At 60.4% G+C, this 115343-nt stretch carries 100 protein-coding genes, 1 rRNA gene and 4 pseudogenes (1 of these 105 running past the window's edge); 52 read left to right on the top strand and 53 right to left on the bottom strand.

What is annotated here, in order from left to right; translation table 11 throughout:
* Nucleotides 1-160 precede the first annotated feature (160 nt).
* Together rrf and mrdA are read left to right on the top strand one after the other, a co-directional pair.
* Nucleotides 161-276 (top strand): 5S ribosomal RNA (gene rrf, locus BLV67_RS20140).
* 353 nt (nucleotides 277-629) lie between these two features.
* Nucleotides 630-2522, top strand: a complete 1893-nt coding sequence (gene mrdA, locus BLV67_RS20145) for a penicillin-binding protein 2 (RefSeq protein ID WP_056858820.1) — start codon at nucleotides 630-632, stop codon at nucleotides 2520-2522.
* On the opposite strand, the gene BLV67_RS20150 is transcribed toward mrdA, so the two are convergent.
* A complete protein-coding gene (locus BLV67_RS20150; protein ID WP_069786924.1) occupies nucleotides 2523-2924 on the bottom strand; it encodes a GFA family protein in 402 nt (133 codons plus the stop codon).
* A gap of 100 nt (nucleotides 2925-3024) precedes the next feature.
* Here BLV67_RS20150 and BLV67_RS20155 point away from each other — a divergent pair, with 100 nt between their 5' ends.
* The gene (locus BLV67_RS20155) at nucleotides 3025-3492 is read left to right on the top strand and encodes an SRPBCC family protein (RefSeq protein WP_069786925.1); all 468 of its coding nucleotides are present in this window, start codon (nucleotides 3025-3027) and stop codon (nucleotides 3490-3492) included.
* A 44-nt stretch (nucleotides 3493-3536) separates the two neighbouring features.
* On the opposite strand, the gene BLV67_RS20160 is transcribed toward BLV67_RS20155, so the two are convergent.
* Complete coding sequence (locus BLV67_RS20160; protein ID WP_069786926.1) at nucleotides 3537-5759, bottom strand: TonB-dependent receptor; 2223 nt, start codon at nucleotides 5757-5759, stop codon at nucleotides 3537-3539.
* A gap of 324 nt (nucleotides 5760-6083) precedes the next feature.
* Here BLV67_RS20160 and BLV67_RS20170 point away from each other — a divergent pair, with 324 nt between their 5' ends.
* The 4 genes and pseudogenes from BLV67_RS20170 (at nucleotide 6084) to BLV67_RS20180 (ending at nucleotide 10018) form a co-directional block, all read left to right on the top strand.
* Complete coding sequence (locus tag BLV67_RS20170) at nucleotides 6084-8441, top strand: DNA polymerase II (RefSeq protein ID WP_069786928.1); 2358 nt, start codon at nucleotides 6084-6086, stop codon at nucleotides 8439-8441.
* A 76-nt stretch (nucleotides 8442-8517) separates the two neighbouring features.
* A pseudogene (locus BLV67_RS32620) lies at nucleotides 8518-8619 on the top strand (GNAT family N-acetyltransferase); the annotation flags it as partial.
* Between the two features lie 13 nt (nucleotides 8620-8632).
* Nucleotides 8633-9253 carry a glutathione S-transferase N-terminal domain-containing protein gene (locus tag BLV67_RS20175; RefSeq protein ID WP_065930264.1) on the top strand — a complete coding sequence of 207 codons (621 nt, stop codon included), beginning with the start codon at nucleotides 8633-8635 and terminating at the stop codon, nucleotides 9251-9253.
* Between the two features lie 177 nt (nucleotides 9254-9430).
* Nucleotides 9431-10018 carry a DUF4174 domain-containing protein gene (locus BLV67_RS20180; RefSeq protein WP_069786929.1) on the top strand — a complete coding sequence of 196 codons (588 nt, stop codon included), beginning with the start codon at nucleotides 9431-9433 and terminating at the stop codon, nucleotides 10016-10018.
* Nucleotides 10019-10125: 107 nt separating this feature from the next.
* Here the strand turns inward: BLV67_RS20180 and BLV67_RS20185 are convergent, their stop codons facing one another.
* The 12 genes from BLV67_RS20185 to BLV67_RS20240 are packed head-to-tail and all read right to left on the bottom strand — an operon-like array spanning nucleotide 10126 to nucleotide 25498.
* A complete protein-coding gene (locus BLV67_RS20185) occupies nucleotides 10126-11181 on the bottom strand; it encodes an acyltransferase family protein (RefSeq protein ID WP_069786930.1) in 1056 nt (351 codons plus the stop codon).
* 22 nt (nucleotides 11182-11203) lie between these two features.
* Entirely contained in the window at nucleotides 11204-12613 is a 1410-nt protein-coding gene (locus BLV67_RS20190; protein ID WP_069786931.1) for a lipid II flippase MurJ, read from the bottom strand.
* Nucleotides 12614-12615: 2 nt separating this feature from the next.
* On the bottom strand, nucleotides 12616-14049 hold the full coding sequence (locus tag BLV67_RS20195) for an O-antigen ligase family protein (RefSeq protein WP_069786932.1): 1434 nt from the start codon (nucleotides 14047-14049) through the stop codon (nucleotides 12616-12618).
* On the bottom strand, nucleotides 14046-15149 hold the full coding sequence (locus BLV67_RS20200; RefSeq protein ID WP_069786933.1) for a glycosyltransferase family 4 protein: 1104 nt from the start codon (nucleotides 15147-15149) through the stop codon (nucleotides 14046-14048). The genes BLV67_RS20195 and BLV67_RS20200 overlap by 4 nt, the downstream gene beginning before the upstream one ends.
* The gene (locus BLV67_RS20205) at nucleotides 15140-16357 is read right to left on the bottom strand and encodes a glycosyltransferase family 4 protein (protein ID WP_069786934.1); all 1218 of its coding nucleotides are present in this window, start codon (nucleotides 16355-16357) and stop codon (nucleotides 15140-15142) included. The genes BLV67_RS20200 and BLV67_RS20205 overlap by 10 nt, the downstream gene beginning before the upstream one ends.
* An 8-nt stretch (nucleotides 16358-16365) precedes the next feature.
* The gene (locus BLV67_RS20210) at nucleotides 16366-17694 is read right to left on the bottom strand and encodes a beta-galactosidase (RefSeq protein WP_069786935.1); all 1329 of its coding nucleotides are present in this window, start codon (nucleotides 17692-17694) and stop codon (nucleotides 16366-16368) included.
* The gene (locus tag BLV67_RS20215) at nucleotides 17684-18874 is read right to left on the bottom strand and encodes a glycosyltransferase (protein ID WP_069786936.1); all 1191 of its coding nucleotides are present in this window, start codon (nucleotides 18872-18874) and stop codon (nucleotides 17684-17686) included. The genes BLV67_RS20210 and BLV67_RS20215 overlap by 11 nt, the downstream gene beginning before the upstream one ends.
* On the bottom strand, nucleotides 18874-20865 hold the full coding sequence (locus BLV67_RS20220) for a GumC family protein (RefSeq protein ID WP_065930256.1): 1992 nt from the start codon (nucleotides 20863-20865) through the stop codon (nucleotides 18874-18876). Before BLV67_RS20220 ends, BLV67_RS20215 begins: the two co-directional genes overlap by 1 nt.
* Before the next feature lie 14 nt (nucleotides 20866-20879).
* Entirely contained in the window at nucleotides 20880-21656 is a 777-nt protein-coding gene (locus BLV67_RS20225; protein WP_058420822.1) for a polysaccharide biosynthesis/export family protein, read from the bottom strand.
* Between the two features lie 29 nt (nucleotides 21657-21685).
* Complete coding sequence (locus tag BLV67_RS20230) at nucleotides 21686-22597, bottom strand: glycosyltransferase family 2 protein (RefSeq protein ID WP_069786937.1); 912 nt, start codon at nucleotides 22595-22597, stop codon at nucleotides 21686-21688.
* Nucleotide 22598: 1 nt separating this feature from the next.
* Nucleotides 22599-24059: a mannose-1-phosphate guanylyltransferase/mannose-6-phosphate isomerase gene (locus BLV67_RS20235; protein WP_069786938.1), complete on the bottom strand. Its 1461-nt coding sequence runs from the start codon at nucleotides 24057-24059 to the stop codon at nucleotides 22599-22601.
* Nucleotides 24059-25498, bottom strand: a complete 1440-nt coding sequence (locus tag BLV67_RS20240; RefSeq protein WP_065930253.1) for an undecaprenyl-phosphate glucose phosphotransferase — start codon at nucleotides 25496-25498, stop codon at nucleotides 24059-24061. Before BLV67_RS20240 ends, BLV67_RS20235 begins: the two co-directional genes overlap by 1 nt.
* A 510-nt stretch (nucleotides 25499-26008) precedes the next feature.
* Here BLV67_RS20240 and BLV67_RS20245 point away from each other — a divergent pair.
* Nucleotides 26009-26638, top strand: a complete 630-nt coding sequence (locus BLV67_RS20245; protein WP_069786939.1) for a LysE family translocator — start codon at nucleotides 26009-26011, stop codon at nucleotides 26636-26638.
* Nucleotides 26639-26836: 198 nt separating this feature from the next.
* On the opposite strand, the gene inhA is transcribed toward BLV67_RS20245, so the two are convergent.
* Entirely contained in the window at nucleotides 26837-27517 is a 681-nt protein-coding gene (inhA, locus tag BLV67_RS20250) for an isonitrile hydratase (RefSeq protein WP_065930251.1), read from the bottom strand.
* Between the two features lie 90 nt (nucleotides 27518-27607).
* Here inhA and BLV67_RS20255 point away from each other — a divergent pair, with 90 nt between their 5' ends.
* Both BLV67_RS20255 and BLV67_RS20260 read left to right on the top strand, forming a co-directional pair.
* Nucleotides 27608-28576, top strand: a complete 969-nt coding sequence (locus BLV67_RS20255) for a GlxA family transcriptional regulator (protein ID WP_069786940.1) — start codon at nucleotides 27608-27610, stop codon at nucleotides 28574-28576.
* 100 nt (nucleotides 28577-28676) lie between these two features.
* A complete protein-coding gene (locus tag BLV67_RS20260; RefSeq protein WP_069786941.1) occupies nucleotides 28677-30902 on the top strand; it encodes an ATP-binding protein in 2226 nt (741 codons plus the stop codon).
* Here BLV67_RS20260 and BLV67_RS20265 read toward each other — a convergent pair.
* The 4 genes from BLV67_RS20265 to BLV67_RS20280 all read right to left on the bottom strand — a co-directional run bounded on the left by BLV67_RS20265 (nucleotide 30885) and on the right by BLV67_RS20280 (nucleotide 35162).
* A complete protein-coding gene (locus BLV67_RS20265) occupies nucleotides 30885-31790 on the bottom strand; it encodes an alpha/beta fold hydrolase (RefSeq protein ID WP_069786942.1) in 906 nt (301 codons plus the stop codon). The genes BLV67_RS20260 and BLV67_RS20265 overlap by 18 nt on opposite strands.
* Nucleotides 31791-31810: 20 nt before the next feature.
* Nucleotides 31811-32419 (bottom strand): GNAT family N-acetyltransferase, encoded by a 609-nt coding sequence (locus BLV67_RS20270; RefSeq protein ID WP_083269351.1) that lies wholly within the window; start codon nucleotides 32417-32419, stop codon nucleotides 31811-31813.
* A gap of 123 nt (nucleotides 32420-32542) precedes the next feature.
* Entirely contained in the window at nucleotides 32543-34369 is a 1827-nt protein-coding gene (locus BLV67_RS20275; protein ID WP_069786943.1) for a glycoside hydrolase family 15 protein, read from the bottom strand.
* On the bottom strand, nucleotides 34362-35162 hold the full coding sequence (locus BLV67_RS20280) for a glucose 1-dehydrogenase (RefSeq protein WP_065912299.1): 801 nt from the start codon (nucleotides 35160-35162) through the stop codon (nucleotides 34362-34364). The genes BLV67_RS20275 and BLV67_RS20280 overlap by 8 nt, the downstream gene beginning before the upstream one ends.
* A 256-nt stretch (nucleotides 35163-35418) precedes the next feature.
* Between BLV67_RS20280 and BLV67_RS20285 the strand changes: the two genes are divergently transcribed.
* The 15 genes from BLV67_RS20285 to BLV67_RS20355 all read left to right on the top strand — a co-directional run bounded on the left by BLV67_RS20285 (nucleotide 35419) and on the right by BLV67_RS20355 (nucleotide 49013).
* On the top strand, nucleotides 35419-36135 hold the full coding sequence (locus tag BLV67_RS20285) for an HAD family hydrolase (protein WP_069786944.1): 717 nt from the start codon (nucleotides 35419-35421) through the stop codon (nucleotides 36133-36135).
* Nucleotides 36136-36307: 172 nt separating this feature from the next.
* The gene (locus BLV67_RS20290; protein ID WP_074854509.1) at nucleotides 36308-37384 is read left to right on the top strand and encodes a transaldolase family protein; all 1077 of its coding nucleotides are present in this window, start codon (nucleotides 36308-36310) and stop codon (nucleotides 37382-37384) included.
* On the top strand, nucleotides 37381-38109 hold the full coding sequence (locus BLV67_RS20295) for a sulfotransferase-like domain-containing protein (RefSeq protein WP_069786945.1): 729 nt from the start codon (nucleotides 37381-37383) through the stop codon (nucleotides 38107-38109). Before BLV67_RS20290 ends, BLV67_RS20295 begins: the two co-directional genes overlap by 4 nt.
* 10 nt (nucleotides 38110-38119) lie before the next feature.
* Nucleotides 38120-38845, top strand: a complete 726-nt coding sequence (locus BLV67_RS20300; protein ID WP_069786946.1) for an SDR family oxidoreductase — start codon at nucleotides 38120-38122, stop codon at nucleotides 38843-38845.
* Entirely contained in the window at nucleotides 38842-39978 is a 1137-nt protein-coding gene (locus BLV67_RS20305; RefSeq protein WP_069786947.1) for an SDR family oxidoreductase, read from the top strand. Before BLV67_RS20300 ends, BLV67_RS20305 begins: the two co-directional genes overlap by 4 nt.
* Nucleotides 39979-39990: 12 nt before the next feature.
* Nucleotides 39991-40761: a class I SAM-dependent methyltransferase gene (locus BLV67_RS20310; protein WP_069786948.1), complete on the top strand. Its 771-nt coding sequence runs from the start codon at nucleotides 39991-39993 to the stop codon at nucleotides 40759-40761.
* Between the two features lie 10 nt (nucleotides 40762-40771).
* The gene (locus BLV67_RS20315) at nucleotides 40772-42001 is read left to right on the top strand and encodes an MFS transporter (RefSeq protein ID WP_065912385.1); all 1230 of its coding nucleotides are present in this window, start codon (nucleotides 40772-40774) and stop codon (nucleotides 41999-42001) included.
* Nucleotides 41998-42627, top strand: coding sequence for an adenylyl-sulfate kinase (cysC, locus tag BLV67_RS20320; RefSeq protein ID WP_069786949.1), 630 nt, complete (start codon nucleotides 41998-42000; stop codon nucleotides 42625-42627). The genes BLV67_RS20315 and cysC overlap by 4 nt, the downstream gene beginning before the upstream one ends.
* Before the next feature lie 80 nt (nucleotides 42628-42707).
* Entirely contained in the window at nucleotides 42708-43352 is a 645-nt protein-coding gene (locus BLV67_RS20325; RefSeq protein WP_069786971.1) for a CGNR zinc finger domain-containing protein, read from the top strand.
* Nucleotides 43353-43442: 90 nt separating this feature from the next.
* The gene (locus BLV67_RS20330; protein WP_069786950.1) at nucleotides 43443-43943 is read left to right on the top strand and encodes a sigma-70 family RNA polymerase sigma factor; all 501 of its coding nucleotides are present in this window, start codon (nucleotides 43443-43445) and stop codon (nucleotides 43941-43943) included.
* 32 nt (nucleotides 43944-43975) lie between these two features.
* Nucleotides 43976-44926, top strand: coding sequence for a FecR family protein (locus tag BLV67_RS20335; protein WP_065912314.1), 951 nt, complete (start codon nucleotides 43976-43978; stop codon nucleotides 44924-44926).
* A gap of 97 nt (nucleotides 44927-45023) precedes the next feature.
* Nucleotides 45024-47429: a TonB-dependent siderophore receptor gene (locus tag BLV67_RS20340; RefSeq protein ID WP_069786951.1), complete on the top strand. Its 2406-nt coding sequence runs from the start codon at nucleotides 45024-45026 to the stop codon at nucleotides 47427-47429.
* Between the two features lie 284 nt (nucleotides 47430-47713).
* Nucleotides 47714-47935: a hypothetical protein gene (locus BLV67_RS20345; protein WP_065912316.1), complete on the top strand. Its 222-nt coding sequence runs from the start codon at nucleotides 47714-47716 to the stop codon at nucleotides 47933-47935.
* A 165-nt stretch (nucleotides 47936-48100) separates the two neighbouring features.
* Nucleotides 48101-48463, top strand: coding sequence for a hypothetical protein (locus BLV67_RS32625; RefSeq protein ID WP_141722719.1), 363 nt, complete (start codon nucleotides 48101-48103; stop codon nucleotides 48461-48463).
* 1 nt (nucleotide 48464) lies between these two features.
* A complete protein-coding gene (locus BLV67_RS20355; RefSeq protein ID WP_065912320.1) occupies nucleotides 48465-49013 on the top strand; it encodes a type III secretion effector protein in 549 nt (182 codons plus the stop codon).
* Nucleotides 49014-49038: 25 nt separating this feature from the next.
* Here BLV67_RS20355 and BLV67_RS20360 read toward each other — a convergent pair whose 3' ends face one another.
* Nucleotides 49039-50190 carry an MFS transporter gene (locus BLV67_RS20360; RefSeq protein WP_069786953.1) on the bottom strand — a complete coding sequence of 384 codons (1152 nt, stop codon included), beginning with the start codon at nucleotides 50188-50190 and terminating at the stop codon, nucleotides 49039-49041.
* Between the two features lie 359 nt (nucleotides 50191-50549).
* Between BLV67_RS20360 and BLV67_RS20365 the strand changes: the two genes are divergently transcribed.
* The 5 genes from BLV67_RS20365 (at nucleotide 50550) to BLV67_RS20385 (ending at nucleotide 57627) form a co-directional block, all read left to right on the top strand.
* Complete coding sequence (locus tag BLV67_RS20365) at nucleotides 50550-51536, top strand: diaminopimelate epimerase (protein ID WP_069786954.1); 987 nt, start codon at nucleotides 50550-50552, stop codon at nucleotides 51534-51536.
* Between the two features lie 302 nt (nucleotides 51537-51838).
* Complete coding sequence (gene tssI / locus BLV67_RS20370; RefSeq protein WP_069786955.1) at nucleotides 51839-53854, top strand: type VI secretion system tip protein TssI/VgrG; 2016 nt, start codon at nucleotides 51839-51841, stop codon at nucleotides 53852-53854.
* Nucleotides 53854-54678, top strand: coding sequence for a DUF4123 domain-containing protein (locus BLV67_RS20375; protein WP_069786956.1), 825 nt, complete (start codon nucleotides 53854-53856; stop codon nucleotides 54676-54678). The genes tssI and BLV67_RS20375 overlap by 1 nt, the downstream gene beginning before the upstream one ends.
* On the top strand, nucleotides 54671-55456 hold the full coding sequence (locus BLV67_RS20380) for a hypothetical protein (protein WP_069786957.1): 786 nt from the start codon (nucleotides 54671-54673) through the stop codon (nucleotides 55454-55456). The genes BLV67_RS20375 and BLV67_RS20380 overlap by 8 nt, the downstream gene beginning before the upstream one ends.
* A gap of 14 nt (nucleotides 55457-55470) precedes the next feature.
* Entirely contained in the window at nucleotides 55471-57627 is a 2157-nt protein-coding gene (locus BLV67_RS20385) for a lipase family protein (protein WP_069786958.1), read from the top strand.
* Nucleotides 57628-57635: 8 nt separating this feature from the next.
* Here the strand turns inward: BLV67_RS20385 and codA are convergent, their stop codons facing one another.
* The 7 genes from codA to BLV67_RS20425 form a co-directional block, all read right to left on the bottom strand.
* A complete protein-coding gene (gene codA, locus BLV67_RS20390) occupies nucleotides 57636-58871 on the bottom strand; it encodes a cytosine deaminase (RefSeq protein WP_069786959.1) in 1236 nt (411 codons plus the stop codon).
* A gap of 98 nt (nucleotides 58872-58969) precedes the next feature.
* Nucleotides 58970-60238 carry a cytosine permease gene (gene codB, locus BLV67_RS20395; RefSeq protein ID WP_069786960.1) on the bottom strand — a complete coding sequence of 423 codons (1269 nt, stop codon included), beginning with the start codon at nucleotides 60236-60238 and terminating at the stop codon, nucleotides 58970-58972.
* Between the two features lie 141 nt (nucleotides 60239-60379).
* Nucleotides 60380-61003: an NUDIX hydrolase gene (locus BLV67_RS20400; RefSeq protein ID WP_069786961.1), complete on the bottom strand. Its 624-nt coding sequence runs from the start codon at nucleotides 61001-61003 to the stop codon at nucleotides 60380-60382.
* Between the two features lie 139 nt (nucleotides 61004-61142).
* Nucleotides 61143-61340, bottom strand: coding sequence for a helix-turn-helix transcriptional regulator (locus tag BLV67_RS20410; RefSeq protein ID WP_056858770.1), 198 nt, complete (start codon nucleotides 61338-61340; stop codon nucleotides 61143-61145).
* Nucleotides 61337-61711 carry a hypothetical protein gene (locus BLV67_RS20415; RefSeq protein ID WP_069786962.1) on the bottom strand — a complete coding sequence of 125 codons (375 nt, stop codon included), beginning with the start codon at nucleotides 61709-61711 and terminating at the stop codon, nucleotides 61337-61339. The genes BLV67_RS20410 and BLV67_RS20415 overlap by 4 nt, the downstream gene beginning before the upstream one ends.
* Nucleotides 61712-61837: 126 nt before the next feature.
* Entirely contained in the window at nucleotides 61838-62194 is a 357-nt protein-coding gene (queD, locus tag BLV67_RS20420; RefSeq protein ID WP_003237990.1) for a 6-carboxytetrahydropterin synthase QueD, read from the bottom strand.
* Nucleotides 62195-62270: 76 nt separating this feature from the next.
* On the bottom strand, nucleotides 62271-63350 hold the full coding sequence (locus BLV67_RS20425) for a patatin-like phospholipase domain-containing protein (RefSeq protein ID WP_069786963.1): 1080 nt from the start codon (nucleotides 63348-63350) through the stop codon (nucleotides 62271-62273).
* A 171-nt stretch (nucleotides 63351-63521) separates the two neighbouring features.
* Between BLV67_RS20425 and BLV67_RS20430 the strand changes: the two genes are divergently transcribed.
* The 3 genes from BLV67_RS20430 to BLV67_RS20440 are packed head-to-tail and all read left to right on the top strand — an operon-like array spanning nucleotide 63522 to nucleotide 65823.
* Entirely contained in the window at nucleotides 63522-63845 is a 324-nt protein-coding gene (locus BLV67_RS20430; protein ID WP_069786964.1) for a PepSY domain-containing protein, read from the top strand.
* Nucleotides 63845-64513, top strand: a complete 669-nt coding sequence (locus BLV67_RS20435; RefSeq protein WP_065912344.1) for a response regulator transcription factor — start codon at nucleotides 63845-63847, stop codon at nucleotides 64511-64513. Before BLV67_RS20430 ends, BLV67_RS20435 begins: the two co-directional genes overlap by 1 nt.
* Nucleotides 64510-65823 (top strand): sensor histidine kinase, encoded by a 1314-nt coding sequence (locus BLV67_RS20440; protein WP_065912346.1) that lies wholly within the window; start codon nucleotides 64510-64512, stop codon nucleotides 65821-65823. The genes BLV67_RS20435 and BLV67_RS20440 overlap by 4 nt, the downstream gene beginning before the upstream one ends.
* A gap of 32 nt (nucleotides 65824-65855) precedes the next feature.
* Here BLV67_RS20440 and BLV67_RS20445 read toward each other — a convergent pair whose 3' ends face one another.
* Entirely contained in the window at nucleotides 65856-68003 is a 2148-nt protein-coding gene (locus tag BLV67_RS20445; RefSeq protein ID WP_069786965.1) for a methyl-accepting chemotaxis protein, read from the bottom strand.
* A gap of 237 nt (nucleotides 68004-68240) precedes the next feature.
* Between BLV67_RS20445 and BLV67_RS20450 the strand changes: the two genes are divergently transcribed.
* The 3 genes and pseudogenes from BLV67_RS20450 (at nucleotide 68241) to BLV67_RS33705 (ending at nucleotide 71486) form a co-directional block, all read left to right on the top strand.
* Nucleotides 68241-69560, top strand: a complete 1320-nt coding sequence (locus tag BLV67_RS20450; RefSeq protein ID WP_163005458.1) for a Na+/H+ antiporter family protein — start codon at nucleotides 68241-68243, stop codon at nucleotides 69558-69560.
* A 246-nt stretch (nucleotides 69561-69806) separates the two neighbouring features.
* Nucleotides 69807-70628, top strand: a pseudogene (locus tag BLV67_RS33700) (cache domain-containing protein); the annotation flags it as partial.
* A gap of 102 nt (nucleotides 70629-70730) precedes the next feature.
* Nucleotides 70731-71486 (top strand): methyl-accepting chemotaxis protein, encoded by a 756-nt coding sequence (locus BLV67_RS33705; RefSeq protein ID WP_371318509.1) that lies wholly within the window; start codon nucleotides 70731-70733, stop codon nucleotides 71484-71486.
* A gap of 65 nt (nucleotides 71487-71551) precedes the next feature.
* Here BLV67_RS33705 and trhP read toward each other — a convergent pair whose 3' ends face one another.
* Entirely contained in the window at nucleotides 71552-72865 is a 1314-nt protein-coding gene (gene trhP, locus BLV67_RS20460; RefSeq protein WP_069786966.1) for a prephenate-dependent tRNA uridine(34) hydroxylase TrhP, read from the bottom strand.
* A gap of 317 nt (nucleotides 72866-73182) precedes the next feature.
* Here trhP and BLV67_RS20465 point away from each other — a divergent pair, with 317 nt between their 5' ends.
* Nucleotides 73183-74250 carry an AI-2E family transporter gene (locus BLV67_RS20465; protein ID WP_065912354.1) on the top strand — a complete coding sequence of 356 codons (1068 nt, stop codon included), beginning with the start codon at nucleotides 73183-73185 and terminating at the stop codon, nucleotides 74248-74250.
* Nucleotides 74251-74253: 3 nt separating this feature from the next.
* On the opposite strand, the gene BLV67_RS20470 is transcribed toward BLV67_RS20465, so the two are convergent.
* From BLV67_RS20470 to BLV67_RS20480, 3 genes are all read right to left on the bottom strand, one after another.
* A complete protein-coding gene (locus BLV67_RS20470; protein ID WP_017135285.1) occupies nucleotides 74254-74436 on the bottom strand; it encodes a hypothetical protein in 183 nt (60 codons plus the stop codon).
* Nucleotides 74437-74527: 91 nt separating this feature from the next.
* Nucleotides 74528-74722: a hypothetical protein gene (locus BLV67_RS20475; protein WP_010211349.1), complete on the bottom strand. Its 195-nt coding sequence runs from the start codon at nucleotides 74720-74722 to the stop codon at nucleotides 74528-74530.
* 256 nt (nucleotides 74723-74978) lie between these two features.
* A complete protein-coding gene (locus BLV67_RS20480) occupies nucleotides 74979-75332 on the bottom strand; it encodes a hypothetical protein (protein ID WP_017135284.1) in 354 nt (117 codons plus the stop codon).
* A gap of 156 nt (nucleotides 75333-75488) precedes the next feature.
* Here BLV67_RS20480 and BLV67_RS20485 point away from each other — a divergent pair, with 156 nt between their 5' ends.
* Nucleotides 75489-76307 (top strand): shikimate 5-dehydrogenase, encoded by an 819-nt coding sequence (locus BLV67_RS20485; RefSeq protein WP_065912355.1) that lies wholly within the window; start codon nucleotides 75489-75491, stop codon nucleotides 76305-76307.
* Nucleotides 76308-76428: 121 nt separating this feature from the next.
* On the opposite strand, the gene BLV67_RS20490 is transcribed toward BLV67_RS20485, so the two are convergent.
* Nucleotides 76429-77079 (bottom strand): YceH family protein, encoded by a 651-nt coding sequence (locus BLV67_RS20490; protein WP_065912357.1) that lies wholly within the window; start codon nucleotides 77077-77079, stop codon nucleotides 76429-76431.
* Nucleotides 77080-77195: 116 nt separating this feature from the next.
* On the opposite strand from BLV67_RS20490, the gene BLV67_RS20495 reads away from it, so the two are divergent.
* Nucleotides 77196-77705 (top strand): DUF1993 domain-containing protein, encoded by a 510-nt coding sequence (locus BLV67_RS20495; protein ID WP_065912359.1) that lies wholly within the window; start codon nucleotides 77196-77198, stop codon nucleotides 77703-77705.
* 67 nt (nucleotides 77706-77772) lie between these two features.
* Here BLV67_RS20495 and sstT read toward each other — a convergent pair whose 3' ends face one another.
* On the bottom strand, nucleotides 77773-78993 hold the full coding sequence (gene sstT / locus BLV67_RS20500) for a serine/threonine transporter SstT (RefSeq protein WP_074854511.1): 1221 nt from the start codon (nucleotides 78991-78993) through the stop codon (nucleotides 77773-77775).
* A gap of 241 nt (nucleotides 78994-79234) precedes the next feature.
* On the opposite strand from sstT, the gene BLV67_RS20505 reads away from it, so the two are divergent.
* Complete coding sequence (locus BLV67_RS20505) at nucleotides 79235-80389, top strand: MFS transporter (RefSeq protein WP_069786968.1); 1155 nt, start codon at nucleotides 79235-79237, stop codon at nucleotides 80387-80389.
* Nucleotides 80390-80511: 122 nt separating this feature from the next.
* Here the strand turns inward: BLV67_RS20505 and nhaR are convergent, their stop codons facing one another.
* Complete coding sequence (gene nhaR / locus BLV67_RS20510; protein WP_065912365.1) at nucleotides 80512-81414, bottom strand: transcriptional activator NhaR; 903 nt, start codon at nucleotides 81412-81414, stop codon at nucleotides 80512-80514.
* Between the two features lie 134 nt (nucleotides 81415-81548).
* Here nhaR and BLV67_RS20515 point away from each other — a divergent pair, with 134 nt between their 5' ends.
* The 4 genes from BLV67_RS20515 to mnmH all read left to right on the top strand — a co-directional run bounded on the left by BLV67_RS20515 (nucleotide 81549) and on the right by mnmH (nucleotide 84809).
* Nucleotides 81549-81800: a hypothetical protein gene (locus BLV67_RS20515; protein WP_065912366.1), complete on the top strand. Its 252-nt coding sequence runs from the start codon at nucleotides 81549-81551 to the stop codon at nucleotides 81798-81800.
* 28 nt (nucleotides 81801-81828) lie between these two features.
* On the top strand, nucleotides 81829-82578 hold the full coding sequence (locus BLV67_RS20520) for a TerC family protein (protein WP_074854512.1): 750 nt from the start codon (nucleotides 81829-81831) through the stop codon (nucleotides 82576-82578).
* Between the two features lie 93 nt (nucleotides 82579-82671).
* The gene (selD, locus tag BLV67_RS20525; RefSeq protein WP_069786972.1) at nucleotides 82672-83706 is read left to right on the top strand and encodes a selenide, water dikinase SelD; all 1035 of its coding nucleotides are present in this window, start codon (nucleotides 82672-82674) and stop codon (nucleotides 83704-83706) included.
* Nucleotides 83706-84809 carry a tRNA 2-selenouridine(34) synthase MnmH gene (gene mnmH, locus BLV67_RS20530; protein WP_069786973.1) on the top strand — a complete coding sequence of 368 codons (1104 nt, stop codon included), beginning with the start codon at nucleotides 83706-83708 and terminating at the stop codon, nucleotides 84807-84809. Before selD ends, mnmH begins: the two co-directional genes overlap by 1 nt.
* Nucleotides 84810-84927: 118 nt before the next feature.
* Here the strand turns inward: mnmH and BLV67_RS20535 are convergent, their stop codons facing one another.
* A complete protein-coding gene (locus BLV67_RS20535; protein WP_069786974.1) occupies nucleotides 84928-85983 on the bottom strand; it encodes a permease in 1056 nt (351 codons plus the stop codon).
* 177 nt (nucleotides 85984-86160) lie between these two features.
* Nucleotides 86161-86862: a histidine phosphatase family protein gene (locus BLV67_RS20540; protein WP_065912377.1), complete on the bottom strand. Its 702-nt coding sequence runs from the start codon at nucleotides 86860-86862 to the stop codon at nucleotides 86161-86163.
* Nucleotides 86863-87114: 252 nt separating this feature from the next.
* Here BLV67_RS20540 and BLV67_RS20545 point away from each other — a divergent pair, with 252 nt between their 5' ends.
* From BLV67_RS20545 to hemB, 3 genes are all read left to right on the top strand, one after another.
* Nucleotides 87115-87813, top strand: coding sequence for a glutathione S-transferase N-terminal domain-containing protein (locus BLV67_RS20545; protein WP_058420871.1), 699 nt, complete (start codon nucleotides 87115-87117; stop codon nucleotides 87811-87813).
* A gap of 3 nt (nucleotides 87814-87816) precedes the next feature.
* Entirely contained in the window at nucleotides 87817-88659 is an 843-nt protein-coding gene (locus BLV67_RS20550; RefSeq protein ID WP_069786975.1) for a PhzF family phenazine biosynthesis protein, read from the top strand.
* A 115-nt stretch (nucleotides 88660-88774) separates the two neighbouring features.
* Complete coding sequence (hemB, locus tag BLV67_RS20555; RefSeq protein ID WP_069786976.1) at nucleotides 88775-89749, top strand: porphobilinogen synthase; 975 nt, start codon at nucleotides 88775-88777, stop codon at nucleotides 89747-89749.
* 53 nt (nucleotides 89750-89802) lie between these two features.
* Here hemB and BLV67_RS20560 read toward each other — a convergent pair whose 3' ends face one another.
* Nucleotides 89803-90189, bottom strand: coding sequence for a hypothetical protein (locus BLV67_RS20560; protein WP_069786977.1), 387 nt, complete (start codon nucleotides 90187-90189; stop codon nucleotides 89803-89805).
* Nucleotides 90190-90230: 41 nt separating this feature from the next.
* Here BLV67_RS20560 and BLV67_RS33710 point away from each other — a divergent pair.
* Nucleotides 90231-90332, top strand: a pseudogene (locus BLV67_RS33710) (porphobilinogen synthase); the annotation flags it as partial.
* Between the two features lie 156 nt (nucleotides 90333-90488).
* Here the strand turns inward: BLV67_RS33710 and BLV67_RS20570 are convergent.
* Nucleotides 90489-90920: a hypothetical protein gene (locus BLV67_RS20570; protein WP_069786978.1), complete on the bottom strand. Its 432-nt coding sequence runs from the start codon at nucleotides 90918-90920 to the stop codon at nucleotides 90489-90491.
* A pseudogene (locus BLV67_RS20575) lies at nucleotides 90917-95653 on the bottom strand (RHS repeat-associated core domain-containing protein). The gene BLV67_RS20570 and the pseudogene BLV67_RS20575 overlap by 4 nt, the downstream one beginning before the upstream one ends.
* Before the next feature lie 336 nt (nucleotides 95654-95989).
* On the opposite strand from BLV67_RS20575, the gene BLV67_RS20580 reads away from it, so the two are divergent.
* On the top strand, nucleotides 95990-97075 hold the full coding sequence (locus tag BLV67_RS20580) for a DUF1615 domain-containing protein (protein ID WP_069787313.1): 1086 nt from the start codon (nucleotides 95990-95992) through the stop codon (nucleotides 97073-97075).
* Nucleotides 97076-97165: 90 nt separating this feature from the next.
* Nucleotides 97166-97585 (top strand): PaaI family thioesterase, encoded by a 420-nt coding sequence (locus BLV67_RS20585; protein ID WP_065911341.1) that lies wholly within the window; start codon nucleotides 97166-97168, stop codon nucleotides 97583-97585.
* A gap of 187 nt (nucleotides 97586-97772) precedes the next feature.
* On the opposite strand, the gene BLV67_RS20590 is transcribed toward BLV67_RS20585, so the two are convergent.
* Genes BLV67_RS20590 through BLV67_RS20600 form a run of 3 tightly spaced genes read right to left on the bottom strand, consistent with a single transcriptional unit; the run spans nucleotide 97773 to nucleotide 100355 of the window.
* Nucleotides 97773-98954, bottom strand: a complete 1182-nt coding sequence (locus BLV67_RS20590) for an acetyl-CoA C-acetyltransferase (RefSeq protein WP_065911343.1) — start codon at nucleotides 98952-98954, stop codon at nucleotides 97773-97775.
* Nucleotides 98955-98965: 11 nt separating this feature from the next.
* Nucleotides 98966-99625 (bottom strand): CoA transferase subunit B, encoded by a 660-nt coding sequence (locus BLV67_RS20595; protein WP_065911345.1) that lies wholly within the window; start codon nucleotides 99623-99625, stop codon nucleotides 98966-98968.
* Between the two features lie 31 nt (nucleotides 99626-99656).
* Complete coding sequence (locus BLV67_RS20600) at nucleotides 99657-100355, bottom strand: CoA transferase subunit A (protein WP_069787312.1); 699 nt, start codon at nucleotides 100353-100355, stop codon at nucleotides 99657-99659.
* 133 nt (nucleotides 100356-100488) lie between these two features.
* Here BLV67_RS20600 and BLV67_RS20605 point away from each other — a divergent pair, with 133 nt between their 5' ends.
* Nucleotides 100489-101391: a LysR family transcriptional regulator gene (locus tag BLV67_RS20605; RefSeq protein ID WP_056860408.1), complete on the top strand. Its 903-nt coding sequence runs from the start codon at nucleotides 100489-100491 to the stop codon at nucleotides 101389-101391.
* A 122-nt stretch (nucleotides 101392-101513) separates the two neighbouring features.
* Here BLV67_RS20605 and BLV67_RS20610 read toward each other — a convergent pair whose 3' ends face one another.
* The 6 genes from BLV67_RS20610 to BLV67_RS20635 all read right to left on the bottom strand — a co-directional run bounded on the left by BLV67_RS20610 (nucleotide 101514) and on the right by BLV67_RS20635 (nucleotide 109335).
* Nucleotides 101514-101843, bottom strand: coding sequence for a hypothetical protein (locus BLV67_RS20610; protein WP_069787311.1), 330 nt, complete (start codon nucleotides 101841-101843; stop codon nucleotides 101514-101516).
* 606 nt (nucleotides 101844-102449) lie between these two features.
* The gene (locus tag BLV67_RS20615) at nucleotides 102450-103298 is read right to left on the bottom strand and encodes an NAD-dependent protein deacetylase (RefSeq protein ID WP_069787310.1); all 849 of its coding nucleotides are present in this window, start codon (nucleotides 103296-103298) and stop codon (nucleotides 102450-102452) included.
* 8 nt (nucleotides 103299-103306) lie between these two features.
* Complete coding sequence (locus tag BLV67_RS20620) at nucleotides 103307-103747, bottom strand: CBS domain-containing protein (RefSeq protein ID WP_069787309.1); 441 nt, start codon at nucleotides 103745-103747, stop codon at nucleotides 103307-103309.
* A gap of 132 nt (nucleotides 103748-103879) precedes the next feature.
* Complete coding sequence (locus tag BLV67_RS20625) at nucleotides 103880-105829, bottom strand: DNA topoisomerase III (protein WP_069787317.1); 1950 nt, start codon at nucleotides 105827-105829, stop codon at nucleotides 103880-103882.
* A 171-nt stretch (nucleotides 105830-106000) separates the two neighbouring features.
* A complete protein-coding gene (locus BLV67_RS20630; RefSeq protein WP_017135018.1) occupies nucleotides 106001-107623 on the bottom strand; it encodes an MFS transporter in 1623 nt (540 codons plus the stop codon).
* A 65-nt stretch (nucleotides 107624-107688) separates the two neighbouring features.
* On the bottom strand, nucleotides 107689-109335 hold the full coding sequence (locus BLV67_RS20635; protein WP_069787308.1) for a GMC family oxidoreductase: 1647 nt from the start codon (nucleotides 109333-109335) through the stop codon (nucleotides 107689-107691).
* Nucleotides 109336-109464: 129 nt separating this feature from the next.
* Between BLV67_RS20635 and BLV67_RS20640 the strand changes: the two genes are divergently transcribed.
* On the top strand, nucleotides 109465-110358 hold the full coding sequence (locus tag BLV67_RS20640) for a LysR family transcriptional regulator (RefSeq protein WP_069787307.1): 894 nt from the start codon (nucleotides 109465-109467) through the stop codon (nucleotides 110356-110358).
* Nucleotides 110359-110491: 133 nt separating this feature from the next.
* Here BLV67_RS20640 and BLV67_RS20645 read toward each other — a convergent pair whose 3' ends face one another.
* The 4 genes from BLV67_RS20645 to BLV67_RS20660 form a co-directional block, all read right to left on the bottom strand.
* Entirely contained in the window at nucleotides 110492-112351 is a 1860-nt protein-coding gene (locus BLV67_RS20645; RefSeq protein ID WP_069787316.1) for a DUF3857 domain-containing transglutaminase family protein, read from the bottom strand.
* 156 nt (nucleotides 112352-112507) lie between these two features.
* Nucleotides 112508-113608, bottom strand: a complete 1101-nt coding sequence (locus tag BLV67_RS20650) for a DNA alkylation repair protein (RefSeq protein WP_069787306.1) — start codon at nucleotides 113606-113608, stop codon at nucleotides 112508-112510.
* A 14-nt stretch (nucleotides 113609-113622) separates the two neighbouring features.
* Nucleotides 113623-114969, bottom strand: a complete 1347-nt coding sequence (locus BLV67_RS20655) for a glutamine synthetase family protein (RefSeq protein WP_069787305.1) — start codon at nucleotides 114967-114969, stop codon at nucleotides 113623-113625.
* Between the two features lie 11 nt (nucleotides 114970-114980).
* Nucleotides 114981-115343, bottom strand: partial view of a helix-turn-helix domain-containing protein gene (locus BLV67_RS20660; RefSeq protein WP_069787315.1) — the 3' portion only. Its footprint extends 195 nt past the window's final position; the window shows 363 of its 558 coding nt (coding positions 196-558); its start codon lies beyond the right edge, outside the window; its stop codon occupies nucleotides 114981-114983.

Raw genomic sequence — 115343 nt, forward strand, 5'->3', positions numbered from 1 at the left:
CATATAACACCCAAGCAATTTGACTACTCGAAAGAGCATCAGATTGCGGTGTGTGAAGACGAGATGAACCGAAAGTTCGACGCTCACAAAACACCGAAAGCTGTCACATACCCAATTTGCTGAAGCGAAGCCATCTGGCTACGACTCAGTACCCGAATTTCTTGACGACCATAGAGCATTGGAACCACCTGATCCCATCCCGAACTCAGTAGTGAAACGATGCATCGCCGATGGTAGTGTGGGGTTTCCCCATGTGAGAGTAGGTCATCGTCAAGATTAAATTCCGAAACCCCTGATTGCTAACGCAATCAGGGGTTTTGTTTTGGGCGGTCGAAAAGCGCCAAGCGACTTCGAAGCCTCCGCGCCTTGATCAGCTCAATCGGCACCCTCCAGACCGCCATCCTCACACGCGCCCTGCACAACACTGGAGGGGCATCGGAGTGATCGCACTTCCGGGATTGAGGCCTTTTCGAGCACAAAATCGGTGCTTGTCTGACAAAACACCATGCCGTTGGGGAAATCAATGCAAAGTGTTTCTGCATTTTTGGTAAGGTGCAGCACATTTCACAAGGATGGATATTTCACCCGCAGGATGCGGCGTCGACCTTCTTCAACGAGATGCTGTAGAAATGCCTGAACCGATACCGATCAAGGATCACGAAAAAGAAAACCGCCTGGTCAACAAGCGCTTGCTTGCCTGCGCACTGTTGGTGATTGGTATTACCTGCGCCCTGGTCGGGCGTATGTATTTCCTGCAGGTGGTGCAGTACGACTATCACTCGACGATTTCCGAGAACAACCGGGTCCATGTACTGCCGATAACGCCGACGCGCGGGCTGATTTATGACCGCAATGGCGTGGTGCTGGCCGACAACCGTCCCAGCTACAACCTGACCATCACTCGTGAGCGCACCACTGACCTCAAGGGCGAGCTGGACGCTATCGTCAGCCTGTTGCATTTACCCGCCGAAGACCGCGCGGTATTCGACAAGGCGTTGAAGCAAGCCCGTCATCCGTTTGTGCCGGTGACGCTGTTCTACGAATTGACCGAAGAGCAGATTGCCGTGCTGGCCGTTAACGAGTTCCGCTTGCCGGGCGTCGACGTCGAACCGCAGTTCGTGCGGCATTACCCGTTGGGCGCGCATTTTGCCCACTCGATTGGCTACGTTGGTCGAATCAACGAAAAAGAATCCAAGGCCCTCGACTCGGTGGAGTACCGCGGTACCCAGTCCATCGGCAAGACCGGTATCGAGCGTTTCTACGAGTCCGAGCTGCATGGCCATGTCGGCTATGAAGAGGTCGAGACCAACGCTCAGGGCCGCGTGTTGCGCGTACTCAAGCATACCGACCCGATCCCCGGCAAAAACATCGTGCTGAGCCTCGACGTCAAGCTCCAGGAAGCCGCGGAAGAGGCCTTGGGCGATCGCCGTGGTTCGGTAGTGGCCCTCGACCCGCAAACCGGCGAAGTGCTGGCCATGGTGAGTAAGCCGAGTTTTGACCCGAATCTGTTCGTCACCGGCATCAGCTTCAAGGAATATGCCGCGCTGCACGACTCCATCGACCGACCGCTGTTCAACCGTGTGCTACGCGGCCTTTACGCGCCCGGCTCGACCATCAAGCCGGAAGTGGCCATCGCCGGCCTCGACAGTGGCGTGGTGACCGCGCAAACCCGAGTGTTCGACCCCGGTTACTACCAACTGCCCGACTTTGATCACAAATACCGCAACTGGAACCACAGCGGTGACGGCTGGGTGGACATGGACGCAGCCATCATGCGCTCCAACGACACCTACTTTTACGACCTGGCCCACAAGCTGGGTATCGATCGCCTGCACGACTACCTGGCCGAGTTCGGCCTCGGTCAGAAAGTCTCCCTCGACATGTTCGAAGAATCAGCCGGCCTGATGCCTTCCCAGGCCTGGAAGCGCGCGACGCGGCGTCAGCCCTGGTTCCCGGGCGAAACTGTGATTCTCGGCATTGGTCAGGGCTATATGCAGGTCACGCCATTGCAATTGGCCCAAGCCACTGCATTGATCGCCAACAAAGGTGTGTGGAACCGGCCGCACCTGGCCAAGACCATCAACGGCGTGCCGCCGGTGGACGAGAACCCGATGCCTAACGTGGTGCTCAAGGACCCGCGTGATTGGGAGCAGGTCAACCACGGCATGCAACTGGTGATGCACGACCCCCGTGGTATCGCCCGTGCGGCGGCGGCCGGTGCTCAATATAGGATCGCCGGCAAGAGTGGTACTGCGCAGGTGGTGGCGATCAAGCAGGGTGAGCGCTATAACCGCAACAAGACCCTGGAACGCCATCGCGACAACGCCTTGTTCGTCGGCTTTGCGCCCGCCGAACATCCGAAAATTGTGATCTCGGTGATGATCGAAAACGGCGAGGCCGGTGGCCGCGTGGCAGGCCCGGTAGTGCGGCAGATCATGGACGCCTGGCTGCTGGATCAGGAAGGCCATCTCAAGCCGCAATATGCGACCCCCGCGAAGGCGCCCGGTGACCCGCACGTCTAGTCAAGTCTTCCACTCATCCCAGTGCTCTACGCCTGCGTAAGCAAGCCAGGGCACATCATGGGCCGTCCAGATGTGCGAGGTGGGCCGCACGCCAGGGTCATCATCCAGCGTCGCCACCCGCACAATCACATGGGGCTGATGCCGACGCTCAGCCATCAGGTGAGAGCCGCAGCGCGAGCAGAAATGCCGGAGCTTGCCCGGTGAAGATTCAAACGACGACAGCAGCGCCTCACCCTGCATCCAGCGAAAGTGCTCGCGCATGACTCCGGCCGTGGCCACGAATGCGGCTGCATGCACCTTGCGGCAACTGTCGCAATGGCAGTGGCTGATGGGCATGTCCAAGCTGTCGATTTGATAGCGCACGGCTTTGCAGAAGCAACTTCCATTCAGCGGGTCAGTCATACACGTATTGCCTGATTAAGGACGGAGACAATCATCATTGCTTACAACCTGAGGTTGCGCATTGTTTGTTGTCGCCTACTGTCAATGGAGGAGGTGACTTATGCATGTATTAGATCGCATCGAACGAAAAGTCCTGCTCAACGTACCACGCAAACAAATCTGGGAAGCGCTTACCAATGCCGAGCAATTTGGCGAGTGGTTCGGAGTCGCCCTCAAGGGTAAAACCTTTACCGCTGGAAAAACCATCGAGGCGCCGATCACCTACCCAGGCTACGAACATGTGGTGTGGAAGGCGGAAATCGTGCGCATCCTGCCCCAAACCCTGTTCTCATTCAGATGGCACCCTTACGCTGTGGAGAAGGGCGTCGACTACGACCACGAAACACCGACCCTGGTAGAGTTCACCCTCGAAGACCGCGCGCCCGGCATCGTGCTGCGGGTAGTCGAATCCGGTTTTGACGCAGTGCCCGAAGCCCGTCGCCAAAAAGCCTTCAGGATGAATTCCCGAGGCTGGGACGAGCAAATGGGCAACATCGAAAATTACCTGAACCAGGCCCGCCGCGCCTGAGCCAGCGATGCGCAAATCCGCTGGCTCAGGTGGTTACAACCCGTTTAGAAATCCACCGTCGCCGAGAACTTGGCCACACGTGGATCACCTTGGGTCAGGTAACCGCCCAGCGCCGATTCCCAGTATTTGGTATTCGCCACGTTCTCCACCGTCGCGCCCAGGCTTACATCACGCTGGGCCACCTTGAAGTTGTAGCGAGCGCCTACATCGAAGCGGTTCCAGGCCGGCAGGCTGAGGTTGTTCGCCGCATCGGCATACTGGCCGCCGGTACGCAGCATACGGCCATTGACGCTCACGCCTTGCAGGCCCGGCACATCCCAATCCACGCCGGCATTAAGTTGGAAGGACGGCACGCCAATGGCGCGGTTGCCGTCGTTGGCGCCGTTTGCCGTGCCGTTGACTTCGGTGTGGATGATTGTCGCGCCGCCCAGCAGGCGCAAGCCGCTGACGGGTTCGCCGAAGACGTTCAGCTCCACACCTTTGTTGACTTGCTCGCCCTGGAAGACAAAGGTCGCGGTGCCGTCCGCATTCAGTTGGGAAAAACCCTGGGTCGGCTGCTCGATTCGGTACACACCCAGCGTTGCGCCGTAGGTGCCCATGTCGACCTTGACGCCGGCCTCGGTCTGTTTCGAGCGCGCGGGTGCAAACGTCTGGTTGGCGTTGGTCACGATGGCGCTGCTGAAGGTAGACGGTGCAGTCGGCCCTGACGCCAGGCCTTCGATGTGGTTGGCGTACAGCGACACATGCTCCCACGGCTTGAACACCAGGCCATACACCGGCGTGGTGATGCCCTTGGCGTAGTTGGCGGTGCGTGTACCGGTGCCGTAGGCGTAGCCCTGAACCACCAGCTCCTGGCGACGCAGGCCGGCGGTGAACAGTAAGCGGTCATCCATAAAACCGAAGGTGTCCGACATCGCCGCGCTGCGGGCGAAGGTCTTGGCGGTGATGCCAGGGTCGTTCAGGTCGCTGCCGGAAGTGAAGCCTCCTTTGGCTGGAGCGCTCACATCGGCCGGGTTGTAAATATTGGTCGGCTGGCTGCCGGAGGCAAAGTCAAAGGCGTTGCGGGTTTGGGTCCAGATGCCGGTCAAGCCGAGGTTCAATTTGTGGCTGACAGCGCCGGTCTGGAATTTGCCGTTCAGGCCAGCCATCAGGCTGGTGTTGTCTTCCTGATGCGCAATGTTCGAGCCGCTGACTGTGGCATTGCCCAGTGTGTCCCTCAAGGTCACCGACGAATAGCGGCCCAGCTCGTTGGTGTGCTTGGCGCCGCCGGCGATGTAGGCGGTCCAGTTATCGTTGAGGTCATACTCGCCGCGCAACATGCCGAAGGTGTCTTCCAGGCTGGTGGTGCCCCAGTTCGGCGCGTAGTTGGTGTCGGCCGACGGCGCATTCGGGATATGGGTCAGCCCATTGCCGAGCAACACCGTGTTGCGTCCGCCATTGACCTGCTGCTTCTGATAAACAAAGTCGCCGGACACCCGCAGGGCATCGCCGCGATAGTCCAGGCCGATCGAAAACAGCTTCGAACGCTGGCTTTCGTCGTCGATGGCGGTGTCGCCTTCGCGCTGGGAAATATTCACCCGCGCGCCAAAACGGTTGTCTTCGCCGAAGCGCTGGCCGACGTCCAGGTGTTCACCCACCCGGCCATCACTGCTGATATCGGTGCTCAAACGGCGCAAAGGCACATCATCAGCGCGCTTGGGTTGCAGGTTGACGCCGCCGCCGATGCCGGAGCCGCTGGGTGTGACGCCGTTGATGAACGCGTTGGGGCCTTTGAACACTTCAACCCGTTCCAGGGCATCGGTGGACATGATCTGGCGTGGCAGAATGCCGTACAAACCGTTGAACGAAATATCGTCACCATTGAGCGGCAGGCCACGAATCACAAAGGCTTGAGCCTGGTTCGCATAGCCCGACGCCTGGCGCACGGACGAGTCATTGAGCAGCACGTCGCCGACGGTTTGCGCGTGCTGCTCGCGGATCAACTTTTCGGTGTAGGAGGACATGCTGAACGGCGCGTCCATGATGTCCTGGTTACCCAGCACACCTAACTGGCCGCCGCGCGCGACCTGGCCACCGGCGTAAACCGGCGGCAATGCATTCGGTGCAGGTGCGTCGGCACTGATAGTGGTGGCCCCCAATTCCAGTGTATTGCCGTCCGGGCGGTTGTTGGCATCTGGGGTTGCCGCATGAGCAGCCAGGCTCAGGGAGCAGCAAAGGGCAAGCAGGGCAGGGCGAAACGGCGCAGAAATTCGGTTGCAGGAGGGCATGGTCGATCCGGACGGCGAACCGTCAATGTGAGGAAAAGGGCAACAACGTTGCGCTTCCTCACTGCGCGGATACGACTCCGGCGCGAATGATAGTAATTGTCATTAATATTTCGCAACCGTTTTGTGAAATCGTTGTCCGCGCAGGCGCGAGCTGCCGACCAGCGGCGGCGAAGGTGCGTTCGGCAGGCGCGTCTTCGGCCGCCTGGGCAAGGGCGATGGACCCGGCGCGGAGTACAAACGCAAAGGTTAATGCCATCGCCCATCGCGTTTGCCCGGATGCCGAGTAGAATCACGCCCTGAAAGCGATTCCTGAGGTGCGGTACGGTGGATTTACAGCAGGGTTTTGTCCTGACCCGGCATTGGCGCGACACGGCGGCGGGCACGGAGGTCAGTTTCTGGCTGGCCACCGACCAGGGCCCACGCTGTGTGCGCCTACCCGTGCAAACCTCGGTGATGTTTATCCCGCAAGCCCATCGCAAGCCGCTCGACTGGTTGCTCAAGGGCGAGCGCGACATCGAACTGCGCCCGTTGCAATTGTGCGATTTTCACCATCGTCCCGTCCTGGGTCTCTACACCCGCCAGCACCGCCAGTTGATGGACCTGGAAAAGCGCCTGCGCGCCGCCGGTGTCGACGTTTACGAAGGCGACGTGCGCCCGCCCGAGCGTTACATGATGGAGCGCTTCATCACCGCGCCCGTGTGGTTCGGCGGTACGCCGGATGCCAGCGGCACCTTGCTTGAGGCGCAGATGAAACCTGCGCCGGACTATCGCCCGCCGCTCAAACTGGTGTCCCTGGACATCGAGACCACCGCCCAAGGCGATCTGTATTCCATTGCCCTGGAAGGCTGCGGCGAGCGTCAGGTATATATGCTCGGCCCGCCAAACAAAACCGATGCAGTGGACTTCAAGCTCGACTATTGCGATACCCGCGCCCAACTGCTCGAACGCCTCAACCAATGGCTGGCCGCCCACGACCCCGATGCAATCATCGGCTGGAACCTGGTGCAATTCGACCTGCGCGTGCTCCACGAACATGCCCAGCGTCTCAACGTACCGCTGCTGCTTGGCCGTGGCGGTGAGGCCATGGCCTGGCGCGAACATGGCAGTCGCAACCACTACTTCGCCGCCGCAGCCGGGCGGCTGATTATCGACGGCATCGAGGCCTTGCGTTCGGCCACCTGGAGTTTCGAATCCTTCAGTCTGGAAAACGTCGCGCAAACCCTGCTCGGTGAAGGCAAGGACATCTCCACGCCGTACCAGCGCATGGACGAAATCAACCGTATGTTCGCCGAGGACAAGCCTGCGTTGGCGCGCTACAACCTCAAGGACTGCGAGCTGGTCACGCGGATTTTCGCCAAGACCGAACTGCTCAAGTTCCTGCTCGAACGCGCCAGCGTCACCGGGCTGCCGGCCGACCGTAATGGCGGCTCCGTGGCGGCGTTCACGCACCTGTATATGCCGCTGATGCACCGCCAGGGCTTTGTCGCACCGAACCTGGGCGACAAACCGCCCCAGGCCAGCCCCGGCGGGTTCGTGATGGACTCGCGTCCCGGCCTCTATGAATCGGTGCTGGTGCTGGACTACAAAAGCCTTTACCCGTCGATCATCCGCAGTTTTCTCATCGACCCGGTGGGCCTGGTCGAAGGCCTCAAGCACCCGGACGACAGCGAGTCGGTAGAGGGCTTTCGCGGTGCACGTTTTTCCCGCACCCGGCATTGCCTGCCGTCGATTGTCGCGCGGGTGTCCGAAGGCCGCGAAGTGGCCAAGCGTGAACACAACGCGCCATTGTCCCAGGCCCTTAAAATCATCATGAATGCATTTTACGGCGTGCTTGGCTCCAGCGGTTGCCGGTTTTTCGATACGCGGCTGGCGTCTTCGATCACGATGCGTGGGCACCAGATCATGCGCCAGACCCGTGAACTGGTGGAGGCCAAGGGATATGACGTGATCTACGGCGACACCGACTCCACCTTCGTCTGGCTCGGCAGCGCGCATGCTGCGGATGACGCCAGCCGCATCGGCCGCGAACTGGTGCAGCACGTCAACGAGTGGTGGCGCGCGCATTTGCACAACGAATTCGGCCTGCAAAGCGCCCTGGAGCTGCAATACGAAACCCACTTCAGCCGCTTCCTGATGCCGACCATTCGCGGCGCCGAGGAGGGCAGCAAAAAGCGCTACGCCGGCTTGGTGATACGCGCCGACGGCAGCGAAGAAATGGTCTACAAAGGCCTGGAAACCGTGCGCAGCGACTGGTCGCCCCTGGCCCGGCAATTCCAGCAGGAACTCTATCAGCGCATCTTCCATCGCCAGCCGTATCAAGACTACGTGCGCGACTATGTGCGGCGTACCTTGAGCGGCGAACTCGACGACCTGCTGATCTATCGCAAACGCCTGCGCCGCCCACTCGACGACTACGAGCGCAACGTGCCGCCGCATGTGCGCGCCGCACGCCTGGCGGATGAATACAACGACCGCCTGGGGCGCCCGCGCCAGTACCAGCGCGGCGGCTGGATCAGCTATGTGATCACGGTCAACGGCCCGCAGCCGCTGGAAGTACGCCAGGCGCCGATCGACTACGACCACTACGTCACCCGGCAATTGCAGCCGGTGGCCGACGCGATCCTGCCGTTCGTCAATGATGATTTCGGCACGCTGGTCGGCGGGCAAATGGGCCTGTTTTAAAACGCTTGCCTGCGCGTGGGGCGCGCCTGCACTCTTGGCCTCTGATGACACCCTCAGACGGCGCAGCTTCCCATGACTCATGCCCGACGAGCGCAAGCGCAACTCGGTGCGGTTCAGCATCATCGGTTCGCAATGGCCGCCGGTGAAGGCCAACTTGCAGGCCAAACTGCAACGCTAAGGAGATAGCAGCCATGTACACGCTCTACGGCATCGACGAATCCGGTTCCTGCATGATCGAAATCGCCCTGCAGCGTTGCGCGGTGCCGTGGCGGCGAATCGACGCCAGTTCCTGGGAAGACAGCGAAGGCAGTGATGCCCTGGCACGCATCAACCCACTTAAACAAATCCCCACGTTGGTGACGCCCGATGGGCAAGTGCTGACCGAAAGCGCCGCGATCCTGATCCACCTGGGCCTGGAGTTTCCCGCCTCCGAGCTGCTTGCCGGCAACCGTGCGCAGATCCTGCGCGGGCTGGTATACATCGCCGCCAATTGCTATTCGGCGGTCGGCATTATCGACTACCCGCAACGCTGGCTGGGCAATGTGGATGACGCCGCACAGGCGCAATTGATCAGCGGCACGCGCCGTTACCTGCACCAGGCCTGGGTGGTGTTCGCCGAGCAGTTTGCCGACCAGTTGTTCGCCCCCGGCAATGTGCCGAACGCCCTGGGCATTATGGCGGCTGCGGTGTCGCGCTGGGACGCGGCACGGGAGGCGTTGAGCAACCTCGCGCCAGGCTTTGCCCAAACGCTGGCGCGGGTGGATGCCGACCCGGTGGTGGCGCCAGTGTTTGCACGTCATTGGCCGCAGTAAGAACGCCGCGTTATGGTTCCGCAATCAGAAGAAACAATGACTGATAACCCCATTTGAGCCCTTGCGTGGCAGGCTTACTGACCTACGCTTCTTAACGAGGTGTAGGAATCATCCTTGAAATTGACTGTCGCAGACATGAAACTCAAGAACCCTGCATGGAATTCAAAGGAGGTGCGCATGCTCATCCGGTCGCTGACCCTGGCTACCTTGATGGCTTTTACGGGGCCGCTGTTGGCCGCGGATGATATCAACCCACTCAAGCAGGACTTGAACAAGTCCCGCCCACTGGTGGTGGTGGAACTTGATTCCGGCAACGAAACATTGGCGACCCTCAAGAAACAGCTGGACGAGCCTGCCAACAAGCAGTCCTTTGAAGAACGCAACATGGTGTTCTACACCGTTAAGTTCGGCAGTATCGGCGCTGAAGGCGAGAAGTTCGCCAAGGATGCCAAGGACAACAAGAAGCTCACGCCGCCGGAGACCAACGCGCTGATACGTGCCCTCAAGCTGGGCGCTGGCAGTGGCACCAAGGTGATCCTGGTGGGCAAGGACGGTGAGAAGAAACTCGAGAAGACCGTGCCGCCGGATACCCTCGACTTGAGGGAGTTTTTCAGCGCCATTGACCAGATGCCCCAGGCTGAAAAAGACCTCGCCGCACCGGCTGAGCCTGAGCCTGCTGCTGCAGCTGCGCCGGCCAAGAATGGTAAACCTGCCAAGCCTGCAAAGGCCGGCAGCAAACCCGCTGCCTCACAACTCGATGATTGAACATACATGAGCTAATGTGGGAGCTGGCTTGCCTGGGATGCAGACACCTCGGTGTGTCATGTAAACCGAGTTGATGCCATCGCAGGCAAGCCAGCTCCCACATGGGGTCAGCGTTGTTCCAAAGGTTTCGGCGCCTTACGCACCGGAAACGGAAAGTAGAAAAACCGCAACAACGCCACCCGCTTGATCACTTCCCCGATCAGCAACGGCACCACCACCGCCACCACCAAACCGATGCACGCCGACAGCAACGGATGCAGGCCCACGCGCTCCATCAGGTCAACGGTCTTATGCTGAATCTCTCCATGAAAAATCAACAGAATCAAAGTGGACTGCCCGATGTACGTCATCACCCGCGTGATGACCGCCGATGCCATCAGCACCCGCGCCAGTGACCAGCTCGCGTACACACCAATCACCGCCAGCAGGCTGGTCCACAGCCAATGGTCGTAGCGCCGCTGCGCCAGGTCCATGGTGTCGTGGCTGTAGAGGAACACTGCGGCGAACAACACCACCGAAATCACCAGCGTCAGCAGCGAACCCTCGTGCCTGCGCAGCCAGTCGCGCAGCAGGTAGCCGTAGATGAAGTAAGTGCTGCTGATCAGGGTTATCTCGAGGCCGAAGGGTAAGCCAGGCAGGGTCCAGGTCTGCCCGCCGACCGTCACCGGTATTTGCCAGAACCACGGCAAAACCCGGATGCCGATCAGCAGTTGCACCACGATCAGCAGGCAACTGACGGGCAGTGACAGCTTCAGGCGCTGGATCAGGCGCAGCATCAGCCAACTGAACAGAATCGCCACCCAGAAGTGCGGCAGAAACCACAGCGCCTGCCAGGGGATGGTGTCCACCGAGGCATACAACACGCCGCCGACATCCGGCAGCAGCGGTTGGCCGCGCAGTACATCGCGCACCAGCACGTACACCAGCATGGTGAAGAAAAACGGCTTGAGCAGGCCATCGGCCTTGCGCACTGCCATCTCCACAAAGGGCTGCTCGGGCTTGAAGAACACCCCGGAGAGGAAAAAGAACAGCGGCAATATGAACGAAGCAATGATCGGATACTGCAACTCCAGGGAGTTGGCCACGAACCAGCTGTGGCCGTACACGATCAGCAGGATGCCGATGCCCTTGGCGATATCCATTTGAATCCAACGATGTTTCATCCAGTTGCCCCCGACCGATCGTTCATGCCTTGCGCCATGGCTTGAGCCACAGCCCCATGCCCAGCAACACCACGGCGCCGGCCAGGGTGCTTAACCCCAGTTGCAGCCACACGCCTTGAATTGGAAACAGCAGCAGCGCCGCCAGGCTCATCATCAGCGCACTGAGCAGCCAATGCCGCGTCCAGGGCAAAGCATTGAGTAATGCCTGGCGTTGCATCAGCAGCAGTGCGGTGCATATCACACCGGCCAGTGCGGCCAAGGGAATACCCGCCAGGCCAAACACAAACGGCAGCACGCCCAGCAGCAGCACATTGACGAGGCTGCCGAGCAGCTCGCAACGCAGCGGCTGGCGCGTATCGCCGGCGGCGTAGGCATAACGCGCAAGCAAGGCATTCCAGGCGCCGAACACCAGCGGCACGGCAAACCAGGCCAGCAGCAGCGGCAACGGTGAGTCCGCCGATTGTTTGGGCAGCAGCAGGGCCACCAGGCTCGGCGCCGCCGCCACCAGGCCAACACCGGCCGGCAAGGTCAGCACGCTGGCGGTTTCGAGGCCGCGCTTGAGCAGGGCCAGGCGCTCATCGCCCTGGCGTCGGCTCATCATGCCCAGCAGCACCTGGTTAAGGCTCATCAGCGCAATCAGCGGCAGGTTCATCAGCTTGCGGGCGAGGTTGACCCAGGTCACCGCGCCTTCGCCGAGCAGCGACGCCACCAGCCGTTCGATCAAGGCCAGGCCCTGGCTGGCGCCATTGCTCAGTAACAGCGGCCCGATGCGCTGGCCCAGCTCGCGCAGCGGCGCAAAGGACAGTTGCCAGCGCCACGGCCGCCAGCCCTGGCGCCAGAGCGACGGCAGCAACGCCAGCGGCATCAACAGGCTGCCGACCAGGCACGCCAAGGCGAGGGCATGCGGTTGCGTGGCCGTGCCCGCCAACGCCAGGTAGGTCACCGGCGGCAGGTTGAACAGCAATGAGCCCAACCCCGCCAGCACAAACCGCTCGCTGGCCTGCAACGGAATACTGAACAGCGCATGCAGCATCAAGCCGGGAACGCACCACGCGACGATTTGCAGGTTGCCGGCGGCCAGCGCCGTGGCACTGGCCGCCAGCCCCGGGCCGAGCAATTGCACCAGCCACGGCGCCAGCAACGTCAGCAGCAGGCTGGTGACCAGCGCAATCAACATCAAGGCCGGGAACAGCACTGCCAGCCAGTCAAGGCGCTCGCCGTGCTTGCGTGCCAGGTACAGCGGCAGCGCGGCGGCGCTCAATACGCCACCGGCCAACGACATGCGCAACGCCTCGGGCAAAAACAGCGCGATGAGGAAGGCGTCACTGCGTTCTCCGGCGCCCCACGCGGCCACCAGCAGCCATTCGCGGGCGAACCCCAGGCACAGACCCAGCAAGGTCGCAAGCGTCAGCCAGACGGCAGAGCCGAGCATGATTAAGGCCGCACGCCGTCAAGCAGCGGCTTGCGGTACACCACGGTCTTGACCTGCGGCAGGCGCGCCGGAAACAGGCGGCGGGCCTCCAGCACATTGATGCCGACCATCAGCCAGAACAGCGACACCATCACCACGGCAAAACTGAAGTAGTGGTCAAACAGGCCGCTGACCAGCGCCGACAGAATCCCGGCCGTGCTGCCCAGCCACAGCGCGTTGTCTTTGGTCAGGCGGATCGGGCCTTTTTCCGGGCGCGCTTCACGCCACCAGCGCACCGTCACGGCAATAAACAACAGCATGCCGACAATGCCGATCTTGTAGACGTAGTTCAGCCACAGGTTGGATATCCCCAGAAAGTGCGTGCCCGGCACCGGCGGGTCGACCTTGAAGCCGATGCCGAACGGGTAGGCTGCGACCGCCTGGGGGAACATGCGGTATTCGTCGAAACGGATTTCGGTACTGGCGTTATCCGAGGAGAAAATCGTCGCCAGGCGGTCCTGCAACGGCGGGTAAGCCATCACCAGCGCCACGGTCAGCGCCGCGCCGATCATCAACAAGCGGCCGGTATACGGCACGCGGCGCGTAGCCATCCAGATCAGCACCAACGCCAGGCTGACCATCGCCCCACGGCTACTGGCCAGCAGCAAGGCGGCGGCCCCCAGGCACGCCACGCCCAGGCCCAACCCACGCTTCCAGCCCTGTTCGGTCATGCCGAAGCAGAAGGCCAAGGGCAGCAGCAGGGCCATGATCCCGCCGATGGCATTCGGGTGCATCCACGGCGAGCCCATGCGCGAGGACATCGCCTCCAGGCCGAATTTGAGGGTGTCGAAGTTGCCGTAATTGAACAGCGCCAGCACCGGCGCAATGCCGGCGCCCGAGCGGGTGCGCACGAACACCGCAATCGACAGCACCAGCATCGCCAGGGTGCCCAGCAACAGGGCGATCACCAACGATTCGCGGTGCTTGTGGTCCACCAGCAACTTGGCGGCCAGAAACACCCCCGACAGGTTCAGCAACCAGCGCAGCCAGTTCGCCACGCCACTGCTGTCGGCGTGAATGGTGACCTGGCCGACGATAAACGGGAACACGCTGAACAGCATCAGCCACAGCAGCATCTGGTCGGTGGGGCGGCGAGTGAGGCTGGGTGTGGCCGGCACGCGGGCCAGAAAGCTGTGCCACAGCACCGCGCCCCAGGTCAGCGCCAGGATGGCTTCGCTGACCGTACTGCGAATACCCAGGTTGAGCGTGGAGTAGGGCATAAAGGTTGCCATCCCGGCGAACAGCAGCAAGCCCCAGAACGGGAAGCGCAAAATGGTCACCGCAGCGGCCAGTCCGATCACCGCGAGAAACGCCTTGGCCGGTGACAGCATCAAGGCGAGGGCGCCAAACAGCAGGCCGAACAGGATGGCGACGAGGCTTGCCAGGGAGAATCTCATTTCAATTCCTCGATCAGTTCGGCCAGGCGTTGGCGATAGGCAAGCGGGTTGTAACGCTGCGCCCATTGCCGACGTTGCTCGGGTGAGTCTTCATCCGCCTGATCGCTCAGGGCCAGCATCAATTGCACCAGCGCCGGGCCATCGGTGGGCGAAAAACGCGGCGCCGACGGCGGGGTGATTTCATCCAGCGAGGTGCCGCTGGCCACCGCCACCGGCGTGCCGACGCTCAGCGCTTCGATCACCGGCAAGCCAAAGCCTTCTGCATAGGACGGCTGCCACAGGCGCGTGGCCTGGCGATACAAGGCGTGCAGCTCGGCATCCGACACGCCGCTCAAGGCGCGAATCCCCGGCAGGCTGCGCTGGGCTTCGGGCAGGTGGTCGAGGCTGCCGACCAACACCAGCTCCGGTACGGCGGGGGAGAGGCTGCGCGCCTGTTGCCAGGCCTCCACCAGAAACGGCACGTTCTTGCGCAGTTCGCGGGTGCCCACCAACAGCCAGTAACGCGGCGGCAGCCGGCGCGCGGTGAGGTCCGCCGCCAGTTCGATAAAACCATCGACCTGATTGGGCAGCACGCGCACTTTGCCAGCAGCCTTGGGGAACAACCGCGTGGTTTCATCGGCACTGTACTGCGACGGCGTCCACACCCGGTCGGCGCTGTGCACCGCATAGCTGATCGACAGGCGATCGCTGGTTTTGTAGATCAACGCCTTTAAACGGTTGGCGTGGTAGTTGTTCAACGTGATCTGGAACAGGTCGTGCAGCAGCACCACGGTGCGCAAGCCTTTGGGCTTGGGTGGCAGTGGCAGGCCCATATTGAAGGTGCTGATGTACAGGTCGATCTGTTGTTCACGCAAGGCCCTGGGCAGGAAACAGGCCTCGAACCTCAAGCGATTCTGTGGCTGATGCATGGCCGTCTTCGCACAGCCCCACGCCGGGCAGTGGGCCTGCAAGCGCGTTTCATCGCCCAGCGGCGCCACGGTGAAGCGCTCAAGCTCGATGCCGGGCAAACTGCGCAAGGCTGTTTCCAGCGCATACACCTGGCGGCTGATGCCCGATTGCGGTGAGGTGCCGACAGTGCGGTAATCCAGGCCTACACGCATAGGGGCTCCTTTTGATTGAGCGGTGCCAGTGAGTCATACACCTGCTCCAGTTGGCTGGCGGCGACACTCCAGTCATGGGCACGGCGCACATAGGCGCGGCCGGCTTCACCCATGGGCGCGGCGGCCTCGGGAAATTGCAGCAGGCGCACCACGGCGTCCGCCAGGCTGTCGGCACTTTGCCCGCCGAGGTAGTCCAGGCCTTCCACCAGGTCCAGGCCCGACACACCTTGCTCGGTGCTTGCCAGGGGCAACCCGGCGGCCAGCGCTTCGAGCACTTTCAATTTGGACCCGCCGCCATGGCGCAGCGGCGCCAGGAATACCGAGCAGCTCGATTGCAGGTTCAACAGGTTCGGCACAAACCCTTGCCACTCAATGCGCGGGTCTTTCCAACGCTCGCGCCAGCTGCCGGGCATGCCGAACCCGCAGACACTCATGCGCGCCTGTGGGCAGCGCTCCCAGACCTTGGGCAGGATCTCATCCAGCGCCCACTCGATGGCGTCCACGTTGGGTGCGTATTCATAGTTGCCGAGGAACAACACCCGTTGAGTCGACGGGTCGGGACGGGCGGCGGCGAAGTGATCGCAGTCCACGCCGTTGACCACCACCGGCACCGGTTTGCCGGCTATTTTTGCCAGCACTTGCGCGTCGGCTTCGGTGACGGCCACCACTTGCGCCGCCTGGCGCATCACCCGGTGTTCCCAGCGGCTGTAGCGCCATTGGTCGTAGCGAATGAACGGCAGTGCCCAGCGCGGCAGGCGGTCGTAGGTGGCGGCGCCCAACGCCGACTCCACGTTGTGTTCGGTCAGCACGAACGGCTGGGATTTGCGCGCCAGCGCATCTTCGTAGGGTTGGAAGGTGTAGGTGTGCTCGATCTGCACCACGTCCCAATGCTCGTTGAGCAGTTGCTGAAAAGTGTCCTGCAAGCCCGCCGACAGGCCATTCACACTCGCCAGCAGCGGGTAGGGCGCCAGCAGCCCGGCCACCAGGGTCTTGAAGCTGCGCAGCGGGCGGCGCGGCAGGATGATCACTTGTTCGAGGAAGGCTTCCAGCACCTGGCGGTCGGTCAGCGACACCGGGTGCTTGTCATGCAGCAGCAGGGTGATCCGATGCCCACGCGCGGCCAGGCTGCGCAGCAGGTGGAACTGGCGGGTCTTGCCGCCGCTGGTGGCGGGCCAGGGTGAGTAGGGCAGGATCCATAAAATGCGCATGGCAGGCCTCAATCCCATAACAGAATTTGCAGGTTCGACTTGACCGGTACGGTCAGGCCGCCGTTGCCACTCAGCGGGGTTTGCGTGCCGCGCAGCGGGTCGTACAGGGTCGCGCCGGCAAGGCCGGGCAAGTGCGCGTTGCCGCCCTGGGCCGACCAGAAATACCAGAGTTTGTGGCCGTCGGCGCGGGTCCAGCCGATGCTGAACAAGCCGTCCGGCAATTGATCAGCGGCGGGCGGGTCGCCGGGTGTGAGTTGCGGGCCGCTGACGTCGAGAAAGTTCTTCAAGGCGGTGTAGACCGGCTTGGGGTTGGCGTCGATGTCGAGCAAGCCGTAAGACTGGTCGCGCACGCTGGCGCGCTGGTCGAGGTCGCTCAAGGTGAACAGGAAGATCTTGTCGAAATCCATCGCGCTCATCAGCGCCACGCGGCGCACTACATAATCGGCCTGGCCCTGCAAGGTAATCAGGTCTTGGGCGTCTTTGGGGCCGGGGTAGGTCGACCAACCCCACTCGGTGCTCCACAGGGTGTGCACGCCAGCGGCGCGCAGGGACTGGTTGAGCGCCGTGGTCCTGGCGATAAAGTCCAGGTTCGCCGGGTCGTTGCCTTCGGGCAACTGCGTGTAAGGGTGATAGGAAATCACCGTGTTCAAACTGGCCACACCCAACGCGCCAAGGGCCGAGAGCATGGTCTGGCCGTTGGGCATTTCGCTGAAGAACGCCATGCCGGCGGCCACCACCGGTTTGTTGGCATTCACTGCGTGCAAAGCGGCGGCGCTGACGGTGAGCAAGTTCGCATAGCCGGCCGGGTCGGCCGCCGGGCGCCAGAAGCCGAGCAGGTTGGGCTCGTTCCAGACTTGCCAGGCATCCACGCTGGGGTAGCGTTGCGACAACAACGCCATGCGGTTGGCGAACACATTCGGGTCCTTGGGCGGGTACTGGTCCTGATACGGCGCACCGACCGGCGCGGTAGTGGCGAAAGACGCCGAGCCCACCAGGTAGAACACCGATTTGAGCTGGTTGGTTTGCAGGTTGGCGACCAACTGATCCAGGGTCGCGACCTGATACTGGCCCTCAGCGGGCTCCAGTTGGTCCCAATGCAGATCCAGGCGCACCCATTGCAGGCCCAGAGCCTTGAGACGGTCGATTTGCAGCTGATACAGCGTCGGGCTGAACCACAGGAACTGCGCATTCACCCCCAGAAAGTCCTTCCACACCACCACCTTGTTGCCCTTGAGCACATGGTTTTCGGCATCGGCCTGACGCCCCCACATAAAGACGCTCAGGCCAATTGCCGCGACCACGGCCAGGGTGGCTAACCACGTGCGTTTAGCTGCCATAAGGTGCTCCTGCAATGGCCTGTTCAAAGAGCTGCTTGAACTGCCGCGCGGTCAATGGCCACAGGCGCTCGCGGCCGATTTCACCGGCGCGTTCGGCCCAGTCGCGGGCCAGGGTCGGTGTGCGCGCCAGGCGCAGCAGTTGTGCACTCAAGGCCGCCACGTCACCTTGGGGATAAATCGCGCCATTGCCGCTGGCGACTTCTTCGGCAAACGCGCGCGCATCCGACGTGATCGCCCCGCGCCCGCAGGCTGCGGCCCAGGACAGCGCGCCACTGGTGCCACGCTGGCGCCCCAGCAGGCCGAGCTTTTTTGATTCGCGGTACGGCAGCACCATCACGTGGTGCGCCTGGATCGTCTGCGCAATCTCGCCCGCCGGCAGGTTCAGCCGCCAGTCAATGGCACCCGCCAGGCCAAGGTCGGCGATCTGGCCGTTCAACTGCTCCAGGTAATTGCCGCCTGCGCCAAACGCCATTTCGGCGGCCGTGCCACCGGCCAGGGTCAGGCGCACACGGTCACGCAATTCGGGGGCTTGCTTGAAGGCATCGGCCAATGCCTGCAACAGGTCTTCAATGCCTTTGCCACGGTAGATAAAACCGAAATACAGCAGGTGCAAGGTGTCCAGCGAGGGCAACGGTGCCGGCGCAATCGCCAGGTTGGCGTGGTTGATCACCGCCACTTTGCCGGCCGGCAGTTGCATGCGCTGTGACAAGCAATCGGCGCCCAGGCGGGTGAGGGTAATCAGCCGCGTCAGGCCTTGGGCGACCTGGCGTTCTTCACGCAAGGTCAGCGGGTCGGCCAGCACCACGGCCGCTTGCGGCAATGGGCTGGGCAGGCGCTCCAGCAGGTTGAGTGGAAAGGGCAGGTGCTCCCGCCGCCAGACCATGCGTTCGGGGTCATGCACGGTGGCGGTCAGCGGCAGCGTGGGATGGGCCTTGCGCAACTCGCGCAGGGCCAGGAACTCCCCCAACCGCCCGCCACCCAGCTCGGCGTGGACCAGGTCCACGCGTTGCCAGTCGAACCCGGCGATCGCCTGCTGGATTGCGGCAGTGCTGCCTTCCACGCCGCTCAACGGTGTCGCCACCGTCACGCCCAACTGCTCCAAGGCCGTCTTGAAATGGTTCGCGTAGTCGGCGATCCCGTTTTTTTCCGGCGGCAAAGGCGCGAGCAGGGCGATGCGCATCAGAACGCTCCCCGGTATTTGGCGATGGTTTTGAGCACCTTGGCCGGCACTTCGAATTTGCGCCGGTTGATGATGATACCGTCCACCTTGCCGAACGCGGTGTTGAGGATCGACAGCGCGTGTTCCACCACCGGCACGGTGCTTTTTTGCGCTTCCACCACCAAAGCGATCAGGTCGGCGCGGCGCAGGTTGATAAAGGCATCGCGGTTATCCAGCAGCGCCGAGGCATCCAGCAGGACCAGCTCGCCGGGTGCCGCCGGTTGCGCGCCGCCGACCCGCACGTTGATGCCGTTCTCTTGCAACAACTGGCGCAGTTGTTCGACCACAAAGCTCACACCCTCGCCATGGCGTGCCGAGGTCAGCCCCAACGTCATGCCGTGCTCGGCAATCCGTTCCAACTGCAGCAGCCCATACAGGCGGTAAATGCTCGCATTGAATGCGTTGGTACCCTGCGCGGTGCTGGTGTCCAGCTCCGGCAAGGTGGTCCACAGCGGCAGGCCGAACTTGCGCTCCACCAAGCCGCCGTCGTGAATGCGCTGGTCCAGCAGGTAGCACAGGTAAATCACCAACAGGCCGACGACGATCGAGAACGGAATCGCCAGCAGCAGCATCAGCAGGGTTTTCGGGAAGATCCGGCCTGGGTTCAGGGTGGCTTCTTCGATCACTGCAATGTTGCTGATCTGGCTCTTGTCCAGCTCACGGTCGATACGCGATTTTTCCAGGTTGTCCACATACAGCGCGTAGTTGCGCTCGGTGGCGCTCAGCTCGCGGGAGAGGCGCGTCAGTTCCGGTTCAATCTCCAGCGCCTCCTTGCGTTGCGCCTCAAGGTTGACCAGTTGTTTCTGCTGCTGAACCAGTTGGGTGCGCAGCGCCAGGTTATTGCTCGACTCATCCAGCAGCACGCGCTGCAAGTGAATTTCGAGGGTGTTCGGCGCGCGGTTTTCCGAGCTTTGCACCGTGTTGCTTTCACCGGCCACCTGCGCCTGCATCGCCCGAATCGACGCATCCAGGGCTTTGACCGGCGGCGCGTTATCGGTGTAGGTGCGCATCATGTCGGCCTTTTCCAGCAGCTTCTGGTTGAGCAGGCGACGCAAATCCTGTTGCTGCGGGTTCAGTGCGATCTGGCGCACCGTGGTGACTTCCTTGGGTTGGCCCTTGAGTTGGTCGCGGGTGCTCTGGATCGCGCTGTCGGACGAGGCGATCAGGCGCGTGGTGTTGAAGGTCTCGCCACGCAGCACATTGATGCGCTCGGACAAGTCTTCAAGACGATCGGTGATGCTCGCCGCGCCGATCTCGTTCAAGTGCTTGAGGATCTGCTCCTTGTAGCTTTTGATCTCGGTGGCGCTGGTATTCACCTGGCCTTCATAGAAGGCATACAGGCTCTTGCGGCCCAGTGCCTGGGTGCGTTCGGCGATGTAGGTCTCGACCCAGTCCTTGACCACTTGTTGGGCAATTTCCGGGTCGCCCCAGCGAAAGCTGATATCCATCACCGTGGAACCCACGGCGTGGCTGACCTCGAAGTTTTTCTCCAGGCTGGCGGCCAGGCGCTCCACGGGGGTGGTCTTTTCCAGGATGCCGACGGTTTCCAGTACCACGCGAATCCCGTCGAATACCGCGCCCACACCTTCCTTGACGTAGTACTTGGTGCGCTTCCAGAAGCCTTCCGGCGGCGGTGCGTTGGCGATCACTTCCAGGTAATGCTCGGCCACCGTGCGCACAATTGGCCGACCGGTCAGCAGGCGCTCCTCGTCGACAATCGGGTCGCGCTGGGTGCTGGGCATCACGATGGCCTGGCGGTTGCTGATCTCGATCGGCAAGGTCGAATCACGCCCCGGCTTGACCAGCAGGCGCGCGGTGGATTCGTACTTGGCCGGCAGCAAAAAGGCCCCCAGCAGGATGATCACCAGCGCCGCGATGGCCGCCAGTTTGAACTCGTGCCGAAAGATGAAGAACAGGCGCAGAAGATCACGAAAAGAACGGATCTCGATCATGGGATGTCGCTCCTTCAGTTATTGCCGCCGCTGGTTCGGGTGTAGTTGTAGCCAACCCCGATCGACTTGGTGAACGGGATCAGTTGGTTCAAGTAGGTATCCACGCCCTGGATGCGTTCGCCCACATTGGATTTGGGCACGAACACCACGTCACCGCGTTGCAGGTGCACCGGTTTACGTCCGTTGGGACCGGGCTTGAGGTATTGGCTGAAATCCAGGAAGTAGGCGTGATAGGCGCCCTGGGCATCTTCGCGCAGCAGCGCGACCATGCTCGCGTTGCCCGACGGGTTGACCCCACCGGCACCGACGATGGCTTGCTCCAGGGTGTTGGCGGTGCCCAGTTGCACGGCGGTGGGGTTATTCACCGCGCCGCCGACGATCACCGAGTTGCCGGGTGCCTGGTTGATGTTCACCGTCACCCGCGGTTCGCGATACACCGGCGCGAGCTTGTTGCTCAGCTCGGTGGCCAGCTCCGAGGGCTGGCGCCCGGCGACCTGGATCGGCCCCAGGAACGGGTAATTGATCTTGCCGTCGGTCTGCACCGTGTACAGCGTCAGCTCATAGATGGTGCTGACGTTGAACGCCGACAGCGTCGGCATTTCCCCGGCATCGCGCACGATGCGCAACTGGTCGCCGATGCGGATGCGCTCCACCGCCGGTGGCAGTTGCGCAAGCTGGTCGAGGGCGCGCTTGCCGTCTTCAACGGTCTGGTCGTCCGGCGGGACGATGCGTGCGGGCGTATTGCAGGCGGCCAACGCCATCATGGCCAGGACGAGCAAGGTTCGTTTCATCAAGGGGGACTTCCTGTAGGTCATGATGCTCACCTCCAATAACCGGGGAACATGCTGATGCGCCGCTTGAGGGCGAGGGGGAGCCGACGTTCCAGATGGCCCAGCCGGTAGCCGAGCAACTTGAACGCGCTGCGCACCAGTACTTCGGGCACGCGGTGCAATGCACCGGCTGCGCGCAATGCCGCGAGCTCAGCCAGTACATAGCGTTTACCTTCACCGCCGGCATCGCCGAACGCCTGGCGGATCCACGGCTCGCGACCGTAGAACACGCCAATGTCGAAGTAGCGGTGAAACTCATCCATGAGTCGGTAATCGTGGGAGTGGTACACCCGCGCCGTGGCGGCGTAACGCACGGTGTAGCCTTCGAGCAGCAGGCGCGCGGCGACGTAGGCGTCTTCGCTGCCGATCACATCGGCGGGGAAGCCGCCGACGGCCTGCAGGGCGCTGCGTCGGTACACGCAAAACGAGTCGGAACTGAAGCAGGTTTTGATCCCGAGCGTGGGCGCGTCGGCCATGCGCTTGGTGCGGCTTTGGTCCGGGTAATTGAAGTGCCGCGACTGTGCGCCCAGCACGCCGGCGCCGGGGTGCGGCAACTGGCGCCCGTAGGCCACGCCGGTGAGCGGGTCTTGCTGCAATTCATCGAGCAGGTTGGCGAAGGTTTCGGCATCGGCGGGGATCGCGTCCTGGGTCATTACGATCAGTGCCTCACCGCTCACCTGCTCACTGGCCCAGCGGCGTGTGCCGCCGTGGTTGAAATCACGTGCGTCGATCACCTCGACCCGAGCGCCGAATTCGCGAAAGCGCGCCACGGTGTCATCGCTGGACGCGCTGTCGACCACCAGCATCTCGTCCGGTTGCAGCGTCTGCATGTGCAGCGCAGGCAGCAGTCGCGCCAGGTGACTGGACGCGTTGCGGGTCGGGATGATCAACGAGGTGCGCATGTCACTTCTTCACTTCTGCCGGTGCACGCCCATAGATGTCGTCAAAGCGCACGATGTCGTCCTCGCCCAGGTACTCGCCGCTCTGCACTTCGATCATCACCAGGTCGATGATGCCGGGGTTGGTCAGGCGGTGCTTGTGCCCGGCCGGTATGTAGGTGGATTCATTGGCATTGATCAAAAACTCACGCTCGCCATTGGTGATCTGCGCGGCGCCACTGACCACCACCCAGTGCTCGCTGCGGTGATGGTGCATCTGCAACGACAGCGAAGCCTGGGGCTTGACCACGATGCGCTTGATCTTGAAGCGGCTGCTTTCCTCCAGCACCGTGTAGGTACCCCACGGCCGCGTAACGGTGCGGTGCAGGCTGAACGCCGGGTGGTTCTGACGCTTGAGTTCGGCGACGATGTAGCGCACATCCTGGCTGCGGTTGGCGTCGGCGATCAGCAACGCATCGGGGGTGTCGACGATGATCAGGTCGCGCACGCCGACGGCGCCGAGGACGCGCTTGGGCGAGTCGATATAGCAGTTGTGCACGTCATGCAAAATCGCTTCGCCATTGACCTGGTTGCCATGCGCATCGCTGGGCGTGAGCTGGCGCAGCGCTTCCCAGGAGCCGATGTCGCTCCAGCCGATGTCGCAGGGCACCACGGCGACTTGCTTGGACTTCTCCATCAAGGCCACGTCGATGGAAATGTCCGGCGCGCTGCCGAATGCATCCGCATCGAGTTCGCGCTGGCGTGAGGTTTTGTTTTGCAGGCCATGGCTGTGCTCCAAAGCGGCTCTGGCAGCGGTCAGCACCTCGGGGGCATGGGCGGCGAGTTCGTCCACCAGGGTGCCGGCCTTGAAGCAGAACATGCCGGCGTTCCACAGGTGCTTGCCGCCGTCGAGGTAGGCTTGCGCGGTGGCAAGATCAGGTTTCTCGACAAAGCGTTTGACACGGTTGCCGGTGCCCAGCGTGTCACCTTTTTCGATATAGCCAAAACCGGTTTCCGGGTGATCGGGCTGGATGCCGAAGGTCACCAGGTAGCCGGCTTCAGCCAGGTCGCGGGCCTGGGTCACCGCCTCGGCAAACGCGACTTCATTGAGGATCAGATGGTCGGCGGGCATCACCAGCAGCTGTGCGCTGTCACCGAAATGCTCCTGCACATGCAAGGCCGCCACGGCGATGGCCGCTGCGGTGTTGCGCCCGAAGGGTTCGAGCAGCAGGTCCAGGGGCAGGTGGGCCTTGTTGACCCCACGGTAGTCGTCCAGGGTACGAAACAGCAGGTCGCGGTTGGTCACGGTGAGCACGCTTTCCACGCCGGGCAACTTGGCCGCGCGCTGGAAAGTCTTTTGCAACAGGCTCTGCCCGTCACGCATGCGCATGAAGGGCTTGGGCATGTTCTGCCGCGAAACCGGCCACAGCCGCGTACCCGAACCACCGGAAATGATGCAGGGAATTAATCCGTTGAGGGTGTTCATCAATAGACTTCCTTGGTGGAGAGGACGGCCGGGACCGTCATGAAGACGATGTACAAGTCAAACCACACCGACCACTTGGAGATGTACTCCAGGTCGTACTCGACACGTTTCTGGATTTTGAACAGGGTATCGGTCTCGCCCCGATAGCCGTTGATCTGCGCCCAGCCGGTGATGCCTGGCTTGACGCGATGGCGCGAACTGTACTCGCTCACCGCCACTTCGAACGGAATGCCTGCGGCTTTGGTGGCCGTGGCATGCGGGCGCGGGCCGACCATGGACATATTGCCCAGCAGCACGTTGAACAGCTGCGGCAGCTCATCGATGCTGGTTTTGCGAATGATGCGGCCCACGCGGGTGATGCGCGGGTCTTTGCGGGTGGTCTGTTGTTCGGCGGTGAAGTCGCTCTGGTCGGTGAACATCGAGCGGAACTTGAACACGCGAATTTCGTTGTCGTTGTAGCCATAGCGGTTCTGGCGAAACAGCACCGGGCCTTTGGAGTCGAGCTTGATGGCGATGGCTGTGAGCAGCATCACCGGCGACAACGCCACCAGGGCCAGGCTGGCCAGCAGTAAATCTTCACAGCGCTTGATAAAGGGCGACCAGCCGCGCAACGGTAACTGCGAGGTATTGAACATCAGGATGCCGCCCACGTCGGTGATGCGGCTGTGGCCGTAGCGCAGGGCGGCCATGTCGGGCACCAGCATCACATTCACCGACATCTGCCGCAGGCGGTTGACCAGCCCGTGAATACGCTGCTCGGCGGCCCACGGCAGGCAGATCATCACCTGGTTGACCTGCTCGGCACGGATCAGTTTTTCCAGGTCACGGGTATTGCCCAGCAAGGGCAGGTTGCTCAATTCCTTGGGAATGCGCTCGGTGCGGTCGTCAATAAAACCGATCAGGCCGGAGCGGATATCGCCATTGCGTTGCAGGTGGTCGGCCACATGCACGGCGGTGTCGGTAAAGCCCAGGATCACTGTGCGTTGCAGGTACTTGCCCTTGCGCATCAGGTTGCGATACAGGCGCAGCATCAACAGGCGTTCAGCGCAGAACAAACCGAGGCTGGCGATGTACCAGACCACCAGATTGCGCGGGGTTAATTGCGGGAAAAACTGCAGGATCTGGTACATGAACAGCAAGATGCAGAACGCCGCTGACCAGGCGACGATGCTGGTACGCAGGCGCAGGCGATTGCTGAACAGCTCTTCGGAGTAAATCCCCAGGGCCTGAAACAGAATAATGCTCAGGACTGCGAAAAACAGCAGCAGACCGAGAAAGTGGGAACGCATCTCGGAGGCCAGCGGGTCAAGGAACAACACCAGCACCAGCGGCGGCAAAATCGCAGTCAGGCCATGTACCAACTTGACGAAAACAACAAAAAATTCAACAAATCCAGCACGGGTCAGAAACAGGCTATCGACTGACGACTTTTCTCGCATAACAACATCCCTCATTGCACTCCAGGCTCTCTGTTCGACTACTTCACCCTGCTTGATAAGAGGGCAAATCGAACGACGGCTATGCTGGGTAAAACGCAACTATTTCATCCACGTGCAACCGTCCAAATGGAGGAAATTGGCAGGGGCAGTGACTAAAGGAGTGTTCCTTTTATTGGCTTAGTCAGAAAATTGACTGTGGAGCGAAGGTGGTATTCCAGACACGTTGGTAGGTGTTTTTATATGTCATGTTCTTGACCTTCCTTGTTCATGCACTCGGTCATGGGGAGTGATTTTGAGTGTAGGAACAAATATGGGAATTTTCCTGCCCGATGAGTAAACCTTTTTTGAAAGGGGCAGAAAAAGGGGACAAAGACGGCACGGCACTGCCAGCAAACAAGGCCTTGGAGGCGAATATTTTTTACAGAGGGTAGAAATGTATCCAGCACAATTTTTTGTTTGCGCAGGGTTCAACGATTAACCTGCGGGCTTTCTCTGGCGGACGGTTTGAGCATGATCGACCTGGCAACCCTCGCGGTTTTTTCCGGCGCTGTTTTGCTGTTGCTGCTGTCACCGGGGCCGAACATGGCATTTGTCATCAGCCACGGCGTGAGTTATGGCTGGCGTGGTGGCGTGGCGTCGAGCCTAGGGATCTGCGTGGCGGACGTGTTGCTGACCGCCTTGACGGCCAGCGGGGTCACCGCCTTGGCCGCCAGTTGGCCGCCGGCGTTTGATTTGATTCGTTACGCCGGGGTGATCTATCTGTTGTGGCTGGTGTTCAAGACCTTGCAAAAAAGCACCGGCCTGGACATGACCCAGGTCCGTCGCGTGCATTTGCGGCACGTGTTTGTGCAGGCCATGCTCAACAGTTTGCTCAACCCTAAGGCGTTGCTGTTTTTCATGGTGTTCCTGCCCCAATTCGTCAGGCCCGAGGCGGGCTCCATCGCCATGCAGCTGTGGGTGCTGGGCGGCGTTCTGACCCTGATCGCCGGAGTTTTTCATGCCTTGCTGGGCATTTTTGGCGGGGCGATCAGCCGAGTGTTTGCGGGCAGTCGCCACAGCGCCAGGCTACAGAAATGGGGCCTGGCGACCGTGCTGATGCTATTGGCGGCGCGGTTGGCGCTGATGTCCCGGCCAGCCTGACCCACCGCCTTCGCAGCCTCGCTAAAGCTCGACAGCTCCCACAAGGGATCGGCTGTGTTAGTCAGGTTTCGGTTCGCAGGGCCATCGCGGCATGCGCAAATCCCGCCAGCGCAGCAGTTCAACTGTGGGAGCTGTCGAGCCCCGGCGAGGCTGCGAAGGCCGCAGCACTGGCGAAGTACAGGTTGCCTGACCCACCGCCTAGCCCAGCCGCGCGGCCGCACGCGCCGCAATTTCACCGCGCACCCGACGTGATTCCGTCGTGCGCTTGTTGGCTTCCTCCAGCACATGTTTGGGCGCGGTGTCCGGGCTGCCCGCGTCAAACGGCGGTGCCGGCGCGTATTCGATCTGCAACTGCACCAGCTGTGCGGCGGCTTCGCTGTACAGCTCGGCGGCCAGGGTCAGTGCAAAGTCGATCCCCGCTGTAATCCCGCCACCGGTGAACAGGTTGCCGTCACGCACCACGCGCGCCTGGATCGGGATGGCGCCCAGTGGCGCGAGCAGGTCGTGGTAGGCCCAGTGGGTGGTGGCTTTGCGGCCGCGCAGCAAACCGGCCGCGCCGAGCACCAGTGAACCGGTGCATACCGAGGTCACGTAGCGGGCGGTCTGTGCCTGGGCTTTGAGGAAGTCGAGTGTTTGCGGGTCTTCCATCAAGGCGCCGACGCCGGAACCGCCGGGCACGCATATCACATCCAGGCGCGGGCAGTCGGCATACGTCATGGTCGGAGTGAACACCAAACCGGTGCTGGAAGTGACCGGTGCCAGGTCTTTCCACACCAGGTGCAGCTTCACATCCGGCAGCGAACCCAGCACGTCATAGGGGCCAGTAAGGTCCAGTTGCTGGATGCCGGGAAACAACAAAAAGCCGATCTGCAAGGTCATGAATCAAGCTCCGATAAAGGGGTGGACGGCTTCACTGTAGAGGCCTAGGCTTTGGCGAATACGCCATTGAACCCACAAATCACGCCAATCATGACCCGGATCATTCACGTTCTCGCTTTCGATAATGCCCAGGTGCTCGACGTGACCGGGCCGTTGCAGGTGTTCGCCTCGACCAATGACCTGGCGCGCCAGCGCGGCCTGGCGTTGCCTTACGCGGTCTCGGTGGTCGCCGCGCAGGACGCGCCGGTGATGACCTCCGCCGGCCTGGCGCTGGTGGCCGAGCCGCTGCCCGCGGCGGATACACCCTGCGACACGCTGGTGATCGCCGGCGGCTGGGGCGTGTACGGCGCCGCCGAAGACCCCGCGTTGGTGCAGTGGGTGCGCGAAAAGGCCAGGCACACACGGCGCATGACGTCGGTGTGCACCGGGGCTTTTTTGCTCGCCGCCAGCGGCCTGCTCGACGGCTGCCGTGTGGCCACCCACTGGACCCGCTGTGAAGAACTGGCGCGCAAGTTTCCCGCGCTGACGGTGGAGTCCAACCCGATCTTTATCCAGCAAGGTGCGGTGTGGACCTCCGCCGGCGTCACTGCCGGCATCGACCTGTGCCTGGCCCTGGTGGAAGAAGACCTCGGCCGCGCCGTCGCCCTGGAAGTGGCGCGGCATTTGGTGGTGTTCCTTAAACGCCCGGGCGGGCAATCACAATTCAGCGCAACCTTGTCGCTGCAAAAGGGCGACAGCCGCTTTGCCGACTTGCATGCCTGGATGGCCGACAACCTTACCCTGGACCTGAGCATCGCCACCCTGGCCGCCCAGGCCGGCATGAGCGAGCGCAGTTTTGTGCGCCACTACCGCACCGAAACCGGCCAGACCCCGGCCCGCGCCGTCGAATTGATTCGCGTGGAAACGGCGCGGCGGCAGTTGGCCGACAGCACGGCATCGATCAAACGCATTGCGGTGCAATGCGGTTTTGGCTGTGAGGAAACCCTGCGGCGCAGCTTTCTGCGGGCCCTGGATGTCACGCCTCAGGCCTACCGGGAGCGCTTCTGCCAACCGGTTTGAATGAAAACGTACAGCGTTGAACCAAGGTGCTATTTTGGCGGCAGTACCCCGTGCAGCGACTTGCGCCCCTCTTCCCTCCGCCCCCGGCGTGACCTGCCCCATGAAGCCATTGCCTGCGATCAACGCCAATCCCCTGCGGGACGATTGCGCGAGCGAGCCCATTCACATTCCAGGGACCATCCAACCCCACGGGTTGTTGTTAACGCTGAGCGAACCGGCGTTGGTGGTGCTGCAAGCCAGTACTAACCTCAATGCAGCCTTGGGGCTGGGGCCTGGAACCTTGACCGGGAAGGCCTTGGCCAGCCTCGTTGGCGATGCGGCGTTGGCCGGCATTCGGTTGGCGCTGGCAGACCTGGATGCGGATGAAGATGAACTGCATCAGGTGACGCTCAATGGCGAGTTGTTTGATGCGTTATTGCACCGCCATCAAGGCCTGTTATTGCTCGAGTTGGAGCGCTCCGTGACGCCCCGGCATGCGGCCCAGATGCACGTGGCCCGAACCTTGCGCCGCCTGCAGTCGGCCAAGAGCCTCGATGGGCTCTACCAGACCTGCGTCACCGAGATTCGCGCCCTGACCGGCTATGACCGGGTTACCCTGTATCGCTTCGAGCAGGAGGGCCACGGCAAAGTCATCGGCGAATCCCTAAGCGAGGGTATGCAGCCGTATCTGGGCCTGTGTTTCCCTGCCTCGGACATCCCGCCCCAAGCCCGCGAACTCTACCGGCTGAACTGGATTCGGGTGATTCCCGACGCCGAGTACCTGCCGGTGCCGATCCTGCCGGCCCTGCGCCCGGACACCGGTCAAGCCCTGGACCTCAGCTTTGCGGTGCTGCGCAGCGTTTCCCCGGTTCACTGTCGCTATCTGAAAAATATGGGCGTGCGTTCGTCGATGAGCATTTCCCTGCTCAAGGACGATCAGCTCTGGGGGCTGATTACCTGCGGTCACCGTGAACCCTTGCGCGTGCCCCATGAGTTACGCACCGCCTGTATCAGCATCGGCCAGCTGTTGTCGATGCAGATCACGTTGCTTCAGGAACAGGAGGCGCGTCGTCAGCAGCAGGAAAAAACCGGCATGATCGACAGGTTGGTCGCCGCCATGGCGGCGCAAACGTGCGATGTACTCGAGAGCCTGTTGCCGCACGCCGACACCTTGCTGAGCCTGACAGCCGCCGAGGGGCTGGCCATTCTGGTGGAGGAGCGCCTGCATCGCTTTGGCGTTTGCCCCAGCGAGGCTGACATTCGCGCGCTGTACCCGTGGATTCAGCAGCAGGGTAAAGGCGTGGTCGCCAGCCACCAATTGTCCGCCGACTTCCCGCCGGCTGCCGCCTGCCAGGCCTTCGCCAGCGGCTTATTAGCCTTGCGACTGCCCAAGCCTACGGACAACGCAGTGATGTGGTTCCGCCCTGAGGTCAAAACCACCGTGCAGTGGAGTGGCGAACCGATCAAACACAGCGAGGCGGGTGCGGCGGCGTTAAGCCCGCGTCAGTCATTTGCCCTATGGAAACAGCAGGTCGACGGCAAGGCGCTGCAATGGTCGGCCTCGGAGTTACAGGCCGTGGAGAGCCTGCGCCGCAATGCCCTGGAGCATGACCTGGCGCGCCAGGTACAGCGCGAGCATGCAGCCGTGCGGGCGCGGGATGAGCTGGTGGCGGTGGTTTCCCATGACCTGCGCAGCCCGCTGACGATCCTGCTGATGCAATGCGGCATGATGCACAAGATGATGCCCGCCGACGACACCAAAGCCACCCTTCGCTTGAACACCGCGATTCAAACCATGCAAACCGCGACCGCGCGTATGAACACGTTGCTGACGGACTTGATCGACCTTTCCCGCATTGAAGCGGGGCGCTACCAGGTCGCCTTGCAAGCGGTGGACGTGGCGCCCACGCTCGAGCAGCTCGGGTTGATGTGGCACCCGCTGGCAGCGGCCAAGGGCGTCAACCTCACGTGGCGGACCCAGCCAGGGCTGTGCGTGCAGGCCGACCCTGAGCGTCTGTTCCAAGTGTTTTCAAACCTGCTGAGTAATGCCCTGAAGTTCACTGGCCTGGGCGGGGCGATCGAGGTGATTGCTCAGGCAGCAGGCGACGATGTGCTGTTTCGCGTGTGTGACAATGGCGCCGGTATCGGCGCGGCGCAGTTGCCCTGCATCTTCGAGCGCTACTGGACGTCCCGCGAGGGCAACCCCAATGGCAGCGGCCTGGGCTTGTATATCTGCCATGGCATCGTCCAAGCCCACGGCGGCTCGCTTTGGGCAGAAAGCGTGGTGGGGCAGGGCAGTGTCTTCAGCTTCAGGATCGCGGCGGCGCTCTCAGGTTCTGTCGAGTAGTTCAAACAGCGCCTCAAGGGTCACCTGCGGCGCTTCCTGAAACACATTGTGGCCAACCCCCGGCAACACCTGACGCCGATACACGCCGCTGAAGCACGCCACATCGTCGTCCTCGACCGGGGCCGGGCCGACGCCATCATCGGCGCCGCACAGCGAGATGCTCGGCACCGAAATCGGCGGCTGCAGCGCCAGTGCCTGCTCGATGGCTTCCAGCGCCGGGTCGCCGGGGGCGTACATGAAGCGATGGCGATAGGAGTGAATGACCACCTCGACAAAATCCGGGTTATCAAACGACGGCGCGGTCTTGGCGTAGAGGCTCGGCCCTGCGGCCCAGGTCGGCGACCACAGCGTCCACAGCAGCTCGCATAGCTCGCGGCGATTGGCGGTCAAACCGTCCACGCCACGCTGGGTGTGAAAGTAGAACTGATACCACAGGCGGTGCTCTGTGTCGGGCGCGCGCGGCTTGAGTGAATGGGCGATGTCCTGAATGTTGTAGCCATCTCCCGTCACCAACCCACGTACCCGCTCGGGCCACAGCGCGGCGACGATACACGCGGCGCGGCCACCCCAGTCAAAACCCGCCAATGTGGCTTGCGGGATGTGCAGGGCATCCATGAAATCCAGCAAATCCTTGGCCAACGCCGCCTGTTGGCCGGAGCGCATGACCTGCGCATTGATAAACCGCGTCGGGCCATAGCCGCGCAGGTAGGGCACCAGCACACGGTAGCCACGCTCGGCCAGCACCGGCGCGATGTCATCGTAGCCACGCGGGTCATAGGGGAAACCGTGCAGCAGGATAATCGGCGCACCGCCTTCGGGGCCGTGGGCTTCATAGGCCACGTCGAGCATGGAGGTGCGCACGTAGAGCAGTGGGGCGAGTGGGGTCATGACGGTCTTCTCGTAGCTGGCTAAAAGTGAAAAACTTTAGTCGAACGCTGTGACGGGAGATCGAACGATCGAAGGCAATATTCTGACTTGTCTGGACACTCGCGCACCAATAATCCCAGTGCTGTCAGGTCATGCCGCTGGCCATTCCAGAATCCGGCCTCTCGCAATGTGCCTTCGGTTTTAAAACCCAGGCGTTTCAATAGCGCTAGCGAAGCAGAGTTTTGCGGATGCACCATCGCTTCTACCCGATGCAACTGCATATGCTCAAAGCCCCAATCAAGCATGGCCTGCAAGGCTTCGCGCATCAAACCTTGCCCGCGAGCAGCAGGCGCCAGTTCGCAGGACAAAGCGCAGCTGTTCCAGGCGCAGTTCCACCTGAACAGGCCACAACTGCCGATCAATGTGCCTTGGTGTTCAAGGCCCCAGCGGGTGCCTGGGTTGGGGTGAGTGCGCCACTGGGCGAAGGTGTCGATAAGGGCTTCGGCCTGGGCGAGGTCAGTCATGGGGTCGGCGCCGAACCAGCGCATGCTCGCGGCATCGGCGTGGATGGCGAACAGCGCGGGGGCGTCGGTGACTTGCAGTTCTCGCAGGCGCAGGCGTGGGGTTTTGAGGGTAGGAAATCCGCTCATGGCGCCAGTGTCGCGACAACCGGATCGCGATCAACGATTTTGACTAAAGGATGCCGCTCCACCTCTACCTCCATGTTTTGCGCACAACCCAACGACGGGTCTGGCCATTGTGCCCAGCCCGCCTCAGGGTTGCCACACGGTCTTTACCCCACTGAGCTTGCGGTCCAGAAAAGTCGCTGCGCTGATCAGCGCCAAGTGGCTCAGCGCCTGGGGCGTATTGCCCAAGTGACGGGCCTGGCTGTCGAATTCTTCGGCGTAAAGGCCCAGCGGGTTGGCGTAGCGCAGCAGTTGTTCGAATTCCAGGTGGGCTTTCTCCACCTGGCCGGCGCGGGCCAGGCATTCGACGTACCAGAACGAGCAGGCCGTAAAGGCGCCTTCGGTACCTTGCAGGCCGTCGATCTGGCTGTCGTCGTTGCGGTAGCGATAGACCATGCCGTCACGCACCAGGCTTTTCTGGATCGCTTCCAGGGTCGACAGCCAGCGCGGGTCGGTGGCCGCGACGAAGCGCACCAGCGGCATCAGCAGCATCGAACCATCCAGCGCGGTGCTGCCGATATGTTGCACAAAGTGCCCGCGCTCTTCGTTCCAGAAGTTGCTCCAGATATCGGCGTAGATGGCCTGGCGGGTCTGGTCCCAGCGTGCAAATGGGGCCGGCAGCGAGCGTTTGGAGGCCAGGCGGATCGCGCGGTCCAGCGCCACCCAGCACATCAGCCGCGAATGCAGGAAGTGATGCTGTTCGCCGCGCATCTCCCAGATGCCCACGTCTTTCTGGTTCCAGATTTCGCAGACCTGGTCGGCCACTTCCACCGTGTGCTTCCAGCCTTCATGGGAAATCGCCTCGCCGTATTTGTTGACCAGGTACACCGCGTCCATCAGCTCGCCGTAGATATCCAACTGGATCTGGTCGAATGCCTCATTACCGACGCGCACCGGCTTGGCATCGCCATGCCCGCTCAAGTGGTCGAGTGTGGTTTCCGGCAGTTGCTGACGCCCATCGATGCCATAGAGGATATTGATTTTGGTCGGCTGCCCGCAGCAGTCGCTGACCCGGCCTTTGAGCCAGCGCATGTAGCTATTGGCTTCCTCGACAAAGCCCAGGCGCATAAACGCGTAGACGGTGAACGAGGCGTCGCGGATCCAGGTGTAACGGTAGTCCCAGTTGCGTTCGCCGCCGGGAGACTCGGGCAGGCCGAAGGTGGCGGCGGCGATGATCGCGCCGTGTTTGCGCGAGGTCAAAAGCTTCAAGGCCAGCGCCGAGCGGTTGACCATTTCGCGCCAGCGCCCACGGTAATTGGATTGCGCGATCCAGCCGCGCCAGAACTTCAGGGTGCGTTCCAGGTACAGGTCGGTGCAGTCGTTGGTGACGCGCGGGTCGTCGGCGCCACCGAGGACAAACTCGGCGCCTTCGTCCTGGCTCAGGCTAAAGCGTGCGACTGCCGCCTGGTCTTCGAGGTTCAGCGGATGGCTGCCGACCAGGCGCAGGCCGGGCTGGCCGTCAGCCGTAAACAGCACGCCACCGTTATCGGCCTTCGCCTGGGTCGGCGCGCGCGCATAGTCATGGCGCACGGCGCAGCGCAGGTGAAGGGTGGCTTCGCCGCTGACCACACGCACGCGGCGAATCAGCAGCGGCAGTTCGTCGACGTCTTCGCTGACGGTCAGCAGGTCAGTGATTTCCACCACCGCTTCATCACTCAGCCAGCGGGTTTGCAGCACATTGGTGTCGGGCAGGTAGATTTGCTCGCGGCGCGCGTTGGGCAGGTCGGGGGTGAGTTGGAAAGCACCAGCCTCGGGCGTGTCCAGCAGCGAGCAGAAAACCGACGGGCTGTCGAATTCCGGCCAGCAGAAAAAATCGATGCTGCCTTTATCGTTCACCAGTGCTGCGCTGCGCATATCGCCGATGATGCCGTGGGCATCGATGGCGCTTTGGGGTTCGTTCTTGAAATCAACCATTGCCACGAAACTCCGGATAAAGGCTCATGCCGCCATCAATAAACAAGGTGCTGCCCACCACGTAGTCGGAGGCATCACTGGCCAGCCAGACCACCGCATTGGCCACGTCTTCCACGTCGCCTACGCGGCCGTAGGGAATCAACTTGAGCAATTCTTTTTCAGCCGCGCCTTCCGTGGCCGCACGGTTGATTGCCGTGCGAATCGCCCCTGGCGCGATGCCATTGATGCGGATGCGCTGTTCACTGACTTCCTGGGCGAGGGTGCGCATCAGCATCTCCACGCCGCCCTTGGAGGCCGCGTAATTCACATGCCCGGCCCACGGGATGACCTGGTGCACCGAACTCATGTGGATGATTTTGCCGGCCGCCCGCGAGACGCCATCGCGAATGCCTTGGCGGTTGAAGATCCGTACGGCGGCGCGGGCGCACAGGAACTGGCCGGTGAGGTTGACGCCGATCACGGTGTTCCAGTCATCGAGGGTCATGTCGACCAGATTGGCGTCTTTTTGCAGGCCCGAGTTGGCCACCAGAATGTCCAGGTGGCCGAAGGCCTCGACGGTCTGGGCAAATAAACGCTCCACGTCGGCTTCTTTGGACACGTCGCCACCGATGGCAATCGCTCGCCCGCCGCCTGCGTTGATCTGAGCGGCAAGGGCTTGCGCCGGCGCCGCCTGAGAATTGTAGTTAAGCACCACGGCCGCCCCGGCCTCGGCCAACGCCTTGGCCGCACCTGCGCCGATGCCGGAGCTGGCGCCGGTGACCAGGGCCACTTGTTGCTGCAAGGAGATCTGCATTGCCCGCCCACCGTTTTATGAGAGTCCTTTGTGCTGACTGACACGCGTCGGTAGAAGTTCAGCTAGCTCAAATGGGTTTCCCCATGGTGGCGTCGCCTTTATCGGAATAAAAAACACGTTATAAATAATTAAAAGTAATTAATAATCCACTAAAAATCGTTTGACAGGTTATTGCCCTGAGGGTCTTATAGGCACTCATCAATGTGCTCCGCTGGTAGTTCAGAAGTCATCGCGGATATACCTATAAGAGATGCCTATGCACCCATTGGCCTTTATAGGGGAACTACCAGTTCAGGAGGCAGCGCCTGTCCGCGTGGGCGTGCCTAAGTTAGTGATCTTCGATTGCGACGGTGTATTAGTGCAAAGCGAAGAAATCACCCTGCCTGTATTGATTTCCCTGCTGAATGAACAAGCACGTCGTGACGCGCCAGAGGCTAAGGGGCTTGACTCAGTAGAATTCATTGAGCGCTTTCGTGGGCGCAAGATTGCCGACTGCTTACGTGAAGCAGAACAGCGCTTGAATATTTGCCTGGACAGTCAATTCGAACAAACTTTTCGTCAGCATGCACGCGTCGCTTTGACTGCGCAGTTAAAACCTACCGATGGAATCCATGAAGTGCTGGAAAGTCTGACGCTGCCTTTTTGCGTAGCCTCCAGTGCGCCCCTTAATAAAATAGAGCACTGTTTACGCCTCACGGGACTGTTGTCTTATTTTGAGGGGCGCATATTCAGTTGTTACGAACTAGGCCGTTGGAAACCAGACCCCTTGGTGTTTTTAACGGCGTGCGCTGCTTATAACGTCGACCCCCTTGATGCAAGGGTTATTGAAGACAGTGTTGCCGGTATTCACGCGGCGGTTGCAGCCAATATAAGTGTGTTGGGTTTTGGGCCAGTGGACCGACATTCAGTGTTGGCCGATGCCGGGGCGTTACCTTTTTCCGATATGCGCGAATTACGTACGTTACTGGCGTGATATGACTACTCAAGGAGGAGGCGCTGTGAAGATTTCAGGTTATACAGAGCGACTAAAGAGTAATGATCAACGGTCGGAGGTGTGGTGGGATTCGTCGCCGGCCGTCTATCTACCTTACAAGACACACTTGCTTGAGAAATACCCCGCAGCCTTCAGTTCCATCGAACAGTTAATGCCCGACACGTTTGCGCAACCCGGCGGGTTCAGTAATGTAACGACAAACCCTCGTCTGGTAACGGCGGTGATTCTTGAAAAGCGTGACTATTGGTTGTCGCGGTTCAATCTCGCCCAGCTGGCGCCCCAAGAGTTGCGCAGGAAGCTGTACGACGAAGTGATCGTGCAGGGCGCTTCGGATCTGAAGCAGCGCTGGGTTCAATCCGGCCAGCGTGAAGGCTGGATTTGCGCGCAAGTCGATCCTGTCGATGTGCGCTGCGCTGAACGCATGACTGCCAGGGGAGTGGCGCTGCGTCAGTTGGCTGCGAATGTGATGGTGAAGGTCCCCGCAAGCCTGGAGGGCCTTGCGACGGTTGAGCATTTAGTGGCGCAAGGCAGCTCAGTGAACATCACCTTCTGCTTCACGGTTGCGCAGTTCCAGGCAGGCATCGAGGCCATAGAACGTGCAAGGGTGACTGCACGCAGCAAGGGTGTCGACACCCGCCACTGCCAGTATGTGATCACATTCATGATCGGGCGCTTTGCCTGTCAGCCCGAGTTTGCGTTACAAGTGGCCGAGCGTGGCTTGGCGTTGAGCCCGGAGGACCTGCGCTGGGCCGAGTTGTTGGTTTATGAGCAGGTACAGGCGCTGGTCTCGGCGTCAGCCGCGCCGGTTAAAACCCTGCTTTCCAGCATAAAAGTCGATGTCGACGAGCGTGGCAACAAGCACTGCTGGCACTTGGAGAAGACCGGCTTGTTGGCGACGTGCTACACGCTGACGCCGGAAGTGGTTGAGTTTTTGGTTGAGCGCGAAAGTCGCGGTAAACCGGTGTTTCCTGCGGGGGAACCCTTGAAGCCGCCAGCTTCGACACTTGCGAAGTTGTTGCGTATTCCATATTTCTGCGAAGCCTACTTTCTGGACGGCATCGAGCCTTATGACTTTTGCAACCATGAGGCTTTTATCAACACCTGCAATGAGGCCAACAGTGCGCACCGGCGCCTGGCCGATTTCTGCACGCGACTCTGCCCCCCTGTGCACGCTTTCAGCCGCTCCCTCAATACGATCATGGCGGCCGACTACGGGGTGCTGGTATGAACAAGATGGTCGGGTTATGGGCGCACCCCCGTTCCAGGTCCACGGTGTTGGAACGCGTGTTTATCGAGCGCGGAGACTTCGAAGTCTTCCACGAGCCGTTTGCCCATATGGCATTTTCTGCCGATTCTGAAATCCCGTCGGATGAATGGGATCACAGTTTCCCCACCACTTATCAGGCAATAAAAGAGCGACTGGTAAAGACCAGGGAAACGGCCAACGTATTTCATAAAGACATGTGTTATCACTGCCTCGATCACTTGAAAGTTGACGTGGAGTTTCTGGCGCAACAAGACAATATCTTTCTTGTTCGCGAGCCCGCCAGCAGCATTCTTTCGCATTATCGCGTACACCCCAACATGCCGTTGCAGGCCATTGGGCATAAAGCCTTGTACGAAATATTTTGTGTGGTCACTAAACTTACCGGCAAAGTGCCCTATGTGATTAATGCTGATGACCTGGCGGCAGATCCGCAACGGGTGATTGGCAAGCTGTGTGACTATTTGGATATTGAATTCCTGCCGCAAGCCATGGTGTGGAAGCGCGAGTGCCCACCCCAATGGAAAACCTGGAGAAGTTGGCACGTCGCAGCAGAAAACAGTGAATGCATTATTCCATCGAGTAAGCCTTACGCTACTAAAGAGGAACTCGACACTATACCCGCGTTAAAAGCGATGTATGACTATCACCGGGTTTTTTACGCGCGCATGAACGAGTTCTGTCAATAGGGAGCAGGGCATGAAAAAGTTGGTTATTACCGGTGCCGCCAATGGAATTGGTCGGGCAACCCTGGAGCGGGCGATTGTTGAAGGTTACTTTGTCATTGCCGTGGATAAGGACGCGGACGCCCTTAACAGGCTGCAACAGACTTACGGTGCGAGTGTATTGGAGGCTCATGTTGCCGATCTTGCCAATGATGCTGTGATCAAGGGCTTTATTCCAAGCCTGTATGAGCGTCATTCCACGCTCTATGGGTTAGTTAATAATGCAGGGCTGTATCACGGCAAAAGTATTTACGCCTATTCCGATAACGAAGTGGACGAAATGCTTAACGTTAACCTCAAAGCATTACTTTATCTTTCCAAAGACTTCGCCGAACGCGAAATGAAGCACGAAGCGCCGCGCAGCATCGTCAATATCACCTCAGTGGCAGGGGAAGTGGGCAGTTGTGATGCCCTGTACGGCGCCACCAAGGCTGCCGTGATCGGCTTGACCAAGGCCAATGCCTGGAACTTCGCGCCTTTTGTGCGGGTAAACGCAGTATCGCCGGCACTGATTCACGACACCGCCATCTACGACACCATTCCTGAATATCGGCGGGCGGAGTACGCACGCCAGGAAATTCTCAAGGACCCGATCCTGCCCAGTGGTGTGGCCGAGGTCATCCTGCTGTTGGTCGGTAATGGTTTTCGGCATATGACCGGCAAGGTTATTCCGGTTGATAACGGAGCCTACCCACGATGAACCAGTCCATACCGAAGAAAAAGTTGCTGTTGGTGGGCGCCGGTAACTTGTGCCTGCAAATTCTCAAGATTCTGGCGCCCAGGAACAGGTTCGAGTTTGTCGTGCTGGGGCGCAACGAAGAAGCGACCATCAGGCTGTGCAACCTAATTACGCTGGCGTGCGCACAACTGGAACAGTATGTTGCTATCTCGCCGGTGATCGCTGACTTGACCGATATCGGCAGCGTTACCCAGGTACTCCGGGAGCACGCCCCGGACATCATCGTGAACTGCGCCTCGTTGCAGTCCTGGCGAGTGATCACCGGGTTGCCCAAACGCTCGTTCGAGCAGCTTGACCAGGCACAGTTCGGTCCCTGGCTACCCATGCACCTGACATTGATGCATGACTTGATGCAAGCCGTGAAGGCCTCCGGTATCGCCACCCTGACCGTCAATGCGGCCTTTCCCGATGCCGTCAATCCGATCCTGGCCAGGGTCGGGCTGGCCCCTGATATCGGCGTGGGCAATGTCGCCAACCTGATTCCGGCCGTGCGTTTTTCCATCGCGCGGTTGCTGAAGTGCTCTCCCGCTGAGGTGGAAGTGATGCTGTACGCCCAGCATTATTTCAGCCACTACGTGCCACGCGGCGGCCTGCCCACGCGTGCCAGCTATCGCTTGCTGTATGAGGTTCGCGGCCGGCGTGAGGTCGCTCGCCTGTCTAATGAGGTGATTTTTTCGACGGTGAAATCCGAGTTTCGGCGCTTGGGCGGGGTTGATGGGCAGTTTCTAACCGCGTGTTCCGCGGTCACTGTGATCGAAGGGCTGTTCTCACCGACACCGGTACTGGTGCACGCGCCAGGCCCGCTGGGGCTTCCGGGGGGCTATCCGGTCTGGCTTCAGGATGGACGCATCAAGGTGCACTTCTCCGACGAGTGCCCCTACGACGACGCGGTGCGCCTCAACAGCATTTGCCAAAGCCACGATGGTATCGACGAAATCCATTGTGACGGCTCGGTCACCTTCAACCCCAGGTGCATGGCAATCATGCAGACGATGCTGGGGTACTCCAAGGACATCATGTCGGTTCGGCAGTCTGCGGACTGTGCTCGGGAGTTGGCGGGAAAGTACCTGTCTTTCAAAAATTCAATCGGCTAGGGGCGGTGTGCCATGAGTCAAATTCTGGGGTATGAACACGAGGAAGTAGCCCATTACTCAACGCAGTATTCGCCGGACTTTGTCGAGCGCTGGGACGCGTTGATTGATTGGGAAAAAAGAAAGGCCGGCGAACAGGGGTTCTTTGAGCAGTTGCTGAAAAGTCACGGAGTGAAATCGGTGCTCGATGTATCCACGGGCAGTGGTTTTCATGCCGTGCAACTCAAGCAGGCAGGTTTCGAGGTGGTCGCTACGGACGGTAGCGGCACGATGCTGAACAAAGCCCGACAAAACTTTCTTGAGCGTCAATTGGCAATTGAATCCCACCACAAGGAGTGGCTTGAGCTCGACCCGGACATGCTGGGCACGTTCGATGCCGTGGTGTGCCTGGGCAGTTCACTGTGCCATGTGTTTGAGGCCAGCGACCGTATAAGCGTGCTGCGCACGTTCAGGGCCTTGCTCAAGCCAGGCGGTGTGTTGATTGTTGATCAGCGTAATTTCCGTGCTATTCGCGCGGGCAACTTCAAATCCAGCGGCAATTATTATTACTGCGGTGCCAGCGCGTCGGTCAGCCTGGGAAGGGTCGATGCACAGGTGTGTGAGTTCATTTACGACTTTGACGATAAACAACGCTACAGCCTGAAAGTGTATCCGTTATTGCCAGCGGACCTGGCCGACGAGATTCGGGCCAGCGGCTTCTCTGCCCATAAGGAATACGGTGATTTTCAGCCTGTCTTCGACGGGATGGATTGTGATTTTGTCATCCACACCGCCCGCGCCGTGTGAGGGCGTCATGATGAGCACACTCGTGCAGAATAATCCTCGCGTGTTGGACAGCGTGGTGTTGGCAGTCGTACTGACAGGGTTTGTGGCCAGCACCTACGGGTTCGGCGTTTATTTGTTCGCCAACCTGGTCGTTGATATGCGCCGAGATATCGGCTTTGACTACACCACTGTGGGCTTGATCACCGGGGGCGCGCAAATAGGTTTCCTGCTGTTTTCTTCGGTCACCAGTTACATCAGTCGTTTTTTCGAAGGTTGGAAAATCAGCCTGGTGTCCACCGTGGTGACGTCTCTGGCCCTCCTGGGCTTAAGCGTCAGCGACACTATTTGGTTGTCGGGTGGGTTGTTGATATTGCTGGGAGGCTGCTCCGCTTCGGTTTACATCCCGCTGGCAGAAATCGTTACCAAGGGTTTTAGCCCAGGTAATCGCTCCCGGGTTATGGGGCTGATCTCCAGTGGCACCAGCTACGGCGTGTTTATCAACGGGTTACTGGTGTCATTTCTCACCTTGCAGGGTGGCTGGCGCTCAATCTGGCTAACGGCCGGCCTTGTGTCATTGGGCCTCTGTGTCGTGGCCTGGTTTCTGTTGCGTAACAGGGGGGCTGACCAGACGGCTGGTTTTTCAGGTGAGCGCTCGCGGTCGCTCGACGGCCAGACGCCATGGCTGAGCCGTTCGCTGTACCTGATCTGGGGCATCGCCTTTCTCAATGGGATGGCACTGCTGCCGTTTCAGACTTATCTGGCACCTTACCTTCGCGATGAATTAGGCGTTTCGGTACAGGACGCAGGGTTTATCTGGACGACGATCGGCGCTGTGGGGATGGCGTCAGGTTTTTTGGTGGGGTGGGTGGCGGACAAAGTGGGTGCCAGGGCGGCCTTGGCCATGTGCTTTCTAAGCGCGGGCCTGGCAGCCCTGCTGGTGTTCAGTTTTAACGCTATCGCGTTGTTCTATTTGGCGGCTTTTTTGTTTGCGCTGGCGTTCTACCCCATCTTTGGGCTGGTCCCCAGCTATATCGGACAAATCGTTGCGGTCAACCGACTGACGCAGGCATTTGGCATTGCCAATGTGCTGATTGGCCTGGGTGGCGTGTGCGGTAACTTTCTGGGCGGGCTGTCAAAAGACCTGACGGGCTCGTTCTCGACAGTCTATTGGGTGGTTTCACTGCTTCTGTTTTTGCAATGCGTGATGGTGTTAATGTTGGGCAAACAGCCTGTTTCGCTGACGGAGGGTGAGCGGCCATGAGCTATTTTGCGCAAGATCCACAACAGAACCTGCATGGGTTTGCGTTCAATCACGAGCGTGTCGACCAGTCGCGAATGAAGCAGAAACCCAGGGTCATTTGGATGACGGGGCTCTCGGCCTCCGGGAAGTCGACCATTGCCAATGCGCTGGATATTGCCTTGCGGGCCCAAGGCCGGTTTACCTGCATCCTTGATGGCGACTCGGTACGCAGGGGGCTGTGTCGTGACTTGGGGTTCACCGACAGCGACCGGGATGAAAACATTCGACGGGTCGCGGAGGTGGCGGGTTTGATGGTGGGGGCGGGACTTATTGTCATTGTCGCGCTGATCTCGCCGTCATCGGCCAGTCGGCATTACGCCCGCTCGATTATTGGCAACGAGCATTTTGTAGAAGTTCACGTGGACGCCCCACTGGCAATTGCTGAACAGCGAGACCCTAAAGGTTTGTATAAAAAGGCGCGGTCGGGCCTGCTCAAGAACTTTACGGGGATTGATTCGAACTACGACACTCCGTTGTTTCCTGAAGTGCATTTGCCGACTGACGTGATGTCGGTTGAACAATCGGTCGGCATTATTCTTGACTGGATGGCGCGTGCGGAGGACCCCGTTCAGCCATTGGTCTTCTAGCCGCGGGGCGGTGACTTCGACTCCAGGAAACGAGGTATTCTCTGCCAGGGCGGAGCATGCAGGTTCTTTCGGGAGTTGGAATGACACATTTCACGGGCACTGCAAAATCAATCCGGCTGATCGGCGGGGCCCGGGTATTGGACTTCATCAATACCACCAATGGTCGCAGGCCGCATTCCGCACTCAAGGTTCGGGAAGAACGACTCACCAGTTTCAAGTTCTTCATGGAGTGGGCATTACACGCCTCTTTGCTCTCTGAGCAAGAGTACGCTGACTACACCCCTCTGGTGGTTGACTCGGCTATTTCCTTCCAGCCAGACCTGGACGCCATTATTGCCTTCCGAGAGCTTCTGTACGGCGTTTTCCATACGCTGTCATTACGCCAACCTGTCACCGATGAGGCATTACAGCAGATCAATCTGCACTACCAGCAGGGCACGGCGTGGCGAGTGTTGCGCGCCATCAACGGGGTGCCCGCGTGGGGCTGGCGCACCTGCACCTCTGCGCAAGAGTTGACGTCGATGCTGATAGCGCGCCTGGCCACAGACGCGACGCAACTGCTGGTATCGAGCCAGCTTCACGCGTTGAGGAGCTGCAGTTGTACCGATTGCGATTGGATATTTCTCGACCTCTCCAAAAGTAAACAACGCAAATGGTGCCAGATGAGTGTGTGTGGCAGCCGAGAGAAGCTGAGCCGACTCAAACAGGCGGCCGGTCATCTTTAGTTGCAACGCAATACGGTGGGCGACGGGAAGCAATTGCTCCGCTTAATAGGAAACATTACTATTCACGCCCCGCCTTCCAGTGCTCACGCGATGATTCCTCAGCCGCCCCGCAGAACAGGCTTTTTCGAGCATTACGAAGAGTTGATCGGAACCTGGACACGCCGTCTGAGAAACCGTCAGCAGGCCGAAGACCTGGCGCACGACACCTTCGTGAAGGTGCTTGAGTCGCGTTCGAGCGACGTTGAGCAACCGCGCGCCTATCTGCATCAAACGGCGCGCAACATCGCGGTGGACGCATACCGCCGCGAAGACCGGCGAGAGGCGCTGGCGTTGGACGCCATTGATCAGCGTTCGTCCCACAGCGGCGACCCGGAGCATGTCATGCACGCGATCCAATTGGCCGACTCCATCGAGCGGGCCTTGGCCGAGTTGCCGCTTAACTGTCGCAAGATATTTATCTGGCAGAAAATCGAGGGCCTCACCCAGCAGGAAATCGCCATCCGCCTGGGCCTGTCTAAAAACATGGTGGAAAAGTATATGATCCGCACCTTGCGGCATCTGCGCGACCGCCTGGACGCCATGGCCCCATGAACTCTGCCCGTTTTGAAACAGGATCTTCCACGATGGATAGCCGTGCTCGCGACGAAGCCGCGCAATGGTTTGTACGCCTGCAAGACGCCGAGTTGAGCCCCGAAGAACAACAGCGTTTTGATGCGTGGTGTGCCGAGCAGCCTGAGCATCAATACGAATTTGAGGTGCTGCAAGGCCTGTGGAGCACCGCGGACCTCGTGCCCACGGCGCGTTTGCAGGCACTGTGTGAGGACCCGGTCGAACGCCCCAAACGTCGCGCGATGGTGCGTTACGCGGTGGCTGCCAGTGCGGTGGCCATCGCCGTAGGGCTTGGCCTGTTCAGCGGGCTTGATCATCCCAGACCCTACAGCGCTGAGTTCAGCACGCGCTTGGGCGAGCATCGCCAAGTGGCATTGCCCGACGGTTCAGTGATGGACCTGAACAGCCGCAGCGTGGTGGCGGTGCACTATGAAAAGGGCCGACGCGGCGTAGACATCAAACAGGGCGAAGCCATGTTCAGCGTCGAGCACGACACCAGCCGCCCGTTTGTCGTGGCCGCCGGTGCGGGGCAGGTCACAGTCACGGGCACGCGTTTTGATGTGCGCCGCGATGACGACCAGACCCGCGTGGTGGTCGAGGCCGGCACGGTCAAGGTGCAGGGGCGAGCGTCGGATCAGGTCGTGATGCTCACGGCAGGGCTCGGCACCCATGTCGATTCTGCCGGGCAAGTCGTTACGGCGTATGCGGTGAATGCCGATGACCTGACAGCCTGGCGCACGGGCAAGTTGGTGTTCAACAACGCCACCCTCGGCGAAGTGGCGCGGGAAGTATCACGCTATCGCGAGCAGCCGTTGCGGGTCAACACGGCGGCGGTGAGCAATCTGCGGCTGACCAGCGTGTTCAAATCCAGCGACACGGACGCGCTGCTCAAAGCGCTGCCGCATATCCTGCCAGTGGCCGTACGCGCCTTGCCGGACGGCAGCCAGGAAATTATTTCACGCTGACATTCAGGTTTTTTTCGAGTTCTTCGTCTTCTTCTGCAACTGCAACTGGTTTGCATTAACAGCCGCACATTCTTGCGATCACAGGACTAGGTTCGACGTGAAAAAACTTGTCGTGAACAACACTAAAGTCTCCCGCTGGGCGCCCCTGGCGCTGGCGCTTGCGGTCAGTTCCGCGCTGCCTGCGGCCTATGCGGCCGACGGCATCCATATTCGCTCCCAACCGCTGGGCGCTGCGCTGAGTCAACTGGGCCAGCAGACTTCCCTGCAAGTGTTCTTCAGCCCTGACATGGTGGCAGGCAAACAAGCGCCTGCAGTGGACGGCAACCTGTCGCCCGAGCAGGCCCTGCGCCAATTGCTCCAGGGCAGCGGCCTGGATTACCGGATCGATGCCGGTTCCGTGACCCTTCGCCCACTGCACGGCGGCACGGGTGAAACCGGTTCGCCGCTGGAGCTGGGCGTCACGGATATCAAAGTGGTCGGCGACTGGCTGGGCGATGCCGATGCCCAGGTGGTGCAGAACCATCCGGGCGCACGTACCGTGATCCGCCGTGAAGCCATGGTGGAGCAGGGGGCGATGAATATCAGTGATGTGCTGCGCCGCGTCCCTGGCGTGCAGGTGCAAGAGGCCAACGGCACCGGTGGCAGCGATATTTCCCTCAACGTCGGCGTGCGTGGCCTGACCTCACGTCTGTCGCCACGCTCCACCGTATTGATTGACGGCGTACCGGCGGCGTTCGCCCCGTATGGGCAGCCGCAACTGTCGATGGCGCCGATTTCTGCCGGTAACCTGGACAGCATCGACGTGGTACGCGGCGCCGGTTCCGTGCGTTATGGGCCGCAGAACGTGGGGGGCGTGATCAACTTCGTGACCCGCGCGATTCCGGAGCAAGCCTCGGGTGAAGTCGGCACCACCCTGGAAACCTCCGCCCACGGCGGCTGGAAGCACGTCGACAACGCTTTTGTCGGCGGTACCGCCGATAACGGCATGGGTGTGGCCTTGCTGTATACCGGGGTAAATGGCAACGGCTACCGCAACAGCAATAACGCCAACGACATCGACGACGTGATCCTCAAGACCCACTGGGCGCCGACCGATCAAGACGATTTCTCGCTGAACTTCCACTATTACAATGCCAATGCCGATATGCCCGGCGGCCTGACCCAGAAGCAGTTTGACGCCAACCCGTATCAATCGGTGCGCGATTGGGACAATTTCAGCGGCCGCCGCAAGGATGTGTCCTTCAAGTACATCCGCCAGATCGACGACCGTACCCAGGCCGAAGTGCTGACTTATTACATCGACAGCTTCCGTGGCAGCAACATTGCCAACCGCGACCTCAAGACCATCAGTTCCTACCCGCGCAGCTACTACACCTTCGGCATCGAGCCGCGGGTGTCCCATGTGTTCGACGCAGGGCCAAGCACCCAGGAGGTCAGCGTCGGTTATCGCTACCTCAAAGAAGGCATGCATGAACAGGCCAGCAGCCTCAATCTGGTCAACAACGTGCCGACGCCGGGCGGTCAAAATGACGGCCATGTTTACCAGGATCGCACCGGCGGTACCGTGGCCAACGCGTTCTATATCGACAACAAAATCGATATCGGCAAGTGGACCGTCACGCCGGGCATTCGCTTCGAGCACATTGAAACCAATTGGCATGACCGCCCGGTGGTCGCCCTGAACGGTGTGCGCACCGTGGAAAAGAATCGCAAGATCAACAGTAACGAGCCGTTGCCGGCGTTGAGCGTGATGTACCACATTTCCGATGCCTGGAAAGTCTTTGCCAACTACGAAACCTCATTCGGCAGCCTGCAGTACGCGCAGATCGGGCAGGGCGGTCGCGTCAACCAGACGGCCGACGGCCTGAACCCGGAAAAGGCCAAGACCTACGAGATCGGCACACGCTATAGCGACAGCGTCTGGGGCGGCGAAGTGACGCTGTTCTACATCGATTTCTCGGATGAGCTGCAATATGTGAGCAACGACGTGGGTTGGACCAACCTCGGCGCCACCAAGCACCAGGGTATCGAAACCTCGGCTCACTACGACCTGTCGAACCTGGACCCACGTCTGGACGGCCTGACTGCCAACGCGGGCTTTACCTACACCAAGGCTACCGCCGAGGGTGATGTGCCGTTCAGGGGCCGCGACCTGCCGCTCTACTCCCGTGAAGTGGTGACGGCGGGCCTGCGCTACGACATCAACCACTGGACCCATAACCTGGACGTCTATGCCCAGTCCGGTCAACGTGCGCCGGGTACCGGCACCACCTACATCACCCAGGGTACCGCCGACGGCCAGTACGGCGATATTCCCGGTTATGTCTCGGTCAACGTGCGCAGTGGGTATGACTTCGGTGCGCAATTGTCGAACCTGAAACTGGGTGTGGGCGTGAAGAACCTCTTCGACCAGCAGCACTACACGCGCTCCAGTGACAACAACGCCGGGTTGTACCTCGGTCAGCCGCGTACGTTCTTCGTGCAGGCCAGCGTTGGTTTCTGATCGGCCGTGTGTAAGAAAAATCGCAGCTCAAGGGCAGCGATTTTTTTTGGCTTTTTTCCATGTACTTACCGAGCTGCCTGAGCCTTGTCAGGAACTGTTTGCGCGAATTCGCCACACAGGTTGTAACCAGCGACGTCGATCGTACTGGTTGTTTTCAGACGCCGAGCCAGGGGCCAGACATGACTTCATCTTCGTTTCAATCCGGCCAGACCGAGGGCCGGTGCACCGTTAATGGCTGGCGTGGGGTTGCCTGCTCCACATCGCCAGGCGAGGAGGGCAACAGCATGGCCCTGTCAACGATGTACGCCGCTGAAACGCTGCGCATGAAAGCGTTCGTGGGGCAGCACAAATTCCAGGCGCCCGTTGCAGATGATTTTGCCCGCGGGCTGCTTGCGCCAGAGCCTGCCAACCGTCCTGACACTCACTGTTTGAGGCAACCCACTTTCCGTTGGGCCGCGCTGCTCAATAGCCTCACCGCCCTGTGGCGAGGGCAAACACCTGGGTGATCCAGTGTTACATGCTGTTATGGGGATTCTCCTGCCACCCGGAACTATCGCGTGGCGCTAACCACATATCCGTTGCTTGCTACCCAGAGGGTGAATCGATGATTCAGGGCCCCCTGGTACTGACTTTCAGGCAAGCATGGATCTGCAAAAGGCGAGAGATGAAGCATGAAGATTGAGGGTGCATTACTGCGCGCGCAGCCAATCGGCGTGGACGGGCCAGAGGTATGTCGGGTTTCATCGCCCCGCGTTTTTCATTCGCCCGGCGATGAGCCATTTACAACACGAGATTTGCCGTCGCAGCGGCCCATGCTGTGGCGTGGAGGCTTGTCTTCGTTGCGCCAGCAGGCCCTGCAAAATGCGCCCACGGTTCGCGCCAACACCACACCACCGGGGCCGAACTCCACCGATAGCCAACTGGCGGACGAGTTGGCGAAACACTTTGGCGAGCTGCACGGTTTTTTAAAGGAAGGCCGTTTGACGCAGGCATCGTTGCGCCAGATCGCAGCTCAAACCTTGAGTGGAGAGTAAGGTGCGCGACCGTATGATCCTGCTGGTCAGGGAAATTCTCAACCGCCCGCTGCTGAACGACGCGATCATCGACGGTGCGGGGTACATCACCCGTGACAGCCTGAACGCAGCCGCTGCGGCGTTGCTGGGTAACAGCTCCCCCGGCGCCTTCAGCCAGGACCCTTTTCATGATCAGGGCAACGCCGAGGTCGTAAAGGCTTTGCAGGGCTATTTCAAACAATTGCGGGATATACCCAAAGATCGCACGGTATTTTTTGAAACGTTTGAATACCTGGAAATAACCCAACTCAAAACCGTGATGAGTGACCCTGACGACCTCGATTCGCAAGGCCGACCGCTGTTGGAGCCCGCGACTGGGCTACCGAAGAAAAAGTACAGTGAACACTGCGTCTACACCGCCAAGAACATCATTGAGCGCCCAGGCCTGCTGCGTTCGCTGGAACGTGCCAACAACATGCGTTTGCTGGGGCGCCCCAGGCACGAGGGCTGGCTTTGCAACAAAAGCCTGGAACGCTGGCTGGAACAATACGAAGCCCACAAAGCCAGATAAACCCTGGCTGTGTGGGTTGAGCGTTTTACACCTTGAGAATTTTACCGCTGACGGCCACCCCGGCCAGCAGCAGCGCAATCAGCACAAAGGCCGTGCTCAGGCTGCTGCCGTGGGCGATAAACCCGATAACTGCAGGCCCGGCGAGAATACCGGCATACCCCAGCGTGGTGATGGCCGGTACGGCGATATGTTCCGGCATGACCGTTTGTTTACCGACGGCGGTGTACAGCACCGGCACGATATTCGAGCAGCCGGCACCCACCAGGGCATACCCCAGCAGCGCGGTTTCCCAGGCCGGCAATAACGTGGCAAGCAACATGCCAGCTGTGGCCAGCGCGCCGCCGATGACGATCACGCGGGTGGCGCCCAGGCGGCGGACAATCGAATCACCGGTCAGGCGTCCTGCGGTCATGGTCAAGGCAAACGCCGCGTATCCCAGGCCGGCGTAGGCTTCATCAAGACCGCGTTCTGCACTGAGGAACACCGCGCTCCAATCCAGCACGGCGCCTTCGGCCAGGAACACGATGAAACACAGGCAGCCGATAAACAACACCACACCGTGTGGCACGGCAAACGCAGGGCCAGAGCTTTCGCTGCCGTAGGGCAGCAGATGAGGCCCGGCCTTTAACAACGCAAGCGCCATGATGACGATCACCACCAGGGTCGCCTGCAACGGCGACAAGCCCAGCCCCAGTAACCCGGCAACCCCCGCCGCGCCGACGATGCCGCCAAGGCTGAACAAACCGTGGAAGCCCGACATCATGGTTTTGCCGCTGGCGCGTTCAACGATGACGGCCTGCAGGTTGACGGTCGAATCCACAGTGCCCAGGCCCGCCCCAAACAGGAACAACCCGGCTATCAGCAAGGGGATCGAACTGACCGTGGCGAGCATCGGCAGTGCCAGGCAGATCATGATCGTGCCGGCCGTCAGTACCCGTCGGCAGCCGAAGCGAGAGGCGAGTGCACCCGCCATCGGCATCGCGATGATCGAACCGACGCCCAGGCACAACAGCAACAGGCCCAGCGTGCCTTCATTCAGATTGGCGCGCGCCTTGGCGTAAGGCACCAGCGGCGCCCAGGCTGCGATACCGAAGCCGGCGATGAAAAAGGCGATACGGGTCGACATTTGTTCCAACCGCCCGGGAACCACGGGCGCTGGGGTGGGGATGGCAGTCATGAAAAATCCTTGGTTTTGCGTTCAACGAACGATGTCCGGCGCGACATCCTTGCACATCAGGCCCTGTCGAGCGAGCCGGGTTCCCTTCAAGCGAGGGCCCGACACCCTGGTGCGGGTTTATTGTTACAGGAGCGGAACGTCCTCGACGGTGGCGACCACACAGAGAGGCTATCGGATTCTTCGGCGGTGGTCTGGAAGGTGCGTAATCCGCGTGAGAACGGATGAACCCCAGGTTTTTTGCGTTGGATTACCACCTTCCAGTCCACTGCCCACTGTGCAGCCTTTCTGTAATACGCTGCTGCCAAGTGTGTGAGCAACCGGAGAAATACGTCGATGAATATTCTTGTGAAGGCATCGCTATGACGCTGTTCTATGACGCGCGGGGCAATATTTACGGGGTGGTCAGCCCCGGCTATCTGCGCAGCAGAGGCATTGCAGTGCCTGAGTCCGCCAACCTGGCTGCCAGCACTCGAAAAGAATGGACAGCCTCAGCGATTGCGTCGGAGTGTGAGTGGGGCACGTTACCGCGTGCGGGCAATGCCAAGGCGCACCGCTGCGATGGTTTGCTGGTGGGGCCGTTCCAGTCTGCGCCGCCGTTTGACGTGTTGATCGTCAATACCGATGGCACGCTCGCCGAACGCAGTGGTAACGGGTTGACGATTTTCTCCCAGGCGCTGACGGATCAAGGTTTGATGGCCCAGGGGTGTGAGTTGCACGTGCATCACGACAAGCACGATGCAGCCTCGCCGGTGGCGACCTATTCGCAGCCGGCGAGCTTTGAACAGGTTGCCGGTTTCTGGTTGGCCTTGGGGCAACCGGAATTCGGGCCAGCAGCGGTAGCCGCTGCCGGTGTTGACGCAGTAACGCTGGGGCAATGTGATTTCAGCCATGTGGCTGCACTGGCGGCGATCGATCCGCAATGGGCCGTCAGCCAGTTTGTCCGTGTGGGCAATCCTCATTGTGTGACGCTCGTCGAGCATGTCCTGGCCTTGCCGGACAATCAGTCGATGCACCAGCCCGCACTGTTTGAGCCGTTACGGGCCATTGCCTTTGCGCCGCCAGGCGGACGCGGCCAACCTTGTTCGGCTGGGGTCAATCTGCAATGGGCCGTACATTCTTCAGGCAATCGGGTCATCGCAAGGGTGTTTGAGCGCGGAGAAGGACCTACCGCGTCCTCGGGTACCAGCGCCAGTGCAGTTGCCTGCGCGGCATGGCGCGCGGGTTGGGTTGACGCCGGCGAGGTGGCCGTGGTCATGCCGGGTGGCACAGTGCCGGTGCATTTACAGTGCGAGGCCGAAACGCTGCTGAGCGTCAGTCTGTTCGGGACTGCATGCGTGCAAGCCTAAAGTATTAGAAGTGGCTGATATCTTGAATACGTGTCAGCCGTTTCTTTATCGTTTAGTTGTATGGTTGGAGTTGGTGTAAGAAGTTTCTTGTTGTTGAAGGTTATTGAATTCTACGAATTTATTATTTTGTAAAAGACGCGTCCGACCACGCTGTGCGAAACGTCTTTTTTATTTTTAAAGGGTCAAATTCCGCCTGAAGTCGCTAAGATTTATTGGGTTCAGGCGCTTTTTCCCGGCAGTTCAATCAATGCCCGATGGGGGGAGGCCTTTCAGTCAAATAATTGATGACGGGTAACTTAGGGATGGTTGAAACATCTGCCGCGCCACGTTTCAAGTTGATACTTCCAGACATAAACAATGACTTTCAGGTACTCGCTTTCAAAGGCCGAGAAGCCCTTGATCAGCCTTACTTCATTACCGTGCATTTAGTCAGCGAAAATCCCTCTCTGGATCTGGAGGCGCTGCTTCACCAGCCGGCTTACCTTGACTTTGGCGAATCCGATGCGGGGCTGCATGGGCACATCTATGCTATCGGCCGTGAGGGGCCCGGCGTTCGGCTCACTCGCTATCGTCTCACCCTGGCACCACGCCTGGCGTGCCTTGCCCATCGACACAACCAGCGGATCTTCCAACAACGCAGTGTGCCGCAGATTATTGCGGCGGTACTTGAGCACCACGGCATTCTGGCGGACGCCTATGCCTTCGAACTGGGCCCCGTGGCCTACCCACCCCGTCCGTTCTGCGTTCAGTACGCGGAAACCGACCTGCACTTTATCCAGCGGTTGTGCGAGGAGGAGGGTATCCACTACCACTTTCGCCATAGTCCGAATAATCACGTGCTGGTGTTTGGTGATGACCAGACGGTGTTTCGGCGCCTGGCTGCACAGCGATTTTGTTCGACACACGAGTTGACCAAAACAAGAGCTATCCGGCAGTTCGGCGTGCGTCTGGAGACCCGTACCCAGCTGACGGTGCGCCGTGATCATGACTTCGAGCATCCGTCGCTGCGCCTGGAAGACAAGGCCGGGCCTGCATCGACGCAGCGCCTTGAGGACTATCATTACCCGGCTGGTTTCAACGACCATGCGCGAGGTCGGCAATTGGCGCACAGGGGCCTGGAGCGGCATCGGCGCGACCGCCAGCGTGCCGTGGGCAAAAGTAATCAACCGGTGCTGGGCAGCGGCCATTTTCTTGAGCTGTGTGACCACCCGGACCCCACCTGCAACGACCTGTGGTTGCTCACGTCGGTGCATCACGAGGGGTATCAACCGCAGGTGCTGGAGGAAGCGACGCCTGTGGCGGGCACATTCCATGGCTACCGCAACCGGTTTAGTGCAACACCCTGGCGCGCCGTGCATCGGCCCCCCCTCCGACACCCGAAACCCAGCCTCAATGGCAGCCAAACCGCCATCGTGACGGGGCCAGCAGGCGAGGAGGTGCACTGCGACGCCTACGGCCGAGTGAAGGTACGTTTTCATTGGGACCGCCTCGACCCCACGGATGACAACAGCAGTTGCTGGGTACGGGTAGCATCCGGCTGGGCGGGTGATGGCTTCGGCGCCATGCTGATTCCGCGGGTGGGCATGGAGGTGCTGGTAACCTTTCTGGAAGGCGACCCGGACCAGCCGTTGATCAACGGCTGCCTGCCCAATGCGTTGCACAGGCCGGCTTACCCTTTGCCGCAACACAAGACACGCAGTGTGTTGCGCAGCCGCAGTGTTCCGGGGGGCAGGGGTGCCAACGAGCTGCACCTCGAGGACCGCTACGGCGAGGAACTCATCTACCTGCGCGCCCAACGGGACCTGGAACAGCAGGTCGGCCATGACAGTCGCCTTGAGGTGGCGGGAGAGCGGCGGGAAATCATTCGCGGGTTAAGCACGGTTCACTTGGAAAGTGGCGAGCAGCGCCGTATCACCGGGGATCGCACTGTCATGCTTGGCACGAACGATCGGCTGGAGGTGCAGGGAGACAGCCATACGCATATCGGTCAGTCCATGGTTATCCAGGCCGGGCAGCAGATCGTCCTCAAGGCCGGCGCCAGCTTGGTCATCGATGCGGGCGCACAATTGAGCCTCAAGGCCGGGGGCGAGCACCTGATTATCCAGGCGGGCGGCATTTTCAGCAGCCGGCCTGTCACCGTTGGCGGCTTGCCGCCCTTCGCTCGGTCGGCGAACCCATTATCGGCCATGGATGCACCGAACCTCTCGACGGCCCAAGGTACCCTTCTGGACGAGGCCCGGCAGTTGGGCGCGGACTTCTGCCCGGTGTGCGAGGCGTGTCGTGAAGGCCAGTGCACCCTCATGCGGAGGGCTGCCTGATGCCAAGTGAGCCGGGCCAGTGGATGGCTGAACAACAGCAGGCGGGGCGCCGACTGTGCTTGATCCTTGATGGTCACCACGACGCATGTCAGCAGCTGTTGGCGGTGCGCAACCTGTCACAGTATTGCTGCCTGTACGCTGAGACCGCCCTGGCCGAGTTGGCAGCGGCGGGCCCGGTGATTCTGCTGGTGGAGCAGGCGGACGAACCCGCGCTGGTTGACCTGCTGCACCACCCCGAAGCGAACTGGGGCTGGTTGGGCAGCCTGCCCGGCGATGATCTGGCTGGTGTTGTTCGGCATTGGCGCGAACGTCTGCTGGTAGGGCGCCAGGGAGGCCAGGCCCTGTATCGCTTTCACGATAATCGCACCTTGGCACGTGCTTTGATCCATTTGCAGGGCAAGCACTGGCCAGTGTTTCTCGGCCCACTGATCAGTGTGTGCTATTGGCACCAGGGCCGTTGGTGTCAGGGTGAGAACCCAACGCCCGGTGAGTATCCAGTGCCTGTGCCTGCGCCCTGGCTGAACACGCCCAACCCTCAGGCCGAAGTGATCCTGCACGCCAATATCCTGCGTTATCTACTGACTGAACACAGCGAAAAGCTCGCCGGCTTGGTCGAGTTTCAGGACCCCAGAGTTTGGCTGGCGCAGGTTCTTGAGCAGGCTCGTGCCTGGCAATGGCGAGGCCCCCAGCAGCTCGAGTTTCTGGTGGTGCGCCGGTTGGAGGAGGCGACGCAAGGCAGCACGATGGGGTGGCAGCCGATAGCGGGCGAGGCACCAGCGGAACATTTTGAGCGGGTGTTACGGGAGTGGCAAAAGCATGAATAGGTGGGCGTGTAGCGTTTTGATAACGCTCGGTGCTGGATGGCTCTCGGGTTGTGCGCTGACACCGCCGGCTGAGCGTTTTACGCTGGAGGTGGATTTGCCGGCGCAATTTCGATTTATCGGTGCGGCCAACTACCGTCCCGCCAGGTATGAGCTCTGTACCTTGCCGCAGCGTCGAGGCAAAAGGCCTGAACGCAAGATCTTTATTGCCGATTACAAACCCGTGGCTGGACGGGTGAGCTATGAGTTCCCGCTGACTGAAACCATTGAGGGGTGCCCTTCGGTGTTGCGTAGCGTGCAGTTCACTCTTTATGCGAAGTGGGGCGAGCGATATAGCGATGTTGGCGGGGATTCAGCAGGGATCTCTTTCGCCGATCCTATTGAGTCAGAACGTGTCGCTGGCATGCCTGACTCTGGTGTCCAGGAATTCGCTGGGCAATGTATGTGGTTTTTTCGCACGGTGGGTCCCTTGCATGCGATCACGAAACTGTTGGAATGCAGAGCGTTGAACACAGCCGGGCAGAGGGAAGAAAAGCTAGCGGGTGGTGTAGTACAGAGAGAGCTGCTCCCAGGAAAAAAAGTAAGGCTGACGCTGAGCGTTACAGACGAGGAGGCTCCCGCTTTTCAGGACACGTGGCTAGCTGTACCGGGGGGATGGAAACGCTGTCGGGGTAAAAGCCTTGAAGACCTGTCCGGATACTGTGGCAGTAACACCACGGACTTTAAACCGATAAAAATGCCGGATGGACGTATCTGTGATGTTTATCCGACGTGCAATTAACAAGGAGATGATTCATGAGCCAGGAAGCATGGAAGCAACCTTTTTTCAGCAGCAAGATGCCTGCTTGCCCGCTGAAAGGGCATTGGGCAAGCGTTTGCCTGGTGGATGAAACGGGCAGCGGCAAGGCTTATGGCGGGCTGGTCTACACAATCCGGGACACTACAGGGCGACTGTACAACGGCAGGCTGAATGGAGAGGGATACGCCAAGTTGGAAGGGTTTTATTGCGGCCCTGTCATTCTTAGTTTGGATGCGCAGTATTCCGGTGAAGAGGAGCCGTATTCAAAATTGAGAAAACGCAAGACTTACCCATTGCCTATCACCGAACTTCAAGCCCGTGCCGAACACACCCGGTTTTCAGCGGCTGATGGCCAACGTATCGAGGGCAATCCTGCACAACGCCAGGCAGACCGGTTTTATCAGGTTGAGGTGCGCGATCTGGTACGACATATTGCCCACCTGCCGCCGTTTGCCTCCAGAACCTATCACCCTCCAAGGCATGCGCTGAAAATGATGGCCGAGATGGGCTTTGGTCCGCCGCAGCCCGCATTGTCAGGCGTCGTGCTGTTCCCCAACCTGCACACGGTGTTGGAAGTACGGCCTTTGCGATCCCTGCGCCCGATGTTATCGACCGATGATCAGTTTTGTGCGTTGAACCTGTATCAATTAGCGTTGATGTCCACATTGAGTTACTGCAATTTTGGCCAGCAACCTCCAAAGCCGCCAGTGGAACACGTCAGTTTCCCGCTGGATCCCAGCGCAGGAAATCTGTTCGCGGAAAAACTCTCGGGGTTTCAAGAAGCCTGGAAGGTCGATCGTGATCAGGCTCAGCGCTTCTACCCGGTGTATGAAGAGGTTCCATACTCCCAGCGTTTTGAAATTTTGCCATTTGACCCTGAGTTGTATCCACAAAATCGCCCGGAGCTTGAAGATAAACAGGAACATCCCGCTAGCCTGCACTTTTTTGACGATGAAGCCTTCGGTACGGATACCCAAGCGTTTATCAGTCACCACAACGAAGTGATTCTGATCGCTGTACGGGGTACCGCCAGTGGTGCCGATGCTTTGCGAGATGCGAATGCCCACCAAGTGCCCTTTACCGAAGGTGTTGGCAAAGCCCATGAGGGTTTTTACCAGGCCTATCGAGCGATGCGCGATTTTGTTCTGTACTACCTTGATCAGTTCCACAGCGGTCAGCGCATTTTGATTTGCGGCCACAGTCTGGGCGGTGCAATTGCATTGCTGTTGGCTGAAGGGCTACGCCGCGTTCCTGATCGTAACTACAACATCCTCCTCTACACCTACGGCGCTCCCCGCGCCGCAGACTCCGAGTTCACCGAAGGCGCCACCGCCCTTATCCATCATCGCATCGTCAACCACAACGATCCGGTCCCCAGTGTCCCTGCCACGTGGATGAATACCACCGCCAAACTCTGGGTGCCGGGCGCCATCACGCTTTTTGCCGCGCCGGGGGCGGGTGGCCTGCTGTTCGCTGCCGGCCTTGTGCGTGTCGGCGGCAACCCTTACCAGCACCACGGCGAACAGCAGCACTTCATGCCTATCAAGCTGGCGGACGGCACGCACTCCTCGGTGTTATGGGCGCCCGGTTGTGAATCAATCCTCGAGGCCGGATGCAACCGGGTGCTGCAACTGCAAGGCGATATGCCCGAGCGTGCCAACCTGTTGAAACAACTGTTCCAGGCCAGCCAGCACTTCATGACCGCCAGTTACATTCCAGCCGCGTGGGCCACTCTGCGTCGCTGGCAGCAAACCGTCGACAGCCAGGGGCCTTTGATCACCGCCAGAGAGTTCGAGTTGATAGACCTGGCGCTCGACACAATGACGCAACAACTGCGCGACAAGAACCGCGAGCTCGAGCGTCGCCGCCCACCGAACCAGCGCGATTATGGGCATGCGCATAACCAGGCGCTGAACGCTGAAGTCGACCGCTTGCGCAGCAGCCGACGTCGATTGGAGTCGTTGCGCTGGCGCCGTCTGGACCGGCGTGACGTGTATGGCAGCCACGCCGACTCCACCGGTTTGCAGCCCAGCGTGAAGCGCTGGTTGCGCCACCCTGAAAACCGCAGGTTGGCGCAAATCGCCAGTATTCCTGCGCCGCTGAAGGACAGCGCCGGCCGCGTGCAGCCACTGGATATCGACTCAATTGTCTGACCCGTTGCTTACAAAAACTCCACCTGTGCCGGCCTGCGTTGCATCAGCACCTTGCCATTGCGGATCGAATACAACGGCAGGCCCTGGCTACGGATCACCTCGTAGTCACTGTCTGCCGAAAGGACCAGCAGGTTGGCCGGGCGACCGGGTTCCAGGCCGTAACGATCACCCAGGGCCATGGCCTTGGCGCTGTTGTCGGTGACCAGGTCCAGGGCGCTCTGCAGGTTGCGGTAACCCAGCATGTGGCAGATGTGCAGACCGGCTTCCAGCACGCGCAGGATGTTGCCGTTGCCCAGCGGGTACCAGGGGTCGACGATGGAGTCCTGGCCGAAGCAGACGTTCATGCCGGCCTCGAGCAGTTCATTGACGCGGGTGACGCCTCGGCGTTTCGGGAAACTGTCGAAGCGCCCCTGCAGGTGAATGCTTTCGGTAGGGCAGGAGACGAAGCTGATGCCCGAGTGCCCCAGCAGGCGAAACAGTTTGGCGCAGTAGGCATTGTCATAGGAGCCCATCGCTGTGGTATGGCTGGCGGTGACGCGCGCGCCCATACCGCGGCTGCGGGCTTCTTCGGCGAGCACTTCGAGAAAGCGCGAGTGCGGGTCATCGGTTTCGTCGCAGTGCACGTCCACCAGGCAGCCGGTGCGTTCGGCCAGGTCCATCAGGAACTTCACCGAACTCACCCCTTGGTCGCGGGTGTATTCAAAGTGCGGGATGCCACCGACTACATCAGCGCCCAGGCGAATGGCCTCCTGCATCAGCTCGCGGCCATTACGGTAAGACTCGATGCCCTCCTGCGGGAAGGCGACGATTTGCAGGTCGATCAGGTGAGTGCTTTCTTCACGCACCTCCAGCATGGCTTTGAGCGCGGTGAGGTCAGGGTCGGTGACATCAACGTGGGTGCGCACATGCTGGATGCCATGGGCGGCCAGGGCCTGGATGGTTTTCTTGGCGCGAGCCTTGGTGTCTTCCTGGGTGATGGTGGCTTTGCGCTCTCCCCAGCACTCGATGCCCTCAAACAGGGTACCGCTCATGTTCCAGCGTGGCTCACCGGCGGTCAGGGTCGCGTCGAGATGGATATGTGGCTCCACGAAGGGCGGTATCACCAGGTTGCCAGCGGCGTCGAGGTCACCGGCCATTAAGGTGGGGGCCACGGTTTGTGCGGTAATGCGGGCGATCCGGCCGTGTTCCAGGTGCAGATCATGCAGGCCTTCACGGTTGCGCAGGCGGGCATTGATGATATGCATGGGCAAGTTCCTCTTGGCTTTGGATAATCAGGCAGGCAGCCGCCAGGTCATCAGGGTTATCAGCCACAAGGTTACCATCCTCATGGCAGCAGTCGGGTTCATGCCTGCACGTCAGTCAACGGTGCGCGCACGCGCAGGGCTGCGGTGAGTGCGATGTAGGCCAGGGACGCGGCCACAATCCCCACCAATGGCGCCACCCACGGTGAGTGAAACGCCAGCACGGTGCCCACGGCATACGCCACCAGCCCCGGCCAATTGAACGCCGGCAGGCGTGCATCGGCCAGGCGCGGGTACAGGCCGCGATAGCGGTAGAAGAAGTCCGCCATGATGACCCCGCCAATCGGCGGGATCACGGTGCCCAGCAGAATCAGATAAGGCACCAGCAGGTCGTACATGCCAAACAGTGCCAGCAGCGTGCCGATCACTGCGCCGGCCAGGGTCACGGTTTTGCGCCGCCGGGTTCGCAGCAGGTTGCAGCCGGCCACGGCGAAATTGTAGAGGGTGTTGTCCTGGGTGCTCCAGATGTTGAGCAGCAACATGGCCATCGCCGCCATGGCGAAACCTTGCAGCAGCAATACCTCGACCACATCGGGCTGCTGATAGACGATGGCACCATAGGCACCGATCAACACCATCAAGCCATTGCCGATAAAAAAGCCGATCAGGCTGGCCAGCACCGCGACCTTGGCCGAGCGAGAAAAACGCGTCCAGTTGGTCGCCTGGGTGGCGCCGCTGACAAAGGTGCCGAATACCAGTGTGAGGGCGGTGGACACGTCCAGTTCCGCGGTCGGCACCACGGCCAGCAAGCCCTCCAGGCCGCCGACTTTGACGGTGGCGACCCACATCGACAGCAACAGCAGGATGCCCATGGCCGGCACCGCGATATAAGACAGAATCTCCAGCCCGCGATAGCCCACATACGCGGTGGCGCAGAACAGCAGGCCAAACAGCACCATCAGTGCGAGCACCGTGCCTTGGTTCAATTCGAAATATTTGCCCAGTACCACGGCGGCGGTGGCGGTGCCCCAGGCGTACCAGCCGATCTGGGTGAAACCGAGGATCAGGTCGCTGAGTTTGCTGCCCACTTCGCCGAAGCAGAACCGCCCCATCAGGACCGAATTCAAGCCGCTCTTGAACGCGATATAGCCCAGGCCCGCGGCGTAAATACCCAGCAACAGGTTACCCAAAGCCACGACACCGAGCATGTCGGTAAAACTGAACGCCACGCCCAGCTTGCCGCCGGCGAACATGGTCGCGGTAAAGAAGGTGAAGCCCAGCAACACCATGGCGGTGGACGCAAGGCCCTTGCGCGCATGCATCGGCACTTCGCTGAGGGGGTAATCGTTACCCGGTTCTTGCTGCGTCATGGCCTTGCTCCCTGGATGACTGACAGCCGTGCTGTTGCACTGCGCGTGCCAAACCGGCAGCGCGACGTATTTGTCGCCAGGCAGCTGTGTCGAGCGCGCCCAAAAAGGCACGAAAGCAGTGCAGCGGTGAGACAAAGTGGATCAGTCGAACAGCGTCTGGGTGGTCTCGCCACGATGAAACGCAAACGCCGCTTCAAGATCGCTTTCGATGGTGCGCCCACGGGACAGCGGGGGCAGGTCGTCGAGGGTGAAAAAGCCCACTTCAGTGGTTTCAAACCCGGCCGCCGGCGCCAGTTGGTCGACCCGCTCGCACAGAAAGTACAGCTTGTAGAAGTCCCGCACATCCGGGCGATACAAGCCCTTGGCCTTGTGCGTGACGCTGTACAGCGCGCGCGCCGTGACGCTCAGCCCGGCTTCCTCGCGGATCTCCTTGACGATGTTTTCCGCCGCTGACAGGCCGATATCGGCGTAACCACCGGGCAGCGCCCAGCAGCCGTCGGTCAATTCGCGCACCAGCAGAATCCGGTCGCCTTCGATCACCGCGCCGCGTACGTCAATCATCGGGGTTGAATAACGCTTGGCAAAATCCGGCACCAGCTCGGTGATGCGCGCAAGCGGCACATCCGCCAGTTGCGCAAGCATGCTGTGGGCAATCTCGGCAATTTCCTCGAGGCGCTCACGCTCAAAGTCGTCGGTGCAAAAATGCAGCCCCGTGGACGCCAGCGCCTGCAAGCGTTTGGCCTGGGCCAGCCAGAGGTTTTCCATGGGATATTCCTATAGATGTTTGATCATATAGAGGCGGCGCAGGCCGTGTTCCTCGGCGCGATGGGTGTGCAGATAGCCACGGCGACTGTACAGCGCGAGGTCCTCGGTCATCACCTCATTGTGCTCCTGTCGTAAAGGCTCAATCCACAGGCGCTTCGAAGATCGCCTCGATGGGCCGTTCGAACACCTTGGCGATCTTGAACGCCAGCGGCAAACTCGGGTCGTAGCGGCCGGTCTCGATGGCGTTGATGGTCTGGCGCGATACGCCCAGGCGCTGCGCCAGCTCGGCCTGGGACCAACCCAGTTCGGCGCGCAACGGGCGCAGCTGATTATTCATTGATAGCGCCTTGTGCCAATGATCGTGGCCACACACCAGACCCCGCCCATGATCGGCCATACCATAAAGGCCGACAGGCGCGGCAGGCCTGCGGTTTCCAGGAAACCGTAGCTGAAGGTGGTGAGGGCAGTGCACACAAATGCCACGGCAAGTGCTTCCAACTGAATCTTGCGGCCCAACTCATCCATGCTGTTCAGCCGACGGTTGATCGACACTGCCATCGCGATCATCGGAATAACCGGCAGCAATGCCAAGGCGATTTTCGCGGCGCCGTCAGGCATGGAGCGTACAAATGAGCTGGAAATTACCACGCAGGCAACGTACAGCAACACAATGGCTATAAATTCTACGAGGAAGCGTTTAGGCGACATGACTCTCTCCATGAGTAAAGTGTGCTTTACACTAGGTGTTCAGGTTTGTCGTGTCAAGCATGCTTTACATTGGCGCCGGCCAGGCATAAAAAAACCACCCGCAGGTGGTTTTAAACACTCAACCGCTTACTCGCCGCGATAGATGCAACCGCTGGTGCAGGTCTCATGGATGCGAATCGCGCTGAGTTCCGGCAACAGGGGTTTGAGCTCAGTCCAGATCCACTTGGCCAGCACTTCGCTGGTCGGATTCTCCAGGCCCGGGATGTCATTGAGGTAGTTATGGTCGAGGCGCTCGTACAGCGGCTTGAAAATCGCCTTGATTTCCGAGAAATCGCGGATCCAGCCGGTATGGGGATCCAGGTCGCCGCTCAGGTGGATCGCCACCTTGAACGAATGCCCGTGCAGACGCCCGCATTTGTGGCCTTCCGGTACATGGGGCAGGCGGTGGGCGGACTCGAAGGTAAACTCTTTGAAGATTTCCACAGTATTTTAAGCTCGGTCAGGTATCTGGCAGGCGGAAAGTTTAACAGCTTGACCCCTTGCCGCGCATACCGCTGGGTCAGAGAGCTTGCAGTCGCTCGGCCAGTTCGCCGTTATCGGCTAGTTGCAGAAACTCATCCCCCAGCCGCCGGCTTTCACTCATCGCGGTTTGCCAGTATTTGTTGCGGCTCAAGTCATCGCCCATAAAGCGCTTGAAGTCGCTGCGGTCCGGCAATTTTCCATGGGGCAGGCGGGCCAGGTAGTCCCTGGAGGGCGCCAGTAGCAGCACATCCTGCAAGCCTTGTGGGTTACTGCGCCGCCATGGCAAGCCCTTGTCGAACCAGCCGGGGATCACCCGGTCGGTGAAGTGCGGGTACAGCACAATGTCGTCGCCGTGATAGGGCAGGTCGAGGTGATAGTCCAGCAGGCCACCGTCGCGGTAAGTGCCCGTGCCTGCGCCGGGCAGGTCGCGCACGCCTTGCATCACCATGGGGATGGAACCGGAGGCCAGCAGCGCCTGGCGCAGGTTGCCCAACTGCAGGTCGAGGAAGCGCGAGGGGAAGTCCGTCAGCGCATGCACCGGAGGCGCCTGGCGCGGGTCGTGGATGATCAACCGCTCAAAATGCCGCGACAGCCGCGCACGGCCACGCAGGTTGTCGGCAATCACCGACGACAGGCCCAGCCCCAGTCGCCCACGGTGGTCATCGGCGAGCAGGCCGTGGCTCTTGACCACCATGATATTCAGGCGATAGTCGGGGTTGTCCAGCACCCGCGCATCGCGGCCGGTCAGCAGGTCGTCGAGCATGCGTTGGCAGCTGCGGCTGACTTCGGCCATGGTCACGCCCTTGGCGAAGCGTTGTTCGTTATACAGGCGGCCGAGGTCCAGCAAGCCTTGCACCGGGTCGGGCAGGCACGCACTGGCAAATCGCCAGGAGCCGATGGACGCGCCGATCAGTGCGCGCTCACGCGGCGCGCGTGGCAACCAATCGCCGAACAGCGCCAGGTCCAGGCCTTGAATGCCCAACGCCTTGGGGCCACCGGCCGCACCGGGTAGGATGCCGACATCCGCCGGCGCAAGGCCTTGCTCGCGAATGCGTGTGAAAGCGCGTTTGCCGGCCTTGAGGGTCAGCGCGGGAAACTTGATGTGGATAGCAGTCATACAGGTCTCGGTTGCAGCGAACAGGCAATATAAGAGAAATCCTGCAGCGGTGGGTAAGGTTACCGATTGAAAATTGCCATGGTGGCAATTCAGTTTCAGTTAAGTTGTCACGGGTACCGTGGTGGCCCATGTCCCTCATCGGGCCGCCCTCAAGGAACATCAGGATACGTAATGAAGGTAAATCTACGCGCGGGCAGGCTAGCGGCGCTGGTAATGCTTCTAAGCAGCGCAAGCCTGTCGGCCCATGACCTTGGGCAGGATGAAGCCCTGCGCCTGCGTCAGGAGGGCGTCATCGCGCCGCTGGAAGAGTTGCTGGGGCCGGCGCTGGAGCGCTACCCGGGCGCCAGGCTGCTGGACGCCGAACTTGAGGAACACAAGGATAGGCCGGTGCGCTATATCTACGAAATCGAACTGTTGACCGTCGAAGGCGTGGTGCGCGAGATCGAGCTGGACGCCAGTACCGGTAAGCTGCTCAAAGATAAGGAAGACGACTGATGCGCCTGCTCCTGGTAGAAGACAACGTACCCCTGGCTGACGAATTGCTGGCCGGCCTGCAGCGCCAGGGCTACGCAGTCGACTGGCTGGCCGACGGCCGCGATGCCGCGTATCAAGGTCGCAGCGAACCCTACGACCTGATCATCCTCGACCTTGGCTTGCCGGGCCTGCCGGGTCTGGAGGTGCTGGCGCAATGGCGCGCGGCGGCCTTGGCCACCCCCGTGCTGGTGCTGACCGCACGCGATTCCTGGGCTGAACGTATCGAAGGGCTCAAGGCCGGCGCCGACGATTACCTGAGCAAACCCTTTCACCCCGAAGAACTCTACCTGCGCATCCAGGCGCTGTTGCGCCGTTCCCACGGCCAGGCCAACCAGCCGACGCTGCAATCCGCCGGCCTGCACCTGGATGAAGGGCGTCAGTGTGTGTTGCGCGATGGCGACGAGATCCAACTGACCGCCGCTGAATTCCGCCTGCTGCGCTACTTCATGTTGCACCCGCAACAGATCCTGTCTAAAAGCCACTTGGCCGAGCATTTGTATGACGGCGAGACCGAGCGCGACTCCAATGTGCTGGAAGTGCACGTCAACCACCTGCGCCGCAAACTGGGGCGCAGTGTGATCGAAACCCGGCGTGGCCAGGGTTACCGGTTTGGCGCCGCCCCGGCATGAGGTCGATTCAGCGGCGCCTGAGCCTGGGGTTGATCAGCGTCATGGTGGTGGTCGGCGTGGTGCTGGCGCAAACCAGCTTGTGGTTGTTCGAGGCCGGTTTGCAGCGCTACCTGGAAGCCGGGCTGCGCAACGACAGCGAGAACCTGCTGGCGGCACTGGTGCGTGGGCCCGAGGGTGTTCAGTTGGATGAGCAGCGTCTGTCACCGGCCTACCAACGGCCGTTTTCCGGGCATTATTTCCGCATTGATTTTGCCGACGTTCACTGGCGCTCCCGCTCGTTGTGGGACCAGGAACTGCCGCGCCTGACCGAGCCGGGGCTCAAGGGCAACCTGCAACTGGGCCCGGAACGCCAGCAACTGCTGGTGTTGCGTTCGGACTACAAGCGTTTCGGGCAGTTGATTTCCATCAGCGTGGCCCAGGACTACACGCCCGTGCGCGAAAGCTTTCGCTTGATGCGCCAGATCGGCTTGATCATCGGTTTGGCGGCGCTGTTGCTGGTGCTGATCCTGCAACGGGTCACCGTGCGCCGCGCCTTGCGCCCACTGGAGACGGCACGCAACCAGATTGCCCAACTGCAACAGGGCCGGCGCTCGCAACTCGATACCCAAGTGCCGTTGGAACTGGAGCCGCTGGTGGCGCAGATCAACCATCTGCTGGCCCATACCGAAGACAGCCTCAAGCGCTCACGCAATGCCTTGGGCAACCTTGGCCATGCGCTGAAAACTCCGTTGGCGGTGCTATTGAGTGCGGCCTCCAGCGAAGCGCTCAAGGATCACCCCGAACTCGGCAAACTGCTGCGCGAGCAGCTCGATCAAGTGCAGCAACGTCTCAACCGCGAACTCAATCGGGCCCGCCTGGCCGGCGAAACCCTGCCCGGCGCGCTGTTCGACTGTGAAAAAGAATTGCCCGGCCTGCTGGCCACATTGAGCATGATCCACGGTGAACACCTGGATTTGAGCTACCACGTCGACCCCGGCCTGCAATTGCCCTGGGACCGCGAAGACCTGCTGGAGCTGCTCGGCAACCTGCTGGATAACGCCTGCAAATGGGCGGACGCCGACGTGCGTTTGACGCTCAGCGAAACCCCGCGCAGCTTTCTGCTGGGCGTCGAAGACGACGGCCCCGGCATTCCGCAGGCCCAGCGTGAGCAAGTGCTCAGCCGCGGTGCGCGCCTGGATGAGCAGATTGACGGCCATGGCCTGGGGCTGGGGATCGTGCGGGACATCGTCGAGGTGTGGGGGGGGACGTTGCAGTTGCAGGACAGCGAACTGGGCGGGCTCAAGGTGCTGATCGAATTACCCAAACGTTGAGATCGTGCCCACGCGGAGCGTGGGAACGATCATTACACCCGAAACTGATCCATCAACCCCTGCTGCTGATTCGCCAGGCTGTTCAATGCCTGGCTCACCCGTGCCGACTCATTGGCCTGCTCCGACAGCGATTCAGTCACATCCCGAATCGTCGCCACATTGCTGTTGATCTCTTCGGCCACGGCGCTTTGCTGTTCGGCGGCGCTGGCGATCTGCAGGTTCATGTCGCTGATCACCGTGACCGCCTCGCCAATCTGGCGCAGGGCGGTGACCGCCTGGCCAACCTGCTCGACACTGCCCTCGGCCTGGCGATAGCTGTTGCCCATGGAGCCGACCACGTCGGTGGTGCCGCTTTGCAGATGCTCGATCACCCGGCGGGTTTCTTCTACCGACTCCTGGGTGCGCTGCGCCAGGTTGCGTACTTCGTCGGCGACCACCGCAAAGCCACGGCCAGCCTCACCGGCGCGGGCGGCCTCGATGGCGGCGTTGAGTGCCAGCAGGTTGGTTTGCTCGGCGATGCCACGAATCACTTCCAGCACCGAGCCGATCTTCTCGCTATTGGCCGCCAAGCCTTCGACCTGGGCCATGGCGGTGCTCATGTCCGCCGCCAGGTTGCCGATGTTGGTGGTGGTGCGGTCGATCACACTCAAGCCGTCGCGGGTGGCCTGGTCGGCATCGCGAGCAGCGTGTGCCGCCTGGGCAGCGCTGCGGGCGACGTCCTGGGCGGTAGCGCTCATTTCGTGGGAAGCGGTGGCCACTTGATCGACCTGGCGGTACTGCTGCTCCATGCCGGCGCTGGTTTGCGTGGCGATCGCGGCGGACTGGTCGGCAGTGCCACGGGCGTCCTGCACCGAGCGTTTGACTTGGGCAATGATCGGTTGCAGCTTGTCGAGGAAGCGGTTGAACCAGCCGGCCAACTCGCCCAGTTCATCCTGTTTGTCATAGGCCAGGCGGCGGGTGAGGTCGCCTTCACCGCTGGCAATGTCTTCAAGCATGCGCGCCACGCCAAGGATCGGCCGGGTCACGCTGCGGGCCATCAACCACACAAGCACTAAGCCAACCACGGCCGCCAGCAGGCCCAGGCTCAACTCCAGCAGCGTGCCACGGGCGTTGTCCGCGTCCAACTGGGCCTTGAGTGTTTCGGCGGGGCCGACCAGGACTTTCTCCGGCACATCCAGCAACACGCCCCACGGCTTGCCGCCGGGAATCGGCGCGAATGGTGCCAGCACCTTGAGTTGGTGACCGGTACGCAGGCTGCTGGTCTGCGGATTACTGGCCAACACGCTGATCAATTGCGCGCCGCTGGCGCTGTCGACCTGATCCAGACGCTGGCTGAGTTTGCCGGCGTCCGGGCTGTAGCCGGCGAGCAAACCGGTGGGGCTGAGGATGCTGACCTGGGTCTGGCCGTCGTACAGCTTCTGACTGGCCTGTTGGCTCACGGCCTGCAAGCTGTTGAGGTTGATGTCCACCGACAGCGAGGCGATGACTTTGCCGTTGACCATCAGCGGGAAGACGATGCTGGTCATCAGCACCTTTTGCCCGTCGATCACATAAAAGTAGGGTTCGATTACGCAGGGTTTCAGGGTGGCGCGTGGGCAGGTGAACCAGGCGTTGGCTTTTTCGCCGCTGGGGCCGACGCTGACGTCGGCCATGTCGCTTTCGGGCAGCGACATGGAGGTGAGTTTGCCCGGCGTTGGCTGCGACCAGTAGAGGGCGAAGCGGCCTTTGTCGTTGCTGCCCAGTTCTGCCTGATTGGCGAACAACTCGTCCTTGCCGTCCAGCGCATTGGCTTCAAACACCAGCGACAGGCCCAGCAGATCGGGGTTGGCCTGCAAGGCGGCCTTGACCTGGCGGGTCAGGTCTTCGCGGGTATCGAAGGCGTCGAGGAAGCGTTTTTCCGCCTGTTCACGCAAAAATAACACCTGGCGCGAAAAACCATGGCCGTACTGATAGGCGTCCATAAATTGCTGGCGAATGCCCAACGCCTGCACTTCACCTTGGGCCTCGATACGCGCCTGGGCGGACGCGTCGAGCATCTGCATGCTGGACGCTTTGACCTGCTGTGAACTCTGCTCCATGCGAAACAGCGACAAACCCACCAGCAGGGTCACGATCCCCAGCAGGCACAAGCCCGCGAGCAGGGTGATTTTCCATTGAATGGAGAGCTGTCTAAGCGACATCGGGACATCCTTACCTGAAAACACAGAGAGACCCGTTTATCGGCTGTTCCGGATATTTCTTTATTCAAACGTTCAATTTAAAGCCTGAAACGGCGTCGTTTTTTGACATGATGGCCCGCCTGCTGCAAAGTGCGCGCCCTCTAATAAGACCTCTTAAAGCCCGCACGCGGACGCCACCCGATGGCCGCCCGGTCGCGGGCCTGTCTGTTTTTATGTTTTTTGCTTGAGGTAACCATGATTAACGCAGTCATCGCCGCGGTCGGCACCATGCTGGTGCTCAGTTTGTCCCGCGTGCATGTGGTCATCGCCATCATCGTCGGCGCCCTGGTCGGTGGCTTGACCGGCGGGTTGGGCATCGAGGCCACGCTCAAGGCCTTTAACGGTGGCTTGGGCGGCGGCGCGACCGTGGCGTTGTCCTACGCCTTGCTCGGCGCGTTCGCGGTGGCGATTGCCAAGTCCGGCCTGGCTCACGCGCTGGCGGACAAGGCGCTGCTGCTGGTCGATCGCCAGGAAGCCACCGGCGGCAGCCATGTCAAATGGCTGCTGATCGGCCTGTTGTGGGGGGTGGCGATTGCTTCGCAGAATATTCTGCCGATCCATATCGCGTTTATTCCGCTGCTGGTGCCGCCACTGCTTTACGTGCTGACCAAGCTGCAACTGGATCGTCGCCTGATCGCCTGCGTAATGACCTTCGGCTTGATCACGCCGTATATGTTCCTGCCGGTGGGCTTCGGCAATATCTTCCTTAATCAGATCCTGCTGGCCAACGTGGCCAAGAGCGGCGTGGACATCAGCCAGGTCAACGTTACTCACGCGATGGGTTTGCCGGCGCTGGGCATGGTGGTCGGTCTGCTGGTGGCGGTGTTTATCAGCTACCGCAAAAAGCGCGTGTATGACCTGGAAAAAATCGAGCGCGTCGAGCAAGTGGCGGTGCAGTACAACCCGCTGACCCTGCTGGTGGCCGGCCTGGCAATTGCCTCGGCGTTTATCATTCAGCTGTGGCTGGACTCGATGATCATCGGCGCGCTGGCTGGGTTTCTGATCTTCTCGGTCTCGGGCATTGTGCGCTGGCGCGAGACCGACGACCTGTTCACCGAGGGCATGAAGATGATGGCGATGATCGGCTTCATCATGATCGCCTCTTCGGGGTTTGCCGAGGTGCTCAAGGCTACCGGTGACGTGCGTTCTCTGGTGGAAGCCTCGGCGGCATTCATCGGGCATAGCCGTGGGGTGGGTGCGTTGCTGATGTTGCTGGTGGGGCTGTTGGTGACCATGGGCATTGGTTCGTCATTTTCTACGGTGCCGATTCTGGCGGCGATTTTTGTGCCGTTGTGTGTGCAGTTGGGCTTCAGTCCGTTGGCGATTGTGTGCATCGTGGGGACGGCGGGGGCGTTGGGTGACGCGGGTTCGCCTGCGTCGGATTCCACGCTTGGCCCGACTTCCGGCCTGAATATCGACGGCCAGCATCACCATATCTGGGACACGGTGGTGCCGACCTTCCTGCATTACAACATTCCGTTGCTGGCGTTTGGCTGGATTGCCGCAATGACCCTCTAGTATCTGGAACAGGTTCAATTGTGGCGAGCAGGCTTGCCCTGCGTTGGAGCGCGAAGCGGTCCTGAATCCAGGCACCTCGATCTACCTGGCGTGTTACGGCGCCTGAAAAGGGGGCTGCTACGCAGCCCAGCGCAGGGCAAGCCTGCTTGCCACAACAGTCCAGTCGCCACTCAGCCAAGGTGTCCTACAGATATTTCGCCACTGGCCGTTAACCTCTCAAGTCGCCACGAATAAGAGAGAAAAGCCATGCGTCTGAGTTTGAAGGCCAAAGTCCTGTCCCTGGCCGTTGTGCCGGTGTTGTTGTTTGCCGTGGTTATCAGCCTGACCACGGTGTGGATCCTGCAGGGCCAGGCGCGCAATGAGGTGGATGAAACCCGCCAGCGCCTGCTCAACGACGCCAAGGCCACGCTGCAAGGTTATGTGGAAGTGGCGATGACCACCATCAAGCCGCTCTACGACGCGGCCGCCCCCGGCGATACGGCGGCGCGGGCGCAGGTGGTCAAGCTGTTGTCCAACACGGCTTACGGCAAGGACGGCTACTTCTTCGGCTACGACTCCGAGACCATCCGCCTGTTCAAGGGCAACAGCCCCGACGGCGTGGGCAAGAGTTTCAAGGACAACCGCGACCCCAACGGTGTCTACGTCAACCGCGACCTGGTCAAGGTCGGCAAGGACGGCACCCACTACCTGCAATACAGCTCCACGCAACCTGGCCAGACCGAGCTGGTGCCCAAGCTTGGCTACACCGAGTACCTGCCCAAGTGGGACATGGTGATTGGTACGTCGGTGAACCTCGATGGCATCGAAGCCCAGGTGGCGGTGGTCGAGGCCAAGGTCGAAAAACGCATGGAAGGCGTGCTGCTGAGCATCCTCGGCGTGGCGGTGGTGGTGCTGTTGGTGATTGCAGCGGTCGGCATGCTGGTGGCCAATACCATCTTGCGCCCACTGAACCTGATGAAAGCCAACCTCGACGATATCGCCGCGGGCGAGGGCGACTTGACCCGCCGCCTGGCCATCACCAGCCAGGACGAGCTGGGGGAATTGGCCGGCGCGTTCAACCGCTTCGTCGACAAGATCCACGGCCTGGTGCGTCAGATTACCGAAATGACCGCGCAACTTACCGGGCTGGTCAGCCAGGTGTCCGAGCAGGCCCAGCGCTCGGAAACCGCCATGGAGCGCCAGCGTCACGAGACCGATCAGGTGGCGACCGCCATCAACCAAATGTCCTCGGCAGCCCACGAAGTGGCACGCAGTGCACAAGGCGCCGCCGTCGCCGCGCAACAGACCGACGCCGAAGGCCAGGCCGCCAAGCGGGTGGTGGACGGCAGCATCGCGCAGATCCATGCACTGGTGAATGACATTCGCAGCAGCGGCGTGTCCCTCGACAGCTTGCAGCAGGATGTGTCGTCGATTGTCAGCGTGCTTGGCGTGATCCGTTCGATTGCCGAGCAGACCAACCTGCTGGCCCTCAACGCCGCCATCGAAGCCGCACGGGCCGGGGAGGCCGGGCGTGGTTTTGCCGTGGTCGCCGACGAAGTCCGCGCGCTGGCCAGCCGCACGCAAACCAGCACTCAGGAAATCCAGGGCATGATCGACCGCCTGCAAAAAGGCACGGTTGCCGCTGTGGATGCCATGCGCCGCTCCAGCGATGCCGGTGACGGCACTTCTGCCCAGGCCAACCAGGCCGGCGCGTCGCTGGACACCATGGCGCAGTTGATTGGCACCATCAACTCGATGAACGCGCAAATCGCCAGCGCCGCCGAAGAGCAGACCGCCGTGGCCGAAGAGATCAACCGCAGCGTGCATCAGATTGCCGTGGCGGTGGACAGCGTGGCCGATGAAACCCAGTTGGGCGCGCAAACCTCGCGAAGCCTGGCGGACCTGGGCCAGCGCCTGGGGCAATTGGTGGGGCAGTTCAGGATCTGATCAACCCCGGCTTCAGCGTATGTGTGCCTGGCGCTACTACGAACAGGCCTGTCACCGCCCCTGCGTTAGACGTCACGCATCAGCAGGCCGAAGCGCAGGTCCATGTCGCTCGGCAGTGGCACATACACCGTGTGCCCATCCCCCGGCGCCACGTCTATGGCCTCGCCCTTGGCGTTGTGCAGGTTGGCGAGGTCAAAGTGAAAGTTGCCGGCCGGTGTCATCAATTCCAAATGATTGCCCACGGCAAAGCGATTCTTCACCTTGACCTCGGCCAGTTCGCCCCGGCGCTCGCCGGTCATTTCGCCGACAAACTGCTGGCGCTCCGACACCGAACTGCCGTTCCGGTAGTTCTGATATTCGTCGTGTACATGGCGACGCAGGAAACCTTCGGTGTAGCCACGTTGGGCCAGGGACTCAAGATTGGTCATCAGGTTGCGGTCAAACGCTCGGCCCGCCACCGCATCGTCAATGGCCTGGCGATACACCTGGGTGGTGCGCGCGCAGTAGAAGTGGGACTTGGTGCGGCCCTCGATCTTCAGCGAATGCACGCCCATGTGCGTCAGGCGCTCCACGTGCTGCACGGCGCGCAGGTCCTTGGCGTTCATGATGTAAGTGCCGTGTTCGTCTTCGAAGGCGGGCATCTGCTCATCCGGGCGGTTGGCTTCTTGCAGCAAAAACACCTGGTCGGTCGGCGCACCGATCCCCAAGGTCGGTTCACAGTGCTGGACGATATCGCCCGTGGCGTTCTCCACCGCCGGCGTGGCCGAGTATTTCCAGCGGCACGCGTTGGTGCAGGTGCCTTGGTTGGCATCGCGCTTGTTCATATAGCCGGACAACAAGCAGCGCCCGGAATAGGCCATGCACAGGGCGCCATGCACAAACACTTCCAGCTCCATGGCGGGCACCTGTTGGCGGATTTCGCCGATTTCTTCCAGTGATAACTCTCGCGACAGAATCACCCGGCCGATACCTTGCTGCTGCCAGAACGCGACGCTGGCCCAATTCACTGTATTGGCCTGCACCGACAAGTGAATCGGCATGCACGGGAAGTGACGGCGTACCAGCATGATCAAGCCCGGGTCGGACATGATCAACGCGTCCGGGCCCATGGCGATCACCGGGGCCAAATCCTTGAGGAAGGTCTTGAGCTTGGCATTGTGCGGGGCAATGTTGATCACCACGTAGAAACGCTTGCCCAGTGCATGCGCCTCCTGGATGCCGAGCGCGAGGTTGGCGTGGTCGAACTCGTTATTGCGCACCCGCAGGCTGTAGCGCGGCTGGCCGGCGTAGACCGCATCGGCGCCGTAGGCGAAGGCATAACGCATGTTTTTCAGGGTGCCGGCGGGGGCGAGCAGTTCGGGGGCAATCACGGGGGGCATGGGCTCAGGTCGCAAAAGGTCGCGAGGGTAAAGGAGCTGGCCTGAGTATTTATTGATCCAGGTCGGGCTTTTGCCGGTTTTTGTATCGCCGTGTATGGGGGTGGGCTGTTCTACTTCAATACCTGCGCCACCCGCTACGAGCGGCTTGGGGATGATTGGCGTGCACACGCCCGAATACGCGGGCGATTCAGGCACTGTTGAACGAGGCCAAGGCGATTCAATGAGGCGGTCTATGCTTGAAGGGCACTCCCAGGTTTTGCCGCGGACTAAGCAACAGGGCCGCTGAAGGCCCTCTGCTTTTCTGACATGGACCGGACATGAACCAAACCAACCTTCAATTCAAAACCCTGCTGTTATTGCTGGTCCTGGTGACCATCGCCTTTATCTGGATATTGCTGCCGTTCTACGGCGCGGTGTTCTGGGCGGTCATCCTTGGCATCATCTTCGCCCCGATGCAGCGGCGCCTGCAGCAACGCTTCAGCTGGAACCGCAACCTGACATCGCTGGCGACTCTGACGGTGTGCCTGGTGATTGCGATTCTGCCGGTGATCATCACCAGCGTGCTGCTGGTGCAAGAGGGCGCCACCCTCTACAAAAATATCGAAAGCGGTAAGTTGGACGTGGCGGGCTATATCGAACAGTTCAAGAACTTCCTGCCGCCGTACTTCCAGCACCTGCTCGACCGCTTCGGCATGGGCAACCTGGAGGGCCTGCGGGAAAAGATCGTCAAGAGCGCGATGCAGGGCAGCCAGTTCTTTGCCACCCAGGCGTTCAGCTTCGGCCAGGGCACGTTTGATTTCCTGGTGAGCTTTTTCATCATGCTGTACCTGTTGTTTTTCCTGCTGCGTGACGGCCCGGAACTGGTGCGCAAGGTACGTACGGCGGTGCCGTTGGCCGAGCCGCAAAAGCGCCGGTTGCAACTCAAGTTCAATCGGGTGGTGCGCGCCACGGTCAAGGGCAACGTGCTGGTCGCCGTGACCCAGGGCGCGCTGGGCGGTTTGATCTTCTGGTTCCTGGACATTCCCAGCGCGTTGCTCTGGGCGGTATTGATGGCGTTTCTGTCGTTGTTGCCGGCGGTCGGCGCAGGGATTGTGTGGGGGCCGGTGGCCGCCTACTTCCTGTTGAGTGGCTCGATCTGGCAGGGCGTGGTACTGGGCTTGTTCGGCGTGTTCGTGATCGGGCTGGTGGACAATGTATTGCGCCCGATCCTGGTGGGCAAGGACACCAAGATGCCGGATTACCTGATCCTGATCTCGACCTTGGGCGGCCTGTCGGTGTTTGGCTTGAATGGCTTTGTGATCGGGCCGCTGGTGGCGGCGCTGTTTATGTCCAGCTGGGCGCTTTTTGTCGAAAGCAAACCGCGGGTCAAGCTGCCATTGCCATAGATTTCAGGCGTGAAGCCTGAAGTTCGACACCTGCTGTTGCTGTTGTTGCGCAGCGGACAGTGAGGTGAGCGGGCCGCTGATGGTTTCACCATCGCGTACCACATACCAGCAGGCCAATAACCCAAGCTCCCGGAGCGGGGCGGGGACGGCACTGCCGACAACGGACATGATTTGAACAGTGGGCATAGGGACCTCCAAAGGCTATGGGGGTCACCTTACGGGCTGATGGCGCGTAGGAAAAATCACCCATCTCGATAGTCAACATTAACGCCAGGCGTCAATCGACCACTTGATCGAGCATGTTCACCACTTCCTGTTCGCTGAGCAGGCCTTTGCGCACCAGGTTTTCTGCCAGCAGCGCGAGAAATTTTGCGCTGCGGTGGCCCTCAAGGTGCTTGAGTTCGGTGAGTGCGCTGTAGACCTTGCTGGACGTGCACAGGCCAGCGGTGCGGTGCGGGTTTTGCGTGGGCATGTTCAGTCGTCCTTAATTGTTATTGGGTGGACCGCTCGATAGTGAGACCGTTGGGTGACGTAAACATGACAGCGCAAGCTCAGGTCTTGCAAGTGGACATTTGACAGTCATGATGTGGGATTGCGCATCGGGCATTGTCCTCATAGCGACCTTGGCATGATAAAACCGGGCTTTTCAGGCAAAACACAGGCAAAACCCAAGCAAAAAAAGACCCCGCGTGTGGGCGAGGCCTGTTCATTCCCAACCTGACTGCGTATTACCAGCCGCGGCCATAATAACCGTGGGGAGGGCCGTAGTAGCCGCGCGGTGGGCCGTAATACACCGGTGCCGGGCGGTAGTAAACCCGCTGTTGCACATATACCGGCGGTGGCGGTGCGTAGTAGACCGGCGGCGGCGCGGCATACACCGGTTGCGGTTGCACATACACCGGTTGCTGCACGTAGACCGGCTGGGATTGGCTGGCAACTACGGAGCCGACAACGGCTGCGCCGATCAAACCACCCAATATGGCCGGGCCACCCCAACCACCACCGTGGGCGGAGGCTTGGCCTGCCATAGCGAGTGCGCCGATAAGCAAGGCGATTTTGGGGATTTTACGAATCATGGTCATTCCTCGGTTAGCCCCTGCGCTTGTGGTCTGCAATCAATAGACTCAAGGATTGTCGCGGGGATACTTTTAAGACAACGTATTTCTGAAAAACAGCACCGCCGCTAGGTAAAGGTTGTGTAAGGTCTGTACCGATTTGCTTACTCAAAGGAGTTTTCCATGCAGATGCACCCCAACAAGGACACCCAGCTGTGCATGTCATTGTCGGCGCGTCCCGGGAATTTTGGCTTGCGATTTCACAACCATCTGTACGAACAACTGGGGCTGAATTTCTACTATAAAGCCTTCAGCAGCCAGGATTTGCCCGGTGCGATCGGCGGTATTCGGGCGCTGGGCATCCGTGGTTGCGGGGTGTCCATGCCGTTCAAGGAAGCCAGCATCGCCCTGGTGGATGAGCTGGACGCTTCGGTCAAGGCCATCACCTCGCTCAACACCATCGTCAACACCGACGGCCATCTCAAGGCCTACAACACCGACTACATTGCGGTGGAACAACTGCTGAAAAAACATGCGGTACCCAAAGACTCGACCTTTGCCCTGCGTGGCAGCGGCGGTATGGGCAAGGCGGTGGCCAGTGCCCTGCGCGATGGCGGCTACGCCAACGGCGTGATTGTGGCGCGCAATGAAGCGGCGGGCCGGGCGTTGGCGCAAAGCCTGGGGTATGAGTGGCGAGCAGAACTGGGCGAGTTGCGCCCGCAGATGCTGGTCAACGTGACGCCGATCGGCATGACCGGCGGGGCAGAGGCGGACCAGTTGGCCTTTGACGCCGACGCTGTGGACGCTGCTGAAACTGTGTTCGATGTGGTGGCGATCCCCGCGGAAACACCGTTGATCCTGCGTGGACGTGCCCAGGGCAAACGGGTGATTACCGGGTTGGAAGTGATCGCGATCCAGGCGTTGGAGCAGTTTGTGCTGTACACCGGTGTGCGGCCTACGCAAGAGCAGTTTGAGGCGGCGGTGGCCTTTGCCCGAACCTAAAGCGCTGCGCAGGTCCAAATGTGGGAGCGGGCTTGCTCGCGAAGGCGCAGTGTCAGTCACTGGATATATCGACTGATCCACCGCCTTCGCGAGCAAGCCCGCTCCCACATTTTTAATCGGGTTAAGCTTGTTCCAGCTGGGCCAGGCGTTCTTCCAGCGCTGCAATCCTGGCTTCAAGCTCCTCAATACGCTCCACCGAAACCCCACCGGCCGAGCGCTCCACCGGGCTCCCGCGTGCCGCGATAATCGCCTCAATATCCGCCGGATCCCCCAACGCATGGGTATAACGGTCTTCCCGTTGCCCGGCCTGGCGCGGCACCAGCACCGCCAGCCCGCGTGCAATCAGGCGTTCGAGCTGGTGCACGACCTGTTCGGCGTCTTCAAAATCATGCATGCGGCCGCTACGGGTCAGCAGTTCGTTGACGGTCTGCGGCCCACGCAAAAACAGCAGCCCTATCAGGATCACCTGGGCCGGCACCAGCTCCAGCGCCTTGTCCACCCGGTGCTCCCAGCGGTCGGCGCGGCTGCCCATCACCAGGCGGGTAAAGCCCTGGCCTTCGAGCACCCGCAGGCTCTGGCCGACCTGGCCCTGGCTCAAGTTGGTCACCGGTTCCCGGCTGGTCTTCTGGTTGCAGGCCAGCACCAGCGCATTAAGCGTGAGCGGATAGGTTTCCGGGTTGGTCGCCTGTTTTTCGATCAGGCAGCCCAGGATGCGGATTTCCGTGCTGTTCAGGCGCGGCTCAGCAGTGTCGGTGTCGTGCTCGGCGGTCATCGCGCTTTCCCTATGCAGTGAAGCTCACTAGCCTAATCCTGAAAAAATAAAAGACAAGCCGCAGGCATGGCTATAATCGCCGCTGGTTCAAACCCTGCCATTACCGTGAGACTGTCATGACTATTTCCCTGTACGCCGCTTCTATCCCGGTCTTCAAGCAAATGCTCAACGCCCTGAGCGATGTACTGAACAAAGCCGAAGCCCACGCCACCGCCAAGAACATCGAACCCAACGCCTTGCTGCAAGCGCGTCTGTTCCCGGACATGTTCCAGCTGGTGCGCCAGGTGCAGATCGCCGTCGACTTCGCCAAGGGTGTTTCCGCGCGTCTGGCCGAAATCGACGTGCCGAAGTACGAAGACAGCGAAGTGACCTTCGCCGACCTGCAAGCGCTGATCGCCAAGGTGCTGGCATTTGTCGACACCATCAAGCCTGAGCAAATCGACGGCAAGGAAGGCATCGAAATCATCACCCGCCCAGGCACGCCGAAAGAGAAGCGCTTCAGCGGCCAGTCCTACCTGCTGACCTACGGCCTGCCGCAGTTCTTCTTCCACGTCACCACTGCTTACGCTTTGCTGCGCCATAACGGTGTGGAAGTGGGCAAGCGCGATTACATGGGCGCTTTCTAAGCCTCCAGATACAAAAAAGCCCGGGGTCGTTCTTGTCGAACGCCCCGGGCTTTTTTACGCCTTATGGTTAAGCCGTTTGCTCTTCCTTGCCCAGGCAAGCGGCTGCCGTGAACAGCACATCGGTGGACGAGTTGAGCGCGGTTTCCGCCGAATCCTGCAGCACACCTATGATGAAGCCCACGGCCACCACCTGCATGGCGATCTCGCTGCGAATGCCGAACAGGCTGCACGCCAGGGGAATCAGCAGCAACGAGCCACCGGCCACACCCGACGCGCCGCAGGCGCATACCGCCGCGACCACGCTGAGCAGCACGGCGGTTGGCATGTCCACGGCAATACCGAGCGTGTGCACGGCGGCCAGGGTCAACACCGTGATGGTAATCGCCGCGCCGGCCATATTGATGGTGGCGCCCAGCGGGATCGACACCGAATAAGTATCTTCATGCAGGCCCAGGCGTTTGCTCAGCGCCAGGTTCACCGGGATATTCGCCGCCGAACTGCGCGTGAAGAACGCGGTGATGCCGCTTTCGCGCAAGCACATCAGCACCAGCGGATAAGGGTTGCGGCGCAGTTTCCAGAACACGATGGCCGGGTTGATCACCAGCGCGACGAACAGCATGCAGCCGATCAGCACCACCAGCAGGTGGGCATAACCGAGCAGGGCGCCGAAACCGGAGGTGGCCAGGGTCGAGGCCACCAGGCCGAAGATGCCCAGCGGCGCAAAGCGGATGACCACGCGCACGATCAGGGTGACGCCGTTGGACAGGTCGTCCAGCACCGTGCGAGTGGTAACACCAGCATGGCGAATCGCGATGCCCATGCCGATGGCCCAGGCCAGAATACCGATGAAGTTGGCATTCATCAGCGCGCTTACCGGGTTATCCACCACGCTCAGCAGCAGGCCTTGCAGCACCTCGCCGATGCCGCCGGGGGCGCTGACGGTGGCGTCATGGGTGGCCAGCACCAAAGACGACGGGAACAGCATACTGGCGACCACCGCGACGACGGCAGCGGCAAAGGTGCCGAGCAGGTACAGGAACAGGATTGGCTTGATATGGGTTTCCTGGCCATGTTTATGGTTGGCGATCGACGCCATGACCAATACAAACACCAGAATCGGTGCAACGGCTTTCAGCGCGGTGACAAACACCTTGCCGATAAACCCGGTGGCACGCGCCGCCTCGGGCAATAACAGGGCGAGCAGGATACCGGCCAGCAGGCCGATGACAATTTGGGTGACCAGGCTGACGCGCATCAGTCGTTGCAGCAGGGAAGGGGCAGCAGTCATAAACAGTTGTCTCTAGTTTTTTTAGTAGGACGCAGCATTGCAGGCAGGTAGCGCCGTAGGAAGCAGGCCCAAAGTCTAACATGCTGTAGGAAGCGTCCCATTCGGTGCGGCATTCCGTCACCCGCACCTGTAGGGTTTGGCCAGGCCAAGACCTATTCTGTTAAGATTGCCGCCTCTCATCTTTCCTCTCTGTCAGCGAGCCCTTCGGGCTGTCGTTGATGTCGTCGTTTCTGGAGTTTTCATGTTGTTCCCTATCCTGCTGCTGTCGGCCGCCGGTTTTACCGTGCTGACCACAGAATTCATCATTGTCGGGCTGCTGCCGTCGATCGCCCGCGACCTGAACGTCAGCGTGTCCCAGGCCGGGCTGCTGGTAACGCTGTTCGCATTTACCGTGGCGGCGTTCGGACCGTTCCTGACCGCATACTTCGCTCGGTTCCAGCGCAAGCGCCTGTTTATCAGCATTCTGATCATGTTTGCGCTGGCCAATACCGTGGCGGCATTGGCGCCGAATATCTGGGTCATGGCCTTGGCGCGCTTGATTCCGGCGTTGGGTTTGCCAGTGTTTTGGGCCTTGGCGAGTGAAACGGCAGTGGATATCGTCGGGCCGGAATTCGCCGGCCGGGCCATTGAAAAAATCGGTTTCGGGATTGTCTGCGCCACGGTGTTCGGCATTCCGGTGGGCACCTTGATTTCCGATATGTTCGGCTGGCGCACCGCGTTTGCCATTCTCGCCGTGGTCGCGTTGGCCAAGGCCTTGCTGCTGTTTATCTACCTGCCGGTGACCACACCCAAGAACGATCAGGTGAGCCTGCGCTCGCAGTTCAAGATCCTGCGCAGCCCGTTGATGCAGGGCCATATCCTGCTGTCGATCCTGGTGTTCAGCGGCATGTTTACCGCATACACCTATCTGGCGGACATCCTCGAGCGCCTGGCCGGCTTCGACGGCACGCGGGTGGGCTGGTGCCTGATGGGCTTTGGCGCGGTGGGCCTGATCGGCAACGCCCTTGGCGGGCGTGCGGTGGACCGTCATCCGCTGATTGCGTCCATGGTGTTCTGCGGGTTCATGATCGCCGGCATGGTCGCGGTGGTCCCGGCGATTCACTCCAGTATTGGCCTGGCAGCGGCGATGGCGGTGTGGGGCGTGACCCAGGCGGCGATGTTTCTGGTCAGCCATGTGCGCCTGATGAAAGCCGCGCCCCACGCCCCGGCGTTTGCCGCGTCATTGAACATCGCCGGGGCCAATCTGGGGATTGGCCTGGGGGCCATGGTGGGTGGGCATGTGATTGACACCCTGGGGCTTGCCAGCCTGGGCTTCGCGGCGTCCGGGTTTATCCTGGTGTCGATCCTGCTGGCGCTGTGGTTGATGACCGCGAAACCTATGCCTGCCCGCGCTTGATCGTTCCCACGCTCTGCGTGGGCATGCATCCTGTGACGCTCCGCGTCACCGCGTTAACAGCAGGACGCGGAGCGTCCGAGGCGGCATTCCCACGCGGAGCGTGGGAACGATCAACCTTGCCGTCAGGGCAGGGCGGTAAACAGCTCGCGCCGCGCCCCTTCGGTAATCGCCACGATGCCGGGGTGTTTGATCTTGCGCTCCACCGAGATTGCGTAGAACGACTCGGTGACCGCATCGGTCTGGCCGATCAGCGCTACGCCATATTGGCGCACCACCTCATCGGCGATCACGCTGGGGGCAATAAATATCCCGCTGCCCGACTGCCCAAACGCCTGCATCAACGCGCTGTCGTCGAACTCACCGATGATCCTCGGCTGGATCTGCTGCTCGGCAAACCAGCGCTGCAAGCGGCTGCGCACCACCGTCTCGGCACCCGGAATCAATAACGGCGCGCCCTGCAGGCAGTGTGGGAAATCGCCGCCGTATTGGTCAGCCAACGCCTGAGTGGCAAAAAAGCTGATGCCGCATTCCCCGAGTTTCTGGCTGTAGCCTTTGATGTCCAAATGCGTAGGCATCGGGCTGTCGGAGATCACCAGGTCAAGGCGCTGAATCGCCAGGTCGGCCAGTAAGCGTTCGAGTTTGTCTTCACGGCAGGTGATGCGCATCGGCTCGCTCAGCTCCATGGTCGGCGCGATCAGCCGGTAAACGATGGACTTGGGCACCACATCCGCCACCCCGACCCGAAACAGGATCTGCTGTTCGTCGGGTGCTGCGCGCAACATGGCTTCCAGTTCGTTACCGGTCTGGAACATCTGTTCGGCGTAGGGCAAGGCCCGTCGCCCGGCTTCGGTGAGTTCCAATTGGCGACCGACGCGTTGAAACAGCGCGATACCAAAGGTCTGCTCCAGCAGGCTGATCTGGCCGCTGATGGTCTGGGGCGTGAGGTTCAGCTGCTCACACGCGCGCACAATACTGCCGGTCTTGGCCACCACCCAGAAGTAATGCAATTGTCGATAATTGAGCATGGCGGCCTACACTTCGTAAAAATCGAAGTATATATGAGAAAAATACGAATTTTACTGAAGTGTTCAGCTGCATAGAATGCCTCGCTATCGAGGGGCCACTATTTGGACCCAATGGTTCTAACGAGGAATACATGATGAAACTCAATTCCCTGGGCGCGGCGTCCGTCCTTGCGCTTTCATTGGTGATGATCAGCGGCTGTGATCAAGTCGAAAAGAGCGCGCAGCAGGTGCTGGGCAAAGCCACCGAATCGGCCAAACAAGCCATCGATGACACCCACAAGGCCGCCGAGCAGGCATTGAGTGAAGCGACCCAGGGTTTGATCCAGCCTGAAAAAGACGCTGAGCAGGCCGAAAAAGAATCTGAAACCGAACGTAAAGAAGCTTAATTTCCCAGCACAACGTCAGGACTGACCTATGGACTACCTTTTACAACTGGCCGCCAGCCCGACCGCCTGGGTCGCACTGGCCACCTTGATCGTCATGGAGATCGTGCTGGGCATCGACAACCTGATCTTCATCTCGATCCTTACCAATAAATTGCCCGAGAAACACCGGGCCAAAGCGCGGCGTATTGGCATCAGTATGGCGTTGATCCTGCGTCTGGGCCTGTTGAGCACCATCGCGTTTATCGTGCAGTTGACGGCGCCGGTGTTCGAGATCTTCGATCAGGCGTTCTCCTGGAAAGACATGATCCTGATTGCCGGTGGCCTGTTCCTGGTGTGGAAGGCTACCACCGAGATCCACCACAGCATGGACCCGGAGCCCGAGGACAAGGCCAGCGTCAGCAACACCGTGGCCATCGGCTTTGCCGCCGCGATTGGGCAGATCCTGTTGCTCGACCTGGTGTTCTCCATCGACAGCATCATTACCGCCGTGGGCATGACCGAGCACTTGCCGATCATGATCATCGCAGTAGTCGTCTCGGTGATCGTGATGTTGGTGGCGGCTGAACCGTTGGCCAAGTTCATTAACGACAACCCGACCGTGGTGATGCTGGCCCTGGGCTTCTTGATCATGATCGGCATGACGCTGATCGCCGAAGGCTTCGGCGCCCACGTGCCAAAAGGCTACGTGTATGCGGCCATGGCGTTCTCGGCGGTGATCGAATGCCTGAACATTGCCCGACGTAACCGCCACAAGCGTTTGCTCGCTGCCCGCCAGTAAGCGCTGAACCCAAAAGCCGGCTGCGCTCACAAGAGCCCAGCCGGCTTTTTGCTGTCTGTTAGAATCGTGCCACTTGTTACCTTGAGGTCCACCATGAACGAGCCGATTCGCCTCACCCAGTACAGCCATGGCGCGGGTTGCGGCTGCAAGATTTCGCCCCAGGTGCTGGAAGTGATCCTTGCCGGCAGCGGCGCACAGAACCTCGACCCCAACCTGTGGGTGGGCAACGCCTCGCGCGACGATGCGGCGGTGTACGCCATCGATGACGAGCGTGGCGTGGTCTCCACCACCGACTTTTTCATGCCGATTGTCGATGATCCCTTCGACTTCGGCCGTATTGCTGCCACCAACGCCATCAGTGACATTTACGCCATGGGTGGCGACCCGCTGATGGCCATTGCGATTCTGGGCTGGCCAGTGAACGTGCTGGCGCCGGAAGTCGCCCGCGAAGTGATCCGTGGCGGTCGCTCGGTGTGCGACGCCGCCGGCATTCCACTGGCCGGCGGGCACTCCATCGACGCGCCGGAGCCGATATTCGGCCTGGCCGTGACCGGCATCGTGCAAAAGCGCCATATGAAGCGCAACGACACCGCCACCGCGGGTTGCCAGCTGTACCTGACCAAACCGCTGGGCATCGGCATCCTTACCACCGCCGAGAAAAAGGGCAAATTGCGCGAGGCGGATATCGGCCTGGCCCGTGACTGGATGTGCACGCTCAACAAGCCTGGCAGCCGTTTTGGCAAGTTGGCCGGCGTCACCGCCATGACCGATGTCACCGGTTTCGGCCTGTTGGGGCATTTGGTGGAAATGGCTGACGGCAGTGGTCTCACGGCCCGCATCGAATATGCCAGAGTCCCACTCCTGCCAGGGATCGAAGACTACCTGGACCAAGGCTGCATGCCCGGTGGCACCTTGCGCAATTTCGACAGCTATTCAAGCAAGCTGGGGCGTCTGCAGGAACTGCACAAGCGTGTGCTGTGCGACCCACAGACCAGTGGCGGCCTGTTGATTGCCGTCACCCCGGAGGGCGACGCCGAGTTTCACACTGTGGCCGCAGAACTGGGCCTGAGCCTTGAGCCGATCGGCGCACTGGTTGAGCGACAGACCCACGCGGTAGAGGTGTTTTGATGGCAATTGACATCACCGACTACCGCAGCATCTTCCTCAATGACCGGCCGATGATGGATACCCGCGCGCCGATCGAGTTCACCAAGGGCGCGTTCCCCGGTGTGGTCAACCTGCCGCTGATGACCGACGACGAACGCCAGCGGGTCGGCACCTGCTACAAACAGCAAGGCCAGCAAGCGGCCATCGTGCTGGGGCATGAGTTGGTGTCCGGGGCCATCAAGGCCGAGCGCATCGAGCATTGGGCGCGGTTCGCCCAGGCCAACCCCGACGGCTATCTGTACTGCTTTCGCGGCGGGCTGCGCTCGCAAATCGTGCAGCAATGGTTAAAGACCGAGGCGGGTATCGACTATCCGCGTGTCGGCGGTGGCTATAAGGCCATGCGTACCTTTCTGCTGGAGACCCTGGAGCAGGCGACGGCCGAGTGTGATTTTGTGTTGCTCGGCGGCATGACCGGCACCGGCAAGACCGAGGTGTTGGGCCAGGTGCGCAATGCCCTGGACCTTGAAGGGCACGCCAACCATCGCGGCTCCAGCTTCGGCAAGCGCGCCACGGTGCAACCGTCCAACATCGACTTTGAAAACCGCCTGGCGGTGGACCTGCTGAAGAAACGCGCGGGTGGTATCGAACAGTTTGTGGTCGAAGACGAGAGCCGCATGATCGGCAGCTGTGCACTGCCTTTGCCGTTACACAAGGGCATGCAGACCTTCCCGATGGTATGGCTGCAAGACAGTGTTGAAGGCCGCGTCGAACGGATTTTGCGTGATTACGTGGTTGATCTCTGCGCTGAATTTATCGCGGTGTTTGGCGAAAGCGGGCAGGCGTTGTTTGCCGAGCGCTTGACCCAGAGCCTGGCCAACATCCACAAGCGCCTGGGTGGCGAGCGCTTTCAGCGCCTGCAGGCCATATTGCAGGAAGCTTTGACGGAACAAGCGCGCAGTGGTGCCGTGGATTTGCACCGGGTGTGGATTGAAGGCTTGTTGCGCGAGTACTACGACCCGATGTATGCGTTCCAGCGGGAAAGCAAAGGCGCGCGGATCGAGTTTGCCGGGGAGCAGGGCGCTGTGGTGGAGTACTTGCGTGAGCGGGTTGCCAGGCGCAATTAATGCAGTGGGTTTGAGGGCCTCTTCGCAGGCAAGCCAGCTCCCACAGGTTGACCTGTGAATGCCGTCAAATGTGGGAGCTGGCTTGCCTGCGATGAGGCCCTAAGCCTCACAGCAAAGCCTAAAGAATCACCGCCCCGATCAACCCACACACCACCCCCACCAGCATGGTCAGCCCAGCCACCGTCACCAGCACCCGCGCGTCGAAATCCTTGCGCAGCATCAACAGCGACGGCAGGCTCACGCTGGGCAAGGTCATCAGCAATGCCACGGCCGGGCCGGTGCCCATGCCCAATGTCATCATGGTTTGTACGATAGGAATCTCGGCTGCCGTAGGAATCACGAACAGCGTGCCGACGATGGCCAGCGGCACCAGCCACACCAGGCTATTGGCCATGGCACCGTCGACATGGGGAAACAGCCATACCCGTGCGGCGCCCAGAATCAGCACGGCGACGATATAGATCGGGATCGTGCTCCAGAACAGCTGCCACAGAGTCTGCAACCACCGGCTCAAAAATGGCTGCGACTCGGCCTGGCTCACCTCAGCCACGGCGTCCAATGCTGCTTCCGGCACGTGATCGGGGCGGGCAATGCGTTGTGCAACCAGCGACACACCCACCACCAGCACAACCCCCGCCACCAGCCGCAGCGCAGTAAAGCCCCAGCCGAGTACAAAGCCCATGAACACCAAGGTTGCCGGGTTCAGCACCGGGTTGGCGATCCAGAAGGCCAGCGCCGCGCCCACCGACACCTGCTGACGGCGCATGCCCGCTGCCACCGGAGCCGCGCAGCAACTGCACATCATCCCCGGCAAGGCGAACAGCCCGCCACGCACGGTAGACCCCAGCCCGGCGCGGCCGAACAGGCGCAGCAACCAGTCACGGGGGATCAACACTTGCAGCAGCGAACCCAGAATCACCGCCAGCACGGCAGCTTTCCAGATCGCCAGGAAATACACCTGGGCATAGGCCAGTGCCGCGGCCAAGGGTGAGCTTTGCTGGTCGTTGAGAATCGAGGCGCCGATGCTGTGGTTATCCGCAGCGACAAAGGCCTTGAGGTAGTAGGGCGACCACTTCACGTAATAGAGGCCGATGCAGGCCACCAACACGAACAGCGCTGGTTTCCACCAGAACGACCAGCCCCGGTTGGGCTGGGTGGAGATGAGGTTGGGCATGGTGCAAGTCCGCAGATGATTCAATAGCGGGGCATCATACGCGCCTGCCACCGATCATTCCCACGCTCCTGCGTGGGAATGCAGGCCGAGACGCTCTGCGTCGTGATGCTGGCCCCAACACCTTGAGCGTCACGGAATGAACTCCTGCGCGGGAGCGTAGGCTCTATCTGCAGGGTTTCAGATATCCGCGCTCACTTGCGTTGCATCCGGGCATGTCTGCTGGCCGTTATCCAGGCCTTGTTTGTAGTTGCGGCTCAGCAGTGAAGCCTTGCCGTTATGCCAGGTCAGCGTCAGTACATAGAGCGTGTCGTAATCGCCGCCCGACCAATCGTCGGTGATGGTGTGTTTTTCACCCGAGGCTTCACTGGCCACCCGGTTGATCAGCTCCGGCAGGTAGCCGTGGGACCAGGCGGTGTAGATGATTGAGTTGTGGTACTTGTCTTCCACCAGTTCATCGGCGAGGTCGTGGGTGTCATTGGCGGAGTACTTGATGTTCACCGGCAGGCCAAGCTTGATGGCGCTGGGGCTGATGGTCATCAGGGGGCGAATGTAGCTGTAGGAATTGTCGTGCTCCCCTTCCTCGACATTGCGCGTCGGGTCGGGCGCAAACACGTAATTGGCCTTGCCGAATTTTTCCGGCAGCACGGTGGCCAGGTTCATTGCGCGATTCAGGCCCTGGCAATTGAGCTGGCCGAGGCCGCCAACGGGTTTTTCGCCGTGACGCAGGAACACCAGGGTTTGCACACCATCCACCGGCGCGGCGCGGCTGATTCGCGACTCCAGGGTCAGGCCGATGGCGCCGCCCACCAACGACAGCGGCAACACGATGTAGGCATAACGTTTAAGACGTTGCACAAGGCACAGAGGCTTGATTGTCATTGTAGGTTCGAGTCTTCAGTGCAGCGATTAAGGCGGACAAGCCTGGCCCCAGCGACGCATCCGGCGTGCTGCGGTTTAACCTGTGATTGTTACGGGGTGTCTTCCTTTCACCGTCATGGCGCAGTTAAGAGTGTGAATCGGCTCTTTGGTTCGCCTGCGCGCACCATAGCGCGGCTATGTTGCGCAATGATGACCCATGCAGGACGGCGTGCAGGTGGCTATCATGGGGACTTTGAGCCTGGGGACTTCCCGATGAACGCACTCGCCGCTTTCCCGATCAACAGCAAATGGCCTGCCCAGCACCCGGAGCGCTTGCAGCTGTATTCGCTGCCCACGCCCAATGGGGTCAAGGTGTCGATCATGCTGGAAGAACTGGGGCTGCCTTACGAAGCACACAAGGTCAGTTTCGAGACCCAGGACCAGTTGTCGCCGGAGTTCATGTCCTTAAACCCCAACAACAAGATTCCCGCGATCATCGACCCCAATGGCCCGAGCGGCCAGCCGCTGGCGTTGTTCGAGTCCGGCGCGATCCTGATTTACCTGGCGGAGAAAACCAGCCAGTTGCTCTCCGAAGACCCGGCCACCCGCTACGAAACCCTGCAGTGGCTGATGTTTCAGATGGCCGGTATCGGTCCGATGTTCGGCCAGGTCGGGTTCTTCAACAAGTTCGCCGGCAAAGCATACGAAGACAAACGTCCGCGTGACCGCTACGCCGCCGAATCTCGGCGTTTGCTCGGCGTGCTGGAAAAACACTTGCTGGGTCGCACCTGGATCATGGGTGATGAATACAGCATCGCCGACATTGCCACCTTCCCGTGGATCCGTAATTTGATCGGGTTTTACGAGTCCGGCGACTTGGTCGGCATCGCTGATTTCCCTAATGTGCTGCGTGCACTGGACGGTTTTGTCGCCCGCCCGGCGGTGATGCGTGGCCTGAGTATTCCGAGCTAAGACATGCCGACTTTCGATTTCAAGCAACTGGATGTGTTCAGCGGTGTTTCGCTCAAGGGCAACCCCCTGGCGGTCGTGCTCGGCGCCGATAGCCTTACGGACCAGCAAATGGCCGACTTCGCCAACTGGACCAACCTTAGCGAGACCACGTTTTTGCTGACGCCGCGGGACCCACGGGCGGATTACCGGGTAAGAATTTTCACCACGCTTAAAGAGCTGCCGTTTGCCGGGCACCCGACTCTGGGCAGTTGCCATGCGTGGCTGCAGGCAGGCGGCGTGCCCAAAGGTGAGGAGATTATCCAGGAGTGCGAAATCGGCCTGGTGCGTGTCCGTCGCCAAGGCGATGAACTGGCGTTTATTGCACCACCGTTGTTGCGCACGGGGCCGGTGGAAGCGCCCCTGCTGGAGCGCGTGCGCCTGGGGTTGGGCCTGGCACCTGAGGCCATTGTGCGCAGCCAGTGGGTGGATAATGGCGCAGGTTGGCTGGCGGTGATGCTGGGCCAGCGCGATCAAGTGTTGGCCTTGCAGCCTGACTTTTCGCAATTGCATGGCTTGGCCATTGGCGTCATCGCGCCCTGTGACCCGGCGCGTGACGACGTGGACAGCCACTTTGAAGTGCGCGCTTTTATCGCCGGTGACGGCGCCCAGGAAGACCCGGCCACCGGCAGTTTGAATGCCGGTGTTGCCCAATGGTTGCTGGCCGAAGGCCTTGCGCCCGCGCGGTATGTGGTCAGCCAGGGCACCGTGATTGGTCGTGCCGGGCGGATTCGCGTAGAGCGCCAGGGCGATGAAATCTGGGTTGGCGGCGCAGTGGCGGTGTGCATCGAAGGGCGAGTCCAGCTCTAGATCAATATATTGTTACGGCCCACGCAATACACTATTGGCCCCTGGGCGTTTGTGCTGCGGGGGCCAAGGGGCATAAGCTTTTGCCCCAAATATTCTGCCGCTATCCAGGAAAGCCATGACCAGCCAGTTCCCCCAAGCCCGTCCTCGCCGCCTGCGCCGCTCCCCGGAGCTGCGTGGCCTGTTCCAGGAAACCGAATTCACCCTCAACGACCTGGTACTGCCGATTTTCGTCGAAGAAGAAATCGATGACTTCGTGCCGATCACCAGCATGCCGGGTGTGGTGCGTATTCCTGAGAAAAAACTGGCCGGTGAAATCGAGCGTTATGCCCGTGCCGGGATCAAGTCTGTGATGACTTTCGGCGTGTCCCACCACCTGGACGCCAACGGCAGCGACACCTGGAAGGAACGCGGCCTGGTCTCGCGCATGTCCTCGATCATCAAGGACGCTGTGCCGGACATGATCGTGATGTCCGACACCTGCTTCTGCGAATACACCGACCACGGCCACTGCGGCGTGATGCACGGCGCCCACGTCGACAACGACGCGACGCTGGTCAACCTCGGCAAACAAGCCGTGGCCGCTGCCCGTGCCGGCGCCGATGTCATCGCACCGTCGGCCGCCATGGACGGCCAGGTCCAGGCCATCCGCCGCGCCCTCGATGACGCGGGTTTCACCCATATCCCGATCATGGCCTACTCCACCAAATTCGCCTCGGCCCTCTACGGTCCGTTCCGCGAAGCTGGCGGCAGCGCTCTCAAAGGCGACCGCAAAAGCTACCAGATGAACCCAATGAACCGCCGCGAAGCCGTGCGCGAATCCCTGCTCGACGAACAGGAAGGCGCCGATGCGCTGATGGTCAAACCGGCTGGCGCCTACCTCGACATCATCCGCGACATTCGCGAAGCCTCACGCTTGCCGGTGGCGGCGTATCAGGTGAGTGGCGAATACGCGATGATCAAGTTTGGCGCCCAGGCCGGGGCGATTGATGAGGCGCGGGTAGTGCGCGAGACGTTGGGGTCGATCAAACGGGCTGGCGCGGATTTGATTTTTACGTATTTTGCGATGGATTTGGCGTTGGCTGGGATCTGATTTTGGGCTGCGGGCCTGTGGCGAGTGAGGGGGCTCGTCACAGGAGCTTCAAGCTATGAATACAGTGATTCAGACCATTGTGTGCGGTACGCAATTTGCTCGTTAATGTCGTTTGTGAGTTCATTTTCTTCATAATCGAATATACGAACGAGCTTCGCGTCCGGATCACCTAGTTTTGTTTCGTAAGCAACCAATCCACTAGACATTTGTGAGCACATTGCCGAAGGATATACATTGAGTTTAGCGCCTTTACAGAGGAATTTTATGTCGCTAAAGTCTTTTCTCATTAGGCCAAAACACATATAGATATCAATGTCGGTGTAAGTTTCTTTTACGCCGTTCGCGAACGTTATCGAGAGCGTTGCTGTTTTTCCATCACACTCGATGGTCGCATTTTCGCGAATCGAATTTCTGATTGTGATGATCTCTAATTTTTTCACTTTCTAATCTCTATTGGGATTAATTAATGAATAGTCTTTATGACGTTGTGCCGGACATGATCGTGTTGCTCGACACCTACTTCTGCGAATACACCGACTACGGTCGTTGCGGTGTGATGCACGGCGCTCATATAGACAACGACGCGGCCTAGGTCAACTTCTGCAAACACGTAGCCGCCGCCCTTGACAACGCTGGCTTCACCAAAATCCAGATCATAGCGTTGGCCGGGATCTGATTTTGGTTTGTGTGCCTGTGGCGGGTGAGTATCTCACCACGGCGTTGGTATTAACTGACTTCATCAGTCGTTACTGTCTTTTAGATCAGCGGTTTCAGTTCGATCTGCACCTATAGACGTTATCCATTCTTTGTAAAAATTATATTGCTCCTTTGGGTCGCTCGTGAGGTTATGTTCTTCAAAGTCAAATATGTTGACCAAGTCTTCTCGTGTAGCGCGTTTCCCAAGAGTCAATTCATAAGCAACCATTCCTCCACTCATCTGCGAGGCCATGCTAGAAGGCCTAACATTGATTTTCGCACCTTTACAAAGAAATTTTATATGAGGGAAGTCTGCTCTAACTTTTGCCAAGCATTGGTATATGTCTTCTGCTGTGTACACCTTCGCGAAATTATCTGCTTCAGAAAATTTCAACTTTATATGGGTGGAGTCATATTTGAAAGTGACATATTTTTCTACGTTATTTATTATGGCTTTAATTTTTTTTGTTTTCATTTTATTTTCCTGTTTGGGTTTGGAATCGAATATCCCACATAGCTGCCATCTCGTTTCATAGGCGTCGCACCCAAAATGTCTTCTGTATTTATCTTGCTTTGTATAGCTATTTCGCCTTCATTGTCAAAAGGAGCTAATTTTCCTAATTCTTTGTTAACGTCACGACCGGGAATCTTTTTTAGCGCGTAGAGAAAGCCTTTTCGAGTTCCGTATTCGGTCGCAAAATCAATTCCGATAAGTTTCGAGGGAGAAGTACTTATGAAGTTGCTCGGTGGGTTGTTGCTGTCGAGCGCGTGCAAGTATAAGTCATTGCTGTCGCCCTTGCTTTTAAAACCATGTTGAAAAATACGGTCTGGAGTTTTGTCATCGCCACGGAATAAGTATTCGCTGTTGCTGGCTGGCTGTTTGGGCTCTCCCTTGTTTACTTTCGCTTTGGCGATGTCTACCGCTTCAGATTTTGATTTACAGCCATCCTCACCAGGGCACGAGTTCAAACCTAGCGGATCCACCCACCCGGTAGGGTTCGGCACGTATTGGTACGTATTAATCCCACCCGCCAGCTTCACCGGGTCCGGCGTCAGGTAACGACCAATATCCGGATTGTAGTAGCGATGGCGGTTGTAGTGCAGCCCGCTTTCCGCATCAAAATATTGGCCCTGGAAGCGCAGCGGGTTGTCGATTTTTCTGACGTCTAGGCGGGCGATTTCGCCGTAGGCGCGGTAGTGCGCGGACCAGACGATTTCGCCTTCGGGGTTTGTGAGTTCCTGTGGCGTGCCGAGGTGGTCGAGTTGGTAGTGGAAGGGCTTGGTGTCTTCTGGGCCAAAACCTTCCAGTAGTGCTAGCGGCCGAAAACTGTCTGGCTCGTAGATATAGCTGCGATGCCGATCCGCGTGGTGTTCAGCTACCAGCTTGTCGCCTTGCCAGAAAAACTCCGTGGTTTTCCCATCCACCGTCTTGCTGATCCGCCGCCCAAACGGGTCATAGCGGTAGCTGGCGGTTTGCCCGTTTGGTTGAGTAATACCCACCAACCGATGCTGGCAGTCGTAGCGGTACTCCGTAACGAGCTGATGACCCCTGCCACGCCGCTGGCGGATCAAATTGCCGAAGGCGTCGTAGTCGTAATGATGATCGCCTTGGATCATCAACCGATTCCCCGCCACGATGTCCGGGCCGGGGCGGTCTTGCATCAGCAGGTTGCCGGCCGGGTCGTGGCCGAAGCGTTCCTGCACGTCTTGCGAGTGATCGGCGCGGGTCAGGCGGGCCAGGGGGTCGTAGTGGTAGTGGTGTTCGCCTTTGCGGGTGTCGAGCAGGCGGGTGAGGTTGCCGGCGGTGTCGTAGTCGTATTGGCGTTGGTAAAGCGTGTGTTGCTGTTGGCTGACGGCGTGGGCGTGCAGGCGGTTCTGGTCGTCGTAGTGGTAGTGGCTGAGGAGTTGGCCTTGTTGGCGTTGGTGTTCGCGGCCGGTTTTGAACAGGTGGGACGTGAGGGTCTCGCCGTTCAGTTCGACGGTGGAAAGGTGGCCGCCTTTGTCGTGGTTGAACACCAACCGGTTATTGTCCGGCAGGCGCAGCTTTTTAAGCTGCCCGCAGGCGTCGTAGCCGTAGCGCAAAGTGCCCCAGCCCTGGTGTTCGGCGGTGAGGCGGTTTTGTGGGTCGTATTCGTAGGCGAGCGCCCAGTGGCCGTCGTCGACGCTAAGGAGATTGCCTTGGCGGTCGTAGGCATAGTCGACAATATTGCCGTCTGGCAGGGTTTTTCTTACGAGGCGCCCGGCGTGGTCTCGCTTGTAGCGGGTAACGAGCTGACTGCCGTCGTCGCCGTGTTCGGTTTTCTCCGCCAGGTTGCCGTTGAGGTCATACACGTAAGCCGTGCGCTGGCCGTCAAAGCCGATTTCCTGCTGGATCAGGCCATTGGGGTGGTAATCGAGCCGGTAGGTTTCGCCTGCCTCGTTTTCGATGGAGGTCAGCAGCAGGCGCGCATTGTCGTAGCGGTACTTAACATGGGTGCCGTCGGCGTTGATTCGGCGGCTGATCAGGTGCAGGCCGTCGGCGTATTCGTAGCGGGTGACGTGGCCGAGTTCGTCGTGTTCGGCGGTGATTTTTCCGTAGGCGTTGTAGCTGTATTCGCGCGTTGCGCCGCCTGGCTGGGTCAGTTTTCGCAGGCGTCCGGCAGCGTCCCATTGGTACTGTGTGAGCTTGCCGAGTTCATCTTCACGAGTAACCTGCCGACCAAGGTCGTCATAGCGATAGCGCTTGATACCGCCATTGGGCAGCAGCTCCTCAAGCAACTGCCCGCGCTCATTCCAAACCAGCCGATGGCAACTGTTGTCGGGAAACCAAACCCCCGTCAGCTGCCCATATTTGTTGTAGCTGTAGTCCGTGACATTGCCATCAGGATCGGTCTTGCGAATGACGTCGCCCTGATCATTGCGCTCATACTTCCAGACGGCGAGCCCACGCCTTACGACCCGTACGAACCCGTTGTCATGCTCGTAGGACGTCGGCTCATCGTCCCCCGGAAACAGCGCCACCAAGCGTCCGGCTTCGTCGTACTGGTACGCCGTCACCGCCCCAAGCGGGTCCTGCTCGACCGTCAGGCGGCCCTTGTCGTCATAGGATTTGAAGTGTTCAGCGCCGTCCGGATCAATGCGCTGCACCAGACGTGCACGATCATCGTGGACATAGACTTCCTGGCTGCCATCGGCGTTATACACCGTGACACGGCCGTCATCGCCCCAGGCATACCGCGTATCCATCTGCGAAAAGCTGGCCCAATGCCGAACACACCGAGAAGCCTTGCCCGCTCGTTCCCATTCCCAAAAGAAACTCGCGCCACCGGCCAACCCACGTTCAAGAATGACGTGCTGCTCGTCGTACCGATAAACCTCGCGTTCACCTACCGCATTGGTCGCAGAAACCAGTCGCCCAAGGTCGTCATAGGCGTAGGAAACAAACTTCTGCTCGGTCACCCATTCGAAGGGCTCATGCCCTTTGGCCCGATGAACCTGATAGTCCACCGCCACAATGCGGCCCAATTCATAACGCAGAAACAGCGAGCGACCCACACCGTTATCCAGCCGCTCAACCCGCCCCAAACGATCGTGAAAAACTCGCAGCCGGTTGTCATACGCATCGCTGATGGCAACCAGCACGCCATTGTGGAAGTGATAAAAACGCGACGCCTGAGCCAGCACCAACTCATCAGGCAATTCACCCAAATAAATCGCCGCTTCAGCCAAGCTATTGGTAATCGCCGGTCGAGCAGCGGTAGGCAGTACAAACTCAGTGCGGCGATTTTCATGATCGGTCCACACCACCGACTCACCGGAAACACAAAGCCTGTGCGCCAGCGAATGACTCCAGCCAAACCCCAACCCGCCATCCACTTCCACCGCGCTGGTGCGATAAAGCCGCGTCCATTCAAACGGCAAGACCCCATCCAACGTGCCATCAGTGAGGGTCAGCAATTCCTCGCCGGTGACCATCGACACCGGGCAACCGTGGGTGACGGTTTTGTCCGCAGGGGCCGCCGCATCGCCATTGAGGTTCTTGCCCGAAGCCGGTACATCATCCACAGGTTCCTGGCGCACCAACGCGGTCTGCTACGTCTTGCCGCGCACCGCCGGCACCGGGTTGGCAACCAACTCATTCCCGGCTTTCAACGGCGCAACCGGCACGGTCTTGATCGGCGTCGCGGCACTGCCCAGCAACAGAGGTTTAACCGCCGTTGCATGTGGCTCCAACGTCAGCCCCACATGCTGTTTTGCCAGCAACTCGAGCAAATTTCGGGCCCGTCCAGACTTGATGTGTGCGAGCGCCTGGGTACCCAGGCGCACTGCTACGCCCATGCCCGCCGTCGCCCAAATCAACAGCAAGTTGATCAACACCTCGCCGGTGATTTCGCCCATCAGCTCATACATATCTTGCGGCGGCAGCAGGCGCATCCAGCTGACCATCGCCGACACGTAAACGAACAACAGCGGCTCATCACTGAGTACCAGCAGGCCGTTGGCGATCGCGTCGTTGCTGAGTGTCAGCAGCTCATCAAGCTCGGCCTGGGAGATGTACGTCAGCAACTTTTCGCTGTTGGGCTTGATGTCCGCCAACAGCTCATACAGCTGCGTCAAGTTGTCCCAAAGGGTGTAGAGCGCCGTGCCCATGCCATGGAGAACCGCTTTCTCCAGCATCCTGCGTTGGTCGAGCGGTTTAGCGTCGGTATAAATTGCCCACTGCGCCTGGAAGGTGTCGTTCCAGGCTTTACGCAGGCGCTCTTCCAACCCCGCAATCACTGACTGATAAGACGCGTACAGTGCCTTGACGTGATCTTTGGAAACATTGGGATAAAAACTGATTCGGTACGCTTGATTTCGATCACACTCGGTGATTTCGAGAATGCCGCTGGGGCCGATGGTGTGGTGGATCGGCTCGCCCAATGGGCCGCCGTTAGGATCGACGCGTTGCAGCACCACCGGCGTAGTGCCGATGGGCACAAAACGCGTGCTTTGGAACATATGCACCAGGGTCAACGTGCCATTGGCCTGGCACGTGGCGACGGTGCTGCTGGGAATGATGGAGCGGTTGATCGGGGCGACCAGCGCCACCTCATCCCCGACCTTGAACACCTGCTCGACATCCAGCGCCGAGAAGCTCCAGAAGCTCGACGCCCAGTCGTCAAAGGTATTCAGACATTCGCGAAAATCGCGGAAGACGCTTTCAACGTCGACCGTCTTCACGTCCATTGGGGTCAGGGCCAGCCTGCCAATGGCCGGGTTCAAGCGGTAGCCCCTTTGGCCCGGGCTCTAACAAACAAAACCATCTGCAATCCCTCGCACTGTGTGATCAGGCGAAGGACTTTGCAGAGGTTTTAAGACGCGCGCAGCAGTGCTTATCTGGCGGATTGGTAGGATGTTTCCGTGGTTTTTGTCGTCTGCTCGGTCGGGTGTGGTGATGTGATTGTCGTACAGCAGGCAGTCACGTTTGGTCGTAACTGACAAATGCAGCAGGTCGGCGAACCCCGGTTAGACTTACCTGTCGATATCCGCACAACCCGGCCCGTCGTTATTCAAGGAAGCCCCATGTATTCAAGCCGCCTGATCCTGTGCCTCACCACGTTGCTGGTGCTGGCCGGTTGCTCCACCCCACGCGGCCCGCAGCAGCCTGAACGCAGCGAGGCTGAGGTGAAGGCGCAGATTGTGCGGCTGTTGCCAGCCACGGTGGCGGACCGCAACGGCTGGGCCACAGACATCTACACGGCCTTCGATACCCAGAAAATCTACCCCAGCAGCGAAAATATCTGCGCCGTGCTGGCGGTGACCGAGCAAGAGTCCACCTACCAGGTAGACCCGCCGGTGCCTAATATGGGCAAGATCGCCCAGGATGAAATCCTGCGCCGCGCCGGCAAGGTCCATGTGCCGGCCTTTGTGGTGCGCACCACGCTGCAATTGCGTTCGCCCACCGGCAAGACCTACGCCGAGCGCCTCAGTGCCGCACGCACAGAGAGGGACTTGAGCGGCATTTTTGACGATTTCATCAGTATGGTGCCCCTGGGTAATACCTTGTTCGGCGGCTTCAACCCGGTGCACACCGCCGGCCCCATGCAGGTCAGCATCGACTTTGCCCAGCAACACGCCCGCGATTATCCCTACACCGTGGATGGCACCATTCGCCGGGAAGTCTTCACCCGTCGTGGCGGCATGTACTTCGGTATCACGCATCTGCTCGGTTACCCGGTGAGCTACGACCAGCCGTTATACCGCTTCGCCGATTTCAACGCGGGGTTGTATGCCAGCCGCAATGCCGCGTTCCAGGCCGCTGTCAGCCGAGTCAGCGGCACCGAGCTGGCGCTGGATGGGGATCTGATTCGTTATGGCTCACTGCTGCCCGGCACCACCGAGTTGGCGGTGCGTTCACTGGGTGCAAAGCTGGATATGCGCAACCCCAGCATCCGCAGCCAGTTGGAAAAGGGTGAGCAGTTCGATTTCGAGGAAACCACCCTCTACAAACGCGTCTTTGCCCTGGCCGACAAGGCTGCCGGCAAGCCGGTGCCGCGCGCGATCTTGCCGGGCATCGTGCTCAAAAGCCCGAAGATCACCCGCAACCTCACCACCGCGTGGTTTGCCAAGCGCGTGGATGAGCGCTATCAGCGTTGCATGAAGCGTTAGCTGATTGTTGATCATTGGCTTGGCTGATCTTGATGGCGATCTTGGGACGGCTGGGTTACACCTCGTGTTTTGGCCAAGGAAGCACTCGCCATGATCACGCACGTCGTGCCCGAAGGCTTTGTCTCGCTGCCACGCAGCAGCCCGTTGCTCGACCTGTTGGGTCCGGCATATTGCCGGGGCGAAGGGTTACAACTGGAAATCGGCCTGCGTGCCGACAACCGCCACGCCAATGGCCGTGGCACGGTGCACGGTGGGGTGTTGGCGACCCTGGCGGATGTCGGCATGGGTTATGCGATGGCGTTTTCCAGCGAACCGCCGTTACCGTTGATAACCGCGAGCATGACGTTGGACTACCTGGGCGCCGTGCAAGTGGGGGAGTGGATTGTGGTGCGCCTGGAGCACCACAAGCGTGGCCGGCAGATGGCGTTTGCCACCGTGAGCCTGCAAGTGGGCGACAAGGTGGTGGCACGCGCGAATGCGGTGTTTGCGGTACCTCATACCGAGGGATAACCGCGATCAACGGTGGGCGCTGGCTTGCCTGCGATAGCGGTTCGTCATTCAAGCCGTTGCTGGCTGATGCACCGCTATCGCAGGCAAGCCAGCTCCCACAGTTAATCGTGTTTTTTCAGGAACACACGGGCAAAGAAAAGGCCCGATTTTTCGTGGAATCGAGCCTTTTCTCGTGTTGCTCTTTGGATCAACTGCGCTCGAGGGCCAGGGCTACGCCTTGGCCGCCGCCGATGCACAGGGTGGCCAGGCCTTTCTTGGCGTCGCGCTTGATCATTTCATGCAGCAGGGTCACCAGCACGCGGCAGCCTGAGGCGCCGATCGGGTGGCCGATGGCGATGGCGCCGCCATTGACGTTGACCTTGTTCGCGTCCCATTCCAGCTCTTTGCCGACCGCCAAAGATTGCGCGGCGAAGGCTTCGTTGGCTTCGATCAGGTCCAGGTCGCCCAGGCTCCAACCGGCTTTGTCCAGGCAGCGGCGGGTAGCCGAGACCGGGCCGATGCCCATGATCGCAGGGTCCACGCCAGCATTGGCGTAGCTGGCGATACGCGCCAGCACCGGCAAGCCGAGAGCCTTGGCCTTGTCAGCGCTCATCAGCAGCACAGCGGCGGCGCCATCGTTGAGGCTGGAGGCGTTGCCGGCGGTGACGCTGCCGTCTTTCTTGAACGCGGGCTTGAGCTTGGCCAATGACTCGGCAGTGGTGCCGCCGCGCGGTTGTTCATCCACGGCGAAGGCCACCGGGTCGCCCTTGCGCTGCGGGATCAGGACCGGAGTGATTTCATCGACAAACCGGCCGGCTTCGATAGCAGCGGCGGCTTTTTGCTGGGAGGCTGCGGCGAAGGCGTCCTGGGCTTCACGGCTGATGCCGTACTTGTCCACCAGGTTTTCGGCGGTGATGCCCATGTGGTAGTCGTTGAACGCATCCCACAGGCCGTCGGTGATCATGCTGTCGAGCATCTTGGCATGACCCATGCGCAAGCCCGTGCGCGCAGCGGGCAAGACGTACGGCGCCAGGCTCATGTTCTCCATGCCGCCGGCGATGATCACATCAGCGTCGCCGCAACGGATGGCTTGAGCGCCCAGGTGCAGGGCCTTGAGGCCCGAGCCGCAGACCTTGTTCAGGGTCAAAGCCGGCACGGCGTGGGGCAGGCCAGCCAGAATCGAGGCCTGGCGCGCCGGGTTCTGGCCGCTGCCTGCGGTCAGTACCTGGCCGAGGATCACTTCATCGACCTGAGCCGGGTCCAGGCCGGTCTGCTCCAGCAGGCGACGGATCACGGCCGCGCCCAACTCCGGTGCCGGAATGCTGGCCAGCGCTCCTTGAAAGCTGCCCACAGCGGTGCGGGTGGCAGCAACAATCACGACGTCTTGCATGGAATCTGTCCTCACTGGAAGTGCATTTCTGGAACGTGGTCCGGGACGATCAGTTTACCGGCGGTCTTGCTCACAATCTCTTCAACGCTGACGCCAGGTGCGCGTTCCTTGAGGACAAAAGCGCCATTTTCGATTTCCAGGTACGCAAGGTCTGTCAGCACGCGCTTGATGCACTGGGCGCCGGTCAGCGGCAGGCTGCATTGGCTGAGCAGTTTGGACTCACCGTCCTTGGACGCGTGGGTCATGATCACGATGATGTTTTCTGCACCGGCTACCAGGTCCATGGCGCCGCCCATGCCCTTGACCAGCTTGCCGGGGATCATCCACGACGCGATGTTGCCCTGCACGTCCACTTCAAATGCACCGAGCACGGTGAGGTCGACATGCCCGCCGCGAATCATCGCGAAGGATTCCGCAGAGGAGAAAATCGAGGCGCCGATGCGCGCCGTCACGGTTTGTTTGCCGGCGTTGATCATGTCGGCATCGATGGTTTCCTCGGTCGGAAACGGGCCCATGCCGAGCAGGCCGTTTTCCGATTGCAGCATGACTTCCATGCCTTCAGGAATGTAGTTGGCCACCAGGGTGGGGATGCCGATGCCGAGGTTGACGTAGAAACCGTCCTGCATTTCGCGGGCGACGCGTTGAGCCATTTGTTCGCGGGTAAGAGCCATGTGTTGTCTCCTTATTATTTGGGCTGGCGGATTATTTGCGGACGGTGCGCTGTTCGATGCGCTTCTCGAAGGTGCCGCAAATGACTCGGTCGACGTAGATGCCTGGGGTGTGGATCTGCGCCGGGTCCAGCTCGCCCGGTTCGACGATTTCCTCAACTTCGACCACGGTGATCCTGCCCGCAGTAGCCGCCAGCGGGTTGAAGTTCTGCGCGGTATGGCGGTAGATGACGTTGCCGAAGTGGTCGGCTTTCCAGCCTTTGACAATGGCGAAGTCGCCGGTGATGGACTCTTCCATCAGGTACGGGCGACCGTTGAATTCCCGGGTTTCCTTGCCTTCGGCCACGGGAGTACCGACGCCGGTGGCGGTAAAGAAGGCCGGGATGCCGGCGCCGCCTGCACGCATTTTTTCCGCCAGGGTGCCTTGGGGCGTCAGCACCACTTCGATTTCGCCGCTGAGCAGTTGCTTCTCGAACAGGGCGTTTTCACCGACGTAGGAGGCGATCACTTTGCTGATCTGCTTTTCTTCCAGCAGTACGCCCAGGCCAAACCCGTCGACGCCGCAGTTGTTGGACACCACGGTCAGGTCGCGGGTGCCTTTGCGCTTGATCTCGGCGATGAGGTTTTCTGGTATGCCGCACAGGCCAAAACCACCGGAGAGCACGGTCATGCCGTCTTCCAGGCCTGCCAGTGCTTCTTCATAGGACGCCACGCGTTTATCGAAACCTGCCATATGCACCTCTTTTATTGTGTGTGGGCCAGCCAATGAACTGAGTGTTGCGCCGACGGATTGATTTGTTAAGTTGTTTTTTAAGGTTGATTGATTTAGAAAACAGCATAGTTCAATCCGCACCCGGAGCAGCCTCATGACCGTCAAACAGATGCGTGCCTTTCTCGCCGTGGCCCAAAGCCTGAGTTTTGCCGCTGCCTGCGAGCGTCTGCACCTTTCCCAGTCGGCGCTGAGCCTGACCATCAAGGGCCTGGAAGAGGGCCTGGGTGGCCGCCTGTTCAGCCGTAATACCCGCAATGTTGCGCTGACGCCCGAGGGTGAGTCGCTGCTGCCGCTGGCACGTCGGTTGATTGCCGATTGGGACAATGCCGAAGATGAACTGCGCCAGCGTTTTACCCTGCAACGTGGTCGCGTCACCGTAGCGGCGATGCCGTCGTTTGCGGGCAACCTGCTGCCACCGATCCTGAAGATATTCCGCGCGCGTTACCCGCAGGTGAATGTGACGGTGCACGACCTGATCAATGAACAGGTGCTGGAGATGGTCCGCGATCGCCAAGTGGAGCTGGGCGTGGCGTTCGAGCCATCTGAAGGCTCGTCCCTGGCCTTCACGCCGTTGTACCTGGACCGGTTTATTGCGGTGGTGCCCGGTGATTCGCCACTGGCGCAATGTACCGAAGTCGACTGGAAAACCCTGTTGGAACACCCCTTCATCACATTGCAACGGCCTTCGACGGTGCGAGTGATGCTTGAGGAGCACTTGGGAGCCTTGCGGATGAAATTGCCGGTGGCCCTGGAAAGTCATCAATTGGCTACGGTGGGCAAGATGGTTGCCAGTGGCCTGGGTGTCAGCGCCGTGCCCGCATTGTGCGCACGTCAGATGGAGGAGGCGGGCGCCCATTGCATCACCTTGAGCGATCCGGTGATCGAGCGGCCGATTGGTGTGCTGACCAAACCTGGGCATGAGTTGTCGGCGGCGGCGCAGGTGTTGTTTGATATTTTTCGAGATGAAGCGGCGAAGGGACGTTTCCCGACTTTTTGAGGGTGCCACAAAACAAATGTGGGAGCTGGCTTGCCTGCGATAGCCAGTTAACATTCAACAACAGTGTTGGCAGTTAAACCGTTATCGCAAACAGACCCGCTCCCACAATGGGCAAGTTGTACTTAGTAGTAGCGGTCGATCACTTTAACTTGCGAGTTATCCTTGAAAGACGCCCAGGCACTGTTAAGTGTGTCGAATACTTGCTCGATAAAATTGCGATCGGCTGCCGCTTTCTTGCCGACATAACCCTGGCCGCGGCGGTACATCTTCAGGCGCGCCGCCAGTTCGCGGTGGTTGCGGTCGAAATCGGCTTCTTCGGTATGGGGCGCCAGACAGTCAATTTTGACTTCGCCCGATTTGCCAACCCAAAGGATATGGTCGTCGAGTTTGTCTTTCTGCGCTGCGAACATCTCAGCCAATTCATCGATAGTTGGTTGGTTGTTCAGATTCATAATGTAAGCCCCTTGACCAGTTGGCGATCTATCAGTTGATTCCGTTAAAACTGCTTAGTTGTCTCCGGTTGCGAAAACCGGGCGTCAGTGACGGTCTGCCGAATACGGGCAGGGTCTTGAACCTGATGCATGTAGTCTTGCTGATGAACGGCTACGCAATGGTTTCATCACGAAGACAAGCAGCATTTGAGCTCCTTGTACTAACCCTTGCGGGCCGGTCAGCTTCATCAATCTGCCTTGTGGGCAGTGCACATCCGGAAAAAACAGCTCGGCGGTCAGACGAGCTTGCTCAAAACGCGTGTTACCAACGCTCCCGATCCGGGAGACGTCTCGATAATGCAAGGACAAAAAGGTTACGTCAACGGTTATGTAGTGATTATTTTCAGTCACTACATAAATTGCTGTGGGGACGGGAGAATGCGTGAAAACGTGACTTGGGCGTCATTTTTTGTGCGGTGGGTCGTGGTGGGCGTAATGGCCAAATCAGCACAGAACCCCTGTGGGAGCGGGCTTGCTCGCGAATGCGGTGGGTCAGTTCAACATTTTTTAACTGACACTCCGCATTCGCGAGCAAGCCCGCGCCCACATTTTTGATTTGAAGTGTGCCTACTGTCCCAATCGCTCGGCCAGCAGAGGCAACAACCGCTCGCATGACGCCTCGATCTTCACCTGCAACAGCTCATCCCCACGGGTCTTGCCCAGGTTGATGGCTATCACCGGCTTGCCTTGCTCCACCATCGCCTTGCACAGGCGAAACGCGGAATAGGCCATCAGCGAAGATCCCACCACCAGCAGCCCGTCGGCATGCTCAACGGCGGCCATGGCCCTGGCCGCCGTTGCCGGTGCCACGTTCTCGCCAAAAAATACAACGTCTGGCTTCAAGCGCTCGCCGTTGCAATGGGGGCAGCGCGGCATCTGGAAGCGTTCTTCAAAGGTCGAATCGAGCAGGGTGTCACCGTCAGGCGCCTGCACCGCGTGGACCTGCACCAGATAAGGATTATCGATTTCCATCTGCCGCTGAATCACGTCGCGGGTACTGCGCTGCTGGCAGTCCAGGCAAAGCACACGATGCAGGCTGCCATGCAGTTCGATCACCTCATGGCTGCCGGCCTGATCATGCAGGGTGTCGACGTTTTGCGTGATCAGCCCGCTGATACGCTCGCGTTGCTGCAGTGTTGCCAGCGCCAGATGAGCCTGGTTCGGCTGCGCAATACGCACCCGTGGCCAACCCAGCATGGCCCGTGCCCAATAGCGGCGGCGCGCTTGGGCGGTGGCGAGGAATTCCTGGTACATCATCGGCGCCTTGCCACGGCGCACGCCTTCGCTGTCGCGATAATCCGGGATGCCCGATGACGTGCTGATACCTGCACCGGTCAAGACCAAAAAGCGTCGTTCAGCCATGGCCCGGTACAGGGTGTCGAGGTGGTCGTCTTGGTGGTCCAGCGTATCGAGCATGGGTTCCCCTATTCGCCGCGGATGTACTGCTCCAGCTGTTTGATCAGGTCGGCCTGCTCGGCAATGGCCTCTTTTACCAGGTCACCAATGGACAGCAGGCCCAGCAGTTTGCCGTCTTCGACCACGGGCAGGTGGCGCAGGTGACTGTCGGTCATGATGTTCATGCATTCTTCGACACTTTTATGGGTATCAACGGTAATCACAGGGGAACTCATCACCTCATCCACTCGGGTTTTGACCGACGACAGGCCCTTGAGGATGAGTTTGCGTGCGTAATCGCGTTCGCTGATGATTCCGACAACTGCACCCTCCTTGACCACCGGCAAGGCGCCGACGTTTTTCTCCGACATTCGCACCAGCGCCTCAAACACCGTGTGATCCCATTGGATGGTATGCACGTCCTGATTCTTCTGGTCCTTGGCTTTGAGCACTTGTGCAACGGTTTTCATGGCGGCCACTCCGGTGTTGTTGTTAGGAAGTCAGCGAGTCCCCTACAGAATCCTAGACGGGCTACAGCGCTGCAAGGCCCAAAGCGGCGTTAAACCCGTCGAAAAACGTCATTCACTGGTTTAATTCGCGTTTTAGCCGGCACTTTTCGGTTTTTTCGCCCGCTTTGGAGCGCCTGTCGTCTTGCGCGGTGCGGCCTTGCGTTTGTTTTTCCACGGCGTGGCGGCTCGGCCCGCCGGGCTGGCCGGACCGGTGATGGTCATGCGCATGCCATTGCAGCGTGCCACTTGTTTGCTCATCCAGGCCGCCTGCTTGGCGACGAATTCTTCCAGGCTCATCTCTCCGCTTTGCACCATGTCCAGCGCCTGCTCCCAGATCGCAGTGGTGCCGGGGTCGGCAATCGCCCGCGGCACCGCGTCGATCAGGCTGAACGCCGCCGCAGTGGCCGACAGTGCCTTGCCGTTTTTGATCAGATAACCCCGGTCGAGCAAACCCTGGATAATCCCGGCGCGGGTGGCTTCGGTGCCGATGCCGGTGGTGTCCTTGAGCTTTTGCTTGAGCAGCGGGTCTTGCACCAGCTTGGCGACGTTTTTCATCGCCTTGATCAGGTCACCCTCGGTGAAGGGCTTGGGCGGTTGGGTCCACAGGTCCTTGAGGTTGACCTTGACCACCGCGTAATCCTGGCCTTGCACCAGCGTCGGCAAGGCCTGCGGTGCGGGGGCTTCGCGGCCTTTAGCGGGCGCGAGCGCCTCGGGCAGGGCGCGTTTCCAGCCCGGCTCGATGATGACTTTACCTACCGCGCGCAAAGCTTGGCCTGCGCAGTCGAAATCCGCCTGGGTGCGATCGTATTCATGGTTGGGCAGGAACTGCGCCAGGTAACGTGCGCGAATCAGCGTGTAGACCGCACGGTGCTTGCCGGTCAGTTGCGCGACATCCTTACCCGCACCCGTAGGAATAATGCCGTGGTGCGCGCTGACCTTGGCGTCGTTCCAGGCTCGCGAACGGCGTTGCGGGTCGATATGCGCCGTCAGCTCGTTCACCGCCGCGTCCGCGCGGGCCAGCGCGGCCAAAATCTTCGGCGCATCACCGTGTTGGCTGAGCGGCAGGTAGCCGCAATCACTGCGAGGGTAGGTGATGACTTTGTGGGTTTCGTATAGGGACTGTGCGATGTCCAGGGTTTCCTGGGCGCCGAGGCCGAGCTTTTTGGAGCAGATTTCCTGCAATGTGCCGAGGTCGAAGGGCAGGGGCGCCACCTCGCGCACGCGCTCGGTACGCAGTTTGACCAGCCTGGCGCTGGCGGCGCGGGTCATCGTATCGGCGGCATCGCGGGCCAGTTGCGGGTTAAGACAGCGGCCTTGATCGTCGCAGGTATCCTCAGCGGCGCGCCATTGAGCCGTGAAGGTCATGGGACCGTGGCGCAGGTCGACATCAATGGCCCAGTAAGCCACCGGCACAAAGTCGGCGATGCTGCGGTCGCGGTCCACCACCAGGCGCAAGGTCGGGGTTTGCACGCGGCCCACCGGCAATACGCCTTGATAGCCGGATTGACGCCCGAGCAGGGTAAACAGGCGACTCATGTTCATGCCGATCAGCCAGTCGGCGCGCGAGCGGCCAAGGGCCGAGTGGTACAGGCTGAAGGTTTCGGCGCCGGGTTTGAGGGCCGCCAAGGCCTTGCGGATGGAGGCTTCATCCAGCGCCGATAACCATAAGCGCTGGATCGGCCCGCGATAGCGGCAATGCTCCACCAGCTCCCGAGCGATCATTTCGCCTTCGCGGTCGGCGTCGGTGGCAATCACCAGTTCCTGGGCTTCCCCGAGCAAACGCTTGACGGCCTTGAACTGGCTGGCGGTCTTGGGCTTGACCCGCATCTTCCATTTTTCCGGCACGATCGGCAGGTCGGCCAGCACCCAGCGCTTGTATTTGGCGTCGTAGGCGTCGGGCGGGGCGGTTTCCAGCAGGTGGCCGATGCACCAGGTGACTGTGACCCCGTTACCCAGCCAGCAGCCGTCGCCACGCCGGCTGGCGCCGAGCACGGCCGCGATATCCTTGGCCTGGGAGGGTTTTTCACAGAGGTACAGCCGCATGGTCATCACATCAAATCGGGTCGATGCCTTGCAGGATGCTCAGTCAAAGGCAATTGAGCAACCTTTATCTGTATGGATGTACAGCAATTTGTGTGGGCACCACACAGCCAAATGTGGGAGCTGGCTTGCACACAAGCCAGCTCCCACAGGGGATCTTCAGCGTTTTGAAGATCAGTTGTTATTGATATCCACGTTCTTGGTTTCTTTCAGGCAGAACAACCCCACAATCAAGCTCACCCCGGTCACCACCACCGGGTACCACAGGCCGTAGAAGATATCGCCGGTGTACACCACCAGGGCAAACGACACGGTCGGCAGGAACCCGCCAAACCAGCCGTTACCGATGTGGTAGGGCAGGGACATCGAGGTGTAGCGGATACGCGTCGGGAACAGTTCCACCATCAGCGCCGCCAGCGGGCCGTAGCACATGGCGGCGATCAGGATCAGCACCACGATCAGCACCACCACCATCACCTTGTTGACCTGCGCCACATCCGCCGACGTCGGGTAGCCGGCCAGGGTCACCGCGCCGCGCAGGGCCGCTTCGTCGTAACCGTCGATGCGCACATCACCGACGCTCACCTGCACCGGGCTGCCGGCTGGCGCGGCGGCGCTGCTGTAAGGCAGGCCCTGTTTGACCAGGAAGGTCTTGACCTTGTCGCATGGGCTGTCAAAACGCGCCTTGCCGACCGGGTCGAACTGGAAGGTGCAGGTGGCCGGGTCGGCCAATACGGTAATCGGCGCCTGGTGGCTGGCCTGGTCCATCGCCGGGTTGGTGTAGTGCGCCAGCCCCTTGAAGATCGGGAAGTACAGCGCGGTGGCCAGCAGCAAACCGAGCATCAGCACCGGTTTGCGCCCAACCTTGTCCGACAGCCAGCCAAACAGGATGAAGAACGGTGCGCCGATTACCACGCTGATGATCAGCAGCATATTGGCCAGGGCCGGGTCCATCTTCAGGAATTGCGTGAGGAAGAACAGCACGTAGAACTGCGCGGCGTAGAAGGTCACTGCCTGCCCGCCGTTGATGCTGAACAGCGCAATCAGCACCACCTTGAGGTTTTCCCATTTGCCGAAGGATTCGCGGATCGGCGACTTGCTCGCCTTGCCTTCCTCTTTCATCTTCAGGAATGCCGGCGACTCATGCAGGCTCATGCGGATCCAGGTGGAAATGCCCAGCAGCACAATGGAGAACAGGAACGGAATGCGCCAGCCCCACACTTCGAACTGGTCGCCGGTGAAGTAACGGCAAGCCAGCACCACCAGCAGCGACAGCAGCAGGCCCAGGGTGGCGGTGGATTGAATCCAGCTGGTGTGCAGGCCGCGTTTGCCGGCCGGTGCGTGCTCGGCCACATAGGTGGCTGCGCCGCCATATTCGCCGCCCAACGCCAGGCCTTGCAGCATACGCAGCACGATCAGAATGATCGGCGCCGCAATGCCGATGCTGGCATAGGTCGGCAACAGCCCGACACAGAAGGTCGCCACGCCCATGAGGATGATGGTGACCAAAAACGTGTACTTGCGCCCGATCATGTCGCCCAGGCGGCCGAACACCAGCGCGCCGAACGGCCGCACCACAAAGCCTGCGGCAAAGGCCATCAAGGCAAAGATAAACGCCGTAGTGTCATTCACCCCGGCAAAGAATTGCTTGCTGATTACCGCCGCCAGGGCGCCGTAGAGGAAAAAGTCGTACCACTCGAACACCGTCCCTAAAGACGAGGCGAAGATGACTTTCCTTGATTCGCTGCCGGTGCTCGCCTTGACGGCCGAGCCCAGGGGTTGAGCATGTTCTGACATCGGGTATCCCTCACAGTGATTATTTATTGTTGTTCCACTGTCGGCGCCGGGTGCGGCGCCGCTATTCAGATTGCATGAAGCGTTTCTCTCTGCGGGGCGAGACTCCTTGTGTTCGGCGAAAGCATCAGCTGCGCTGCTTTTTCCGCAATCATCAGTGTAGGTGAGCAAGTGTTGCCGGATGTGATGCGTGGCATCACCGAGGCATCGGCAATGCGCAGGCCCGGCACGCCATGCACGCGCAGTTGGGCATCGACCACTGCAGCGTTGTCATCGCCCATGCGGCAAGTACCCACCGGGTGGAAAATCGTCGTGCCGATGCGTGCAGCGGCTTCATGCAGCTGTTCTTCGGTTTGCAGCGCGTCGCCCGGCAGGTATTCCACCGGCTTGAACTGGCTCAGGGCCGGTGCGGCGACAATGCGGCGGGTCAGGCGAATTGCGTCGGCGGCTACGCGCAAATCTTCGGGATGGCTGAGGTAGTTGGGCCGTATCAGGGGGGCATCTGCCGGGTTGGCCGAGCGAATATCAATGCGGCCACGGCTTTGCGGGCGCAGGTCGCAGACCGAGGCGGTAAATGCCGGGAACGCATGCAACGGTTCGCCAAAGCGTTCCAGGGACAATGGCTGCACGTGATACTCAAGATTGGCCGACGTCTGTTCCGGGCCGGAGCGGGCGAAGGCGCCGAGCTGGCTGGGCGCCATCGACAATGGGCCGCTGCGGTCATACAAGTAGCGCAGGCCCATGCCCATTTTGCCCAACAGGGTGCCGGCGATCTGGTTCAAGGTGCGTGCGTTTTCCAGCTTGTAGATCAGCCGCAGTTGCAGGTGATCCTGCAGGTTGCCACCGACACCCGGCAGTTCATGCAGCACGTTGATGCCCAATGGCTTGAGCACATGGGACGGGCCAATCCCCGAGCGTTGCAGGATACCCGGCGAGCCGACGGAACCGGCGCACAGGACGATTTCCTTGCGTGCTTTCCAGCTTGATTGCTGGCCATGCTGGCGCCCGACCACAGCCGAAGCGCGGCCGTTTTCCAGCACCACGCGGTCGACTTCCACTTCGGTCAGCACGGTGAGGTTGGGGCGCTGGCGGATCGGCTTGAGAAATGCCTTGGCCGCGTTCCAGCGCACCCCGGCCTTCTGGTTGACCTGGAAGTAGCCGCAGCCTTCATTGTCGCCCTGGTTGAAATCGCTGATCGGTGCGATGCCACTTTGCGCCGCCGCATCGCGAAAGGCATCGAGGATCGGCCAGTGCAGGCGCTGTTGCTCCACGCGCCACTCACCGCCGTCGCTGTGAAATTCCGAACCGCCGGCAAAATGGTTTTCGCTCTGTTTGAACAGCGGCAGCACGTCTTTCCAGGCCCAGCCGGGGTTGCCTGCCGCTGCCCAGCCGTCGTAATCCTGGGCTTGGCCGCGCATATAGATCATGCCGTTGATGGACGAGCAGCCGCCCAGTACCTTGCCGCGTGGGTAACTCAGCGCACGGCCTTGCAGGCCTTCCTGGGCTTCGGTCTTGAAGCACCAGTCGGTGCGCGGGTTGCCGATGCAGAAGAGGTAACCGACGGGGATGTGGATCCAGGGGTAATTGTCGCGGCCACCGGCTTCGAGCAGCAGCACGCGGTGGGCGGGGTTGGCGGACAATCGATTAGCCAGCAGGCAGCCTGCGGGGCCGGCGCCTACGACGATGTAATCGTATTCAGCAGTTGCAATGGGCATCTGAGGTCTCGCTTGTTTTTCTTATTGGCCCCATCCTAGTTGTTAGTTTTCGTCTTAAAAATGTTAGTTTTTACCCAGCTGCTGTGCGTTTTTAAACAGCGCGGCTCAGGCTCCCGCATTGGAGGCGACATGTTCGACTGGAATGACCTGCGGTTTTTTCTGGAGCTGCAACGCAGTGGCCGCCTGCTCACCGCTGCGCAGCGCCTGAAAACCACGCACGCCACTGTGGCCCGGCATATCGAGGCTATCGAGAAGAGCCTTGGCACCGCGTTGTTCGTGCAGCATGCCCAAGGCTACGAACTGACGCCTTCCGGAGAAGCGCTGCTCAAGCACGCCGAGGCCATGGAAAACGTCGCGTTGCTGGCCGAAGACGAACTCACCCATTCCGCTGCGCCGCTGGGCAAGATCCGCCTCGGCGTGGCCGAGGGGTTGGGCGTGATGTTCCTCGCCAGCCGCATGGGCGGGCTCTTCGAGCGTTATCCGGGGCTGGAAGTGGAACTGGTGGCGGTGCCGCGCTTTGTGAGCATTCTCAACCGTGAAGCGGAAATCAGCATCCACCTCGAGCGCCCCAGCGTCGACCAACTCGTCACGCGCAAACTCACCGACTACCGCCTGGCGCTCTACGCCAGCCGTGCCTACCTTGCGCGCAACCCGCCGATCGAAAAGCGTGAAGACCTCGCCGCCCATGCCTGGATTGATTACGTGGATGACCTGCTGTTCAGCCAGGAACTCAAGTTCCTCAGCAGCTTTTGCCGCAACCCCAAGGTGGTGTTTCACAGCACCAGCGTGATTGCTCAACACCAGGCGGCGCGTTCGGGGTTGGGGATTGCCGTGTTGCCGTGCTTCATGGCCGCCGGCGACCCGGACCTGGTGCCGTTGCTGCCGGCAGAAAGCATCCAGCGCAGCTACTGGATCAGCTCGCGCCGAGAGCTGCACAAGTCGGTGCGGTTGCGGGTGTTGTGGGATTATGTGGTGGAGTTGTGCGCGCGCGAGCAAGGGTTGCTGCTCGGCGAAATTCACTGAAGAAACCGGATAAAAATGTGGGAGCTGGCTTGCCTGCGATGAGTCCCTGTCAGTCAACTTATTTGTTGAATGACACACTGCAATCGCAGGCAAGCCCGCTCCCACATTGGGTTTGTGTTGTGTCAGTGAATTATTAGAGCTTCACCACCTGATGCACCTGTTCGGCACACGCCCGCGCCTCTTTTATCATCTTGCCGAACGCTTCACTGGCGACTTCCGCATGGGTCAACCAGCGCGTTTTCTGGCTCAGGCGATAGTGATATTGCAGGCCGTTATCCATAAGCTTGCCGTCCAGATCCAGGTCATACCACGGCGAGCGCACCTGACAGCCGGGGATGGCTTTTTCCATCTGCCCACCGGTCAGCGTGAAGCGGTAGTCGTAGGTTTCCGGGTTGCCCAGATAAAGGTCGGCTTGTTGATCATGGCGGCGGTAGTTGATGAAGCCATCCCAGCGGCCTTTGAGTGACTCGTCGGTGTAGACGTAGTCGTTCGCGAGCTTTTCCAGCGCGCGCTGGTCGTTCATGCTGGCGTTGACGGTGTAGCCGTCGTGCACCACGAAGGCGGTGGGTGGGCGAGTGATGGTGCAGCCGCTGATTTCGTTGCCGAAGTTGCCGCAGATGTTCTGGTCGGTGGCGGTGGTGCCCTGTTGGCGATCGGCGACGCTCATTTGCATCAGCGGCAGGCGGCTGAAGGTGATGGTGGCCTGGGTGGCGCCATTGCCTTGCTTGTCGAAGTGCACTTTTTTGTCCAGGCGCAGGGTGGTTTCCGGGCGTTCCAGCGGGATCTGTTCTTCGCGTACCTGGCCCTGAGCATCATTGACCAGCACCCAGCGGTCCTGAATGTCGGGCATGGTCTGGCCGGGGGCGAACACCGGGTTGGTCGGGTCGAGCCACCAGACCTGGCCGTCGACTTCGGCACGCACGATCGCGTGGTTCGCCGCGTTGGTGCCAGGGATCAGCAATGAGAACGCTACGTCACCACGGCTGACCCAGGCGGTCTCGGCCTTGATGCCGCTGGCTTTGAGCATTGCGGTCAGCAGGATCGCCAGGTCTTTGCAGTCGCCATAACCATGCTGCTCGATTTCCGCCAGGTTGAACGGCACATAACCGCGCTCGGTAGCGCGCCAGTCGCCGAGGTAGCGGTAGTGGTCGTTGATGTGCTGCATCAGCGCTTCGACCTGTTGCGCCGGCGCCAGGTTGCGTGCGGCGGCTACAGCAGCGGCCGCTTGCGCCGGCAGGTTGGCGCCGAGAATCTGGTTGTAGCGCTGGGCGAAATCACCGAAATACGCCTGGCGGTCCAGGGCGCTGCCCACTTCCAGGCGCGGGATGCGTTGCAGCGCGGCGCTGGAGGATTCGTTGATGTAATTGAGGTAGGTCGGCTTTTTTTGCACCACGTCCAGGGTCTTGCCGTTGGCGGATGCCGTTACGTTGAAAGCGTCGAACAACTCACTGCGCCACTGGATCGGGCGTTCGGCAGTAAAGCGCGCCTTCACGTGGTCGCGGCGGAACGCACTGGGGCCAAACATGAGGGCGTAGTGAAACTGGGTCACCAGCGGTTTGGCGGCGCGCCGCTCACGCACGGTGAAGCGAATTTTTGTGCCCACGCGCAGGTTCGGGAAGGCCAGGGATGTCTGCTTGTAGCGGCTGAAGCCCTGGTCCGGATTGGGCGCGGTGCGCGTGTCGATTTGCGCGGCGTCCAGCGCGACCGGCTTGGCGCCCGGCTGGGTGGATTGCGCGCTGAGCACTTCAAAGCTGTCGCCTTCGGCGTAATCGAAGTCGATGCGCGAGAGCATTTCGCGGCCGCTGGGCTTTAGGATGGTGTAGTGCTGGGTGGTGGTGCAGTCGGTGCTGGCGTCGCGGTTGAAGTGGCAGTGCAGCTCGGTGTCGCTGGCCAGCGGGGCTTCGGCCATGGGTTGCAGGGCGGCATTAGCACAGTGGCAAACCAGCCCCAGGCTCAGGGCAAGCAAGGGGCGGTGAAACGAAAAACGGTACAAACGGTGCATGGGCGCCTCGGGTGACACAGTGGAACAACTACCCGTCGGGTAGTGAGAAGGCGTCGGATGATAATGGATCGCAACAACAAAAGCCACGATTGTCTGACAATAAATGTGTCTGAAAGACCCGTGCTAGAGCCTTTTGCTTGATTTGTGTCAGGGTTTTAGCAGTTCAAATTCGGCACTGGCGAGCTTTTCGCCGTTCACCAGCACATGCACCCAATGCTTGCCCGCGTAATGCTTGCGCGTGGTCAACTCACGGATATGTTGTTCGCGGCGGATGGCGTGATGTTCGCCTGCGCCCAGGGTAAAGGCCTTGAGCTTGAACACTTTCTGCGCGCTATGGCCGGCACTTTTTACGTAGTCGATGGCGTAGTCGACCACCAGCTTCTGCGCGGCGGTGGCGGTGGATTCCAGGCTGAACGACAGGTTGATGCGCTCGCCCAGGTTGATCACCGCCGGTGTGACTTTCAGGTGGTGAATGTTCACCTCGGCCCTGGCGCCGGCACCCATGATCGTCAGTGCGCGGGTATTGCCTTGCTTGATCAGGCTGCGCAAGGCGTGCCGGGCGATCCAGGCGGTGTGCGGGTTGTCCAGGTTCCAGCCTTCGATCAGGCTGAGCACCCAGTCCGGGTGGTCCTTGGTGATGTCGTTGAGGTGGTTGGCCACTGACTTGCGCACATACAGGCTGCTGTCGGCCTTGAGGTTATCCAGGATCGAGGCGCACAGCTGCGGGTTGGCCTGCACCTGGGCCAAGCGAAAGGACCAGGGCAGGCGAGGGCGCGAGCCTTCACTGGCAAGGCGCCGCACATGTTCGTTGGCGTCCAGCGACCACTGCTGCATCACGGCCAGGGTGCGCTCAAAGTCGTTCAACAAGAACGGGCGAATGGCGAACTCGGCCGAGCCAAACACGGTGAAGTATTTGAGCGCGGCCATGGAGCGTTTGAAGTCATTCAGGCCGTAACTGGCCACGTAGTGCGGCAGGGACAGGCACACAAATGCACTGTTCAAGCGCGGGGCCAGGGCATACAACAGCTTGAGGGTTTGCGCATAATCCAATGGGATGACCGCATGCAGGCTCTCACTGACCCGCGCCATGCGCTGCATCACCGACAACTCGGCAAGCCCGGCTTTGGCGTGCTTTAGAAAGCCTTTGGCGTCGAACGCCGGGTACACCGCTGTCATTTCACTGGCGATGTGTTGCAGGCGTTCGACGTTGAAGATTTCCTTGAGGGCCGGGGCGCTTTGGTCGGTCATCGGTGATTCCAGGGCTAGAGAAACCAGCGGTATTCCCGCGCGTTGATCTCTTGTTGAAAGGCCAGGTGGTCCTGGCGTTTGTTTTCGCAGTACACGTCGATAAATTCGGCGCCCAGCTTATCGCGCAATACCGCTTGATGCTGCATGGCGCGCACGGCGTCGAGCATTTCCAGGGGGAAGTCGGCGCCGCTGTTACGGTCCTCGTTCAGCGGCGCGATGGGTTCTTGCCTGGTTTCCAGGCCATGCTCCAAGCCTGCCAGGATCGCTGCCAGCACCAGGTACGGGTTGGCATCGGCGCTGGCCAGGCGGTGTTCGATGCGCAGGTTGCGCGGGTCGGATTCGGGAATGCGCACGCAGGCGTCGCGGTCTTCAAAGCCCCAGCTGGCACGAGTGGCCGCGTTCACGGTGCCACCCAAGCGGCGGAAGGCGTTGTGGTTGGGCGAGAAGATCGGCATGCAGTGCGGCAGCAAGGCCAGGCAACCGGCCACCGCGTGGCGCAGCGGTTGCTGCTGGTGCGCCGCGAGTAAATTATTGCCCGCGCCGTCATACAGGCTGACATGCACATGCATGCCGCTGCCGGGAAATTGCAGATAAGGCTTGGCCATAAAGCTGGCGCGGTAGCCGTGCTTGAGTGCCACGCCACGGGTGCTGCGGCAGAACAGCGCGGCCCAGTCGGCGGCGCGCAGGCCGTCGTCGCAGTGGCCGAAGTTGATCTCGAACTGGCCAGGGCCGAGTTCGGCGGTGATCACCGTGATGTCGATGCCTTGGGCCTGGGCGGTTTGCGCCATGTCGTCGAGCACTTCACTGAAGCGCGACAATCGCTCGATATGCAGGGTGGGCTGGTCGTCAGCGTCATCACTCAACGGGTCGCGGGCGAATTGCGGCAGGCCGTCGTCGAGTTTTTTATCGAATAGGTAAAACTCCAGCTCAAACGCCACTACCGGGTGAATGCCCTTGTGATGCAGGCGTTCCAGCACCTTGGCCAGCACTTCACGTGGTTCGAACTCAATCGGCGCTTCGGTGCCATCCGAGGTGATCAACATCTGCCCCAGCGGCTGCGCTTCCCAGCTCACTGGCTTGAGCGTGCCTGGCACCAGGCGGCGGTTGGCATCCGGGTCGCCGTCGTGAAAGCAATAATCACCGATCTTGAACAGCCCGCCCTGAGCGCCCAGCAGTACGGCGTTTTGCGGCAGCTTCAGCGGGCTGCCGGCGGCGACTTTTTCCAGCATCTCCACCGGGTAGCGCTTGCCGTAGAAATGCCCCGGAATGTCCAGGGCGATCAGGTCGACGTAACGCACCTCGGGGTGGTTCTGGCGAAAGGTCCGTACTTCGGCCAGCAACGTGGAGGATTGGCTTTTCACGGGTGTTGCTCCTAGTTGTAAACCCACAATATGCGGGCGGGCAGATCAGTCAGGTTGGCGTAGCGGCAATGGGCAAAACTGGCCAGGTGGAAACTGTCGCCAGGCCCGAGGGTGACCGGGTCAGTCTCACCTTCCACCCACAGCGTCAACTCGCCCTCCAGCACAAAGCCGGCCTGCTCGGCGCGGTCGCTCATGGTGTGCTCGCCACTGTTGGCACCGGGCGCCAACAGGCTGTCGAGCATCGAAAACGCGCCGTGCATGCTGGGCGACACCAGAATGTCGGTGATGCCATTGGCGTAATACACCGTGCGCCGCTCATTGGGGCGCGTGACCCAATTCACCGCCTTGGGTTTGGGCAGGCTGTAGAAGTAGGT

The sequence above is a fragment of the Pseudomonas salomonii genome (genome assembly GCF_900107155.1).
In the GTDB taxonomy this organism is placed as follows: Bacteria; Pseudomonadota; Gammaproteobacteria; order Pseudomonadales; family Pseudomonadaceae; genus Aquipseudomonas; species Aquipseudomonas salomonii.

Coding starts and splice junctions, on each gene's coding strand:
- codB (WP_069786960.1), bottom strand. CDS start 60,238: ATGACGCAGCAAGAACCGGGTAACGATTACCCCCTCAGCGAAGTGCCG.
- hemB (WP_069786976.1), top strand. CDS start 88,775: ATGACCAGCCAGTTCCCCCAAGCCCGTCCTCGCCGCCTGCGCCGCTCC.
- BLV67_RS20635 (WP_069787308.1), bottom strand. CDS start 109,335: ATGCCCATTGCAACTGCTGAATACGATTACATCGTCGTAGGCGCCGGC.
- BLV67_RS20445 (WP_069786965.1), bottom strand. CDS start 68,003: ATGTCGCTTAGACAGCTCTCCATTCAATGGAAAATCACCCTGCTCGCG.
- cysC (WP_069786949.1), top strand. CDS start 41,998: ATGAGCTATTTTGCGCAAGATCCACAACAGAACCTGCATGGGTTTGCG.
- BLV67_RS20240 (WP_065930253.1), bottom strand. CDS start 25,498: ATGCGAGAAAAGTCGTCAGTCGATAGCCTGTTTCTGACCCGTGCTGGA.
- BLV67_RS20175 (WP_065930264.1), top strand. CDS start 8,633: ATGTACACGCTCTACGGCATCGACGAATCCGGTTCCTGCATGATCGAA.
- BLV67_RS20155 (WP_069786925.1), top strand. CDS start 3,025: ATGCATGTATTAGATCGCATCGAACGAAAAGTCCTGCTCAACGTACCA.
- BLV67_RS20425 (WP_069786963.1), bottom strand. CDS start 63,350: ATGACTGCTATCCACATCAAGTTTCCCGCGCTGACCCTCAAGGCCGGC.
- BLV67_RS20305 (WP_069786947.1), top strand. CDS start 38,842: ATGAACCAGTCCATACCGAAGAAAAAGTTGCTGTTGGTGGGCGCCGGT.
- BLV67_RS20650 (WP_069787306.1), bottom strand. CDS start 113,608: ATGACCGACCAAAGCGCCCCGGCCCTCAAGGAAATCTTCAACGTCGAA.
- BLV67_RS20630 (WP_017135018.1), bottom strand. CDS start 107,623: ATGTCAGAACATGCTCAACCCCTGGGCTCGGCCGTCAAGGCGAGCACC.
- BLV67_RS20545 (WP_058420871.1), top strand. CDS start 87,115: ATGAACGCACTCGCCGCTTTCCCGATCAACAGCAAATGGCCTGCCCAG.
- BLV67_RS20640 (WP_069787307.1), top strand. CDS start 109,465: ATGTTCGACTGGAATGACCTGCGGTTTTTTCTGGAGCTGCAACGCAGT.
- BLV67_RS20435 (WP_065912344.1), top strand. CDS start 63,845: ATGCGCCTGCTCCTGGTAGAAGACAACGTACCCCTGGCTGACGAATTG.
- BLV67_RS20515 (WP_065912366.1), top strand. CDS start 81,549: ATGAAACTCAATTCCCTGGGCGCGGCGTCCGTCCTTGCGCTTTCATTG.
- sstT (WP_074854511.1), bottom strand. CDS start 78,993: ATGACTGCTGCCCCTTCCCTGCTGCAACGACTGATGCGCGTCAGCCTG.
- BLV67_RS20210 (WP_069786935.1), bottom strand. CDS start 17,694: ATGGCAGCTAAACGCACGTGGTTAGCCACCCTGGCCGTGGTCGCGGCA.
- BLV67_RS20330 (WP_069786950.1), top strand. CDS start 43,443: ATGATTCCTCAGCCGCCCCGCAGAACAGGCTTTTTCGAGCATTACGAA.
- BLV67_RS20245 (WP_069786939.1), top strand. CDS start 26,009: ATGATCGACCTGGCAACCCTCGCGGTTTTTTCCGGCGCTGTTTTGCTG.
- BLV67_RS20505 (WP_069786968.1), top strand. CDS start 79,235: ATGTTGTTCCCTATCCTGCTGCTGTCGGCCGCCGGTTTTACCGTGCTG.
- BLV67_RS20430 (WP_069786964.1), top strand. CDS start 63,522: ATGAAGGTAAATCTACGCGCGGGCAGGCTAGCGGCGCTGGTAATGCTT.
- tssI (WP_069786955.1), top strand. CDS start 51,839: ATGGTTGAAACATCTGCCGCGCCACGTTTCAAGTTGATACTTCCAGAC.
- BLV67_RS20360 (WP_069786953.1), bottom strand. CDS start 50,190: ATGACTGCCATCCCCACCCCAGCGCCCGTGGTTCCCGGGCGGTTGGAA.
- BLV67_RS20615 (WP_069787310.1), bottom strand. CDS start 103,298: ATGCTCGATACGCTGGACCACCAAGACGACCACCTCGACACCCTGTAC.
- BLV67_RS20475 (WP_010211349.1), bottom strand. CDS start 74,722: ATGCCCACGCAAAACCCGCACCGCACCGCTGGCCTGTGCACGTCCAGC.
- codA (WP_069786959.1), bottom strand. CDS start 58,871: ATGCATATCATCAATGCCCGCCTGCGCAACCGTGAAGGCCTGCATGAT.
- BLV67_RS20215 (WP_069786936.1), bottom strand. CDS start 18,874: ATGCGCATCGCCCTGCTCGCGCCTTTGCCGCCGGAAAAAAACGGGATC.
- BLV67_RS20540 (WP_065912377.1), bottom strand. CDS start 86,862: ATGACAATCAAGCCTCTGTGCCTTGTGCAACGTCTTAAACGTTATGCC.
- BLV67_RS20580 (WP_069787313.1), top strand. CDS start 95,990: ATGTATTCAAGCCGCCTGATCCTGTGCCTCACCACGTTGCTGGTGCTG.
- BLV67_RS20600 (WP_069787312.1), bottom strand. CDS start 100,355: ATGGCAGGTTTCGATAAACGCGTGGCGTCCTATGAAGAAGCACTGGCA.
- BLV67_RS20260 (WP_069786941.1), top strand. CDS start 28,677: ATGAAGCCATTGCCTGCGATCAACGCCAATCCCCTGCGGGACGATTGC.
- BLV67_RS20280 (WP_065912299.1), bottom strand. CDS start 35,162: ATGCAGATCTCCTTGCAGCAACAAGTGGCCCTGGTCACCGGCGCCAGC.
- BLV67_RS20415 (WP_069786962.1), bottom strand. CDS start 61,711: ATGTCGCCTAAACGCTTCCTCGTAGAATTTATAGCCATTGTGTTGCTG.
- BLV67_RS20485 (WP_065912355.1), top strand. CDS start 75,489: ATGCAGATGCACCCCAACAAGGACACCCAGCTGTGCATGTCATTGTCG.
- BLV67_RS20205 (WP_069786934.1), bottom strand. CDS start 16,357: ATGCGCATTTTATGGATCCTGCCCTACTCACCCTGGCCCGCCACCAGC.
- BLV67_RS20385 (WP_069786958.1), top strand. CDS start 55,471: ATGAGCCAGGAAGCATGGAAGCAACCTTTTTTCAGCAGCAAGATGCCT.
- trhP (WP_069786966.1), bottom strand. CDS start 72,865: ATGCCCCCCGTGATTGCCCCCGAACTGCTCGCCCCCGCCGGCACCCTG.
- BLV67_RS20590 (WP_065911343.1), bottom strand. CDS start 98,954: ATGCAAGACGTCGTGATTGTTGCTGCCACCCGCACCGCTGTGGGCAGC.
- nhaR (WP_065912365.1), bottom strand. CDS start 81,414: ATGCTCAATTATCGACAATTGCATTACTTCTGGGTGGTGGCCAAGACC.
- BLV67_RS20195 (WP_069786932.1), bottom strand. CDS start 14,049: ATGAGATTCTCCCTGGCAAGCCTCGTCGCCATCCTGTTCGGCCTGCTG.
- inhA (WP_065930251.1), bottom strand. CDS start 27,517: ATGACCTTGCAGATCGGCTTTTTGTTGTTTCCCGGCATCCAGCAACTG.
- BLV67_RS20265 (WP_069786942.1), bottom strand. CDS start 31,790: ATGACCCCACTCGCCCCACTGCTCTACGTGCGCACCTCCATGCTCGAC.
- BLV67_RS20335 (WP_065912314.1), top strand. CDS start 43,976: ATGGATAGCCGTGCTCGCGACGAAGCCGCGCAATGGTTTGTACGCCTG.
- BLV67_RS20185 (WP_069786930.1), bottom strand. CDS start 11,181: ATGAAACATCGTTGGATTCAAATGGATATCGCCAAGGGCATCGGCATC.
- BLV67_RS20440 (WP_065912346.1), top strand. CDS start 64,510: ATGAGGTCGATTCAGCGGCGCCTGAGCCTGGGGTTGATCAGCGTCATG.
- BLV67_RS20275 (WP_069786943.1), bottom strand. CDS start 34,369: ATGGTTGATTTCAAGAACGAACCCCAAAGCGCCATCGATGCCCACGGC.
- BLV67_RS20290 (WP_074854509.1), top strand. CDS start 36,308: ATGCCCGACACGTTTGCGCAACCCGGCGGGTTCAGTAATGTAACGACA.
- BLV67_RS20200 (WP_069786933.1), bottom strand. CDS start 15,149: ATGCGTGTAGGCCTGGATTACCGCACTGTCGGCACCTCACCGCAATCG.
- BLV67_RS20315 (WP_065912385.1), top strand. CDS start 40,772: ATGAGCACACTCGTGCAGAATAATCCTCGCGTGTTGGACAGCGTGGTG.
- BLV67_RS20300 (WP_069786946.1), top strand. CDS start 38,120: ATGAAAAAGTTGGTTATTACCGGTGCCGCCAATGGAATTGGTCGGGCA.
- BLV67_RS20625 (WP_069787317.1), bottom strand. CDS start 105,829: ATGCGGCTGTACCTCTGTGAAAAACCCTCCCAGGCCAAGGATATCGCG.
- BLV67_RS20380 (WP_069786957.1), top strand. CDS start 54,671: ATGAATAGGTGGGCGTGTAGCGTTTTGATAACGCTCGGTGCTGGATGG.
- BLV67_RS20400 (WP_069786961.1), bottom strand. CDS start 61,003: ATGGAAAACCTCTGGCTGGCCCAGGCCAAACGCTTGCAGGCGCTGGCG.
- BLV67_RS20325 (WP_069786971.1), top strand. CDS start 42,708: ATGACACATTTCACGGGCACTGCAAAATCAATCCGGCTGATCGGCGGG.
- BLV67_RS32625 (WP_141722719.1), top strand. CDS start 48,101: ATGAAGATTGAGGGTGCATTACTGCGCGCGCAGCCAATCGGCGTGGAC.
- BLV67_RS20375 (WP_069786956.1), top strand. CDS start 53,854: ATGCCAAGTGAGCCGGGCCAGTGGATGGCTGAACAACAGCAGGCGGGG.
- BLV67_RS20535 (WP_069786974.1), bottom strand. CDS start 85,983: ATGCCCAACCTCATCTCCACCCAGCCCAACCGGGGCTGGTCGTTCTGG.
- BLV67_RS20150 (WP_069786924.1), bottom strand. CDS start 2,924: ATGACTGACCCGCTGAATGGAAGTTGCTTCTGCAAAGCCGTGCGCTAT.
- BLV67_RS20605 (WP_056860408.1), top strand. CDS start 100,489: ATGACCGTCAAACAGATGCGTGCCTTTCTCGCCGTGGCCCAAAGCCTG.
- BLV67_RS20235 (WP_069786938.1), bottom strand. CDS start 24,059: ATGAACACCCTCAACGGATTAATTCCCTGCATCATTTCCGGTGGTTCG.
- BLV67_RS33705 (WP_371318509.1), top strand. CDS start 70,731: ATGGAGCGCCAGCGTCACGAGACCGATCAGGTGGCGACCGCCATCAAC.
- BLV67_RS20285 (WP_069786944.1), top strand. CDS start 35,419: ATGCACCCATTGGCCTTTATAGGGGAACTACCAGTTCAGGAGGCAGCG.
- mnmH (WP_069786973.1), top strand. CDS start 83,706: ATGGCAATTGACATCACCGACTACCGCAGCATCTTCCTCAATGACCGG.
- BLV67_RS20365 (WP_069786954.1), top strand. CDS start 50,550: ATGACGCTGTTCTATGACGCGCGGGGCAATATTTACGGGGTGGTCAGC.
- BLV67_RS20465 (WP_065912354.1), top strand. CDS start 73,183: ATGAACCAAACCAACCTTCAATTCAAAACCCTGCTGTTATTGCTGGTC.
- BLV67_RS20610 (WP_069787311.1), bottom strand. CDS start 101,843: ATGAATCTGAACAACCAACCAACTATCGATGAATTGGCTGAGATGTTC.
- BLV67_RS20225 (WP_058420822.1), bottom strand. CDS start 21,656: ATGAAACGAACCTTGCTCGTCCTGGCCATGATGGCGTTGGCCGCCTGC.
- BLV67_RS20270 (WP_083269351.1), bottom strand. CDS start 32,419: ATGAGCGGATTTCCTACCCTCAAAACCCCACGCCTGCGCCTGCGAGAA.
- BLV67_RS20495 (WP_065912359.1), top strand. CDS start 77,196: ATGACTATTTCCCTGTACGCCGCTTCTATCCCGGTCTTCAAGCAAATG.
- BLV67_RS20470 (WP_017135285.1), bottom strand. CDS start 74,436: ATGCCCACTGTTCAAATCATGTCCGTTGTCGGCAGTGCCGTCCCCGCC.
- BLV67_RS20190 (WP_069786931.1), bottom strand. CDS start 12,613: ATGCTCGGCTCTGCCGTCTGGCTGACGCTTGCGACCTTGCTGGGTCTG.
- BLV67_RS20180 (WP_069786929.1), top strand. CDS start 9,431: ATGCTCATCCGGTCGCTGACCCTGGCTACCTTGATGGCTTTTACGGGG.
- BLV67_RS20490 (WP_065912357.1), bottom strand. CDS start 77,079: ATGACCGCCGAGCACGACACCGACACTGCTGAGCCGCGCCTGAACAGC.
- BLV67_RS20595 (WP_065911345.1), bottom strand. CDS start 99,625: ATGGCTCTTACCCGCGAACAAATGGCTCAACGCGTCGCCCGCGAAATG.
- BLV67_RS20480 (WP_017135284.1), bottom strand. CDS start 75,332: ATGACCATGATTCGTAAAATCCCCAAAATCGCCTTGCTTATCGGCGCA.
- BLV67_RS20570 (WP_069786978.1), bottom strand. CDS start 90,920: ATGAAAACAAAAAAAATTAAAGCCATAATAAATAACGTAGAAAAATAT.
- BLV67_RS20230 (WP_069786937.1), bottom strand. CDS start 22,597: ATGCGCACCTCGTTGATCATCCCGACCCGCAACGCGTCCAGTCACCTG.
- BLV67_RS20410 (WP_056858770.1), bottom strand. CDS start 61,340: ATGAATAATCAGCTGCGCCCGTTGCGCGCCGAACTGGGTTGGTCCCAG.
- selD (WP_069786972.1), top strand. CDS start 82,672: ATGAACGAGCCGATTCGCCTCACCCAGTACAGCCATGGCGCGGGTTGC.
- BLV67_RS20550 (WP_069786975.1), top strand. CDS start 87,817: ATGCCGACTTTCGATTTCAAGCAACTGGATGTGTTCAGCGGTGTTTCG.
- BLV67_RS20255 (WP_069786940.1), top strand. CDS start 27,608: ATGACCCGGATCATTCACGTTCTCGCTTTCGATAATGCCCAGGTGCTC.
- BLV67_RS20310 (WP_069786948.1), top strand. CDS start 39,991: ATGAGTCAAATTCTGGGGTATGAACACGAGGAAGTAGCCCATTACTCA.
- mrdA (WP_056858820.1), top strand. CDS start 630: ATGCCTGAACCGATACCGATCAAGGATCACGAAAAAGAAAACCGCCTG.
- BLV67_RS20220 (WP_065930256.1), bottom strand. CDS start 20,865: ATGATCGAGATCCGTTCTTTTCGTGATCTTCTGCGCCTGTTCTTCATC.
- BLV67_RS20345 (WP_065912316.1), top strand. CDS start 47,714: ATGGCCCTGTCAACGATGTACGCCGCTGAAACGCTGCGCATGAAAGCG.
- BLV67_RS20295 (WP_069786945.1), top strand. CDS start 37,381: ATGAACAAGATGGTCGGGTTATGGGCGCACCCCCGTTCCAGGTCCACG.
- BLV67_RS20585 (WP_065911341.1), top strand. CDS start 97,166: ATGATCACGCACGTCGTGCCCGAAGGCTTTGTCTCGCTGCCACGCAGC.
- BLV67_RS20520 (WP_074854512.1), top strand. CDS start 81,829: ATGGACTACCTTTTACAACTGGCCGCCAGCCCGACCGCCTGGGTCGCA.
- BLV67_RS20620 (WP_069787309.1), bottom strand. CDS start 103,747: ATGAAAACCGTTGCACAAGTGCTCAAAGCCAAGGACCAGAAGAATCAG.
- BLV67_RS20160 (WP_069786926.1), bottom strand. CDS start 5,759: ATGCCCTCCTGCAACCGAATTTCTGCGCCGTTTCGCCCTGCCCTGCTT.